This is a genomic window from Leisingera sp. ANG-M6, from assembly GCF_000813905.1.
Taxonomy (GTDB): Bacteria; Pseudomonadota; Alphaproteobacteria; order Rhodobacterales; family Rhodobacteraceae; genus Leisingera.
Window position 1 is genome coordinate 54,689 of record NZ_JWLG01000013.1, and the last position, 113,241, is coordinate 167,929.

A 113,241-nucleotide genomic window follows, 5' to 3' on the forward strand; every position below is an offset into this window, starting at 1 on the left:
GGGGCAGACCGTCAGCAGCGGCATTATCTCAGGGCTCGCGCGCACCGGCATGGGGGCGGGCGACGGCTTTGGCTACTACATCCAGACCGACGCGCCGATCAATCCGGGCAACTCCGGCGGCGCGCTGATCGACGTCAACGGCGACCTCATTGGCATCAACACCCGCATCCTGTCCCGCTCCGGCGGCTCCAACGGCATCGGCTTTGCCATTCCCGCCAATCTGGTCAAACAGTTCGTGGAACAGGCGAAAACCGGCGCCGAGGAATTTCAGCGCCCCTGGGCCGGCATGGCCGGGCAGCCGGTGGATGCGGACCTCGCCGCCTCGATGGGCATGGTAGTGCCGGAGGGCATGGTGGTTTCCGACCTGCACCGGGAAAGTCCGTTTGCCAAGGAAGGCTTCAAGGTGGGAGATGTGATCACCCATGTGGATGGCGAGGTGGTCAATTCGCCCTCCGAGATGGTGTTCCGCATGTCGGTCTCCGGCCTGGGCGGCACCGCGGACATCACCCGCCTGCGCGGGGCAGAGCGCGAGGTGGTCGCGGTGCCGATGATCACTGCGCCGGACCAGCCGCCCGCCAATCCGGTGCAGCTGGATGAGCGGACCGCGCTGCCTGGCCTGACCGTGGCGCAGATCAATCCGCAGGTCATCGCCCGCCTCGGCCTGCCGCTGTCGGCGGAGGGCGTGGTGGTCACCGATCCCGGCCCCTATGCGGGCCGCGGCGGGGTGCAGCCGGGCGATGCGCTCTTGGCGGTGAACGGCCAGGCGGTCACCGGCACCGAGGACGTCTATGCCATCCTCGCCAACAGCGGCCGCTGGATTCAGCTGGACCTGAACCGCCGCGGCCAGCGCGTCACCCTGCGGTTCCGTACCTGATGGCGGACCTGTTCGGCACCCCGGCGCCATCGGACGGCGAGGCACAGCAGGCCAGCAAGAACCGGCCGCTGGCAGACCGGCTGCGGCCGCAGTCGCTGGCGGATGTGATCGGCCAGGAACAGGTGCTGGGGCCGGAGGCGCCCTTGGGCGTGATGCTGGCCTCGGGCTCGCTCTCTTCGCTGATCTTTTGGGGGCCGCCGGGGGTGGGCAAGACCACAATCGCGCGGCTGCTGGCGCAGGAGACCGACCTGCATTTCGTGCAGATCTCGGCGATCTTCACCGGCGTGCCGGAGCTGCGCAAGGTGTTCGAAGCCGCCAAGATCCGCCGCCAGAACGGGCAGGGGACGCTGCTGTTCGTGGATGAGATCCACCGCTTCAACAAGGCCCAGCAGGACGGCTTCCTGCCGCATATGGAGGATGGAACCATCCTCCTGGTGGGGGCGACCACGGAAAACCCCTCGTTCGAGCTGAACGCCGCTGTGCTGAGCCGTTCGCAGGTGCTGGTGCTGGAACGGCTGTCGCTTGCCGATCTCGAACGCCTGACCCAGCGCGCCGAGAAGGAGCTCGGCCGGGCCCTGCCGCTGAGCGGGGATGCCCGCGACGCGCTGCATGAGATGGCGGATGGCGACGGGCGGGCGCTTCTGAACCTCATTGAACAAGTTGCCGCCTGGAAGGTGGAGGCGCCGCTGGGGCGGGAGGCGCTGTCGGCGCGGCTGATGCGCCGGGCGGCCAAGTTCGACAAGTCCGGCGACGAGCATTACAACCTCATTTCCGCCCTGCACAAGTCGATCCGCGGCTCCGACCCGGATGCGGCGCTTTACTGGCTGGCGCGGATGCTGGAGGGCGGCGAGGATCCGCGGTTCCTGGCCCGGCGGCTGACGATGATGTCGACTGAGGACATCGGCATGGCCGACCCGCAGGCCAATACCGTCTGCCTCAATGCCTGGCAGACCTATGAGCGGCTTGGCAGCCCGGAGGGCGAACTGGCGCTGGCAAATGCCGCGGTCTATCTGGCGCTGGCGCCGAAATCCAACGCGGTCTATGTGGGCATCAAGGCCGCCCGCCGGCTGGCCAAGCAGACCGGCAGCGCGCCGCCGCCCAAGCATATCCTGAACGCGCCGACCAAGCTGATGTCGGAGCAGGGATACGGCGACGGATATGCCTATGACCACGATGCAGAGGACGGGTTTTCCGGCCAGAACTACTTCCCCGACGGGGTGAAGCGGCCGGTGCTTTATCAGCCGGTGGAGCGCGGGTTTGAGCGCGAGCTGAAGCGGCGCACGGATTATTTCGCGAACCTCAGGCTGAAGCGAAACAAGTAAAGCGGCTTTGCCGGCAAAGCCGCGGCCTCCGGCGGGGGGTGAGTGATGTCCCGGAAACCGTCTGGGGGACGGTTTCAATCACGAACGGGCGGAGCCCTGGGAAAGATGAAAAGGCGGGCGCGTGCCTGAGGCAGCCCTGCGCGCTGTGCAATACGGGCAAAACTTGACATCCCTGCCTGTGCCGGCGACAGGACGGGGATGATTTCTTCGGTTTCCATGGTGGCCCTTGGCGGCGCAATCGGGGCGGTGTGCCGCTATCTGGCCGGGCTGGGCATCATCCGGCTGCTGGGGCATCACGATTTCCCGGTGGCGATCCTGACGGTGAATATCCTCGGATCCTTCCTGATGGGGATGTTCGTGGTGGCGGCGGCGCTGCGGGATCTGACCTGGCTCAGCCCGCTGGTGATGACCGGGCTGCTGGGCGGGTTCACCACCTTCTCGGCGTTCTCGCTGGAGACCGCCAACCTGATCGAGCGTGGCGCCTTCGGGCAGGCGGCGCTGTATGTAGCTTTGTCCGTGGGCTTGTCGGTCGGCGGATTGTTTCTGGGCCTGATGGCCGCAAGAGGAGTGTTCGCATGAGCGGCGTTCAGATGATTACCGTCAGCGAAGACGACGGCGGCCAGCGCATCGACCGCTGGCTGCGGCGGCTGTTTCCGCATGTGAACCAGGGCCGCATCGAGAAGATGTGCCGCAAGGGCGAGCTGCGGCTGGACGGCGCCCGGGTGAAGGCCAATACCCGCGTCGAGGCCGGGCAGGTGGTGCGGGTGCCGCCGCTGGCGGACAGCGACCTGAAACCGGCCGCGCCGCGCGAGATGAAAATCTCGGACGCTGATGCCAAGATGATCCAGGCTTGCGTGATCTACCGCGACGAGGATGTGATCGTGCTGAACAAGCCCGCCGGGCTGGCGGTTCAGGGCGGCTCCGGCACCACCAAACATGTGGATGGTCTGGCCGAGGCGCTGAAGTTCGGGCTGGAGGACAAGCCCAAGCTGGTGCACCGGATCGACAAGGACACCTCCGGCGTGCTGGTGCTGGCGCGCAACCGCAAGGCGGCGCAGGGGCTGACCGCCGCGTTCCGCCACAAGAACACCCGCAAGATTTACTGGGCGCTGGTGGCCGGGGTGCCGACGCCGTACCTGGGCGAGATCAAGAATGGCTTGGTCAAGGCGCCGGGGCATGGCAAATCCGGCGAGGGCGAGAAGATGATCAACGTGCATCCGCACGACATCGACGACACGCCCGGCGCCAAGCGGGCGCACACGCTTTATGCCACGCTCTACCGCGTTGCCAGCCGCGCCGCCTGGGTGGCGATGGAGCCGATCACCGGCCGTACCCACCAGCTGCGGGCGCATATGTCCGGCATGGGCCATCCCATCGCAGGCGACGGCAAATACGGCGGTTCGGGCCAGGAGAACCTGGGTGACGGCTGGGGCGCCTCGATTGGCGGGGTGATCTCCAAGAAGCTGCACCTGCACGCGCGCCGGATGGTGTTTGAGCACCCGGTCACGCACAAGCAGGTCTCGGTGGTAGCACCGCTGCCGGATCACATGAAGGAAAGCTGGGACACCTTCGGCTGGAGTGAGGACCTGGCGGCGGACGACCCGTTTGAGGATCTGAAGTGAGCGCGGACCTGCGGCTGATCCTGTTTGACGTTGACGGCACTCTGGTGGACAGCCAGGGCGCGATCACCGGCGCCATGGCGGAGGCGTTTCAAGGGGTTGGCCTGGACGTTCCGCCGCGCGAGAGGATCCTGTCCATCGTCGGCCTGTCGCTGCCCCTGGCCATGGCGGAGCTGGCGCCGGAGCAGGACGCGGCAACGCTGGAGGCGCTGGTGGAGGGCTACAAATCCTCCTACATGCTGGCACGCGAGGCGGCGGGGGCCGCGCATTCGCCGCTTTACCCCGGCACGCGGGAGATGCTGGCACAGCTCAATGAGGTGCCGGAATACCTGCTGGGGGTCGCCACCGGAAAATCCCAGCGCGGCGTGGATGCGCTGATTGCGGCGCATGGGCTGAATTGCTTTGTGACCCGGCAGGTGGCTGATCATCACCCGTCGAAACCGCATCCGTCGATGGTGCTGACCGCGATGGCGGAGACCGGGGTGGCACGCGAAAACACCGTGATGATCGGCGACACGCGGTATGACATCGAAATGGGGCGCGCAGCGGGGGTCACCACCATCGCCGTGCCCTGGGGCTATCATCCGGCAGAAACCTTGGGCGCCGATTACCTGATCCGCGATTTCGCGGAGCTGCGCCCGCTGCTGGCAGAAATCTGGAAGGGCTAGGATATGAGCGGCTGGGCACAGAAACGGTTCTGGAAAGCGGTCACCGTGGCGGAAGCTGCGGAGGGTTTCGAGGTGGAGCTGGACGGGCGCCGGGTCAAGACTCCGGCCAAGGCGCCGCTGACGGTGCCGACGCGGGAAATGGCCGAGGCGATTGCCGCGGAATGGGACGCCCAGACCGAATCAGTTAACCCCAATTCCATGCCTTGCACCCGCTCGGCCAACGCTGCAATTGACAAGGTGACACATCAGCACAGCGAAGTTGCGGCGATGCTGGCCGAATACGGCGACAGTGATCTCTTGTGCTACCGGGCGGACTCTCCGGTTGAACTGGCGGCCCGCCAGGCCGCGGAATGGGACCCGGTGCTGGACTGGGCCGAGGCGGAACTGGGGGTGCGTCTGCTGCCCCGGACCGGGGTTCTGCACCAGCCGCAGGAACCCGCAGCCCTGGCGGTTCTGGCGGAGAAAACCCGCGCCATGTCGTCCTTCCAGCTGGCTGCATTTCACGATCTGGTAGGCATTTCAGGCTCTTTGATCCTTGGCTTTGCAGCCGCTTCGGGCTGGCGCAGCGCCGAGGAGATCTGGCTGCTGTCGCGCCTGGACGAGCGCTGGCAGGAAGAGCAGTGGGGCGAGGACGAGGAAGCCCAGGCTGCAGCCGAAGTGAAACGGCAGGAATTCCTGCACGCCAAGCGATTCTTCGATTTTTCCTGACCGGATAAGAAATTACTTATCCACAGCCGAACCGGAAACAAAATTCCGCGCGGACGCCGTTCGTGCGGAATTCGTACATCGAAATTCCTGATACCGCCCTTGACGTTTGCTGATGAATGCGCCCAAACTCAGCCACGAATTAGGGGCAAACCCTTCTTCAGTCTCATATCCGGCGGGGGATCGCCGGAAAATAAGAACCGCCGAATGGCGGGCTATCAGGAAGAGGTAAATATGAAAAAATCCGTTATTTTGGGCGCAATGACCTTTGCCGGTCTTGCGGCTGGCGCAGCATCTGCCGGCACGCTGGACGACGTGAAGGCCCGCGGCAAGCTGAACTGCGGCGTCACCACCGGCCTGGTCGGCTTTGCGGCCCCGAATGCAAACGGTGAATGGGAAGGCTTTGACGTTGCCGTGTGCCGTGCTGTGGCTGCAGCCGTGCTGGGCGACTCGAGCGCTGTCGAATTCGTGCCGACCACCGGCAAGACCCGCTTTACCGCGCTGGCGTCTGGCGAAATCGACATGCTGGCCCGCAACACCACCTGGACCTTCAGCCGCGACGTTGACCTGAAGTTCGAATTCGTGGGCGTCAACTACTATGACGGCCAGGGCTTCATGGTCCCGAAAGAGCTGGGCGTGTCCTCCGCCAAGGAACTGGACGGCGCCACCGTGTGTATCCAGACCGGCACCACCACCGAGCTGAACCTGGCGGACTTCTTCCGCTCCAACAACATCAGCTACGAGCCGGTTCCGATCGAAACCAACGCCGAAGCGCAGCAGCAGTACCTGGCAGGCGCCTGTGACGTCTACACCACCGACGCCTCCGGCCTGGCCGCAACCCGCGCCACCTTCGACGATCCGGCCGGCCACGTGATCCTGCCGGAAATCATCTCCAAGGAGCCGCTGGGCCCGCTGGTCCGCCATGGCGACCATGAGTGGGGCGATGTGGTCCGCTGGAGCCTGATGGCGCTGATCGCGGCAGAAGAGCTGGGCGTGACCTCGGCCAACCTGAGCGAAATGGCAGCTGGCACCGAGAACCCGGAAATCAACCGCCTGCTGGGCACCGAAGGCACCCTGGGCGAGATGCTCGGCCTGTCGGCTGACTGGGGCAAGAACGCGATTGCCGCTCAGGGCAACTACGGCGAGATCTTTGCCAAGAACATCGGCGAAGACACTCCGGTTGGCCTGGCCCGCGGCCTGAACGCACAGTGGACCGAAGGCGGCCTGCTGTACGCTCCGCCGTTCCGCTAAACACACCACCGGGAGGGGCGCAGGATTTTCCTGCGCCCTTTTCCTATCATGAAAATGCTCTGGCCAGCTGCGGAGCGGGGACAACCCCGCCAGGATCACGACGCCGGAGTCAGGGGATCACAATATATGTCAACGTTGACTGACCCGCCGAACGAAGGCTTTCGGCTGTCTATGCTCATCAACGATACCCGCTACCGGTCACTGACCTTTCAGGTGATCGCGGCTATCGTCCTTGCCCTGTGCATCTGGTATCTTGGAAACAACCTGATCCAGAACCTCCGCGCTGCCGGGCTTAACATTTCCTATACCTTCCTTGGCGATCCGGCCGGTTACGACATCAACCAGCGCCTGGTTGAATACGACAGCCAGTCGAGCCATGCCAAGGCGGCCCTGGTCGGCCTCTTGAACACGCTGCTGGTGGCCTTCCTGGCCTGTATCACCGCCACCGTGTTCGGCGTTGTTGCCGGGGTTCTGCGGCTGTCCAACAACTGGCTCGTCTCCAAGCTGATGGCGGTCTACGTTGAGATCTTCCGCAACATTCCGGTGCTGATCTGGATCATCATCATCTTCACCATCATGACGGCGGTGCTGCCTGGCCCGCGGGCGTTCCGCGGCGACAATGCCACAGCCAGCATGGTGCTTGACGCTTTTGCCTTCACCAACCGCGGTATCTACGTCCCGATGCCCTGGTTCGAGAACGGCCTGTTTGCCAGCACAGCGATGAACTGGCTGCTGGTGCTGGGTGGCTTTGCAGGCTCCTGGATTGCGGCCCATCAGATCAATGTCTGGGCCAACGCCAAGCAGGAAGCCACCGGTGTGCGGCCAAAGACCACGGCAATGATCCTCGCCGCGTGGCTGGTGCCGTTCCTGGCGCTGATGCTGATCATGGGTCTGACCTGGGAATATCCTGAGCTGAAGGGCTTCAACTTCAGCGGCGGCATCAAGGTCGGCGGCCCGCTGATCGCGCTGTGGTTCGCACTGTCGATCTACACCGGCGCCTTCATCGCGGAGAACGTCCGGGCGGGCATCCAGGCGGTGTCCAAGGGCCAGACCGAGGCCGCATCCGCGCTGGGCCTGCGTCCGCGCCGGGTGATGAACCTGGTGGTTCTGCCGCAGGCGCTGCGGGTGATCATCCCGCCGCTGATCTCCAACTTCCTCAACATTACCAAGAACTCCTCGCTGGCGATTGCCGTGGGCTATGCGGATATCACCGCAACTCTGGGCGGGATCACCCTGAACCAGACCGGCCGCGCCATTGAATGCGTTCTCCTCTTGATGCTGTTCTACCTGACCGCTTCGCTGACCATTTCGATGGTGATGAACGTCTACAACGCATCTGTTAAGTTGAAGGAGCGCTGAGACATGAGCGATACACACGCACACTCCATCGCCTTTGTCCGCGAAACCGAAATCCCGCCGGCCCCGCCGCCGGCAGGGGAAACCGGCCCGGTTAAATGGCTGCGCGAAAACCTGTTCTCCAACGCGGTGAACTCTGCCCTGACCATTGCGGCGCTGCTGGTCATCTATCTGCTGCTCAGCAAGACCCTGCCGTGGCTGCTGAACGGGGTCTGGACCACCAGCTCGCTGGCGGAATGCCGCGAGGTTCTGCAAGGCAAGACAGGCGCCTGTTTCTCGGTCCTGACCGAGCGCTGGAACCAGCTTCTGTACGGTTTCAAATACCCCTCCGATCAGTACTGGCGCCCGAACCTGGCCCTGGTGCTGCTGTTGTTTGCCATTGCGCCGGTGCTGTTCTTTGACCTGCCGCGCAAGCTGCTGGCCTTCACCGCCGTCTACCCCTTCCTGGCCTTCTGGCTGATCTGGGGCGGCACTATCCTGGCGCCGATTGTTGCGCTGGTGGGCTTTGTAGCAGGCGCCTTTGTATTCCAGACCTACGGTAAGAGCAGCTTTGCGGTCGGCTTCTTCGGAGCGATTGCCGCAGCCTTTGCTGTCTGGATCATCGGCGGAATGCTGATCCCGGAAGGGGCATCCGATAACGCCATGCTGCAGGCCGTGCCCTCGCGCGATCTGGGCGGCTTCATGCTGAACCTGATGCTGGGCGTAACCTGTGTGTCGCTGTCGCTGCCCTTAGGCATCGCGCTGGCGCTGGGCCGCCAGTCGGACATGCCGCTGATCAAGTGGATCTGCGTGGTCTTCATTGAGTTCGTGCGCGGCGTGCCGCTGATCACCCTGCTGTTCGTGGCATCGGTGATGCTGGCCTACTTCTTCCCGCCGGAAAGCACCGTCGACCTGTTCCTGCGCGTGGTGATCATGATCACCATGTTCTCGGCAGCCTATATCGCCGAGGTGATCCGCGGCGGTCTGGCGGCCCTGCCGAAGGGACAGTACGAAGCGGCTGACAGCCTTGGCCTGGATTACCCCCAGGCGATGCGGCTGATCATCCTGCCGCAGGCGCTGAAGATCTCCATCCCGGGCATCGTGAACGTGGCCGTCGGCCTGTTCAAGGACACCACCCTGGTTTCGGTCATCTCGATGTTCGACCTGGTTGGCATGATCCGCGGCCCGATCCTCGCCTCCACCGAGTGGAACGGGGTTTACTGGGAGCTTCTGGGCTTTGCTGCGCTTCTGTTCTTCGTCGTCTGCTACGGCATTTCTCAATACTCACAGTGGCTCGAGCGCCGTCTCGCCACCGACCACCGTTAAGGAGTTCAACATATGTCTGAACTTATGTCCGACCGCGCAATCGACCGCTCCAAAATGCAGGTGAGCGACGAGGTTGCCATCGAAATCACCAACATGAACAAGTGGTACGGGTCCTTCCACGTGCTGCGCGACATCAATCTGACCGTCAACCAGGGCGAGCGGATCGTGATCGCGGGCCCGTCGGGTTCCGGCAAATCCACCCTGATCCGCTGCCTGAACGCGCTGGAAGAGCACCAGCAGGGCAAGATCGTGGTGGATGGCACCGAGCTGTCCAACGACCTCAAGAACATCGACAAGATCCGGTCCGAGGTCGGGATGGTGTTCCAGCACTTCAACCTGTTCCCGCATCTGACCATCCTGGAGAACTGCACCCTGGCGCCGATCTGGGTCCGCAAGACCCCCAAGAAGGAAGCCGAAGAGCGGGCGATGCACTTCCTGGAGAAGGTGAAGATCCCGGAGCAAGCGCATAAGTACCCGGGCATGCTGTCGGGCGGCCAGCAGCAGCGTGTGGCCATCGCGCGCTCGCTCTGCATGATGCCGCGCATCATGCTGTTCGATGAACCGACATCGGCGCTCGACCCGGAGATGATCAAAGAGGTGCTCGACACCATGATCGAACTGGCCGAGGAAGGCATGACCATGCTGTGCGTGACCCACGAGATGGGCTTTGCCCGTCAGGTGGCGAACCGGGTGATCTTCATGGATGCGGGCCAGATCGTCGAACAGAACGAGCCGGAAGAGTTTTTCAACAACCCGAAGAGCGACCGCACCAAGCTGTTCCTCAGCCAGATCCTGGGTCACTGAGGCAACCGCTTCACCAAACAGAAAGGCCGGGCACTGCGCCCGGCCTTTTTTTCAGCCTTGATTGAACAGGCGGGCTGAGATCAGGAGTGGCTGGCAAACACTTCGGTGGTGCCGTCCGCCAGGATCAGCAGGGTGTCAAACGCCTCGCGCTCATCGCCCATTTCCATCCCCGGCGAGCCGATCGGCATCCCCGGCACGGAGAGCCCCAGCGCAGCCGGCTGTTCCGCCAGCAGCCGCTGGATGTCTTCGGCAGGCACATGGCCCTCGATCACATAAGGCCCGGCCTTCGCGGTGTGGCAGGAGGCGAGATCGCCGCTGACACCCAGCCGCTCCTTCATTGCCCACAGATCCTCATCCGCGACATTGCGCACCTCGGTCTGAAAACCGGCGGCGGCCAGATGGTCAGCCCAGGCGGTGCAGCAGCCGCAGCTGGGCGACTTCATGATGCGGATGGTCTCTGCCGCCGCGGCAAAACCGGGCAGGGATGCGAGGGGGAGGGCGGCTGCGGCCAGCAGCAGGGAACGGCGGTGCATGACGGTCTCCAGTCCGGGAAAGGTCTGTCAGGCAACCTAGGCACGCAGCCGCACCTGTGCCAGAGCCCTCCCGCGCGGGATGCGCCAGCTTGCCGCAGGTCTCACTCGCCCAAAAGCTCCCGCGGCACCGCAAAGTCGATCACCTTGCCGCTGCTCCAGGATAGATCCCGCCAGCTCTCAATGTCGAACTCCGCCACCAGCGTCGCACCCGTCGGGTAGTCGTCGAACCGCGCATGGTCCGGCGGGCTGGACACGATGGTATGAGCAAAGGCGGCAATGCCGGGATTGTGGCCGACCAGCATGACCCGCGGTTTCTCCGCCTGGCTCAGCACCTTGAACAGGATGTCCGAATTGGCGTGATACAGCCGCTCGGTGAAAGTTGCAGGCACCCCCAGTTCCATCAGCTCGCAGGTCTCGCGGGTGCGCTGGGCAGAGGAGGAGATGATCTGATCCGGCAGGTAGCCGCATTCGCGCATCCAAGCGGCAATGGCTGGGGCTGAGCGGCGTCCGCGCTTGTTCAGCGGGCGGGCGTGGTCGCTGGGCACATTGGTGTCCCAGGCGGATTTGGCGTGGCGGGTCAGGATCAGGGTGCAGGTCATTGCGGGTGAAAATGCCTCATGTGATGTGCGGTTTGTTCTGGGTCGCGGCCGGCGCTGCGGCTCAGCGGGCAGGCCCGCCGGGCAAGGCAGCCGCCGGACATGCAGCCGGCGCCTGCGCTGGTGTCGAGATACGCGTGGCAGGCCGCCAGATCGTACGGGCCTCCGTCGGCCAGGGCGCTGACGGGGCAGGCGGCAAGGCAGGGACGCGAGGGGCAGCTGTCGCAGGGAGACTGTGCCAAAGGTGCAGGGGGGATGTCAAATTCCTGTTCAAAATGAATGGCCCCCCGCAAGGAAATCATCATGCCGGCAGTATCATGCACCAGCATCTGTGACGGTGATGTGAAGAACCGCCCCGACGCCAGCGCCCAGTTGATGAAAGGCGTGTAGGGCGGGCCGCCAAAAGGGAAATAGGCGGTGCCGCCCAAATCCCTTGCCAGCGCGCCAACCACCCGCCCGGACCAGCTGTCGACCGGGTCGGGCACGCTGTCCTGGTATTCGGGGCTGGTCTTGAACAGCGGCCAGAAGGCGGTGCCGGTGCCCAGAAGGATCAGGGTGCCTCCTGCCAGTGCCTGAACCGGCTGGCGCGCCGGATGCAGGGCCGCGCAGACCTCCAGCCCGGCCGCAGCGGCGGCCGTTTCGATGCTGTTCCAGGTCGGCAGGCTGCGGGGGGCGGGGGCAGGCTGGTCTGTCAGGGTCATTGGCGGTGTCCTTCCGGCGGGCTTGGGATGAGCCTAGCAGCGCCCGGAGCCTGGCCGGAGGGCAAAAAACGTCCCGCAATCGCCTGCCGGCGTCTTCCCGCCGTCCGCTGCCGCCGCGGCCGGGCACATATGCTGAAAAGCGGATTTGTGGTATCCTCCGCCCCGGGGGCATGCAGGCCGCAAAGTTCGGCATCCTGCCTAGCAGCGGCGTGCATTTTCCACCCCAGGGAGTGACCAAATGCCGAGATTTATCGTGACCGGGAACTACACGTCTTCCGCAATGAAGGCGATGATCGAGAACCCCAGCGACCGCGAGGCCGCGGCGCGGGCCCTTGTCGAGGCAGCGGGCGGCAAGCTGGAGACCTTCTATCTGACTACGGGGGACCGCGATTTTGCGATCAAGGTCACGATTGACGACATCAGCGGTCTGCTGGCGGGCCTGTTGGCAACCGGCGCCAGCGGCGCGGTCAGCAACCTCAGGACCGTGCGTGCCTTCACCTCGGATGAATTTACGGAAATCCAGAAGAAGGCGGGATCGATTGCAGGTGCCTACAAGGCGCCGGGGAGCTGAGGCCCAGCCCTCCGTTCATCTGACTGAAAATATCCCGGGGCGGATTGGCCCGGGAGAGCCAAGAGGGGCAGCGCCCCTCTTGACCTGATTTCCTGACGCCATCAGGCGCGGATCATCGAGCCTGCGCCGTGGTCGGTGTAAAGCTCCAGCAGCACCGCGTTCTGCACCCGTCCGTCGACGATGATGCAGGCGCGCACGCCGCCGCGGACCGCGTCCAGCGCGGTTTCGGTCTTGGGGATCATGCCGCCGGCGATGACGCCGCTGGCGGTCATCTCCTCGACGTCCGCGGCCTTCAGCTCGGTCACCACTTCACCCTCGGCGTTTTTGACGCCGGCCACATCCGTCAGCAGCAGCAGGCGGTCGGCCTCAAGCGCCTTGGCGATGGCGCCGGCAGCCGTGTCGCCGTTGATGTTGTAGGTCTCGCCATTCCGGCCTGCGCCGATAGGGGCAATGACCGGGATCATGTTCTTCTCAAACAGCCCGTGCAGCACCTTGGGGTCCATTTCCGCGGGCGCGCCGACAAAGCCCAGATCCGGGTCGGCCTGATCGCAGGTGATGAGGTTCGCGTCCTTGCCCGACAGGCCGACGGCGCGGCCGCCCTGGCTGTTGATCGCCTGCACGATCCGCTTGTTGACCACACCGGACAGCACCATCTCCACCACTTCCATGGTGGCGGCATCAGTGACCCGCTTGCCGTTCACGAACTCCGACTTGATCTGCAGCTTTTCCAGCATCGCGTTGATCATCGGTCCGCCGCCATGCACGATAACCGGGTTTACCCCCACTTGGCGCATCAGCACGATGTCGCGGGCAAAGGTCTCCATCGCCTCGTCGCTGCCCATGGCGTGGCCACCCAGCTTGATGACGACAATCGCCCCGGCAAAGCGCTGGAAATACGGCAGCGCGCTGGAGAGGGTTTCGGCGGTGGCAATCCAATCGCGGTTCATGTCTTGTTTCTTCATTGCTGCATCATCCCTTGGTCAGAATGTGTTACGGGGTTCCGGCGCTGCTGCCAAGGGGAGGGTTTGGCGCAGCCCGTTGCAGATGGCGGCGCGGATGCTAGGCTCGGCGCAGATTCTCTCATCAGGAGGGCGCCATGCGCCAGAAGACATTACTGCTGACAGGCGCCAGCCGCGGCATCGGCCATGCCACCGTGCGCCGCTTCAACGCCGAGGGCTGGCGGGTCATCACCTGCTCGCGCCAGCCGTTCCCGCAGGAATGCCCCTGGGGCGGCGGTCAGGAAAACCATGTGCAGCTGGACCTGTCGGACCCGTCGGACACCATCAACGCGGTGGGCCGGATCCAGGAGATGCTGGACGGGCAGCTGGATGCGCTGGTCAACAACGCGGGCATCTCGCCCAAGGGGCCGGAGGGGGAGCGGCTCAGCACGCTCAACACCGACCTGATGGATTGGGGCAAGGTGTTTCACGTGAACTTCTTTGCCTCGGTGGTTCTGGCGCGCGGCCTGAAGGACGAACTGGCGGCAGCCAAGGGCTCTGTGGTCAACGTGACCTCGATCGCGGGCAGCCGGGTGCATCCCTTTGCCGGCGCGGCCTATGCCACGTCAAAGGCGGCACTGGCGGCGCTGACCCGCGAAATGGCGCATGATTTCGGGCCGATGGGGGTGCGGGTCAACGCGATTGCGCCGGGGGAGGTGGAGACCTCGATCCTGTCGCCCGGCACCGAGAAGATCGTCGAGAAGCTGCCGATGCAGCGGCTGGGCCAGCCGGAGGAGGTGGCCTCAGCCATTTATTTCCTGTGCTCGGAGGGCAGTTCCTACATCTCCGGCGCCGAGATCGAGGTGAACGGCGCGCAGCACGTGTAGTTGCAGATCTATCGCCTGGCCGTGAGGCCGGGCAGCGCCCGTCCCGCCCTCCGTCATGCCGAAGGCGTGCTTCCAGCACGACGGGGCGGGCGCTTCGCTTCCCACCCCGCCGGGACGGGCGCTACCCTCCGTTTTTCTTCAACTCACCGCGCGCTTCAGCACCGGCAGGTTGCCGAGCAGCAGCACGTCGAACGCCAGCGCGGCCAGCAGCGCCAGGCCGGTCAGCGGGAAGGCCAGCGAGACCAGAACGGCGATCAGCGCGGCACCTTTCCAGAACGGCATCTCTGCCGGTTCCGGCGGCGCGGCCAGGCGGGCGGCACCGGCAGGGCGGCGCTTGACCCACATCACCAGACCGGAGACGCAGACAAAGATCACCGCGAGGCAGAACACCACATTCAGGATGAAGCTCCAGGTGCCCATCAGCCCCATGTGGAAGGGGATGCTGACCGCCATCGCCTTACCGGCCCAGGAGTAGTCGTCGTATTTCACATCCGCCAGAATCTTGCCGCTGTACTGGTCCACATGCACGGTGCGGTCGATGAAGGGGCTGTCGCCGTCGCCGCTCATGCTGTCGCGGTTGAGGGTCCAGACGCCTGTTTCGCCGCCGGGGTAGGCGAGGCGGAAGCGGCCCTCCATCCCCAGCGCGCGGCCCAGGGCGATCAGGCCGGCTGCGTCCACGGGTGCGCCGTCTGCCACGCCGGTGATCCCGGCATCAGAGCCGGAGGCGGGCATCGGGGTCTGCTCCAGCGCCCAGGGGACATCATTGGTATGGCCATGGTTCATGCTGGCGTGGATATCGTCAGACAGGGGCACGTTGTCCCACTTGGCTGCCGGAAAGGTGCTCCAGGCCTGCATCATCTGGCCGCCCCAGATGCCGGTCCACGACAGGCCGGAGATCAGAAAGATCACCAAGAGCGCCGACATCCAGAAGCCGGTCACGGCGTGCAGGTTCTTCCACAAAGCGCGGCCACGGGTGCGGAGGTTGGGGACAAAGGCGCTGATGGTGTTGCCGCGCGGCCACCACAGGTAGAGGCCGGTCAGCACCAGCACGATACCCAAACCGGCGGCAATCTCGATCAGCCGGTCGCCGGTGTCGCCAATCAGAAGGGTGGAGTGGATGTTGTCGGCCAGATCGTACCAGCCGGCGCGGCGGTCCCAGACCTCGATCACCTCGCCGCTGTACTGGTCAAGGGCGACCAGGCGCTGGCCGTCATCCGTTTTCACTCGGAACACGGCGGCCAGATCGGGGGCCTTGGGGCCGATCCACTCGGCGATGGTGCCGGGCTGGGCGGCCAGAACGGCGGCCTCCTGCTCAGGCAGGCTCAGCTCGGCGGCGCCTTGGGTGACGGTGATTTTCTCACCGTCGCGGCCGTCGAATTGGGTGATGAACATCATCATCAGGCCGGTGACGGCCAGCATGATCAGGAAGGGGATCACAAACAGGCCGGCATAGAAGTGCCAGCGCCAGACGGCGGCGTAGAATTTTTGGGAAAGCGGACGCGATTGGCCCGCGGATTGCGGTTGGCTGGTTGCCATTGGGTCTCTCCATATCGGAACGGGGCCGGACGCGCGGGGCGCCGACGGAAAAGTCAGAAGTGTTCAGAAAGTCAGGAGAGCGCGGGCGGGCCGCGGGCGTCATAGCGCCAGTGGAATCCGGCGGTATGATGGGTGAAGGCCTCACGCGACCAGCGGTCGCTGAGAGGTGTTTCCAGGTTCAGATCAATCAGGCTGTCCGGCAGCAGCGCCACCGCGCCAAGCGCGGCGAAGGGACAGCTGCGGTCCTCCATCTGCTCGGCGGGCGCATGGGGCTCGCCGCTGTCCAGGTCAACCCAGGTCTCTACCGGGCCGTGGCCGGTGCAGATTACCAGCAGCACCTTGCCGTCCTGCGCCGATGCTGGCATCCAGCCGGACGGGATCAGCCCGGCCACGGCCAGGACGATCACAACCAGCAGGGAGGGCAGGCGGCTGAGCACGGGTGTTACAGCCCCGCGATGATCGAGCGCAGGGTGGCGATGCCGTCGCCCTTTTCAGACGAGGTCAGCACGATCTCAGGATAGGCGGCGGGGTGTTTCGCCAGCGCGCCCTTCACCTGCTCCAGCACCTTGGCGCGGTCCTTTTCCTTGACCTTGTCGGCCTTGGTCATCACGCATTGGAAGGTGACGGCGGAGCTGTCCAGGAGCTTCATAATCTCGTCATCCACTGCCTTCACGCCATGGCGGCTGTCGATCAGCACAAAGGCGCGGCGCAGGTTCTGGCGGCCTGACAGGTAGCGTTTCAAGAGTTTCTGCCATTGCTCCACCACCTTGAGCGGTGCGTTGGCATAACCATAGCCGGGCAGGTCGACCAGATAGAGCTCAGGCCCCTGGGTGAAGAAGTTGATCTCCTGCGTGCGGCCCGGTGTGTTGGAGGCGCGGGCGATGCCCTTGGTGCCGGTCAGTGCGTTGATCAGGCTCGACTTGCCGACGTTGGAGCGTCCGGCAAAGCAGACCTCCACCCGGTCGGCATCGGGCAGGCCGTTCATCGCGACCACGCCTTTCAGGAACTCGGTCTCGCCCGCAAACAGCTTGCGGCCCTTTTCAGCGGAAATCTCATCCGGCGCTTCGGCCAGGGAAAATTGCATCTGCATCACAGCACCTTTACCGCGTCGCCCAGGCGGATCTCGCCGCCGCGCACCACCTCGGCGTAGACCGAGAAATCCTGGTGGCCCCAGTTGTCCTTGAGGGTCTTGAGCGTATCGGCGTCGCGTTCGCCGGTTTCGGGGTTGGCAGTGGTCGCCTGGCAGCGCACCACACGCTCGCGCACTGCAAAGACAGCTTCGCCGATCTGCACTTCGCGGCCCAGCCATTCGTTTTCGGCCCAAGGATCATCCAGGTCGAACCAGATGTTGCCGCGCCAGCGCAGGGGAGAGAGTTCGTGCCCAATGGCCTGCTCTACCGCGCGGTGGGAAGCCCAATTGCACAGGGAGACCGAGGGGAAGTCAGTGTCAGTCATGCCGCGGCCCGGCACCCGGATGATGCGGGCTGAGGCGCGGGCGGTAGCGGGCAGCAGCGGCTTTTCCCAATCAAGAAAGCGCTGCAGGTCCGCCGGATTTTCGGGATCAAAGGTAAAGTCGGGCCGCTGCGGGTGGGTCAGCGTGAGAAGCCCGGTAGCGTCCTCCAGCCGCGCGTTGATGGCCATCAGGGCAGGGGACTGGGACCCGCGGGAGAAGTTGCCGCAGACCACCCATTTGCTGCCATCAGCCTTGGACTGTTCATTTGCAACCGCCCAAACACGGTCGCCGGGCATGGTCTGCCCGGCGCTCACGGTGGTTTTCTCCAGTGCCTCCCGCCCATGGGATTTGAGCGGGTGGCGCCAGATGTCTGTGACCTTTGCGGTCATTCCTTCTCAGCCTTCGGCTTCTTCTTGAAGCTCGACTTGATGTTGCCGAACACGTCCGGTTTGTAGCCGTGGCTGCGCATGATCAGGTACTGCTGGCTGAAGGTGATCGTGTTGTTGGCGATCCAGTAGACCACCAGGCCGGAGGCGAAGCCGCCGAGCATGAACATGAACACCCAAGGCATCCAGGCAAAGATCATCTGCTGGGTCGGGTCGGTGGGCGCCGGGTTCAGCTTTTGCTGCAGCCACATCGAGATGCCGAGCAGGATCGGCAGGATGCCGATGAAGACCAGGGCCAGGATGCTTTCCGGTGCCGGGGAGGCGAAGGGCAGCAGACCGAACAGGTTCATGATCGAGGTCGGGTCCGGCGCGCTGAGGTCCTGGAACGGGCCGAAGAAGGGTGCGTGGCGCAGTTCCAGGGTGACGAAGATCACCTTGTAGAGCGAGAAGAAGATCGGGATTTGGATCAGGATCGGCAGACAGCCCGCGGCGGGGTTCACCTTCTCCTTCTTGTAGAGCTCCATCATCTCCTTTTGCATCTTCTGGCGGTCGTCGCCGGCGCGCTCCTTGAGCTTCTCCATCTCCGGCTGAAGCTCTTTCATCTTCGCCATGGAGGCATAGGATTTATAGGCCAACGGGAACACCAGGATCTTGATCACAACGGTCAGGCCGATGATCGCCCAGCCCATGTTGCCGATCAGGACGTTGAGGTTGTGCAGCAGCCAGAACATCGGCTTGGTCAGGAAAAAGAACCAGCCCCAGTCGATCACGTCCAGGAAGCCCTCGATGCCTGCCTTCTCGTAGCCGCGGATGGCTTCCCATTCCTTGGCACCGGCAAACAGCTGGGTGGTCACCTCGGAGGACTGGCCCTCTGCGACGGTGACGGTCGGCAGCACGATGTCGGTCTGATAGATCTCGCGGCGCTCGTCGAATTTGGCGATGGAGCGGAAGCCCTGGCCCGGTGCGGGCACCAGGGTGGACATCCAGTAGTGGTCAGTGAAGCCGATCCAGCCGTTGGCTTCGACCTGCTTGACGCTGGACTTGGAGCCGTCGCGCGGGTCGGGCTCAAAGTCGGCCATGTCGTCATAGTCGGTCTCGGCCAGCTCGCCGTCGGTCATGCCGACCAGGCCCTCGTGCAGGATGAAGAAGTTCTTCAGCCCCTCGGGCTGGCCGTGGCGGGCCAGGGTGCCGTAGGGCGCCAGCGACACGGTGCCGCCGGAGGCATTGGCAACCGACTGGGTGACCGAGAACATGTAGTCCTCATCCACCGCGATGGTGCGGGAGAAGGTCAGGCCCTTGCCGTTGTCCCAGGTGAGCGTCACCGGGCTGTCCGCGGACAGGGTGGCGCCGTCCGGGGCAGACCAGATGGTGTTGGCGCCCGGCACGTCGTTCAGGGTCAGGCCCGCACCCGGGGCCCAGCCGTAGAGCGCGTAATAGGCGCCGGCCTCGCCCACCGGTTTCAGCAGTTTGACGATCGGGGAGCCTTCATCCAGCGTCTCGCGGTAGTCCTTCAGCGACAGGTCGTCGATCCGGCCGCCCTGCAGCGAGATGCTGCCGGTGACGCGGGGCGTGTCGATGGCGACGCGCGGCGCATCCGGGGCGGCGGCGTCTTCCGGGGCAGCCTCGGCCACGGCATCGGCACCTGCGGCGCTGGGCGCTGCGGCGGTGTCGCCCGCCGGGGCGGTTTCAGTGACCGCGGTTTCCGGCGCTTGTTCCGGTTCCGGCGGCGGGAAGAAAGTATACCACCCGAGGATCACCAGAAAGCTGAGTACGGTTGCGAGAATAAGATTTTTGTTCTGATCGTCCATTGGGGACTGCCACCTCGTGTAGGGAAGGACACGTGGGGTTCAACAGAGGTGGGCCGCAAAGGTCAAGCAGAATCGCGGTGCAGCGGCGCGTCAAAGGGCACCGCTGCGGCAGAAAATCAAAGGAATTGAGCGTTCAGGGGGGCTGTCAGGGCGTTTGGCGGCCAATCGCGGGCGCATCCTGCAGCTTGGCCTCATGCGCGGCGATCCAATCAAGCGTCTGGTCAAAGGGCATCGGACGGCCGATGCCAAAGCCCTGCACATGGCCGCAGCCCAGCTGTGCCAGCAGCGCGTGTTCGCCTGCGGTTTCGACCCCTTCGGCCAGGGTCTCCAGCTCCAGCCGCTCGGCCATGGTCAGAATGGCAGAGATCAGTTTCTGCTGCTCCGGGTCCTGATCGGCCTTCATCACAAAGGACCGGTCGATCTTGATGCGGGAGATATTGAAGCGGCGCACCGCGGAGATCGAGGCATGGCCGGTGCCGAAATCGTCGAGGTCGATCGGGCAGCCCATCTCGCTGAGGGAGAGGATATTGCGGGTGACCACATCGTCGGGCTGATCGGTCATCACGGTTTCCAGGATTTCCACGCAGAGCCGGTCCGCGGGCAGGCCGAAACGCTCCAGCTCCCATTTGACGCGGCCTGCAAGGCCCGGGTTGCGCAGCTCCTGGGTGGCGAAGTTGACGCCGACGCAAGGCACTTTCACCCCGGCCTCGTCCCAGGCCCTGATGGCGACCAGCGCGTTATAGAGCATCACCTGGCTCAGCCGGTCCATCAGCCCGGCCTCCTCCAGCGCGGGCAGGAAGGTAGAGGGCGGGATCAGCCCCTGCACCGGGTGCAGCCAGCGGGCCAGCGCCTCAAACCCCGAAACCCGGCCGGTGTCGGTGCAGATCTGCGGCTGGAACCAGGCCTGGATCTGGCCGGTCTCCAGTGCCGCTGCGGCTTCGTCGCGCAGGCTGGAGCGGCTGCTGGCGTGGCCGGGCATATCAGCGGAATAGGCGCGGATGCCGCCGGGGCCGTTGCTTTGCGCCTCCGACAGGGCGGCGATGGCGGCGCTGTTCCATTCGGCGCTGGTGCTGCCGGGCGCCCGGTTATGCTGGCAGAAGCCAAGCGAGGAGGTCATGTAGAGAGTAGTGCCGTCCAGCGCCACCGGCTCCTCCGTCGCGGATTGCATCCGCCCGGCCAGCTGAATGCACAGCTCCAGATCCAGTTGCAGGGTCGGTGCCAGGCAGACCGCAAAGCGGCTGTCGCCGATCCGGGCGATGATGTCGTTCTGGCGCAGCGCCGACACGATTTGCGCGCCGCAATGCTGCATGATCCGGTCGCCGGCCTCCTGCCCGTGGCGGTCGGTCAGCTCCTTGTAGTCGTCAAGCTCCAGCACGAAGATGGCAGAGCGCAGGCCGCCCTCGCTGCATTCCGTGTGGATCCGGGCGGCCTCCTGCTCAAACCCGTCGCGCAGGATCATGCCAGTGACAGCGTCGCGCGGCACAGTGTTGCCGCGCTTGCTGAAGCCGCCGGCAGCGGCAATCAGCACGGGCAGGCCCAGGGCAACTGCCAGCAGCGCGGTTTCGCCGCCAAGCCAGAAAGTGGCAAGCGTCAGGGCGGGCAGAAAGGCCAGCATCGCAGGTCCCGCAAGAGCGGGGGCAAGGGTCTGCCTGAGGCGTGCCAAAATGCCTGAACCCGTATTTGTCATTCCCAGACCTTTCGTCTGCAGCCGTTCGTTCGGCCCTGAGACTAAGGTGCTGATATAACCCGGGAGTTAACGCAGCTGGGGAATTTCCGGATTTTCGCCGGTTGAATCGGCAATCTTCAGCTCAAGACCCGCAAAATCAAACAGTTTCGGGTCCAGAAGATGCGACGGGCGCGCATTCATCAGCGCCCGGAACATCACCTGGCGGCGGCCCGGCGAATTTGATTCCCACTGGTCCAGGATCTGTTTCACCTGCTGGCGCTGCAGCCCGTCCTGGCTGCCGCAGAGGTCGCAGGGGATAATCGGGTAATTCATCGCGCGTGCGAATTTCTCGCAGTCGGCCTCTGCCACATGGGCGAGGGGGCGGAATACGAACAGGTCGCCCTCCTCATTGACCAGCTTGGGCGGCATCGTCGCCAGGCGCCCGCCGTGAAACAGGTTCATGAAGAAGGTTTCCAGGATGTCGTCGCGGTGATGGCCCAGCACCACGGCGGAGCAGCCTTCCTCCCGCGCGATGCGGTAGAGGTTGCCGCGGCGCAGACGCGAGCAGAGCGCGCAGTAGGTGCGCCCCTGCGGCACTTTGTCGACGACGATGGAATAGGTGTCCTGATATTCGATCCGGTGCGGCACGCCCATCTTTTCCAGGAACTCCGGCAGCACCGTCGCCGGAAAGCCGGGCTGGCCCTGATCCAGGTTGCAGGCCAAGAGGTCCACCGGCAGCAGGCCGCGCCACTTCAGTTCATAAAGAACCGCCAGCAGGGTATAGCTGTCCTTGCCGCCAGAGAGGCAGACCAGCCACTTGGGCGTGCTGCCGTCCTCGCGGCGCTCCACCATGCCGTATTGCTCAATCGCCTCGCGCGCGTAGCGCACGATGCGCTTCCTGAGTTTCTTGAACTCAGTGGTCGAGGGGGCGCCGGCAAACAGCGGGTGGATTTCGTCCAGATCATCATCAAGCATGCGCGCGCCCTAGCCGAGGACGGGCGTTTTGCCAAGGAAAAAAGGCGTGCGAGGGATCAGTCCCTTTTCTCCGGCACCGGGTCATAGCCATCGCCGCCGAACGGGTGGCAGCGTCCGATGCGCCGCGCGGTCAGCCAGGCGCCTTTGATGGCGCCGTGTTTTTGCAGCGCTTCCAATGCATAAGCCGAGCAGGTGGGCTGGTAGCGGCAGTTGAAGCCAACCCAAGGGCTGAACAGCAGCCGGTAGGCGCGCACAGGCAGGGCTAGGATATGGGCCAGCGGGGTCATGGCGGATAGATAGGGGCAGAGCGGCCTAGTGGCAATGCGGTCAAAGGCCGGGGCGGTTACTGGCCGTGGATCTTTTTTAATGCATAGATCAGGTCGCGCTTCAGCTCCTCGAACGGGCGCTGGGCGGTCTCAATCGCGCGGCCGATCAGCACGTAATCCCAGCCGGGGCGGCCATGGGTGGGCAGAATCATCCGCGCGGCCTCGCGCAGGCGGCGCTTGGCACGGTTGCGGGCGACCGCATTGCCGACTTTCTTGGAACAGGTGAAGCCCATGCGGATGCCACCGTCATCGTGGCGGTTCCGGCCCTGCACCATCATCGCCTTGGTGCCCTGCTTGCGGGCAGGGGGGCGGGCGCAGGCGAGGAAATCACGGCGCTTGGCCATGACCTCGATCTTTTGGGTGTCAGGCGGACAAACGGACACCGCCGGAGGCGTGTCCCCGCGGGCAGCGTTGCCGTCCTTGGGGGCCTCCGGCGGTGTCATGTCCGTCAGAACAGGAACTGAGCTTATGCGCTCAGTTCTTTACGGCCGCGGGCGCGGCGTGCGTTCAGGATCTTGCGGCCTGCCTTGGTGGCCATGCGCGCACGGAAGCCGTGGCGGCGTTTGCGAACCAGGTTCGAAGGCTGATAGGTGCGTTTCATCGCTCCGGTCTCCACATTTTTTATTCGGGTGCGCGGAATCGCCCGCCCGGGGTCTATCTCGAAGCCCGGTCTTTAGGAGGGAATGGCGGGTAAGTCAAACCCTGCGGGGCGGGTTTTCGGGGAGATATGCAACATTTCTGCCAAAAACCGCGCCGGAGCGGCCTCCGGGCAGGGCGGATGTAACATCGGGGCAGTGATTCTGCCACAAAGCTCACGAATCCGGGGCAGGCGATCAAGCGCCTGTGATCCGGGGCTGCCGGACCTCGCGCAGGGGCCATTTTATGCGTAGCAACAAAGAGCTTCATTTGAGACGGACCGATGAGTGACATGACAGAGACACCGGAAACAGGCCCCCAGCCCAAGGAACAGGACGGCGCCAAGCCGGGCCTGGCGCGGCATCTGCCGCTGATTGCGGTGGTGGCGGTGGCGCTGATCGGCGCGGTGGTGCTGAAGGATTACCTGACCTTCGACACGCTGCGCGACAACAGGGAGGCGCTGATGGCGTTCCGGGATCAGAACTACCTGGGGCTGGTTGCGCTGTTCATGGGGATCTACATCGTGATCGTGGTGTTCTCGCTGCCCGGTGCGGCGGTGGCGTCGGTCACCGGCGGCTTCCTGTTCGGGCTGGCGGCAGGCACCGCGTTCAACGTGATCTCAGCCACCATCGGCGCGGCGGGTATCTTTCTGGCGGCGCGTATGGGGCTGGGGGCCTGGCTGACCGCCAAGATCGAGGCGGCAGAGGGCCGGGTGCAGATGCTGAAACAGGCGCTGCGCGAAAATGAGGTCGAGGTTCTGCTGCTGCTGCGGCTGGTGCCGGCGGTGCCGTTTTTTGTCGCCAATCTGCTGCCCGCGCTGGTGGGGGTGAAATTCCGCAACTTCCTGTGGACCACCGCGGCGGGCATCATTCCCGGCGCCATTGTCTTTACCTGGATCGGTGTCGGCGTCGGCTCTGTCTTTGACCGCGGCGGCGATCCGGACCTGAGCCTGCTGTGGGAGCCGCATGTGATCGGGCCGATTCTGGGCCTCTGCGTGCTGGCGGCGATGCCGATCATCGTGAAAGCGGTGCGCGGGAACCTGCGCGGCCAAGCGAATAAGGACAGCTGAACATGCAAAGCGTCACATGCGATCTTCTGGTGATCGGGGCCGGCTCCGGCGGGCTGTCGGTGGCAGCCGGGGCCAGCCAGATGGGGGCGGATGTGGTGCTGCTGGAAGGCCACAAGATGGGCGGCGACTGCCTGAACTACGGCTGTGTGCCCTCCAAGGCGCTGCTGGCGAGTGCCAAGGCGGCTTATGGGCAGGCGCACACGCAAGCCTTTGGCGTGGCGGATCAGGTGCCGCAGGCAGATTACGCGGCGGCCAAGGATCATGTGCATCAGGTCATCGAAACCATCGCTCCGGTGGACAGCCAGGAGCGGTTTGAGGGCTTCGGCGTGCGGGTGATCCGCGAATTCGGGCATTTCGTCTCGGAAACCGAGGTGGCCGCCGGAGACTACCGCATCACAGCGCGGCGGATGGTGATTGCCACCGGTTCGGCGCCGCTGGTGCCGCCTATTCCGGGACTGGACAAGGTTCCCTATGAAACCAACGAGACACTGTTCGACCTGCGCGAAAAGCCGGAGCATCTGCTGATCATCGGCGGCGGCCCCATCGGCATGGAGATGGCGCAGGCGCATGTGCGGCTGGGCTGCAAGGTGACGGTGATCGAAGGGATGAAGGCGCTGGGCAAGGATGACCCGGAGGCGGCGGCGCTGGTGCTGGACAGTTTGCGCGAAGAGGGTGTTGAGATCGCCGAGGGCGCCATGGTTTCCCGTATCGGCGGGCAGGCGAGGGCCATCGAGGTCGAAACCAGGGATGGCAGCACATTCCGGGGCACTCATCTGCTGATGGCGGTGGGGCGCAAGGCCAATATGGACCGGCTGAACCTGGCGGCGGCCGGGATTGAGACCCAGGGCAACGGAATCAAGGTGGATGAGAGCCTGCTGACCACCAACAAGAAAGTATATGCGATCGGCGACGTGGCAGGCGGGCTGCAGTTCACCCATGTGGCCGGGTATCACGCGGGCATCATTATCCGCTCAGCGCTGTTCGGCCTGCCGTCCAAGGCGAAGACCCGCCATATCCCCTGGGCGACCTATACCGATCCGGAACTGGCGCAGGTGGGGCTGACAGAGGCACAGGCGCGCGACATCTATGGCGTCAAGCTGGAGGTGGCGCGGTTTGACTACCATCATAACGACCGCGCTATTGCCGAGCGCAAGATCAATGGTTTCATCAAAGTCATGGTCTTCAAGGGCCGCCCCGTGGGCGCCACCATCGCGGGCCATCAGGCGGGGGAGCTGATCGGGCTATGGTCGATGGCCATCGCCAACACCCTGAAAATGAGCCAAGTGGCTGCAATGGTTGCGCCTTATCCCAGTATGAGCGAGATTAACAAACGGGTGGCGGGGGCCTATTTCTCCCCGCGGCTGTTTGAGAGTAGCTTTGTTAAACGCGCCGTGCGCTTTGTTCAGCGCTGGATTTCATGAACTGAAGGCCGCTTCATGCTCAACACGCTCTCGGGCCGATTCCTGATCCTGACCACGGTCTTCGTGATGCTGGCCGAGGTGCTGATCTTTGTGCCGTCGATTGCGCGGTTCCGCGAGGATTATCTGGCCGACCGGCTGGAGCGGGCGCAGATCGCCTCGCTGGCGCTTTTGGCCGATGACATGCTGGAGACAGAGCTGGAAGCGGAACTGCTGGAGAACGCGGGCGTCTACAACGTGGTGCTGCGCCGCGATGAGATTCGCCAGCTGATGCTGGCCTCGCCGATCCCGCGGGAGATCACCGGCACCTTTGATCTGCGCATGGCCGGTGCCATGACCCTGATCCGCGATGCGATGATGCGGCTGGCCCGCCCGGAGAATGAGATCATCCGGGTGATCGGCGCGCCAGTGCGCGAGGCGGGGCTGCTGATCGAGGTCACGATGGAGACCGCGCCGCTGCGCACTGCAATGATCGACTACGGGGTGCGGATCCTGATCCTGTCCGCCGTGATCTCTATCTTTACCGCGGTGCTGCTGTTCATCGCGGTGCGGATCGTGCTGGTGAAGCCGATCAAGGGCGTGGTCGGCTACATGCAGCGCTATGCGGCGGCGCCGGAGGATGCGCGCGGCATCATCCACCCGAGCTCCAGCGTGGTGGAGCTGCGCGAGGCCGAGGAGGCGCTGATGCAGCTGCAGACCGAGCTGACCCAGGCGCTGAAGCAGCGCGAGCGGCTGGCGCAGCTGGGCGGCGCGGTCGCCAAAATCAGCCATGATTTGCGCAACATCCTGACCTCGGCGCAGCTGTTCACCGACCGCATCGAGATGAGCGAAGACCCGCTGGTGCGCCGCCTTGCGCCGAAGCTGGTGAACTCGATCACCCGCGCGGTGTCGCTGTGCGAAGGCACATTGGCCTTTGGCAAGGCAGAGGAACCGTCGCCCACATTCGGCGTGGTCTGCCTGCATGAGATCACCGCCGACATCGCCGAAAGCGAACTGCTGGCAGCGGACAGCGGCAATGTGGAGATCATCAATGCGGTGGCCAAGCCGATGATGCTGCGCGCCGACCCGGAGCAGTTGTTCCGCATCGTGCTGAACCTGGTGCGTAATGCCCGCCAGGCGATTGCAGCCAGCGGCAAGCCGGGCCGTATCACGGTGGACGCGCGCGAAGAGGACGAGGCCTGGTACATCACGGTTGCCGACACCGGGCCGGGTCTGCCGAAGAAGGCGCAGGACAATCTGTTCACGCCGTTTCAGGGCGGCATCCGCAAGGGCGGCACCGGCCTGGGGCTGGCGATTGCCGGCGAGCTGGCCCGCGGCCATGGCGGCAGCGTGAAGCTGACGCAAACCGGCCCTGAAGGCACCGTTTTCGAAATCTGCCTGCCCAAGGGTGACGGCACCCTCTGACCTCTGCGGCCGCGGTGTGCGGCAGGGCAGCAGAAAATTTTTCTTTTTGGGGTTGCGACTCCCTGATGCTAAGATTAAACCCCGCCGCAGTGGACCGATAGCTCAGCTGGATAGAGTACTTGACTACGAATCAAGGGGTCGGGGGTTCGAATCCTCCTCGGTCCGCCACTTCCTAAATGTCGGGCGACACATAGTTTTGCCATTTGCGACAGAACCTTTCCTTTTTCGTGTCTCCAACATCCCCGCTCGCGCCTCCTGTTCCGCCAGTGGCGAAGCCTTCCCTGGTTTTCATTTCGGAAGACCTCGTGTCTTCCGGAGGGCAAAGCAGGGTGGGCGCAGCCCGGACTGCGGCCGGACGGTGATCTGACACACGGGGCCGGAGCGGTGAAATTGGGAGGGACCCGCGCCTGGCGCGGGAGGAACCGGATTTCTCCGTGGAGGCTGACGCACAGCGGCATCAGAACCCGTGTTCAGATTGCCGGCCGGATGGCAGGCGGACCAATCAAACGGGAAATGCCAGGCGCGCTAGAGCGGAGCGGAGGCGCGGCTGACTCCTGTGCAAGCGATCGCGGTCTCGTCCGCGATCACATTCTAAATTAGACAGGAAGGGCAAGAGGAAAGCGGTTGGCGAGATCATCACCTGCCTTTTCCCACGCGGATCACTGCCGCCATGCAGCGGCACAGCACCGAGAAACCAGTGCAAGCCTGCCCCAGGCCAGCTGTGATCGGCTCAAGCCAGCCCGAACCGGACTTCCGTCCTGCCTCTTAGCCGTGGCGCGTACTTGTGCAGGTCGGGCGGGATGCGGAAGTTCGCTGCAGCTACATTTCGGATATTACGTTCTTTCAATTTCAGACGTTAGATTCTGAGCTGCATAGCTTAGTCTCAGCTATTTGCATCCGCTGAAGGTCCGAAGCGCCTCAGATTGTTTAAGCGCGACCGCGCGACGTTCTCCAAGATCGAGGACAGTCACAGTCCTATGGGTAGCCTGATTGGTCTGTCGCGATGACGTGATTTGTGATGTTCACGAAGATAGATCCAAAACCGAATAGGCAAGCCTCTCTGCGTTGCGAGATTTAAATGGGAGATCCAACGTCGAGCATGTTGCAATGAATTGATTTATCTGCAACTTTAGGGTGAATGAATATTTAACAAGTGATTGACGCCGTGCCCTCTGACCATGACGCAACAGGCTCACTCCTCGGGTATCTGGCGCAATGCCGATATGCGCTCCTGATGGCGTTGGACGAGTTGAAAAAACATCCAAGCCATGAAGTCTCAATCGAACGGTTTGACGACATAGCGTTTGAGGCAAATGGAACACCAAAGGAGCTGGTTCAAACAAAGCACCACGGTACACCATGCAATGTGACCGACATGAGTGTTGATATCTGGAAAACGCTGCTGATTTGGATCAAACAGATCCAGGAAAATCCGCAAGTTGCTGCAGAAACCCGTTTTGTCTTTATGACCACAGCGCAAGCTGCCGAGGGCAGCGCATTTGCGCTGCTTCGAAGGGGTGACGCGAGCCGAGATGTCACCTCTGCAACATTAAAACTCGCCGCTGCGGCGGGTAGTTCGACCAATCAAGTCAGTGCCGACGGCCGCGAAGCCTTCTTACAGATGGAGCCTGCCCTACGAAAACTCTTCATGTCGAACGTGATCGTTTTTGACAATGCGCCTAACATTATCGATGTGCGTGAAGAGGTTGAAGGCGCGCTTATGATTGGCGTTCCGGCGGAGGTGCTGTCTGACTACACAGATCGCGTCGAAGGTTGGTGGTTCAGGCGGGTTATTGCAGGGCTGTCCAAAACTGACTCTCCCGCCATCTCTCTGACATCGCTTTCGGCAAAGCTGGCAGAGATACGCGACGACTTCAGAGTAAGCGGCCTACCGTTGCATCCCGATATCGAGAAGGTGGATGTCATCGGGCTTTCAGATGATGATGAGCGTGTGTTTGTACGCCAAATGCGGCTTGTTGGTCTGCCAGATGGTCCAGCAAATCGTGCTGTACATGACTATTATCGGGCGTTTGTTCAACGTTCGAAATGGGCACGCCAAGACCTGTTGCTTGATGATGAGGCAGAAATTTACGACGGATCGCTGTCGGACGCCTTTGCACGCGAAGTTGAAGCGGCGAAAGATTTCCATCCCTGTGATAGCGAAGACGAAAAGCGCACTCTCGGCCGCAAGCTTTTCCATTGGGCGGCACGACACCAGCAACCGCTGCGAAATCGACACGAACTGTGGCTATCATCAGGTTCCTATCAGATGCTTGCGGATCGCAAGAGCATCGGATGGCATCTGGATTTCGAAGAGTTGCTAAAAAAAGACGAGCAGAAATCATGAGGCAACGTGCTGCATGGGATTGTCGTGCTCCAGAAGAGGCCCACCTGTTCAACCCAGCGTTTTGTGGAGCGTTGGCTTTTGAGTTTGTGAAGTCCTTCAGTCAGGCTGCTGGACAGTCGGGTGTAGATTTACCGCAAGTTTTCTGCGCTTTGCCGATCGCCTTGCACCGCGAAACTCGAAAGAACCTCCCATCAACAACACGGACATCGGTCTACACTTGGCTACAGCGGTTTCCGGCGGCTCAGGTTGGGTATGCGGAACGAGCTATTGACCTGGCACCTATAGTAAAAGAGGCGATCATGTTTGCCGTGGCACGCCAAACTCTAGCCGTCACCGATAGCGGGCAATTTGTTGTTGGGGCCCAGAAAGCTTCCTTTACACCGCGCTTTCTAGAAACAGCGACCCCTGAAGTAAAAGAAATCGTCTCTTCCGCACGATTTCTTGGGCGATGGTTCGCGACCGCTGGATCTACAGCCACACTGCTTGCATCTTGGAGCATCACGTTATGAGTTTTGTCATCCGATCCGTGACTATCTATTCTTATGACGGCGAGCAGAGGACTGTCACATTCAAGAAGTCAGGTCTCAACATCATTACCGGAAAATCCAAGACCGGAAAGTCATCTTTGATCGACATCATTGATTACTGTTTTGGTCGTGGTGAATGTTATGTCGCTGAAGGGTTCATCCGACAGAACGTGTCATGGTTTGCGGTTGAGATTGAAAATGATGAAGACGTCTTGTTTGTCGCGCGCCGAAACCCCGGGCAAACGCTGACCACCAGCCCTGATATTTTTATCCGGCGCGGGGAGCATCCTACGCTCCCAATTTATACCGACCTGATCAAGAACATCGCTGAAGAAGGGCTGACCCCGCTCCTGTCGCAGTTTGCAGGCATCTCCGAAAATGAACATCGCCCGATAACCGGGACGCGCCTGCCACTTCGTGCAACGATTAAACATGCAATGTTCCTGTGCGTTCAGGACCAGAATGAGATCGACAGTCGGGATCGGCTTTTCCACCGGCAAGGTGATCAATTTATCCCCCAAGCGATCAAAGACACTCTGCCCTATTTTTTGGGTGCGGTGGATGAAGATCACTTCATACGCCAGGCTGAGCTCGACGTCGCTCGCAACGAGCTCCGCGCTTTAGAGACGCAATTACAGGCGCAAAGCCAAACGGCGGAAAAGAGTTTGCGTCGGGTACGTGGCTACATCAACGACGGTAAAACTGTCGGTATCATCGATCCGAGATTTGAGACCGCTGACTATCCCCTGATGGTAGAAGCCCTCGTGCGTGCGGCCCAGTACGAGCTTTCTACACCCGAGAGTTTCTCTGATTTTGGCAGCGCGATTACGCGTTTACAAGACGATCAAAGAGGATTGCGGGATCGGCTGACCGATACCATCGAAGAAATAAGGGCCACCCAACTGTTTATCGCTGAACAGACTGAGTACAGTCGAGAAGCCAGCGAGCACCGGAGCCGGTTGTCATCGATTGGGCTGTATAAGAAAGATTCCGATGGAACTTGCTGTCCGCTTTGCGACAACAAGGTTGACCCTGCCGTCCCCAATGCCGCTGCTGTCATCAGCTCGCTCGAGCAGATTGACCGTAGTCTCAGCCGAGTCGGGGTTGAAAGCCCTCACCTTCAAAGCCAGCTTGCAGACCTGGCTGATATCAAGTCCCGTCTCGAAACCGCATTGGTCGAAAACCAAAAGTCACTGGAAGCCGCCTATCGCGAAGATGAGAGGGCCCGTTCTCGGCGTGAAATGATTGTTGATCGTGCCCGTGTTATTGGTCGCATAAGTGCATTTCTTGAGCAAATTGGCCAAGGCGAGCAGGATAAGGATCTCGGTGAAAAAATTGAGCGTGCGAAGCTGAAAGTTGCCGCGATTGAAAGTGCGGTCAATCCGGATGAAATTGGACAACGACTGGACACGTTTCTAAACCTGATTAGCCGCCAAATGTCAGATTACGCCCGCCGACTTGATCTTGAACATGGATCGGATTCAGTGCGCCTGGATCTCAAGAAGCTGACCGTTGTCGCAGATACAGCCACAGGTCCTATCCCCTTGAATCGTATGGGCAGTGGAGAAAACTGGATTGGCTACCACGTGCTCACACATTTGGCGCTCCACCACTGGTATCGTGCTCAAAATCGACCGGTTCCCGGCTTTCTGATCTTTGATCAGCCATCCCAGGCTCATTATCCGCCCGAGAGTGACCGTGGCCAAGATGGTAGCCTCGAGCCGTTACAAGACTCCGACCGGCAAGCGGTTTATGATCTGTTTGAGCTTATGCTTGAAGTTGCAAATGAGATCGGAGAGGGGTTCCAATGCATTGTTCTGGATCACGCGAAAATTTCTGAAGATTGGTTCGAGGATGCCATCGTGGAAGAATGGCGTGGCGATGCATTTCTAGTTCCGACGGAATGGGCCAGCTAATCGCTTTCTGCTCTGGTAGCGCCACCGCGCCATCGCCAGTTTGTCGTAAAGGTAACGTCTAGCCAAACGCTTGCCGTTTATCGGCTGAGCTGAATTGTACTCCACAGAGCTGCATCTCATCAGACGCAAAAGGAAGAAACAAGTGTTGGTATTTCTTGCCCACGCGATTGAACAGCTTGATCTTGCCGCCAAGCATATTTCCAAGGGTGATCCAAACAACGCTCGGTTCGGTATCATGCTGACCGACAATGTTCTGGAACTGGCTTTGCACCAGATGGCAAAGGATGAACAGCACCAGCGCGAGAGCCTGTTCAACCGAGAGAAGATCTATCCTGATGAAGCAGAACTAACTGCTGCGCTTGGTCGTCATTTCGATGCCAAAGTCGCGTTCTTCAAAGCGCACCAAAAACTGAGTGCGGAGGAAGCTGACAGCATCACGATATGCCACGGCTACCGGAACGAGGTCTATCATATCGGTCTTTATCATCAGGATATTTTGCCTGCGCTTTCGCGGTTTTACTTTCATTTGGTTTGCGGGGTGCTGGCCCGCTACAACCCAAATTTTATGAGCTACAGCCCCTCGATGGTGTTACCTGAACGCGCTCAGAAATATCTTTCGACAGACCACCTTGGGTTCGGTTCGTTGAAGGAATTTCAAAGCGGATGCCTGACACTCCAGGAAAGTATCGCATTCGAAGCTTCCGATCTTGTGTCCTCACTATCAGATCACATGGCAGAAGTAATTGAGCAACAAGACATTGGGGTGGAGATGATCGCCACTGGCGGACCGCGCCAGATGTCACGGGATGTAGCCATCGTAGAAAGCCAGGCATGGCGATTGGCGTTCAGACAGGAAGGTAAGGACTTGCTCGCATCGGGCAAATGGCCTGGTGGCAGCGTTCTGGATTTTGTGAATTGGTTGGCCCAGACTTACCCACTGATGCACAGGCGTGATCCGATCCCATCCTGGCAGAAACGTGAGCGATCTTTGCGCTCAGAAAAAGACCCGCACAAGGCGTTCAAAAAATACAAGGATTTCATGAAGCAAACCGAGGGCATCCGGGAATTCATCGAAGAAAGCCATACACAGATCGAGATGTACATTGATGAACAGATCGATAGAATGCGTGGGAAATAGCTTCTTTCCCAAATCACTCTAAAACCGCGAAAACGAGGTTAAGACGCTACGCAAGATGTGTGCATGCTACTATTCGCATCTTGGCAAGGGAACCCGCTGCGCGTTCCCCTTGCACCTCGCTGGCCTGTGGCTCTGATCGGGGTATGAAGCCTCTCCCTGAGCCAGTGGAACGTTTGGCTGTTCAAACACCACTATGTCATGGAGACGCTTTCAGCGTGGCCAGGAAGGGAGCCTTTCATGGCTACCCTTGCTGCGTCGGTAAGACTCAAGTGCTATTAATCGGACGAAGGTCGGCTTCGGTGAAGCTGCAACGCGGCATTCGATCTCATGGTCAATGTCCGTTTTGGGCCGAAAATCACCTACTCCGTACGTTGCAATTTGGGAGGCCGACCTAATCGCTTTCGCGGTTGCTCTGGTGCTGGAAGACCGCTGTCCGAGTGGATGTTGGACGCAGTTTGCCAATGGACACCTAGAGCACGGGCGAAGCTGTTGATGGTTTTTGTTTGATGCCAAATTTCTTGGAGGCTTCTGCTTGGTATGGCTGGTCGGGAGTGTCGCGGGAAAACCTTTAACCCCTTTTTCTTAAACAGTTTTGAGAGGGTCGCGGGTTTCATTCCGTTCTGCCTGGCAAGGGAACTGCAGCACCTTTGTGCTAAGTATTTATTATAGAGGTCTCTTACGAAGTCGATGCCTGCAATGCTCAACAGTTTGCGGGCCAGCAGAGGGCTTATGCCGAAGTGGCAGGCCAACTCTCTCAAGTTTTCACACTTCAAGAAAATCTCACGAATTTCACGCTTGCTGAATGGTGCCCAGACCACGGACGTCTTGCTGACGTAAGCATATGAAACACCGCAGTGTTTTGCTTCAAATACTCGACTCATCATCTTTTCGCTCCGCCTCTAAGAGCCTCATTAGGCAGCAATTTAGGGCCTCGACCCGTCGCCTGTGACGTGTCTCAAGGTGTACAGGTCACCGGCATTCTATGTAACCAACATTTTGGGGCATGTGGTGTAAATACATGAAATCAAATAAAAAATTGAAAAATCGAGACAGCCTTGCTATCGCTTCCGGCACTGGATTCGACCGGAGGACTACTCACATGAACTAGAGCTGCTTCAGCCCCACAAACGGGAAAGGCCCCACAGGGCGGGAACCCTGCAAGGCCTTTGGAATCCGTGTCGATAGTCACCCGACACGCTTTCTTCGCCCGGCATCGCTGCAAAGTCAACCATCCCGTCGCCAAATTCCGGCGATGGGCCTGGGAAACTTTGTTTCAATCCAAAGTCAATGAAGGGAGCGCCATGCCCTGCTTGCCCGCTGGCATGGCCAAATCAATCATGAAAGATAAATTCAATCAGACGGCGGGCTTCAGCTCGCCACTCTCCAGCTGTTCAACCAGGCCGATCCCGAAACGATCCACGAAAAGTTCGCGCGGCGGTGTTGTCGTGCAACTACCTAGCCAAACCAATCCGAGGGTTATCTTATTTGAAAGCAAACTGGAGCAGCGGGTTCTGTATCTGCTGCTAGCCCGGAAAAGCGTTTGGGACATTCGGGAACAGCCTGAGCCGTTCAAGTATCTTGGTAGGGATGGCCAGCGGAAATACCACTTCTTTGACTTCCTGGTGACACTTACCTGCGGCCGCATTGTCGCTATTGCGGTGAAACCCATGAAATTTGTGATCGAGCACCGCTTCCTGCTGGATCTTGAAGATATTCGCTCGGCCATGACCCGTGAGTTTGCGGATGATGTGGTCTTGATTACCGACCAGGACTTCACAAAAGCAGCGGCTCTAAACGCAGAACGCTTCCATACTTTCGCCCGGTGTCGGAATGAGAGCCTGCAGAAGCGGCTGGAAGACCTAGCGTGCTCGGTCACCTTCCCGCTGACAGTGGAGGCATTGCAGAAACGGCTAGGCGCAGGTGCGGACGGGTTCCGGGCCATTTTTCTAGCGATTTTCGACGGTGTCCTGAGCGCCGACAAAACGAAGGAGATCGGCCTGAAGTCAGTTGTCCGCCTAGGGGGGGACTCATGAACAAACGCATGCTTGTTACCAGGAATGACAAACTGACTGTTGGTTCGGAGGATTTCCGGGGACATCGGGAAACAGAGACTGGATACGTATTTGAATCCGTAGACCGTTCAACAAAGCAGGTGCACTACAGTTTTGAGGAGTTCGAAGCCCTGCTCTCGAAGCCAGATGTTGTGTTCGAACCGGGATACTTTCTCGTGGGTCAAACCAACGCCCGGATAAATGCGGGCCTTGAGACTATAGGTTCTATGAAACCTGAACTCCGCGAGCGGATTGCATGGCGCTACCTGTGGGTCACTGTTGCGATGCACCTTGTATCAAATGCGGGGATGAACAAAACAGACAGATCCATTGCGGAATTTATGCCGAAAATGGAAGCGCATGTGAATGAGCTGGCTAGGGCAGCGCGGCGGAAATGGAAAGCTCCGCGAGCAGGTCGAACAAATGTGTTACGCGACCCGCCGTGTTCAAAAACGTTGCGGACCTGGTTAAAGCGGTATGAGCAAGGTGATTATTCCTACCTCGCGCTGGTGCCTCACACACACCGGTCAGGCAACAGGAATGATCGATTTTGCCTATCGTCGGTTCGCCTGCTTGGGGATTGCGTATCGGCGTATCTGACACGGCAAAGATTGTCCAAAAAGCAAGTCGCAAAACATTGCAAATCGCGCTTTGAGGAGGTGAATGCAGCACGCGAGGCAGAAGGTAAACCTGCTTTGCGTGTTCCATCCCGGCGTGCCGTTGAGCGTGCGATCCAGCGGCTGGACCCGTATTTCACTTATGTGCAGCGTCATGGTGTGGAGGCGGCCAACCGCGAATTTGCGCTGTACGAAACAGGTCTTTCCGCCAGCTACCCAATGGAACGGGTAGAAGTCGACGAATGGAAAGTCGACATTATCTCCGTTTTGGCCGCACGCGGTGCACTGGATCATCTTTCCGATGAGGAACTGGCAAAGCTTGAGCGGGGACGGCGATGGCTTTACCTGGCAATCGACTGCGCGACCCGATGCGTCGTCGGAATGCGGTTAGCAGCCGTGCCAAATTGCGAAGATGCGTATGCATTGTTGAGCGACATTACTCGCGACAAAACTGATCTCGCAACGGCCGCCGGGTGCCAATCGACCTGGCACCATTTTGGTGGGCTGGGAGTCGTTTGTACCGACAATGGTGCTGCCTTCGTCGACGATCTCTTCAGTACGTCCATTCTTGAGGCGCACGGGCACCCGGAAACGCCACCTGGCGGGTTGCCACATCTGAGGGGGCGGGTTGAGCGCATATTCGGAACTTTTGGCACGACACTAATGCCGCATCTGGCAGGCCGAACATTCTCCAACACAATGGAGCGCGGCGACTACCCGTCTGAGAAACTCGCATCGTTGACGGATGATGCACTGATGCAAATCCTGACGCTCTATGTGGTCGACGTTTACCACAACACGCCGCATCGAGGGCTGGGCGGGGAGACCCCGAACAACTGCTGGAACCGTCTGGTCAAGGAGAAAGGCGTTGTTCCAAAGCTTGCAGAAACCACCCGCCGTCGTGCTTTTGGGCAGAGGCGCCGTCGTAAGGTCACAGGTTGTGGCGTAGAAATTTTGGGCATCGATTACGCCTGCCCAGCTCTTCAGGAGTTCTTTCTCCACAGTCATGAGAGCGAAGTCGAAATCCGTTTCAGCTTGGAGGACTTAGGGTGGATCTTAGTCCATATTGAAGGGGAGTGGCACCCTGCGCATGCGCTCCAGAGCTGCTTCGAAGGCGTGACCTACGAAGACTGGAGTGAGGCTGCTTTGGCGTTGCGCCTGAAGTACAAGACCGAGGGACAGCTTCATGAACATGTGGTTGCCGACGCTCTGTCCAAGATCATTGAAATCAATGCCAAAGAACAATCGCGCTTTGGAACGGCTTTAGCCGCTCAGACATCTGCCGGCCTGAATAGGGCACGGGATGATCTGTTTGTCGGCCTGACGATTATTCCGGACCGAGGCAAGGATCTCAATCTCCCACCTGAGCCGGATCTGTTTGGGCACATCATTCCCTCCGCTGAGGCACAGGACTGCCAGGGAATACAAACGTCAGAGAACCTGCTTGAGAACAACCCTCAGCAAAGCGGCAGAAGCGGTGACTGGAGTTTTGACGATGACAAGTGAAATTCACATCCATATGGCGAATCTGCGGGCCAAATTTATCCGGCATCGCGCCTATCGTGAGCTGCGAGAACAGTTCGATCTCCAACTCTGCAGGCGCCGCGCTGCGTTGGAAGCAGGGATGGCATTCGAAGCGGAGGCAATCGCTTTGACGGGCGCACCAGGCAGTGGCAAGACCACTGCCGTCGATCATGCCATCAGCATGCGCAACGATCTGATCCTGCCTAAACACAATATGGAAACTTGCGAAGTCGTCCAGATACAGGTGCCATCCCCGGCAACATTGAAAACAGTCGGCGGAACATTGTCCGATGCGCTTGGTTATGAGCTTATGCGCGAAAAATCAGCGGCCTTGATCTGGCAGCATGCGCGCAAGCTGCTGAAAGAACGCAGAACGTTGTTTGTTCACCTGGATGAGGCGCAGGACATTTATTTGTCAAAGGGTGATCGAGCGCGCAACGAGGTGGTAAACACGCTTAAATCCATCATGAACAACAAGGATTGGCCCGTTGGGCTGATCCTTTCCGGTACGCCTGACCTGCTTCACATGATCAACGCTGACCGGCAGTTGCAGCGCCGTGTTCGGGTGGTTCAATTGAGCGCAGTTTCCTTCGTGACCCACGGCGGCGACGTTTCCGAGTTGCTGCGCGGGTTCGCGCAAGAAAGCGAGCTGCCTGTCGTGTCCTCATTGGGGGAGGACGAGTTCCTCAAGAGGTTGATCCACTCAGCAGCGAATGAGTTTGGTCAGATCATCGACATGATCCTTTGCGGGATCGAGGAATGCTTATTGGCGAAGGAGGGGCAGCTGGAGATCAGTCACTTTGCAGAGGCATTTCGCAAAAAGACAGCTTGTCTGCCCGCGTTCAACCCGTTCCTTGCGCAAGACTATCTGCGTATCGACGTGACCCGTGTGCGTGATCAGGGAGGGGGCGAATGACCAGACTAGCGCTTACGCTTCCGCTCAACGAGTATGAAACTCCGGCATCCTATGTGTCCAGACTGTCGCGGCGCAATCGGACGATACCACGGGAGTTCTGTTCAGATCTGGGAATGCGCTGGCCCCATGTTTGTTCGTCTCACTCCGACCAGCTGGAGCGGTTATCTTACCTTTCCCGAGTAAACCTCGAAGGTTTGAAAGCCGCGGGAGCGGTCCTGATTGCTCAAAGCCGGTATCAGGTCGGGCATTCGCAAGCGACCACCGGCACGTTTCGGCGAGCCGTGACGCGGATCTGCCCAAGGTGTACCCAGGAAGCAGTGGAAGGGGACGGGCCGACAGGCCCGTTTCAAAAACTGGAATGGCTTCTCCTCTGTGTTGGGGTTTGCCGGAAGCACAATGTTCCTTTGCTGCAGCTTCCGAATGCGCACCACGCGCATGTAACCTACGACGTAGTTGCACGTGTCTTTGCGCATCTCCCTGAGATCCAGCGGGCCAGCGAAGAGGCTGCACACACCAGCCCGACTCCATTCGAAGACTACATCTGCGAGAGAGCACTGTCGGGCCCTGGGGAGGATTGGCTCACCCCGCTCGACCTGACCGGAATTCATCGCGGGTCGCTGTCTCTTGGCATGTCGATGCTGTTCGGTCCTGGAAAACGTGTTTCGGAGCTGGATTTCGCGGAACTGCGGTCTTCAATGAACACAGGTTTTCAAGTGCTGGTCGCGGGCCCGGAGGCGCTTGTGGCGGCTCTGGACGATCTGCGCCGGAATTACCGGACGGAACGTCCCTACTTTTCGAAGGACATAGGGGAGTTCTATGTGTGGCTGAAATCCCTCCGCAATGATCCCAGTGTTGATGCGATACGGGCTTGTGTCGAGGAATTCGTGCTGGAGAAATACCCGTTGCAGGTCGGTAAAACGGTACTTGGTTCGGCCATGTCGGCACCGAAGTTCCTGACACTGAACCAAGTTCGGGAAGTCCACGGGCTGGGCCATGTGCGGGTGCGGGGCATCCTTGCTCATCTCAACCGCCAGCCGAGCGCAGATTTCAGGCGCATGAAGGACATTTCCCTGAAAGATCTAGACCGTGTCCTTGCCTACTGGGCAACACTGCAGGATCTGAAGTCCGCGGCCGCAGCACTCAGCATCCTGCCCGCTCAGGTGAAATCACTGATCAAGCTCGGTGTGCTTGAAGCGCGGTCCTTTGGGACCAGCCGCCGCTACGTGAAAAAGCCTGCGGTTAAGGCGCTGCTCCAGAAGCTGGAGATGCTGCCGGAAGGGCAACCGTCCAGGCTCGTCTTGCCGCTCAAAGCTTACTGCCGTGCAGAGAAAATCCATCTGGGCCAAGTGATTTCGGATTGGGCCGCCGGAAAGCTTCAGGGAGTCTCGCGGGACATTGAGGCTCCGGGATTGCAGGGCATCCTGGTGGAGAGGGGGGAGGCGTTGCAGCGGCAGAAGGTCGTGCTGACCGGAGACCTTGGTCTTAGCGAAACAGCGCGCTACCTGCGCATCAGTGCCGGTTCGATCCGGAAGCTGAGGGACGGCGGCTATCTTGACCAGGTGCAGCACAGAAACCCGGACACGCGTCATCGGAAAAGCTATATCACCCGGCAGAGCATCAAGCTCTTCCAGGAACACTATCTCACGCTGGGGCAAATGGCTGAGCAGTACGGCTGTGCGCCGATCCACCTCGCACGTGCGCTGGATCGCGAGGATGTCGAACCGGTGTGCTGCCGCAGCGGGTATGTCAGGGTCTATCCTGCCGCGGCGAAAGGAAAGGTCCTGGAAATTGTGAAGGCTGCCCAGCAAAGGGCCGGAGAGAACGGGAGTGAGGAACATGCAGCCCCCTGTAACTGATGAGAAACTGGCAACGGATCCTGATGCGCAATTTGAGCTGCTTCGCGATGCTTACGCTTCCAGAGACCAGGAACAGATCGACCAGGCCATCTACCGCGTGTTCTATGCGCGGCGGGAGAGAAAACAGGGTCTGGATGCCTGGCCGGGCGATGCGGCGGGGCCTTCAGACACACTGTAAAGGTGTGCACATAACACCCGTTCGGCGATGTTCGCTCTTCGGTGCTGCCGGGACGTTCTACCTACGAGTGCCTGCGTGCACCTGCGACGACAGGATGCACGCAGGCGTTTGCGCGCTGGTTTGCCAGCCATCTGGCCCGGCGCGGCGGACAAAAGTATGTCAATCGGTGTCCAGGCTCGATCTCCTATCGGCTTTCCAGGTGCAGCCTTTTCGTTTGGTAAGCCGACCTGTTACGGATGAGCCGTTACATAGCGCAGCCGGTTTGGGCCTGCGGGTTAGTTTCACAGTTTTCCCGCAATGATGCGGGAAACGGACACATTGCCAGAGACAAGACGATCGGAGCTTCCGAGAGATCGGACAGCCAGCCGTTCTCAGCGCAGAAAGCTCAGGTGTCCGTCAGATCAAGCCTGAAGTATTGCACCGCTGTGAAGGTCGGGGTCAGGATGCCTGGCGCTATCCGAAGCCGGGTGGCGCATCCGGGCTTCCTGTCACTTTCACCAAAAGTACCTATGCGGCTTGCGTCCATCCGGCCAGCTCAAAATCTCCGGGTCCGCGCCTTTGACTACGAGCGCCTCCAGAAGTTTCGTCCTGTGCCTTGCAGGGCGCGTATGAAAGATTTTGTCATGCCAACGTGGCCAGTTTTCCAGCCAGCGGATGCTGCCGGGCTCCTTCGAAAGCCGGTGTTCTAGGCCGTGCGCCGAATAGCGAGCACTTACCGCGGCGCGCGCCTTTTTGCGTTTGTAGTGGGCCATATCTAAGGCCTTTCATGTAGTTTCCGTGCTACATGGCGCTCTCCATTCATTTGACTGTTTCAGGCTGGGTCCGGTCAGCGGGCCCAAATATGCAGCCGATTTTCTTACCGGAACCATTCCGATAAAGCAAGGGTCATGGCATGTGTCGGCTTGCAGGGCTGCGGGTTAGCGATATTGACTGCGCCTGGAACATCATCCGCATCGAACAGTCCAGGGGCCGCAAGGATCGGAACGCGATGCTACCCGTCAGATCTCGCGTCCGTTCAGCTGCCATTCGCCACGCCAGTCACGGACTCACACACCGCGGACTTTGCCGTCGTTGCCCTCGCAGCCATTGCTGCCGCAGAAAACCCTCGCTCCCGCGGCACAAAATTTTCGGCACGCGGCGAACTTCGAGTTTGCGGTCTTTCAGCCGCGCGGAAAACGGCGGAGCTCAAACCGCCATTTCGCTGCGACCAGGTCAGACAAACGAGACGCGGGACAATGTCAGTTTTGGAGGCAGTACAAAAAATTGGCCGTTTCCAAGTATGATATTGCCGGTGTTCAAATGACAGAAGTATAAACCTGGCCGCGCAAATACATGCATAAGCTCAATCAATCGCGAGACCTAACCACCACATGGAAGTCGGGCATTACGCACGGTCTGGTGCTCCTCTTGTTTCGATTGTGCCCCGCGGAAAGATGTGGACCCTTGCCAGTTTCAAACAAACTCAGCTTGCACGATTGGCATAAGGCTACACCGTGCAGTTAGCAGCCTGACCGGCTGCCGGTTTCGTGAACGGCTACCAAAAGCTTCATTGCTCGCTCGTCGAGTGTCAAAAGGATTGGATTTCCGAGGACAGAGTGCGACACGCTCAAAATAACAACTCACATCGGGCTTCAAAGGTGACGTGGCCGCCGCAAATTGTCAGTACTGCCTGCGCCGTGCTGAGGCTATCCGCAGGCTGTGCTTCAAGATCACAGTCCATCACAACCACATCTGCCATCATGCCCGCGCGCAGCCTGCCTTTTCTGTGCTCGTTGAATTCCGCCCATGCCCCGTCGCAGGTATAGGCCGCCAGCGCTTGGCGGAGGCTGTGGGTTTGGTCCTGCCAGCCGCCCGGCAGCGTCTGCCGGGCAACGGCACCCTGAATGGTGGCCATCACATCCACTGGCACAACCGGCCAATCAGTCGAAAAGATGACCTTTGCGCCGCTTTTGCGCAGCGTTCGGGACGGAAACGCTGTCGGGATCTGGTGATTGTGCAGCAAGGAGGCAAGCTCCGGGATCGCCTCCGGGCTGCTGTGCGGTGCGTGCAGCGGCTGCATCGAGGCGATGACACCAAGCTCCCGGAACCTGGGGATGTCCCCGGCGCTGACGGTCTCGATATGCTCCACCCGGTGACGGCTGTCGCGGGGACCGTTGGCACGCCGGGCAGCTTCATAAGCATCAAGGGTCCGGCGGACGCCAGCGTCGCCACAGGCATGGACCGATATTTGCAGCTCCATGGCATCGGCCCGGGTGCAAACCTCCTTGAAATGAGCATCGGAAAACAGTGGCGCGCCACGGTTTTCCGTCCCTGGATAGGGCTGCAGCATGAAGGCAGTCCTGTTTTCGATAACCCCGTCGATGAACATCTTGACCCGGCTGGACCAGAGATGGCTGCTGGCATAGGTCTGGCGCATGTAGGCCGCCTCTTCCAGCCGCTCCAGCGGATCGGTGTGCTTGAGGTGCAGCGGCACCTCGGTGCGGCACAGCAATTTGTCTTCTGCCTCCAGCTCCGCAAGCAGCTCCAGCTGGTAGAGGTTGCCGTCCATATTGTGCAGGCCGGTGATGCCGCGAGAGGCGCAATGCCTCAGACCTTTTTCCAGCACCGCCTTGTCTATTGCGCGCTGCGCCGGCGTGGGAGCTGGAATCGGGTCGGCCCCGGTCATTGACCCTTCCATGTCACGCCCGCCCAGCGGAGTGAACTTCATGACCGGAGCCAACGCCCCCGCCTCGCGCAGCTCGCCGGTTGCGGTGCCATCGGCGCCCATCACAACCTCGGAGCCCTCCTCCACCGCCTTGCCCTGCAGCAGTCCGGCAAGCTCCAGCGCCCTGGTGTTGGCCCAGGCCGTATGGCAGTCCGGCGCCATGCAGGCGAAGGGGCGGTCCGGCAGCACATCGTCCAGATCATGACGGGTCAAAGAACGGTCCCCCATCGCGTGATAGCTGGCCGCATAGGCATAGAGCAGCACATCGTCCGGCCGCTCCGCAGCATAGGCGCGCACGGCCCGGGTCAAAGCGTCCAGCCCGAATACGCCTGTCAGATCCAGGTACTCCAGTTCCGCGGCGCCCTGAAACAGGTGAACATGGCTGTCGATGAACCCCGGCAGGACCGTGCTACCCTGAGCATCGAACACGCGGGCCGCGCCGGCCATGGCCCGGATTTCGGCATTTGTGCCGACGGCTGCTATTAGCCCGCCCTTTATGGCCAAGGCCTCGGCGTCGGGTCCGTCGAATGTCAGAACCTTGCCATTCAGGATTACCAGATCAGTCATCGCTCCCTCCGGATGCGCAATAATTCCTTGTCCCGGACAGATGGCCTCTCCCGGGTGGTTTCTTCATTTTCTGCTTGCTGGAAGCTGACGGCGGCTGCAGCTCAAAACCCAGTCTGCAGCAACCACCCGCAATGGCCCCCTGTTACAGGTTCGGGCGCCGTGCAGGGGTGTCCAGCCAGGGCATCTTCTGCTGCAGCACCGAGGCCACGTGGAAGGCCCGCGGGTCATCAAAGGCACGGGCCACGATCTGCACCCCAACCGGCCGCCCGTTGGCCCCGAGCCCGGCGGGCACCGCCAGCGCCGGCAGGCGCGACAGCATGTTGAATACGGCCAGCGTGTTCAGGTCGTATTCGCTGTCGAAATCCCGGTCTCCGATGGTGATGCGGTCCCAGGGTTTTTGCTCGGCAAGCATCTCGTAGCTGGCGAAGGCCGGGGAGACGAAGGCGTAGTATTCGTTCTCCATCATTGGCCCGAACCGGCTGTAGATGTCCGCCGCGGTGTCAAAGGCAGCGAGAAAATCCTCCGCTGTTGTCTTGGCCGCGCATTCGGCGAAGTACTTCGTGTAATCACAGACCTGATCCGGGTGCGCCTCGACTTCACGCGCCAGTGCGGCTCCCATCAGATGGTTAAGGTAATTCTTGCACCCCTCCCGCACCTCATGGCCCCAGCCGAGCTTCACCTCTTCCACGATCGCACCTGCGTCCGACAGCGCGTCCAGCACCTTGAAAGTCTGATCGGCAACGTCCTTCGTCACCACTTCATTGCTGATATCCAGACTGTAGCCAATGCGCTTGCCCTGCAGGCTGCCGTATTCCATCGGGATAGTCATCTTCTGCCGGACCGTAGCGATGTCCTGCGGGTGGTGGCCGGAAATCACGTTCTGCATCAGCGCGCAGTCGGCAACCGTCCGGGCCATGGCGCCGACGTGGCAATAAGGGTCCAAGTTGAAAGGCGCCGCATCCGGAACCCTCCCGTAAGGCGGCTTGAAACCAACCACCCCGCACATCGCCGCCGGGCCGCGGATCGAGCCGCCGATGTCCGAGCCGGTGGCCAAGGTGGTTGTGCCCGCCGCCAATGCGGCCCCCGCCCCACCGGAGGAGCCCGAGGGGGTGTAGTCCGGATTCCAAGGATTGCGGGTAACCCCGTGCAGGCGGGTTTCGGTTGTCCAGGCGCTGCAGAACTCAGGCGTGGCCGAGCGTGCATGGAAAATCGCGCCTGCATCGCGCAGCCGCTGTGCTACCGGGTGGGTTTCGTCAGCGACATAGTCCTTGTAGATCAGCGAGCCTTGGGTGTTGCGCTGCCCTTCCACGGACATCTCATCCTTGATGGCCACGGTGATACCTTCCAGCGGGCGGGCATCGCCGGGACGGTTCACATAGACCTCCTCGGCCGCCCGGGCAGCATCCATGGCTTGCTCGTAGAAGGTCTCGGTAAAGGCGTTGATCACCGGCTCTACAGTCTCGGCGCGGGCGAACTGCGCCTTCACCACCTCAACAGGCGACAGCTCGCCGGATTTGAACAGCGCGATCTGCTCGGTTGCGGGCAGGTAGCACAGGTCGAGATCGGACATGGCAAGGGTTTCATTCAACGGCATGGAGTTTTCTCTCTTGGTTGGGTGTCTGTTGGTCCGGCAGGGCGTGGTAAGACGCCGCGATCAGGCTTCGGGTGTAGTCGTGGCCGGCTCCGGCAAAGAGCCGGGCGGTGGGGCCGGTCTCGACCAGCTCGCCCTTCAGCATGACGATCATGCGGTCGGCGGCATGGCGGACGACGCTCATGTTGTGAGTGATCAGCAGGATCGACAGGCCCATCTGCTCCTGCAGCGCGTTCATCAGGTTCACCACCTCTCCCTGGACCGAGACGTCCAGCCCGGCGGTGGGCTCATCCGCGACTACCAGTGAAGGTGAGAGCGCCAGCGCCCGGGCCACGCCCGCGCGGCGCGCCTGGCCGCCCGACAGCTCATGCGGAAAGCGGTCGGCATAGGCTTCGCCAAGCCCGGCCTGGGTCAGCAGTTCAACGGCACGGGCACGGGTTGCTTCCGAACGGCGGCCATGCACGATCAGCGGCTCAACCACCTGATCAGCGATAGTTGCCCGGGGGGACAGCGATCCGGCCGGGTCCTGGAACATCATCGCAACCTGCTCGCGCGCGCGGCTCCAGCCTGCGGCATCCGCCCCAGTCAGTTCGCTGCCATTCAAGGTGATCCTGCCGCTGTCAGGGCGCACCAGCCCCATGATGGAGCGCGCCACCGTGGTCTTGCCCGAGCCGCTCTCGCCGATCAGCGCCAGCGTTTCGCCGCTGCGGATTTCAAAACTCACGTTGCGGACCGCCGGGATCTCCTCGCTCCAACCGCCCAAGGCCGGCGGCAGCAGGCCCGAGCGGGTGAAAGTGACCGACAGATCCTCGACCCGCAGAACCGGCGCGTCTTCCGCGCCGATCCGCTGTGGCGGGCCTTGCACGATCTGCACGGGATGCTCCAGCGCCTCGCTCATTGTGGGCAGCCGCCGGGTCGGTGTTTCGATCTGTGCCGGATCGCAGCGCAGCAGGGCCTTGGTGTAGTCATCCTGCGGACCGCTGAACACATCCTGCACTGGCCCAGCCTCGCGGATATCGCCGGACTTCATCACCAGCACCTCGTCGCAAAGCGACGCCACAACCCCCAGATGGTGGGTCACAAAGATGATAGCGCAGCCAGTCTCCCGCTGGAGCCGCCGCAACAGCTCCAGGATCTCCACCTCCAGCGTCGGGTCCAGCGCGGTGGTCGGCTCATCCGCCAGCACCAGATCCGGCCCCAGCATCAGCGCCATGGCGATGGACACCCGTTGGCGCTGGCCGCCTGACAGCTCATGCGGGTACATATTCATCCGCGCCGCCGGGTCCGGCAGGCTGACCCAGTCCAGCGCATCAATGGCACGCTGCCATTTCTCACGCTTGGACCAGGGCTCGCGGTACAGAAGATCGGTCATCTGCCGGCCGATGGTCAGCCCCGGCGCCAATGAGGTCATCGGGTCCTGCGAGATATAAGAGATCCGGGTGCCGCGCAGCGCCCGCATCCGTGCGGGCTGCAAGCGCAGCAGATCCTCGCCGTCAAACCAGACTTCGCCCGAATTCAGCGTGGCCGCATCCGGCAGCAGCCGGGTCAGCGCCCACAAAAGGGTGGATTTGCCCGAGCCGCTCTCGCCGACAATGCCCAGGGTCTGGCCGCGCCGCAGCGAGAACGAGGCCCATTTCACCGCCTGAACGGGGCCAAAGCGCACCGCGAGCTCGCAAACCTCCAGAAGCGTATCCGCCATGGCTCAGCCCTTTCCGCCAAGTTTCGGGTCAAAGGCATCGCGCAGCGCTTCGCCCAGGAAGGTGAAGCCCAGCGTTGCCAGCACCAGCGGAATGCCCCCCGCCACCACCAGCCACGGGGTGTGGCCGACGAAGTCGAAGCCGTCCTGCAGCATCAGACCCCAGCTGGAGGCAGGCGGCTTGACCCCCACGCCCAGGAAGCTGAGGCCAGCCTCGGCGGCAATGAAGGTTGGAATGTCCATCGAAGCGACGATCAGCACCGGGCCGATCACATTGGGCAGGATGTGGCGCGCCACGATGCGCACGCGGCTGGCGCCCATTGCCCGCAGCGCCTCGACATATTCGGCATTGGCCTGCGCCATCACCGAGGCCCGCATGATCCGCCCGTAATAGGGCACCGAGGTCGCCACCAGCAGGCCGACCAGCACCACCATGCCGCCGCCGAAGATCGGGCCGATGGCCAGCGCCAGGATGATCACCGGATAGGCACGCACGGTGTCGAATCCCAGGGTCAGCACATAATCCAGCCAGCGCGGCCCCATCGCCGCCGCCATCCCCAGGATGCCGCCGAGGATCACCGACAGTGCGGTGGACACCAGCGCCACGCTCAGCGCGATCCGGCCGCCGTAAAGCGCGCGGGACAGCACATCGCGGCCCAGCTGGTCGGTGCCCAGCCAATGGGCGGCGCTTGGCCCCTGCAGCTTGGAGGGGATGTCCATGGCATTGGGACCGTAAGGCGCAATCCACGGCGCCAGCACAGCAGAGAGGATCAGCAGCACCGCGAGCAGCAGCCCGAACATGCCCATCGGGTCTTGCATCAGCCGGACAAAGCCGCTGGAGCGCACCGGCCTGGCAACAGGTTGAATATCAGCCGCGGTCATTGCTCCTGGCCCTCCTTGAAACGGGGATCGATGATGGCGTTGAGAATGTCGGCGGCGGTGGTTGCCGCGATCAGCAGCGCGCTGGAGGCCAGCACCGCGCCCAGCGTCACCGGATAGTTGCGCAGGATCACCGCGTCATACATCAGCTTGCCGATGCCCGGGCGGGCAAAGACGATCTCGGCAAAAACCGCACTGCCCAGCATATAGCCGACGCCGACGCCCAGCACCGTGATGGTCGGCGCCACCGCCACCCGCAGCGCATAACGACAGATAATGCGCGGCTCGGTCAGCCCGAAGGAACGGGCATTGCGGATATAGTTGGCCGACAGCACCTCGATCATCGAGGCCCGCACCAGCCGGGCCAGATAGCCGACCCAGCCGATGCCAACCGCTATTGCGGGCATGATCAGGTGATGCAGCGTCGACCAGAAGCCGCCCTCGCCTGCGCCGATTGCCGGCAGCCAGCCTAAGCGCGCCGAAAACAGCAGCATGCCATAGATCGCGATGATGACTGATGGCACCGCGATCACGCTGACCGACAGCACTCCGATCAGCCGGTCGAACAGACCGTTGCGGCGCACCGCCGCCAGGCAGCCCAGCGGGATGCCAAGCCCCGCCGCCAGCAGCATCGCAGCTGCTACCAGCTGCACCGTATGCGGAAGATGCGCCAGCAGCACGTCTCTGACCGGCAGGCGGCTGCGCAGGTCGGTGCCCAGATCGCCCTGCGCAACCGCGCCCAGGTATTTCACGATCTGCACCGGCATCGGCCGGTCCAGCCCCAGCCGCTCGGCAAACTCAGCCTTGATCGCCGGAGTGGCCCGCGGCCCCAGCATGGCGCTGGCCGGATCACCCGGAGCCAGCTGCACCAGCACATAGAGCGACGAGACCGCCAGGACCAGAACAACCACCCCAAGACAGGTGCGGCGGAAGATATAGCCAAGCATATTGGAATTTCCTCGGAAGAAAGATCCGGGCGGGGCACGGGGCCGCCGCCCGGCAGGAGGGAGATCAGTCCGCGGCCTTCTTGAAGCCGGCAAAAACCGGGCGGCCGTCGGGCAGCACTGCCGGAACCACTTTGTCATTCCACAGAATGGTCAGCGGCTCATTGGTCAGGAACAGGAAGTTGCCGGACTCCACCATCAGGTCCTGCATCTTGGCGTAGAGCCGGCCGCGCTCTTGCTCATCGGTGCTGCGGCGCGCCTGCTCGACCAGGGCGTCATACTCCGGGCTGCTGAGGCCTTCCCAGTTCCAGACGCCAACCTGGTCAGAGGTGAAATACTGCATGGTGTAGATGCCGTCGGGATTGCCGGTCCAGGACTTCACATGCAGCTGCAGATCCGCCGCGCGGGCTTCATCAACGCTCCAGAAGGTGCCCTCATCCTGGCCATTCAGCTCAACAATCAGCCCGATCTCGGCCAGGTTGGCCTGGACGATCTGGGCAATGGTGGCGCGGTTGGCGGTGTTGACGAAATCCAGCCGCAGCACGGTTCCTTCGGCCCCCGCCTCGGCAATCAGCGCCCGGGCGCCCTCGACATCCCGCTGCTTTGGCGCGGCATCGCGGTAGCCCAGCAGCCCCGGCGCCACGATACCGGTGGCGTGATCCGCCCGCCCGTTCGAGATCGCTGCTAGAATGGTGGGCACATCCACGGCCTTCTGGATGGCCTGGCGTACGCGGATATCCGACAGCCCCTCGTAGGTCTCCGAAATGCCCATCCACAGCGGATCAAGCGAAGACCGCAGTTCGGTGTTGCCGGAACTCTTGGACCAGTTGTCATACTCCAGCGCCGAAGCGGCATAGGTGTAGTCTATCTCGCCCGCGTCAAAGGCCACCCGGGCGGCGTTGTCATCGGCAATTGCGATGATGGCCACTTCCTCGAACTCGGCCGTCGCGCCGCTCCAGTCCGGGTCTTTCTCCAGCATGAAGGGCTGGCCCGGCTCATGCGACTTGAACCTGTAAGGGCCCGCAGTTGCGACCGGGGTGGCCTCGAAATATCCCTCCGAAGCCTCGGCTGCCGCCTTGGAGATGATCGCACCCGAAGTGTAGGATAGTGTCGCGCTCCAGAACGCAGGCGACGGCGCGCTCAGATGAATGATGCCGGTGTATTTTCCGGTGACTTCAACATCTTCCAGCAGGGAAAACTCCGCGGAAACGCCGGACTCCAGATCCGGATCCAGATGGCGTTCAAAGGAGTATTCCACGTCCTCCGCAGTCAACTCGCCAAAGCCGCCGGACCACATGATGCCGGGCTTCAGCTCAAACGCGATGTGCTGCGGGTCCGAAAGATCAACCGACTTGGCAGCATCCAGTTCGGCCTGCCAGCTGTCGCCCGCCGCATATTTGGCCAGCCGCGGATAAAGATTGTCGATCAGCAACTGCTCCGAGCTGGACCCCCAATAGGCCGGGTCCAGGTATCCCGGATCTGCAGCCACCGCTATGCGGAGGGTTTCGGCCTGGGCGGCCCCCGCTGCAGCAGCCCATAATGCGGCGGCTGTGCTGGCACATGCGGATGCACGCTTGGCCCGGTCTTTGGCAGTTTGGGTCATTTTCCTCTCCGTCTGTTGGCATCTTTTCCATCAGTCTAGAGGGCAGCCGGCCCGCAAATCACGCACTGTCAGGCTCCAAAAATTAAGCTGGACGAAGCTAAAGAGCATAATTTAGCATAAAAACATGTCTGAAACCCGTCTCTCCGCCAACCTCCGGCTGCTGTGCAGCTATGGCCGTTCTGTGTCCGATGTATGCCGTCGAATCGGCATCAACCGGCAGCAGTTTAACAAATACCTCACTGGCCAGACGGCGCCGTCTCTGGCAACCCTGCGCCGGATCTGCGACTTTTTTGGAGTGGATGAGGCCGAGATCCTGCAAGAGCATTCTGCCTTCGCCAAACTGGTCCGCTTGCGCCCGCCGGTTCTGAACCGCTCCGAGGATCCGCTGGCTGCGCAAATGGAGAAGGTCCTCCGCCGCGACCGCTGCAATACTGCCCTGCTGGAACGCCATTCGGGATACTACCACATCTACATGAGCCCGGATCCATCGAAGAACTACCTGCTCAAAAGCGTTGGGCGCATTTTTGGCAACGGGCAGGAATGGTTTTCCAAGGAACTAGAGCGGTATGAAGATGATGAGTTTGCTGTTCCGTCAACGCTGAAGCACTCAGGCCTTGTGTTCGAGGCGCACAGGCGGATCTTCATAACCAGCCGCGAGCAGGGCCAAGGCAGCGGCATGTGGACCACTGCCCTGATTTCGTCGGACTACGAAGAGCCGTCGTTTCTTCCGGGGCTGCTCCAAGGCATCGAACCGGAAGGCGGGCACATGCTGTATGGCACCCGCGTGGTCTGGGAGTATCTCGGCAAGTCACCGGATCTTCGGAAGGTTCTGCAGCAGTGCGGAGCCTACAAGAGCGGCAATTCCGAAGTGCCCGAATTCGTCCGCAACTCCATTTTTGCAACGAATAGTCCGTATTCTACCATCTTGAGTGCCGGCTTCTAGCCGTAGCAAAATGAAGCCTTCTAACAGCTTGAAGCAGACATCGGAGTGAAGTCTCTGTTGCGCGGAGGGCTGTTTTTCTATCCCCGCGGCGGCGAGGGCATCGACGCAGTTGCTGCGAATTTCGTGCTGCAGCGCGTGCTGTGAAAGTTCGAAACCATCCGAGATGGACTCGACCCGGCCCACTGCTGCGGCGCGAACGCAGGTTCGGTCCGGGCTGGCGAACGGCAAGAGCCGCCCGCCAACGTGGTTCAAATGTCGATTTGCTCGGCGATGCTCAGTGCATCTTCAAGTTCGACGCCAAGGTATCTGACGGTGCTGTCAACCTTTGTGTGCCCGAGCAGGAGTTGAACTGCCCTGAGATTTCCGGTTTTGCGGTAGATTTCCGCTGCTTTGGTCCGGCGCAGCGAATGGGTGCCGTATCCGCTGGGCTCCAGCCCGATCGCCGCCACCCAATCCCGCACAAGCCGGCCATATTGGCGCGTTGAGATATGCGGGCGGTCGTGAAACCGGCTGGGAAACATGAAGCGGCAGCCGATCATTCCCGGCGACTTGATCCATGCGGCAATGGTATCCCGAGTGTTTTCAGAGAGTTCGAACTGAACGGGCCGCTTGGTTTTGCTCTGGATCACGGACACTCTTTCGCGAACGCGATCATCCCTCACCAGGTCGGTTACAGCCAATTTCACCAGATCGCATCCGCGAAGCTTGCTATCAATTGCAACATTGAACAGCGCAAGATCGCGCAGGTTGCCCGTCATTTCGAGCCGCGCTCGGATCGCCCAGACCTGTTTCGGCAACAGTGGTCGTTTCTGGCCGATGATCCGGCCCTTGTTCCAGGCTCTTCGTTTCGGGGTGACAGCGGGAAGTTGGACTCTTGGCATAGTGCTCCCTCCAATCCTCCCGCCAAGCCCAGACATCAGCACCGCGCTGACGCCCCAGTTTACTGGTGATTTGAATGGCCGTTGTCCGGTTGCGTGTTCTTTGGGAAACGCCGCGGATGCATTGGGCCGGTCTGAGCCCTAAAACGATTTTGCCGAAAGTGTTCCTTCGCGGTTGGTTTTGCTCTTATTCAGCGGCAACGGCTAAGTCCGATTACCTGCCTGCCTCGGCGACGAACCAGTCCAGCAGCCTCTGCTGAAAACGCGCAGTGCTTCCTGTGTCCCGGTATTCCAGAAAGTAGCCAGCACCGTTCCGGTGAAGGCCCCGCCCGATTTGCACCAGTTCGCCGGAATCAACCTTGTCTGCAGCCAGGTGCTGCCAAGCCAATGCGACCCCGGCACCATCTGCCGCCGCCTGCAACATGAACTGGTAGCTGGGGTAGCGGAACACCTGATCCGGAGCGGTGTAGCCGATGCCGGAGGCGGCAAACCATTCGGGCCAGCCTGCGAACTCCATTGCACGTTCCTCATAGTGCAAAAGATCCGGTCGGATCAACACTGATGGATCCTCCGAGGCGTTCTGGAGCGCAGGATTGCGATCCAGATATTCCTGGGAGCACACCGGAAATGTCACCTCCTCAAACAGCTGCCTTCGCGGCCATCCGGCCCAGCCCTGCGGCCGCCAGTGGGCGATCATATCGACACTGTCAGGGTCGATGTCATCCAGCCAATGGGACACCGCAAGACTCACCTGCACATCCCCCATCGCGTGCCTCAAACTAGAAAACCGGGGGAGCAGCCAGCAGTTGGCAAAGCTCTGAGTGCAGGCTAGGCGCAGGCCACCGGTACCGGCGGTTCCAGCTGTTTTGCGGATGGCTGCATCGATATGCGACAGGCCCAGGTTCACCGCATTCGCCAGATCCCGGCCCTGTCTGGTCACCGTCAGCTTGTTGTGTTTCCGGGCAAAGAGCTGCACCCCGAGCTGATCCTCCAGATTGGCGATATGGCGGCTGACGGCAGGCTGGCTGAGGCCCAGATGCTCGCCGGCCTTCGTGAAGCTGCCAAGCCGCACGGATGCCTCAAGAACAGGAAGCGCATTGAGCAGGTGCTGGGTACGTCGGAAACGGCCTTGCATAACGAAAAGCTATGAGAGGCATGCAGAATTAGCAAGTTTATTTGCTGGAATTCTTTCGTAGGATACTGTCAGCAGATGCAAGCACAGGAGCAGATAATGCCGCTCTCACTCGAAATCAGCCCTTTGACAGACAGCTTTGGCGTCGTCGTTCATAACTTCGATCTTTCAAAGACCTCAGCAGAGAAGGATTACCCCGAACTGCGGAAGCTTTTCGAAGATCACTCTGCGCTGCTGTTTCGCAACCAGTCGCTGCCGCCGGAAGATCACCTGCGGCTGGCACAGATGTTCGGCCCCATTGAGGACCGGAAAAAGGATGAGCGGCAGCCGGGTGCGGCGCCGGAGGTGTCGCTGGTATCCAATGAAACGGACGCGGGCGTCACAGGGGAAATGGACCTGCACACTCTGCATCTGAAAGCAAACCAGCAGTGGCATATCGATTCCACCTTCATGCCGGTTCCTTCGCTGTGCAACATCCTGGCGGCCAAGGTTGTGACAACAGAGGGCGGCCAGACAGAGCTAGCCTCCACCCGCGCGGCCTGGGCTGCGATGCCCGAGGATCTCAGACAGCGGATCAAAGGACGGATCCTGGGTCACAACTACCGCCGGTCGCGAGAGCGGATTTCGATGGAACTGGCCAATCTTCCCATGTTCAACAAATGGCCCGCGCAAAGGTGGCCTGCGGTCTGGGCAAATCCCGTCAACGGGCAGGAGGCGCTGTATATTGCATCGCATGTGTTCGAGGTGGAAGGGCTTAGCCCGGCGGAAGGCGATGCGCTCGTGGATGAGCTGATCGCCTTCTGCACCCAGCCGCAGTTCGTGTATTCTCACCGGTGGCAGGTTGGCGATGTTCTCATGTGGGACCAAAGGGCAACGCTGCATCGCGGTATGCCCTGGCCCTATGAGCAGCCGCGCACCCTTGCCAGCGTTTGCTGTTCGATGACTGGCAGCGACGGCTTGGTGGCAGCGCGCAAGGCGATTGGCCGGGCAGGCTGAACCTAATAGGGCTTCAGGCGGCAGTATCAGGATCCAGCGGGGCAAGTCCGGCCATTTTCATATGCGGTGAATGGCCGGACTGTCCAGCAACCTATGAGTTGCCGCCTCAATCTTTGCTGCGCCTTGCACCAATGACCGGTTTTCCATCCGCCTTACAGCGCCATGAACAAAGCTGATGCAGCGATTTTCTCGCTGCGAGCGCGCGCAGCGAGACATAGCAATGACCGCCTCGGGCTCGTTGCCGCCTTGCGGCGGTGCAGAAACCAACTGGCCCAAATGGTCGCTGGAGTGTCAGCTTCCACCGATGGCACCACAAGATCTCGCACTTGCGGAGAAAGTCCGCATACCGCCCGATCTGCATATGCTAGCCCGCCTGGCTGGTGACCAGGTATGGGACCGCTTTGGGCTGGCTCGAGCGATCACAACTTGCCTGGGGTAGGCTGCTGCTGGATTTTCGGTGCTGTGCCGCCGCATGGCGGCAGAGAGCCCTCACCAGTCATTGGTCAGCTTACGCCTCCTCGCTCGTGCAGCGAGCCGTGAACTGCGTAACGCCGTCATTCAAATACTACTAACGAATAGGAGAGGGGGCTGAGTTGAGCTTTGCTGCCGTTCAAAATTTGAACCATAGTAAGGAAAGTCTGTAGCTATTTGCCCTGAGGGAACGTCGCGATGCGGTTAGAAATTGAAGAAAGCGTTTTCTTGTCCGGGCACGGCTGTACATCAGATCAATATTTGATTTGGCCACGCGACTTCCCACAGAGCATCCTCGAAAAACTCACCCTAGATCAAAGCTATACCATAAGGTGTGAAATCGAAAACCAGGGCTCAATAATCTTTGTTGGAGAAGCTTTTATTAAGCGCCGTCAACAGTCAGGCCCTGCGGACGTGCTAGTTGTTATGGTGTCCGAAATAGACCTTGGAAAACTCATACCCGCTGCCACTATCGAACTAGATTTAGGCACATTGAATTGATACATCGGGCTCGAAGCCCGATTTCGCCGCGCGCGGCACGAATGTCTGCTTCCGCCGAAGGAAAACTTACGAGTCGCAAAAGGTAACATTGCTGCGTCGGCTGTAAATATTTCTCTTTAAAATCAAACAACCAAGTTCCCCAAAAAGGAAAAACTATGTGTCGCCCGACACTAAAATTTCAGGCGATGCCTCATAAACCCTTGTGCTGACGTGCTGCCCGGGGTGAACGGCCGATGTCCTTGTCTTCAGCCTGGGTGCACAGTGTTTTGCAGGGTATCCCTATCGGCCTGAACACTTTTGGCAAACTCCATAAAGGCGCGGATCACCCGGACGTCGCGGCGCTGGGTCAGGTAGATGATGCTTTCGCTCATCTCCAGATCCGCATCGCGCAGGCCGTATTTGACCAGGCGGTTGTCATGGCCGAACTCGGCCTCGGAGACAAACCCGATGCCGGCACCGGAGGCCACAAGCTCACGCACGGCCTCGCGGCCTTCGGCGACGATCGCGGGCTTCAGGCGGATGCCGTGTTCGCGGGCGGCCATCTCCACTTTCTCACGGGTCTTTGAGCCTTCCTCGCGGAAGACCAGCGGAAGCTGCGCCAGTTCCTGGAACGAGAGAGCCGTTTGCGAAGCCATCAGCAGTCCGCGGGCGGCAAAGGCGACGATGCCGGTGGCGCCGAGGTTCAGCACGCTCATGTCCTTGCCCGGAGACAGGCTGCCGGCCACGCCGATTTCGGCATTATAGGCGCGCAGCTCGTCAATGATTTCACCAGTGTTTCCGGCCCGCAGAGAGATCACGACATTCGGATAGCGTTTCTGGAACGGGCCCAGGAAACCGGTCATGTGCTGGGCGGAGTCCGCGATGATGCGCAGTTCCCCTTCCACCGCGGCGCGGGTGGCTGACAGATAGTCCCCGATCTGGGTTTCGACCTCGAAATACTGCTTGGTCAGATGCAGCAGCTCCTCGCCCGCTTCTGTCAGGAACACCCGCTTCTTCTCGCGCCGGAACAGCAGCAGATCGTGGTCCTGTTCCAGCTTGCGGACCTGTTCGGAGACTGCGGGCTGGGTCAGGCGCAGCGCCTCTGCAGCGCGGGAAAAGCCGCCCAGGAGGGCCACGTGGTGAAAGGCCTTGAGCTGTGAATGGCGCATGATCCGTCCCTGTGACTTTGTATAGGCATGGCCTATCATTGAATTGTTTTTTGCAATTTTACATATGATTGAGGCTGGCGCAATCATGCTCTCGAACCATGCATTGGAGACAGGCAATGACCGCTTCCGCACCGCAGATTGACCCGCCTTTTCTAGGCGAACCTTACCTCCTGACCCCTGGGCCGCTGACCACATCCTATGAGGTGAAACAAGCCATGCTGCGGGACTGGGGCAGCTGGGACGACGACTTCCGCGCCATGACCCGCGACATGCGCAGCCGCCTGCTGGCGCTGTTGGGGGAGGGGGCTGGCGAATATGACTGCGTGCCGATGCAGGGCTCCGGCAGCTTTGCGGTGGAGGCGATGCTGGCGTCCTTTGTGCCGCGGGACGGTAAGGCGCTGGTGCTGGCCAATGGCGCCTACGGGCTGCGCTCGGCGCAGACGCTGCAATACCTGGGCCGCGCCTATCAGCTGCTGGACAAGGGCGATTACCTGCCGCCGCGCGGCGATGAAGTGGCGCAGATCCTGGCAAATGATCCGTCGATCACCCATGTGGTGGCGATCCACTGCGAAACCTCCTCGGGCATCCTGAACCCGGTGGAGGAGATTTCCGAGGCCGTCTATGCCGCGGGCCGCAAGCTGCTGATCGATTCGATGTCAGCGTTTGGCGCCATTGAACTGCAGCCGTCGCAGATCCGCTATGAAGCGATGGTGTCCTCGGCCAACAAATGCATTGAGGGCGTGCCGGGCTTCGGCTTTGTCATTGCCCGCAAGGCGGAGCTGGAAGCCGCCAGGGGCAACAGCCATTCGCTGTCCCTGGATGTGCATGCGCAATGGGCGCATATGGAAAAGACCGGCCAATGGCGGTTCACCCCGCCGACCCATGTGGTTGCGGCTTTCCTTGAGGCGCTCAAGGCGCATGAGGCTGAAGGCGGCGTCGCGGGGCGCGGCGGCCGCTATACCCGCAACCGCGATGTGATGGTTGCTGGCATGCGCGATCTGGGGTTCGAGACGCTGCTGCAGAACCGCTGGCTGTCGCCCATCATCGTCACATTCTTTTGCCCTGCGGATGCGAATTTCGTCTTCGACCGCTTCTACGATCTGATGAAGGAAAAGGGCTTTATCATCTACCCGGGCAAACTGACAGTTGTGGACAGTTTCCGCGTCGGCTGCATTGGGCAGATGGATGAACACGTGATGCGGCAGGTCGTGTCTGCCGCCAAGGAAACACTTGCCGAAATGGGCGTCGCCAGCGCGGCCCCGCCCGCCGCGGCGCTGGAAGAACGCGCCAAACTGGCTGCCTGAGACATAAAGGACTTCGACATATGACCATTCAATCCCCCGTCGTGGCAAACGGCCGCGCCTATGATGTGCCCAAGACCTGCGCGATTGCCATCTGTCTGGACGGCTGCGAGCCGGAGTATCTGGACAAGGCAATTGCTGACGGTCTGATGCCCACGCTCAAGCGGATGCGCGCGGACGGCACCGACCGGCTGGCGCATTCGGTGGTGCCCTCGTTCACCAACCCCAACAACCTGTCGATTGCGACAGGCCGTCCGCCGGTGGTGCACGGGATCTGCGGCAACTACCTGATCGACCCGGACACCGGCGAAGAGGTGATGATGAACGACGTGCGCTTTTTGCGGGCGCCGACGGTGTTCAAGGCGTTCTATGACGCTGGCGCGCGGGTGGCCGTGGTCACTGCCAAGGACAAGCTGCGAGCGCTCTTGGGGGCAGGCCTGGAGTTCGGCGACGACCGAGCCAAGTGCTTCTCTGCAGAAAAATCCGACACTTCGACCGCAGCCGAGCACGGACAGGAGAAAGCCAGCGAGTGGCTGGGCATGGCGCAGCCGGAGGTCTACTCGGCTGAACTCAGCGAGTTTGTCTTTGCCGCCGGTGTGAAGCTGCTGAAGGAATGGGCGCCGGATGTGATGTATCTGACCACCACCGACTATGTGCAGCACAAGTACAGCCCCGATCAGGCGGAGGCCAAGGCCTTCTATGCGATGTTTGACAAGTATCTGACCGAACTGGATGCACTGGGCGCTGCCATCGTGGTGACCGCCGACCACGGCATGAAGCCCAAGCACCACGCCGACGGCTCCCCCAGCGTGATCTATGTGCAGGACCTGATGGATGACTGGCTGGGCGAGGGCCAGGCCCGGGTGATCCTGCCGATCACCGACCCCTACGTGGTGCATCACGGCGCGCTCGGCTCCTTTGCCACCTGCTACTTGCCAGAGGGCGCGGACCGGGCGGAGATCATGGAGCGGCTCGCGGGTTATGACGCGATTACCGATGTGCTGACCCGCGAGGAGGCGGTGGCCCGGTTCGAGCTGCCCGCCGACCGGATCGGCGACATCATCCTGGTTTCGGGCGAGAACATCTGCATCGGCACGTCTGAGCACCGCCACGATCTGGCCGCACTCAATGAACCGCTGCGCAGCCATGGCGGGCTGACCGAACAGGAGGTACCCTTCATCTGCAACCGCGTCCTGCCGCTGCCGGAGCGCCCGGTGCTGCGCAACTTTGATGCGTTTTTCTATGCCGCGCAGGCGGCGGCGCTGTAACCATGAAGGATCAGGCGATGAGCGATACCGAAATCCGCAACGAGGGCATGCGCATCGGCGGCGAGGTGGTCTTTACCGAGGAAACCGTGCCGGTTCTCTACCCCTATACCAACGAGGTGGTGGGCCATGTGCCGGCCGGTCAGGCCGAGCACGCCCGCAAGGCGTTTGAGATTGCCGCGAACTATACGCCCAAGCTGACCCGCTACGAGCGCAGCCAGATCCTGCAGCGGGCAGGGGAGCTGATCGGCGAGAAGCGCGAGTGGCTGGCCAAATGGCTGACGCTGGAGCTGGGCATCTGCCACCAGCACGCGATCTATGAGACCAAGCGCGCCCAGGACGTCTATCAGTTTGCCGCTGCCGAGGCGCTGAAGGACGATGGCGAGATCTTTTCCTGCGATCTGACGCACAACGGCAAGGCGCGCAAGATCTTCACCAAGCGCGAACCGGTCAAGGCGATCTCGGCGATCACCCCGTTTAACCACCCTTTGAACATGGTCAGCCACAAGATCGCGCCTGCCATTGCCACCAACAACTGCATGGTCTGTAAGCCGACCGAACTGACGCCGCTGACCTGCATTGCGCTGGCCGATATCCTGTACGAAGCGGGGCTGCCGCCGGAGATGTTCCAGGTGGTCACGGGCTGGCCCAAGGACATTGGCGACGAGATGATCACCAATGAAAACATCGACATCATCACCTTCACCGGCGGTGTGCCGGTGGGCAAGATGATTGCCGAAAAGGGCGTCTACAAGCGCCAGGCGCTGGAACTGGGCGGCAACGATCCGTTGATCGTGCTGAATGATCTGTCCGATGCCGATCTGGAAAAGGCGGCCACCATTGCCGTGGCGGGCGCCACCGGCAACTCCGGCCAGCGCTGCACCGCGATCAAGCGCATCCTGGTGCAGGAAAGTGTCGCGGAGCGCTTCGTGCCGCTGGTTCTGGAAAAAGCCAAGAAGATCAAGTTCGGCGATCCGCAGGATCCCGAGACGGAACTCGGCTGCGTCATCCACGACAAGGCGGCGGAGCTGTTCGAGAAACGCGTCTATATGGCTGAGGCCGAGGGGGCCGAGATCCTCTACCACCCTGGCCGCCAGGGCGCGCTGCTGCCGCCGATCGTGGTCGACAAGGTGCCGCACAACAGCGAGTTGGTGATGGAGGAGACCTTTGGCCCGATCGTGCCCATCGTCCGGGTGCCGGATGATGATGCCGAAGTAATGCGGATCTCCAACTCGACCGAGTTCGGCTTGTCCTCGGGTGTCTGCACCAACGACCTGAACCGGGCAATTGCCTATATTAACGGTCTGGACGTGGGCACCTGCAACATTTGGGAGCAGCCCGGCTACCGGATCGAGATGTCCCCTTTCGGCGGCATCAAGGACTCGGGCAATGGCGTCAAGGAAGGTGTGATCGAGGCGATGAAATTCTTCACCAACGTGAAGACCTATTCACTCCCCTGGCCGGAATAACACCGGCCCGCCGGGGCTGGCTCCACCTGGCCCCGGCCTTTTTAGCTTTCTCTTTTGACCCCCTGAACGGAGGCACCACATGCTCGTCCATACGGAAGGTGAATCCAACACGTCCGAGGCCCGCAAGGCCTGGCTGAAAACATCCATCGGCCCCAATTCCGCACCGCTGCTGGAGCGGGATGCGGATGCCTTCCTGCACCAGAGCCTGTCCAGCCCCTGCGTCAGCACCATCGCCAAGGCCGAGGGTATCTGGATCGAGGATATGGACGGCCGCCGCTACATGGATTTCCACGGCAACTCTGTGCACCATCTGGGCTATGGCCACCCCAAGCTGGTCGCCGCGATCAAGCAGCAACTGGACGACCTGCCCTTTGCACCGCGCCGCTTCACCAATGAACCCGCAGTGGAATTGGCAGAGAAGCTGGCGGCAATCACCCCCGGCGATCTGGGCAAGACCCTGTTCACCACCGGCGGATCCGACGCCAACGAGGTGGCGCTGAAAATCGCCCGCGCCGCCACCGGTCGGTTCAAGACGCTCAGCTTCTGGGACGCTTTTCATGGCGCGGGTTTCGGGGCCGCTTCGGTCGGGGGGGAGGCCACCTTCCGCAGCCATATCGCAGGGCCCTTGCTGCCGGGAACGGAGCATGTGGCGCCGTTCAGCCCGTCAAACTGCGCCTATGGCCACAAGTCGCTGGAGGCCAGCGCCGAGGCCTGCGCGCGGATGATCGACTATGTGCTGGGCCGCGACGGCGACTATTGCGCCTTCATCGCCGAGGCGATGCGTGCGGTCCCGAATGTGCCGCCGCCGGGGTTCTGGAAATCGGTGCGCGAGATCTGCGACAAGCATGGCGTGCTGCTGATCCTGGATGAGATCCCCACCGGGCTGGGCAAGACCGGGCAGATGTTCTCCTTCCAGCATGACGGGATCGTGCCGGACATCCTGACGCTGGGCAAATCGCTGGGTGGCGGCATTCTGCCCATCGCTGCCTGCGTGGCGCGGCGCGATCTGGATGTCTGCGGAGATTTCGCCATCGGCCATTACACGCATGAGAAAAACCCGGTGACTGCCCGCGCCGCCCTGACGACGCTTCAGATCCTCGAGGAGGAAGGGCTGGTGGAACGTGCTGCCGAGCTGGGACGCCACGCGCTGGAGCGGCTGCGCGATGCGCTGGGCCAGGTGGCCATCGTCGGCGACATCCGCGGCCGCGGGCTGATGTTCGGGGTGGAGATTGTCGAGGACCGCCAGACCATGGCACCCGGCATCACCAAGGCAGAGCAGATCTATTATGCCTGCCTTGAGGCTGGCCTCAGCTACAAGATCAGCCAGGGCAGCGTGCTGACCCTGTCGCCGCCGCTGACCATCTCCCGCGAGGATCTGGACCGGGCGCTCGATATCGTGATTGCCGCGGTGAAGGCGGCTGTCTGATCCGGCATTTCGGCGCACAGGAAAAGCCCCGCCATCGGCGGGGCTTTCCATTTGCCTGGTGCCTTGCGGTCAGTCCAGGAACCGTTTGGCGGCCGGCAAGTGCTGCATCAGCAGGTAGTAGGAGACACCGGCGGGCAGCAGGCTGGCGTACCAGGAGATGCCGGAGAAGATCAGCGCTGCTGCAACCCCGATGCCCATGGCGATGACCGCGGCCCAGTTCACCCCCTGGTAGGGGCCGGTTTCATCGTAAAGCTTGTCCAGATCCAGCTTCTGCTTGCGCAGCACGAAGTAGTCCACCACCAGGATCGCAAAGATCGGGCCCAGGAAGGCGGAATAGGTCTGGATGAACAGGCTGAGGCCAGCGGCGGATTCATCCTTGACCAGCTCCCAGGGGAAGGTGGCGAAGGCCAAGAGGCCGACGATAACGGCGGAGGTCTTGAACTTGATCTTGAAGATATCCATCAGTGCGTAGGCCGGCGGCACCACGTTGTTCAGGATGTTGGTGGTGACCTGCGCAAAGGCGATGAACAGCAGGGTGATGACCAGCAGCGGCTTGTTGTCGACGGCGCTGGAGAACACCTTGATCGGGTCGACCTCGCCGGTGGCGCCGGAGACCATCAGGCCGATCAGCCCCATAAACAGTGTCGCGGGCAGGATCGAGTTGGCATAGATCGCCACCTGGCGGAACGGGCCGACGTTGCGGCGCAGCTCGCGCGAGTAGTCGGAGACGTTCAGCATCATGGTGCTGTAGATGCCCAGGAACAGCATGGTGGCTCCCCAGAAGGGCGCGCCCCAGGTGCCTTCGACATTGACCAGATTGGCGGAGATTTCCTCGCCGTATTTGCTGATCACGCTGAAGAACATGTAGACCAGCGAGCCGATGATGAAGACGGAGCCGATGTTCTCCAGCCATTTGATGCCGTGAAAGCCCAGTACCGACAGGCCGATCTGCAGCAGCTGGAAACCGATGAAGAACACCACGATGTTGTCGTAGCCGAACAGCGTGTCGGAGACGAGGTTCAGGGCGCCTGCGCCGATCCAGCTCTGGAAACCGAACCAGACGATGGCGGGAACGGAACGCACCAGCGCGGGGAGGCGGGTGCCGGCAAAGCCGAAGGCAGAGCGTGCCTGCACCATGAAGGGGATGCCGTATTTGTGCCCGGCCTGGCCGTTGATCATCAGCGCGAGGCCGATCACGGTGCAGCCGATAGCGATGGCGACAAAGGTTTGCAGCAGGTTCAGTGTGCCCACCAGGCCGGAGCCGATGGTGAAGGTGCCGATCGACACGCAGCCGCCCAGCCAGGCAAAGAGATAGGACCACGGATCCATGATCCGCGTTTCCTGCGGTGCAAGGCTCTCCTCCCCGATGCCCTTGCTGCTGTGGTCCTCTGTTACACCGCCGGGGCTGGCGGCTTCCAGTTCTGCGTTCATGGTCATGTTGTCCTCCCTGACGATACCATTATTTCCGGTTGGGGCGCGCATAGGCGTTGATCTTGCTGGTCTTCAGGCCGCAGCCCGCCAGCGCCTCGATCATCCGCGTTGCCGCGCTGACCCCGTCGATGACGGGAATGCCTGTTTCCTGGCTGAGCCATGCCGTGAGATCGGCCATGCCGGCACAGCCCAGCACCACCGCTTCGCAATGGTCCTCCTCGATGGCGCGCAGGATCTCGGCGCGGATTTTCTGGCGCGCGTCTGATCCTTCCTCCTCCAGCGCCAGCACCGGGATCGCGGCAGAGCGCACCCGGCGGCACTGGTGGCTGAGGCCGTAGCCGTGGACCAGATGTTCGATCACCGGCACTGCGCGAGGCAGAGTGGTGACCACGGTGAAGGAGGTTGCCAGCATGCTGGCGGCTTTCACCGCCGCTTCGCAAATGCCCAGCACCGGGCCGGTGGCCAGTTCGCGGCAGGCGCCGATGCCGGGATCGTCGAAACAGGCGACAACGATGCCGTCCACGCCCTGCTCCTCGCCCGCCGCCACCTGTGCCAGCAGGCCGGGCAGCGACATCGCCTCGTCGAAATGGCCTTCGATGCTGGCGGGCGCACCTGCTGCGGTGGCACCCATGATGGTGACACCGGGGCTGGCAGCGGCCTCCGCGGCCGCGACGATCTTCCGCGTCATCGACTCGGTCGAGTTGGGATTGACGACCAGGATTTTCATGCGCTCCTCCTTTGTTGTCATTTATTGTTAACAATATTTGATAACACGTCAAGCCGGCCACGCCGCGGCGCCATTGCCAAGCGCTCTGACGGCCCTTAAGTTGCGGCGGCGCAGGAAAACTTTTTTGAGGCTCCATGAAGGATTCTCCCGAAGATCTGATCGTGAATGCGATTCTCGACGCGATTGCCGAACAGCGGCTGCCGGCGGGCACCAAGCTGGGCGAGCAGGCGCTGAGCGATCTGTTTTCCTGCAACCGCGCCAATGTGCGCCGGGCGCTGGCCTCCTTGGCGGCGCAGCAAGTGGTGGAGCTGCGCCCGAACCGCGGCGCCTTTGTGATGACGCCTTCGCCCAAGGAGGCGCGCGACATCTTCCAGGCCCGCCGCGCCATCGAACGAACCATTGCGCGCCACGCTTCCGGGCAGGCCTCGCCAGACGACATTGCCTTTCTGCGGGGCAATATCCTGGAGGAAGCCGCGGCGCGCAGAGCGGGCGACAAGCCGGCGGAGCTGCGCGCCTCGCGCCAGTTTCACATGCGGATTGCGCAGATTGCCGGCAATCTGGTGCTGGAGCGGTTCCTGTCGGAGCTGACCATGCGCAGCACGCTGATCCTGGGGCTATACTCCCCCACCGGCAGTTCCTCCTGTGCCGAGGATGAGCACGACCGGATTGTCGATGCGCTGGAGGCCGGCAGTACCGATGAGCTGGTCCGTCTGGCCGACGAGCACCTGCGCCATCTGGAGGCAGGGCTGAACTTCGACGAGCCGCCTGCCGCACCGATGAGCCTGCAGGAGCAGCTGATGGTGCCGCGCAGCACACCGTCGGCCAAGTAAGGCAGCGCGCAGAGCGCATCTGCTGCGGTCAAACTCCCTGTCCTGACGACTCCCCTCCCGCCCGCGAAGGCCCCGGGGACAAATACATCCATGACGTGTGTTTCTGGTCTTTCGGGCTGATGCGCTGCGCGTTCCGCACCCGCTAGAGTCAATGCAGGCCGGTGCCGGATGGTGCTGCAGCCATATGAACCGCCGGCGTGCCGGTGTTTATCTGATGGGAGACTGACATGACTGGATATGTGAAAAAGATGCTGTCCAAGCTGCGCCGTGATGAGCGCGGTGTGACGCTGGTGGAATACGGCATTGCCATTGCGCTGGCAGTGGCGCTGGGCGTGACTGCCCTGAGCAACCTGGCGCTGGATGTCGAAGGCGGCATGATCGCCGCGGGCAACGAAATGCCCGGCGAACGCCCTGCAACTCAGTAGGGTTTCGCCAGCAAGGCAGCACAGGCTCTGCAAGGGGGAGCAGAGCCTGTGCGCCTGAAGGCCGCCCGGCAGAAGGGCGGCGGCAAGCATGGCAGGAAGCAGAAGCCTGCGGACTCAGTCGTCAACCACATGCCGGGACCGTCCTTCTGCTGCGTCAGCCAGCGACGAAAGGATGTTTGGCATGAATATTTCATCACTTCTCAGCATGATTTCCGGGCTGGCCCTGGCGGGCGGCTCCGCCTATGTCGCCAAGGATTACATCGACGGCCAGGCCGTGACGGGCGGTTCAGAAGGCCCGGCGCTGGTCGAGGTCGTCGTTGCGTCGCAGGATATTGCTTTCGGCACAGCGCTGACGGCGCAGTCCCTGACTACCATCGCCTGGCCGGCCGAAGCGCGGCCCGCAGGCACATTCACCAGCTATGACGTGCTGCTGCCGGATCCCGGCCAGCCGCCGCGCCGCGCCCGCCGCGCGATTGCGCAGGGGGAGCTGATCCGGGCTGCGAAGATTTCCAAGTTCGGCGAAAAGGTGACCATCGTGCAGACGCTCAGCCCGGACCACCGGGCGATGGCCATCAAGGTCAGCGCGGAAACCGCGGTGGGCGGTTTTGTGACGCCGGGTGACAGCGTTGATGTCTTGCTGACCCAGGGCCGCGGTGCCGGCCTGAAGACCGTGACCATTCTGCAGAACGCCCGGGTGATCGGGGTGGACCAGGATGCCAACGAAGAGTCCGAAACGCCCGGCGTGGCCCGCACCGTCACGGTTGAGGTGACCCCGGACGAGGGCCAGCGCCTGGCGCTGGCGCAGCGGGCCGGCACGCTGAGCCTGACCCTGCGCAATCTGGATGCACCGGCAGAGGAAGTGCCGCTGGACTCGATCAGCCTGAACGACGTGCTGCGCAACCTGCGGCCGCAGCAGGAGGAGGTCGAACAGCCTGTTCGGAAGACCGTTTTGATCCGCCGCGGCACCGAAGTGTCCGAAACCGAAATCCGCTGAGGGCCGCGGCCCCGGGAGCCTTGCCAGACCATGATCCTGAATATCCGCATAAGACAGTTTGCTCGGGAAGACAGCGGCACCATGCTGGTCACCTGGGGGCTGACTTTCGTGGTGCTTCTGGGCATTGCCGCGATGTCCTTTGACTTGGGGCGCACCGGCATCACCCGCAGCGAGCTGCAATCGTTCACGGACAATGTGGCGCTGGCCGCAGCCGGTGAGCTGGACGGCAAGGATGATGCCATCATCCGCGCCCGCGCCGCGGCTGCCAATCTGATCAGCGACCGCAAGACCTTTGGCAGCGGTGGCAGCGTGCTGAGCGGCGATACCGATTACACGCTGACGTTTTTTTCCGAGCTGCCCGCAGACGATACTGCTGCCCTGACATCTGTGACCACCGATCCGGCAGAGGCGGCCTTTGTCCGTGCCGTGGCAACGCCCAGCACGGTTGGCGCCTATTACGGCGCGGCCTTTGCTGCGCTGACCGGAACAACCCGCCCGAACGAACAGGCGCGGGCATCGTCCGTGGCCGGCTTTACCCAGTATGCATGTGATATCACCCCGCTGATGTTCTGCGTGCCGCCGGGTTTTTCGGCGGATGCCAGCATCGGCGAGATGATCCTGCTGCGCTCCGGCGGCAACGGGTCTGCTTGGGGACCTGGGGATTTCGGCTTTCTTGATCCGGGCAAGGTGCTGGTCGATGAGGATGGCCCCTGTGCGGGGCTCAGCGGGGCACAGCTGGATGCCTGCCTGCTGGGCGCCGAGGGCAGCATTACCCAGTGTTTCAGCCAGCGCGGCGTCGATATCGAGCCGGGCCAGAAGGTCGGCATCCGCGATGCGGTCTTCAATGTGCGCTTCGACATGTATCACGCGATCATGAACGGCAAGCGCAATGACCCCGACTACCCGCCCGCACCCAATGTCATCAAGGGGCGCAAGCCAAAGGGCGGCGGCAGCTGCATCGGCAACAATGAGGAAGCCGCCGATTCAGTGGCGCTGCCCAGGGACAACTGTTTCGAGAGCGGCGGATGCGCCCGCTTTGGAGATGGGAACTGGGCGGCGGGCCGGACCAAATATGTGGACGCAAACTATGGTGGTGTGGATCCGCACCCCGCCGCCGCCACGCGGTTTGAATACTATGTGGCAGAGATAAACGCAGCAGGCGGGCCAGGGTCCGGCAATCCTATTCTCTCGGGTCTGGATGAAACCGGCCGCCCTATGTGCTCACCCAATCAAAGCGCTGACATTAACCGCCGCGTTGTCATTGCAGCCGGGATCGACTGCACGGCAAATCCGGTCAGCGGGTCCGTCACCGGTGTTCCGGTTGAGGAATTCGTGAAGATCTTCCTGACTGAGCCGGTTGGCACCCACACGACCTCTCCTCCGACGCTCAATATCTGGGGCGAAGTTGTCGGCAGCGCTGGCGGCGGGGCCGGGGGCACCGGCGATGCGGGCATCTTCCGCGACGTCGTGCAGCTCTACAGGTGAGCGGGATGGGGGAGGCAAAACATACCGCCGCCCGCTGGGCCGCCTTTCGCAAAGGAGAAGAGGGGGCGGTGCTGGTGGAGTTTGCCCTGATGCTGCCGCTGATGCTGCTGGTCTTTGCGGTGATCATCGAAGGCGGGCGGATGATGTGGTCTTACCAGGCGGCAATCTCCGGCGTGCGCGATGCTGCGCGCTACCTGGCGCGGGTGGCGCCGCAGGACATCTGCTCCACCGGCGGCTCCGTCGCCGCGCACCAGCCGCAGTTGCTGGACATCGTGCGTGAGAGCATTGATGGCGATGCGCTGTTCCCACCCAGCCTGAACGTGACCGCGGTCACCCCCAGCCTGACCTGCCAAGCCGGAAGCTACCGGATTTCACCGGCTCCGGTGGTGGAGGTGCAGGCCAATCTGACCATGACCTTTCCGTTTGCCGGCATCTTTGCGCTGAACGGCGGCAGCCTGAACACCATCAACACGGTCATCACCGATCAAAGCCGGGTGTTCGGGACATGAGCGGGCCAGGAAGGGCATATGCCGCATTGCGCCGTTTCCGCCGGGAGCAGAACGGCGCTGCGCTGGTGGAGCTGGGGGTTGCGATCCCGCTGTTCCTGCTCTTGTTCATGGGTATCATCGACTACGGCCGTATGGCGTTTCACTACGTGGTGGCGGAGCGGGCGATGAATGTGGCCGCGCGGGTGGCGGCGGTGCGCCCGCCTGCCTGTGCCGGGGTGCCGGAGATCCACCGGCGCGATCCGTCTGCCAATGCCCCGCTGCCCATTTACGGCACCTCCTGCCGGGCAGGGCCGGACATCTGCCTGAATGCGGGCACGGTGACCTGCTCAGGTTCCGCGGCCAACGCCACAGCGAATGAAATCTGGGCACTGGTAGGCGGTGCGATGCCGCCCGACGCCACCATTGCCGCGCTGTCGTTCAGCTACAGCTACGACGGCAGCCTCGGCTTCCTGGGCGGGCCCTATGTTCCCGTGGTCACGGTGGAGCTGCAAAACCAGACGTTTGAATTCGTATCGCCGCTTGGGCGGCTGGCAGCGCTGGCGGGGTCCGCCGGGGGAGGCGCGCTGGGCGCCTCGGTGCCCTTTCCGTCGATGAGTGTGTCATTGCCGGGCGAGGATCTGGCACTGGGCCAGAGCGGCTGAAGCGATAGAGGAAGGAGAGGCCGATGCAGGCTGAGACACAATCCATCGTGGTCATCTCAGAAGACCCGGCTGTCTGTGCGCTGGTTGCCAGCGTGGCGCAGTTCCAGCCGGGCACCGGGGTGCGGAAATGCGCCTCGGCGCTCAGCGAAATTAACGGCACCGCGCTGCAGCTGGCCAAGGAAAACGACCTGATCATCTTCCGTGCCGGGGCAGATGCGGCTCGCGATGCCGCTGCGGTGCAAGAGATGATGCGCCACACTGGCGGTGCGGCGCGGATCCTGGCTCTGGCGGGTTCCAGTATGCCGTTTGCCGATTTGCGGCAATTGACAGAGGCCGGGGTGCAGGACGTGCTGCCTGATACGGCCTCTGCCGATGAGATGTCGGCGGCGATCCGCAAATGCCTGCGGGCAGATGAGCCGCAGCCCGTCCCCGGCGGTGCCCGGGGCAACCGTGAGGGGATGGTGATTGCGGTCAGCCAGTCCTGCGGGGGTGCCGGGGCGACGACGCTGGCGGTGAACCTGGCTGATTGCATGACCTGCCGGCGCGGGCTGCGGCGGCAGGAGGCGGAATTCAAGGTCGCTCTCCTTGACTTCGACCTGCAGTTCGGTGCCATCGGCAGCTTTCTCGATCTGCCGCCGAACCGCTGCCTTTATGAACTGGCTAGCGAAGGTTTCGTGCCTGACCAGGTTTTTGCGGAACAGTCGCTGAGCGAGGCGGCGCCGGGCCTGTGGGTCTTGGCCGCACCGGCCGAGATCGCGCCGCTGCATGCGCTGAGGCCGGAACAAGTGCAGGCGCTGATTGCGCATCTGCGCCTGCAGTTCGATTTTGTGGTGATCGGCCTGCCGCGCGCCTTGGCAGACTGGCTGACACCGGTTCTGGAGGCCAGCGAGCGGCTGCTGATGGTGACCGGCAGCTCAGTGCCGGCAATCAGCCAGGCGCGGCGGCTGCTGGATTTCTATGCCGAGGCCAGCATGAGCCTGCAGACCGACATCGTGATCAGCCGCGAGCGCAAGCCGCTGATCGCTGCCAGCCACCACAAGGAAGCGGCCAAGCTTTTGCAGAAGCCGTTCAAGTACTGGCTGCCCAATGATCCGTCGGCGGCCTCTGCTGCGGCTGACAGGGGCGTGCCGTTGTCGGCAGCCGCTGGGCGTTCCAGCCTGGCCAAGGCGATCCGGCGGCTGTCCCGCGATCTGATTGAAACTAAGAATGCCCGCGCCGGTGCGGCGCAGCCCCAGCACGGAAAGGCGGTTTGAGATGTTCAGGAATTTTGGCAAGCGAACAGAAAACACCTCTCCTGCGGATACTGTGGTGCCGCTGTGGCCGGAGGCCGGGGCACAGCCGTCTGGGGGCGAGCCGGAAATCAGTGAGGAAACCCGCAAGCTCACAGCCTTTCTGGAGCTGAAAAGCCGGATGCACGAAGCGGTTATCGACCGGCTGAATCTGGCGGTGATCGACAAGGTTGAGCCGGAAGAGCTGCGCCGCGAGGTGGCGGCGCTGGTCGGCGATGTTCTGGCAGAGGAGAACAACCCGTTGCGCGCGGATGAATTCCGCCGCCTGGTGGATGAGCTGATCGACGAGGTTCTGGGGCTGGGCCCGCTGGAGCCATTATTGGCGGACCCCGGCATCAACGACATTCTGGTCAATGGCCACAAGACGGTTTTTGTCGAACGCAGCGGCGTGCTGGAGCAGACTGGTGTGCGGTTCCGGGACGAAAAGCATCTGCTGCGGATTATCGACAAGGTGGTTTCGCGCGTCGGGCGCCGGGTGGATGAGAGCAATCCTTGGGTGGATGCCCGGCTGGAGGATGGCAGCCGGGTCAACGCAATCATCCGGCCCTGTGCCATCGACGGCCCGTCGCTGTCGATACGCAAGTTTGCCCGGGACCCGCTGACGCTGGAGAAACTGGTGGCGGGCAACGCGCTGAACGGGCGTGCAGCCGCCTTCCTGCAGGCGCTGGTGGAGGCGCGGATGAATATCCTGATCTCCGGCGGCACCGGCTCTGGAAAAACCACCATGCTGAACGCGATTTCAGCGGGCATCGACCCGCGCGCGCGGATTGTCACCATCGAGGATGCGGCAGAGCTGCAGTTGCAGCAGGCCCATGTGGTGCGGCTTGAAACCCGTCCTCCCAACCCTTCCGGCGGCGGCGCTGTCAGCCAGCGCGACCTGGTGCGCAACGCGCTGCGGATGCGCCCGGACCGGATCATCGTCGGCGAGGTGCGCGGGGCGGAGACTTTTGACATGCTGCAGGCGATGAACACCGGCCATGACGGTTCGATGACCACGGTGCATGCCAATTCCGCCCGCGACGCGCTGGGCCGGATCGAGCAGATGGTTTCGATGATGGGGATGGAGCTGCCGCTGCCGGCAATCCGGGCGCAGATCGCCTCCGGCTTGCAGATCATCGTGCAGCTGGCGCGGCTGTCGGACGGCCAGCGGCGGGTGATGAGCATTTCCGAACTCACCGGCCTTGAGGGGGAGGTGATCACCATGCAGGACATCTTTGTGTTCCGGCGGATGGGTAAGACCGCGGAGGGCGGCATCGCGGGCGAGTTCATTCCAACTGGCATCCGGCCGCAATGCGCTGCGCTGCTGGAAGCTGCGGGCGTTGGCTTTGACCAGACTCTGTTCCAGCCGGAGGGCGCCTGATGCTGAATGATCTGTTGAAAGAACTGCATGAATGGAACGGCCATCTGGGCGGATATGCGGTGTACTGCGGCGTGGCGGTGGGCGTTCTGCTGCTGCTGTCCGGCCTGCGGCAGCTGACCAGCCGCAAGAGCCGTTCAGTGGTCTTCCGCAGCCGCCGGATGCGGCTGATCAATCAGGGGCGCAGCGGCAGCGAGCGCCTTGCCATCCTGAAGCCGCCGCCGCGCCGCACCGGCTGGCAGCGCATTCCCGTGGCGGGCGCGCTGCCGAAGATCCTGCGCCAGGCGGATGTGCCGCTAAGCACAGGCGTGTTCTGGACCGCATGCGGCGCATTGGGGGTGCTGATCTTTCTTGCCGCGGCGGGATTTGCGGGGCTGTTGCAGGCCGCTGCGATTGCGGTCCTGGGCGGCTTTGGACTGCCATTTGCCCTGCTGATCGGGCGTCAGCGCAAGCAGATGGACAAGCTGGTTCACCAGCTGCCGGATGCGCTGGAAATGCTCGCGCGCGGGCTGAAGGTAGGCCATCCGCTGAACAACTCCATCGGCATCGCAGCGCGGGAGATGCCGGACCCGGCGGGCACTGAACTGGGCATTATCTATGATCAGGTGACCTATGGCGATGACCTGCCGGATGCGGTGCAGGAATTCGCGGACAGGACCGGCCTGGAGGATGCGCAATACCTGGCCGCCAGCATCAGCATCCAGCATGGCACCGGCAGCGACCTGTCGGTGATGCTGGAAACCCTGGCACGGGTCATCCGCAACCGGATTGCCCTGCGCCGCAAGGTGCATGCACTGGCCTCGGAAGGACGGCTGACGGCCTGGCTGCTGTCGGCGCTGCCGCTGGTGATTTTTGCCACCGTGTCGGTTCTGACACCCAGCTACTACGCCGGGGTGGCCGATGACCCGATGTTCCGGCCGATGATGGGCGCGATCGTCCTGCTGACGGTGCTGAATGCGCTGACGCTGCGCAAGCTTGTCAATTTCCGGATCTGATAGAGGAGGTTTGCCATGGAAGAGTTTGCCACACGCCTCCTGACCCAGACCGGGCTGCCGCCCGGCGCACTGGCAGCGGTTGGGGCTGCCGCTGCCGTGCTGCTCCTGTATTTCGGCGCTGCTGCCAGCCTGGCGCGGAAATCACCCGCCGCGGCACGGCTGTCGTCTCTGGGCGAGGCCCGCCGCCGCCAATCTGGCGACCTGGCGCTGCTGAAGGCTCCCGGTGCCCAGCCGGGCGGGCTGATGAAGGCCTTTGTGCCTGCCAGCCGGAGCGAACGGTCGGAGCTGGAGAACAAGCTGTCGCAGGCCGGTTTTTCGCAAGAGGGAGCGCTGCGCAGGTTTACTCTGATCCGGGTTTTTCTCGGGCTGGCGGTGCCGGGGCTGCTGCTTCTGGTCATCGCCGCCGCCAAGACGCCCGGTCTGCTGCCGCCCAACCCGTTCACGGGGCAGGTGGCCGGATGGACAAATCTGCAAGTCTTTCAGGCCCTGAGCGGGCTTGTGGGGACAGGTTACTTCGGCCCGGTCTATGTGCTGAACGCCCGCGCCGCCGCCCGCCGCCGCCGGATCGAGGAGGCCTTTCCCAATGCGCTGGACCTGATGAGGATTTCAGTGGACTCCGGGCTGGGTTTCGACGCCGCGATGACCCGCGTCGGCAATGAGCTGGGGCAGGTTTCGCCGGATCTGGCCTTTGAGCTGCTCAGCGTGCAGCGGCAGATTCAGGCGGGCCGTGCCCGCGGTGATGCGCTGCTGGACATGGCTGGCCGCACCGGAGTGGACACCGTCCGGTCGTTTGCAAATGTTGCCCTGCAGTCGATGCAGTTTGGCACCAGCATGGCCTCGGCGCTGGCGACCTATTCCGAGGATTTGCGCAGCCAGAGGGAGATGCGGGCGCAGGAAATGGCCAGCAAACTTCCGGTCAAGATGTCGGCGGTGCTGGCCTCTCTGATGCTGCCTGCATTGGTCATGATCACCATCGGCCCGGTGGTGATCCGCTACATCCGCTTTATCGCAAGCTGATTCGAATTCCGTTTGGACAATTGCAGCAATCGGCAGCCATTGGTTCGGCGGGTCAGCTCCGGAGCACTGAATAAATCTCCTTATGATTGCAAAAATGCGCGTTTACCTGCAATTTGCGCCAAATTCTTGACGCAATTGAAAGAACCGGCCAGCATGGCGGGACGCAATAAGGAGATGATTGGTACGGGCGCTTGCTAAGTTACTAAAAGCGCTATGTTAAAAGTTAGTATTGCTGTGGGGGGATGCGCGTTATGGGGACCAATGCGCTATTTGACACCCACACCATTCGGGCTGCTGAGGCCGGAATGATCGCGCCAATTGCGCGATGGTGTGAGTGTTTGCACGGCTGTGCGCCTTTCAGGGACGCGTTGAGCGGACTGGCGGCGGCCATTAAGGGGGAAGCAGCTGCAATTTGCAGGGTATCGGCTGGCAAGGGCCGGGCTTCAGGATCAGTTATCTATGACAGGGCCGCGGGCAGCGGAAACGGCTTGCCATTGGAGCGCTCCTTTGCCTGCTCGGTGCTGGGCAGTTATCTGGACAAGGCCAAACCAGGGCTGATCTGGTACAAATCCATGAGCGATGAGGCGGCGGATCCGGCATTGGACCGGTTCCACAGCGATCGCAAACTGGTGGAGCTGGCGGTGATCCCGCTGTCTTCGGGCGAGCAGCACACCGATTTCCTGGAGCTGCATTTCGCAACCCGGCCTGGTGCGGTGCAGCAAGCGCTGCTGAACATCATTTCCGGCACTTTGGTGCGGACATGGACCAACCGCTCTCCCGGCCTCTATGCTGAGGCCTGCCTGAAGGAACGCCGCGTTGCCCGGAATGCCGAAGTCGCGGCGCATCTGCTAAGCATGGAAAACCCGGCCCAGCTGAGCCGCGCCGAATACCGGGTCTGCGTTCTGCTGAGCAAGGGCCAGCCGGCCAAGCGGGTGCAGTCGGACCTGGGGATCTCGAAATCGACGCTGCGCACCCATCTGCGCAACATCTACGCCAAGACACGCACCCGCAACATGAGTGAACTGGTCTATCAGCTGGTCTCGGTTGACACCTTCGCCGGCCAGACGCCGCGGCGGAGTTCTGCTGCATGACAGGCTTTGTTGAGCTGCTGCCGCTGGCTGCGGCCAGCCCGGTGCTGATCTATGCGGGGCTGGGGGACCTGCGATGCCTGCGGATTTCCAACCGCCAGATGCTGGGATTGGCAGCCGTGTTTCTGCTGACAGCACCGCTGCTGCCGCTGGCGGAAACCGGGCTGCGGCTGCTGGCTGCTGGCATTGTCTTTGCGCTGTGTTTCGCGCTGTTCTGCGGGCGGGTGCTGGCGGGCGGCGATGTCAAGATGATGGCACTGGCCATGCTGTTTGTGCCGTCTTCTGCGCTTGCCGTCTTTGGCTGGAGTTTCAGCGCTGCAATGCTCACCGTGCCCTTGGCCTTGACGCTGCTGGGCCGGACAGAGGCCGCCGCCGGCTGGCGGCAGTGGGCCTCGCTTCAGACGCCGGGGAAAATGCCGATGGGGGCGGCAATTTCCCTGGCTCTGATGCTCTTGCTTTTTCTTCAGACTGTCAGGGTCTGATCCTGAATGGCGGCTGGCAACTTAGCGGGCAGGCGGAAACACCGCCGTCCGCTTGACCGTTCCATACACAAAACTGGTGTCGATGGAGGCAATGCCGCCGACCGGGTGGATGCGGGTGCGGATGAATTCCTCATAGGCCTCCAAGTCTGGCACCAGCACTCGCAACTGATAATCCATTGCACCCGTCAGCACGTGGCATTCCAGCACCTCGTCGATCAGCTGCATCTTGCGTTCGAAATTCTTTACGTCCGCCTCGCCGTGCCGCTCCAGCTTGATGCGGACAAAGACGGTGATCGGCAGCCCGTAGGATTTGGCATCAACCACCGCGCTGTAGCCCTGGATCACGCCCTGGGCCTCCAGATTGCGCACTCGCCGCAGGCAGGGGGAGGGGGAGAGACTCACTGCCTCCGCCAGGTCCTGGTTGGTCATCCGGCCGTCCCGCTGCAGGGCGCGGATGATCTGGCGGTCCTTGCTGTCCATTTTGAGGTCCTGTTTGGCATAATCTGCCAAAAATTATATCTACTCAGAAATAATTCGCAATCCACTGCCGCTGAAACAGGCGGATGATGCCTGTAACAACAGACAGGAGCATCCCATGAAAACCTCCGGCGGCTTTGCCACCCGTGCCATCCACCACGCCTATGACCCGCAGGACAACGAAGGCGCGCTGACGCCGCCGTTGCACCTGACCTCGACCTTCACGTTTGAGACCGCCGAGGCCGGTGGCGAGATGTTCGCAGGCGAACGCCAGGGCCATATCTACAGCCGGATCTCCAACCCGACCTGCGACTTGCTGGAGCAGCGCATAGCCACGCTGGAAGGCGCCGAGGCGGGCCTGGCGCTCAGCAGCGGCATGGGCGCCATCACTGCGGTTCTGTGGACACTGCTATCACCCGGTGACGAGGTGATCGTGGACAAGACGCTTTATGGCTGCACCTTTGCCTTCATGCGCCACGGGCTGGCGAAATGGGGCGTCACCATCACCCATGTCGACATGACCGACATGGAAAATCTGCGCGCAGCAGTGTCGGACAAGACCCGGGTGGTGTATTTCGAGACCCCGGCCAACCCGAACATGCGGCTGGTGGACATCGCGGCGGCATCTGAAATTGCCCATGCCGCAGGCGCGCAGGTGGTGGTCGACAACACCTATGCCACCCCCTATTTGACCCGCCCGATTGAGCTGGGCGCTGATATCGTGCTGCATTCCGCCACCAAATACCTGGGCGGCCACGGCGATGTGGTGGCGGGCCTTGTCGCGGGCACCGCGGAGCAGATTGCTGAAATCCGCCTGGTCGGTATGAAAGACATGACCGGCGCAGTGATGGCGCCCTTCAATGCCATGCTGATCCTGCGCGGCCTCAAGACCCTGGCGCTGCGGATGGACCGCCACTGCGCCTCTGCCGTCACCGTGGCCGATTATCTTGCCGCCCACCCGGCAGTGAAGTCGGTGTCCTTCCCGGGGCACGAGAGCTTTGCCCAGGCCGATGTGGCCAAGCGCCAGATGGCACAGCCCGGCGCCATGATCGCCTTTGAGGTCGAGGGCGGCCTGCAGGGCGGCATTGCCTTCATGAACGGTCTGCAGATGATCCAGCGGGCGGTATCGCTGGGCGATGCGGAAACCCTGATCCAGCATCCGGCCTCGATGACCCATTCGACCTACACCCCGGAAGAGCGCGCCGAGCACGGCATCAGCGACGGGCTGATCCGCCTGTCGGTGGGGCTGGAGGATGTGGCCGACATTCTGGCCGATCTGGAACAGGCCTTGCCCGCCCCCGTGCAGCACGCCGCCGAGTAAGGAGAGAGCCATGCGCCCCGATCTGACCCACCTCAAGACCATCGAACAGCGGCTCTTGTGGCTGTCGCATTGGATGATCCACAACGCGAACCACATCCGCCCCAAGGCGGACGGGATCAAGATCGGGGGGCACCAGGCCTCTTCGGCGTCGATGGTGTCGATCATGACGGCGCTTTATTTCTCGGCGCTGAAACCGGGCGACCGGGTGGCGGTGAAACCGCATGCCTCGCCCGTCTTTCACGCGATGCAGTACCTGATGGGCAATCAGACGCGCGAGAAAATGGAGAACTTCCGCGGCTTCGGCGGTGTGCAAAGCTATCCCAGCCGCACCAAGGACGTGGATGACGTGGATTTCTCCACTGGCTCTGTCGGGCTGGGTGTCGGGATCACCGCGCTGGCCTCCATGGTGCAGGACTTCATCACCGCCAAGGACTGGGGCAAGGATGCCCGCACCGGCCGCATGGTGGCACTGGCGGGCGATGCAGAACTGGACGAGGGCAACATCTACGAAGTGCTGCAGGAGGGCTGGAAGAACGATCTGCGCAACACCTGGTGGATCATCGACTACAACCGCCAGTCGCTGGACGGCATTGTCCGCGAAGGCCTGTTCGAGCGGATCGAGAAGATCTTTGACGCTTTCGGCTGGGACGTGGTGCGGGTGAAATACGGCGCCCTGCAGCGGACCGCGTTCGAGGAGCCGGGCGGCGAAGCTTTGCGCGCCTGGATCGACGCCTGCCCGAACCAGCAGTATTCCGCGCTCACCTACATGGGCGGCGCGGTTTGGCGGCAGCACCTGATGGATGATCTGGGCGACCAGGGCGATGTCAGTGCGCTGATTGAGAAGCGCAGCGATGATGAACTGGCTGAGCTGATGGAAAACCTCGGCGGCAACTGCGTCGAGACGATGGCGGATGTGTTCGCTTCCATCACCCACGACCGCCCGGTCTGCTTCCTGGCCTATACGGTCAAGGGCTGGGGTACGCCGATTGCCGGCCACAAGGACAACCACGGCGGCCTGATGACCAAGGCGCAGATGGCGGAGTGGCAGGCCCATATGGGCGTCGCCGCAGGGGAGGAGTGGGAGCCCTTCGCCACCGTCGCCGACCCCGCCGCGCTGCAAGGCTTTCTTCGCCAGGTGCCGTTCTTTGCCGAAGGCCCGCGCCGCCATTTCGACGCGCCGCTGCCGGTGCCCGCGATTGCCATCGACACCTCCCGCGAAATCTCCACCCAGATGGCCTTTGGCAAGATCCTTGATGATCTGTCCAAGGGGGACAGCGAACTGGCGGCGCGGATCCTCACCACCTCGCCCGATGTGACCGGCACCACCGGGCTGGGGCCGTGGGTCAACCGGCGCAAGCTGTTTGCCCGTGAGGTGCAGCAGGACGCCTTCATCGAGCACCGCATCCCCTCCACCGCGAAGTGGAACTTCGCCCCCGAGGGCCAGCACCTGGAGTTGGGCATCGCGGAGATGAACCTGTTCCTGCTGCTGGGTGCCGCGGGCCTGTCGCATTCGCTGTTCGGCAAGCGGGTGATCCCCATCGGCACCGTCTACGACCCCTTTGTCTGCCGCGGCCTCGATGCACTGAATTATGCCTGCTATCAGGACGCGCGTTTCATGATCGTGGGCACGCCCTCCGGCGTCACCCTGGCACCCGAGGGCGGCGCGCATCAGTCCATCGGCACGCCGCTCATCGGCATGTCGCAGGACGGGCTGGCGTCGTTTGAGCCTTCTTTTGCCGATGAACTGGCGGTGATCATGGAATGGGCCTTCGACTACCTGCAGCGCGACGGCGAGGGCGATCCGGATGAGCGCACCTGGCTGCGCGACGAGACCGGCGGATCGGTCTATCTGCGCCTCACCACCAGCCCGATGGAGCAGCCCGGAAAGCGCGCCGACGAGGACTTCCGCCAGGGCGCCATCGACGGCGGCTACTGGCTGCGCAAGCCGGGGCCAAACTGCGATGTTGTAATTGCCTATCAGGGCGCAGTGGCGCCGGAGGCGATCAAGGCCGCGGGTATCATCGGTGAAAGCCGCCGCGACGTGGGCGTGCTGGCGGTGACCTCTGCCGACCGGTTGAACGCGGGCTGGACCGCGGCGCAGCGGGCGCGCTCGCGCGGCAATGCCACCGCCAGGTCCCACATCGAAACGCTGATGGGCGGACTGCCGCCGCACTGCAAGGTGATCACCGTGATCGACGGCCACCCGGCGACGCTTGCCTGGCTGGGCGGGGTTGCCGGCCACCAGACCGTGCCCCTGGGGGTGGAGCATTTCGGTCAGACCGGCACCATCGGCGATCTCTACCGCCACCAAGGGCTGGACGCTGCCGCCATCGTGGCCAAGGTGAACGGCCTGACCGTCGGCAAACTGGTCAGCAACGCCGTGCCGGCCGGGTAATCACCCGTCTGAGCTTGCTGGATCAGACTGAAGTACAGGGGCGGCCGCGCGGAAGCACGGCCGCCCTTTTGCGTTATTCCGCCACGCAGTCGGCGAAGTAATGGGTCACCCCGTCAGGGCCGGTCTCCTGCACCAGCCCGTGAATGTCGGTCTCGAAACCGGGACAGTCCCGCGCAAAAGCGCGGTTGAACTTCAGGTATTCCACGATCTTCTTGTTGAACACCTCGCCGGGGATCAGCAGCGGAATGCCGGGCGGGTAGGGGGTCACCAGGCTGGTGGTGATGCGCCCCTCCAGATCATCTATCGGCACTCGCTGGGTGGTGCGCCGGGCGATGTGGCTGAAGGCATCGCTCGGTTTCATCGCTGGGGTCAGGTCGCTCAGGTACATCTCGGTCGACAGCCGTGCCACGTTGTTTTTGGAGTACAGCGCATGCACATGTTCGCACAGGTCGCGCAGGCCCATCTGCTCATACCGCGGCTGGCTGGCGCAGAATTCCGGCATCGCGCGCGGCACGGCCAGGTTGCGGGCAAAGTCGTCCTTGAACTGCTGCAGCGCGCTCAGCAGCGAGTTCCAGCGGCCCTTGGTGATGCCGATGGTGAACATGATGAAGAAGGAATAGAGCCCGGTCTTCTCCACCACCACGCCGTGCTCGGCCAGGTATTTGGTCACGATCGAGGCGGGGATGCCCCAGTCTTCGAACCGGCCGTCCAAATTGAGGCCCGGGGTGATGATGGTGGCCTTGATCGGGTCCAGCATGTTGAAGCCCGGCGCCATGTCGCCAAAGCCGTGCCAGCTGTCCTCGCCGCCTGCCTGCACACCGTCGGCATCGGTTTTCCTCAGCACCCAGTCTTTCGTGCTGCCGATGCCGTCCTCGGCCAGATCCTCCGGCCCCCAGACTTGGAACCACCAGTCATCGGCGCCGTACTCTTCGTCGACCTTGCGCATGGCGCGGCGGAAATCCAGGGCCTCCATGATGCTTTCCTCGACCAGCGCGGTGCCGCCCGGCGGCTCCATCATCGCTGCCGCCACATCGCAGCTGGCGATGATCGAATACTGCGGGCTGGTGGAGGTGTGCATCAGATAGGCTTCGTTGAACAGATGCCGGTCCAGCTTGGTCTCCTCGCTGTCCTGCACCAGCACATGGCTGGCCTGGCTGATGCCCGCCAGCAGCTTGTGGATCGACTGGGTGGCATAGGTCACCGAATGCTTGGTGCGCGCCCGCTTGCGGCCCATCGCGTGATAGCTGCCGTAAAACGGGTGGAAGGCCGCATGCGGCAGCCAGGCCTCGTCGAAATGCAGGTTCTCGGTATAGCCGTCCAGCTGCCCCTTGATCACCTCGGTGTTGTACAGCACCCCGTCATAGGTCGACTGGGTCAGGGTCAGGATCCGCGGTTTCACCGCATCGGCATCCACATCCTCCAGCAGCGGGTTGGCGCGGATCTTGGCCTTGATGCTCTCGATTTCGAACTCCGAATGCGGGATCGGGCCGATGATCCCCCAGTGGTTGCGGGTCGGCTTCAGGAACACCGGGATGGCGCCGGTCATGATGATCGAATGCAGGATCGACTTGTGGCAGTTGCGGTCCACCACCACCACATCGCCCGGCGCCACCGTGTGGTGCCAGACCATCTTGTTGGAGGTCGAGGTGCCATTGGTCACGAAATAACAGTGATCGGCGTTGAAGATCCGTGCCGCGTTGCGTTCCGACGCCCCAATCGCACCGTTGTGGTCCAGCAGCTGCCCCAGCTCCTCCACCGCGTTGCAGACATCGGCCCGCAGCATGTTCTCGCCGTAGAACTGGTGGTACATCTGCCCGACCGGGCTTTTCAGGAACGCCACGCCGCCGGAATGCCCCGGGCAGTGCCAGGAATAGGAGCCGTCCTCGGCATAATCCAATAGCTTCTTGAAGAATGGCGGCTGGATGCTTTCCAGGTAACTCTTCGCCTCGCGGATGATGTGGCGGGCGACAAACTCCGGCGTGTCCTCAAACATGTGGATGAAGCCGTGCAGCTCCCGCAGGATGTCATTGGGCAAGTGGCGGCTGGTCTTGGTCTCGCCGTAGATATAGATCGGCACATCGGCGTTCTTCCAGCGTACTTCCTCAATGAAGGTGCGCAGGGCGACTACCGCGGGGTCCAGATCCGGTCCGGGGGTGAACTCCTCGTCGTCGATCGACAGTACAAAGGCGCTGGCGCGGGACTGTTGCTGCGCATATTGCGACAGGTCGCCGTAACCGGTGACACCCTGCACCTCGAACCCTTCGTCCTCGATGGCCTGCGCCAAGGCGCGGATGCCGGAGCCTGAGGAGTTTTCGGAGCGGAAATCTTCGTCAATAATGACAATGGGAAAGCGGAATTTCATGCTGTTCTCCTGGAAGCATGCCTGATTTGACGATACAGGCTGTCCGCGCTGATGCAACGCCCGCGGCAGGGCGCAGTTCGCGTTACGCTCAACCGTAAAGCCCGCCAAGAGGGCATGTGCAGAATTCGCTGGCATTTGACGGGCAGATAGTTGACATTGTCAATTATCATGACCCAGACACGCTTTCACCTGCATCACTCCCTTGGCTACCAGATCACCATGCTGGCGCGTGTGATCGAACGCCGCTTTGAACAGCGCATCGCGGAACACGGGCTGACACGCGTGACTTGGTGCGTGCTGCTGGCTGCAGGGGAGGAGGGACTGGCAACGCCTTCGGAGATTGCGGATTTCATCGGCATCGACCGCACCGCCACCTCCCGCGCCTTGCGGCAGATGGAGGCGGGCGGGCTGATCACCCGCCGCAGCGGAGAGGGCGACGGGCGCTCGATCCGGGTGATGCTGACCGCTGCAGGCCAGGCGGCGCTGCAGGCGGTTCTGCCCATCGCGCAGGAGAACGCCGCGCATTTCGAGGCCAAGCTGAGCGGTGAAGAGCTTTCCGAGCTGCGCCAGTCCGCCGTCAAGCTGCTGCAGGACGAGCCGCGCATCGTCGCCAAGCTGTAACTCAAAGGGGCCATCCATGGGCAAACTGTTTTCCTACCGCAACCGGCCCGTGCACCTGGGGCCGTACCCGATGGAGACCCTGAACCGGCAGGCCGGGCCGGAAGGGCTGGACGCGCTGCCGCCACAGGAGCAGGTCAGTTTCCGCCGCCCCGATGCACCGCTCTCCCTCGTCAATGCGATGCGCGACTACCAGGCGATGCTGGACGCCACCCGCGAAGGACTGGTGAAAAAGGAACGCGCAGAAATCCCTTCGGACCGGCAGGAGCGCACCGATCATCTGAAGGCTTTCGGCTACTTCTGCGACGCCTCTCTGGCCGGTGCCTGCGCGGTGCCTTCCGGCGCCTGGCTGGAGGCGCCGCTGGTGAACCCGGATGTGGCGGCGCTTTCGGAAACCCTGCGCAGCAAGCAGACCAAAACCTTCGCCTCCGGCATCGACGTGGTGATGGCTTCCTTGCGCGAGGCGATGCAGGCCCCGCCCGCGGACTGCCGCCACCACACGCATGCGCTGGTCTGCATCTACGAGTTCCCGCGTGATCCTGAAGCCGGTGAAGACGGCACCGACTGGCTGGCGGATGCACAGGATCAGCGCGCCTGCTTGCGGGCGGCAGAAACCGTGGTGACGCTTGCCAATTACATCCGCCTGCTGGGGTGGGAGGCGCGCGCGCATACCGGTGCCGCCAGTGATGTGCATCTGGGCCAGCTGGCGGTGCAGGCGGGGCTTGCCACCTGCGAGGATGGCGTGCTGACAAACCCGTTCCTTGGCAATCGCTTCGGCATCGCCGCCGTCACCACCACCCTGGAACTGGCCGCCGATCTGCCGCTGGTGCCGGGGCAGGCGCCGGGCCTCAAATACCGGCTGGGCCTTGGTAGCCACGCCAAAAGCGCTGCCAGCCGCGACCCCTATGCCAAGCGCCGCTTCATGGACGGCCCGCACCCGTTCGAGACCCTGAAGCGGGTGGCTGACCCCACCACCTATATTGACGAGGTGAACGTGGCGCGCGTGCCAAAGCGCGCCGACATGTTCGCACGCTCCCTGTTCGGCGACCTTGGCAAAGGCCCGCAGGAAGCGGCGAAGAACGGCAACTATGTCCGCAAGTCCTCCTCCGCCTTTGCCTTCCGATCCTCGCTTGCGGCCTTCGTGCTGCTGCAGGACGGCGAGCCCGCACCGCAGGTTGACCCCAGCGCCGCCGATGCTGAACGCAACGCCGCCAACATCAAGGCTGCGGCCTATTTCCTCGGTTGCGACGCTGTGGGGATCTCACGCTGCCCTGACTGGGCCTACTACTCCCACGACGCTGCAGGCGAACCACTGGCCCCCTACCACGAAAACGCCATCAGCATCATCATCGACCAAGGCCATGAGACGATGGAGGGCGCCTCCGGCGACGACTGGATCGCCTGCGCCCAGTCGATGCGCGCCTACCTGCGGTTTTCGCTGCTGGGCGGGGTGATCGCGCAACAGATCCGCAACCTCGGCTATACCGCCCGGGTGCATTCGGTGATGGACGGCGAGGTGCTGCAGCCGCCGCTGTTGCTGCTGTCCGGCCTTGGCGAGGTCTCCCGCATCGGCGAGGTGATCCTGAACCCCTTCCTCGGCCCCCGCCTGAAATCCGGTGCCGTGACCACCAATCTGCCCATGACCCATGACAAACCTGTCGACTTCGGCCTGCAGCGGTTCTGCGAGGCTTGCAATAAATGCGCCCGCGAATGCCCTTCCGGCGCTATCACTGCGGGCCCTAAGCTGATGTTCAACGGCTACGAGATCTGGAAATCCGACAGCCAGAAATGCACCACCTACCGGGTCACCGTGCCCGGCGGCGCCATGTGCGGCCGCTGCATGAAGACCTGTCCCTGGAACCTGGAAGGGCTGTTTGCAGAGGCGCCGTTCCGCTGGGCCGCGATGAATGTGCCCGGCAGCGCGCCGCTTTTGGCGAAACTCGACGACGCGCTGGGCAATGGCGAGGTCAACACGGCCAAAAAATGGTGGTGGGATCTGGAGATGGTAGACGAAGGACCCTATGCCCCCTCGCAGCATCCCGTGAATGCCCGCAAGCTCTCCAAAGATCTGGACTTGAAGTTCGAAGACCAGACCCTGGCGGTCTATCCCGCACCGCTGGCGCCGCCGCCCTATGCCTGGCCCGCCCCGATGGACCGAGAGGCCGGGATCGCGGCTTATCAGGCGATGATACCCGCAGCGGAGCACAAGCGCCGCCGCGCGCAAGGCCTGCCGCCGGAGCATGTCTATTCTGCCGATCAGGGTGCTACGCCGGTCATGCGGGTGCGTCTGTCGAAGGTCGAGCACGTGACGGAGGCCGTCACCAAGTATGAGTTCTCCCTCCCGGACGGTTCTCTGCTGCCGCCTGCAACAGCCGGTGCCCATATCGACGTGGTCGTCGCGCCGGAGTTCTTCCGCCAGTATTCGCTGTCGGGCGACCCGGCGGACCGCTCGAAATACCAGATCGCAGTGCTGCGCGAGGATCAGGGCCGCGGCGGTTCCAAGCTGATGCACCGCATCTTCGAGGAGGGGCGCATGGTCTTCATCTCCAAGCCAATCAACCACTTCCGGCTGGTGGAGGATGCCGCCAAATCCTACCTGATGGGGGGCGGTATCGGGGTGACGCCGATGATCGCCATGGCCCACCGCCTGCACGCGCTGGGGCGGGATTTCGAGTTCCGCTATTCCTGTTCGAAAGTGACGAATGCCGGGTTCCTGGAAGACCTCCGGAGCGTTCCCTGGGCGGGCAAGGTGCATCTGCATTTCTCCGATCAGGGCACCCGCGCAGACCTGAACGAAGTGCTGCAATACGTGCCCGGCAGCCACGTCTATACCTGCGGGCCGGAGGTCTATATGCAGGCTGTGCTGGAGGCGGCAGAAGCCAATGGCTTCCCGGAAGAGGCCCGCCATATGGAATACTTCTCGGTTCCCGAACAGCCCGAATACGAAAACCATCCCTTCACCCTGAAGCTTGCTAAATCAGGCCGGGAAATCCTGGTTCCGGCAGAGCAGACTGCCACAGAAGCGCTGGCAGACAGCGGCATCCACGTGGATGTGAAATGCTCTGACGGTATCTGCGGCGTCTGCAAGTGCGGGCTGATCTCCGGCGACGCCGAGCACCGCGACTTTGTGCTGTCGAATAAGCAGCGCGAGGGCGCCATCATCCTGTGCCAGTCCCGGGCGCAGGCGCCGGACGGGGTGCTGGAAATCGATCTCTGAGCCGCGGGGCTGGAAGGGGCGGCACAATTTTCTTGTGAAAGAAAATTGCCAAAAGTTTTGCTGAAAACTTTTGCGCGCGGGGCAGCGGCGGTTCAGTACGCTTGCCGCTCTCCCAGCAAATAGCGGGCCGCATCCGCGTAATCGAATACCAGCGAGACCACGATCACCGCGCACACCGTCAGAATGATCCGCCGCGGCCAGACGGGCATATCCGGGCGCGCCTGCTGGCGCCACAGCCAGACCACGAGTGGGGTCCACAGGATCACATGCGGCACCCCCAAAAGCCGCACATATCCCAGCTGCCCGTAGATCCAGTACACACCGCCAGCCGCCAGCACACTGGCCGTCACTGTCACCAGTCCGGCGATCCGGCTGGGTTTCCAGATCAGCAGCGCCAGCGGCAGCACAAAGGCACCCAGAAACAGGATGTTGACCCAGACCTGCACCCACAGCGGCTGGGTTGCAATTGCTTCTTCCAGTGTCATGGCACGGCCCTCCCGCCCGCGACCCTAGGCAAGGGCAGGGCGGGCGGCAAGAGCTACAATGGAGAGCCTTCGCGCATCTTGTCCTGCTCCGAAGGAGTCGGCGTATGGTTGAAGACATAGGCGGTGCGGCAGGCCTCCTCACCGCCCAGTTCCTCGATCCTGCGGCGCTGATCGGCAAAGGCGCGGGCGTTCACCTCCTCCGGGTCGCAAATTGCGTGCAGCCGCCGTTCGCCTTCGCTAAGCGCCGCCCTGATTTCTGGGTCATTCACCCCGTCCATCGCCCGGTTCACGAGTTCATACGGGTCGCCTTCCAGATCGAACAACTGCGGCTGCATCCCGGCGTAGTGGACATATTTCCACTTGCCCCAGCGCACCATGAAGGCGCCGGTTTTCGAGCCGCCGTCGTGGTATTCGCTAAAGCCGGTGCGGCTCTCGTCATAGGGGGCATTGGCAATCGCGCGCAGCGACACGCCCGGCAGCTCCGCATCCTCCGCCACGCCGCACACCTCGCGCGCGGTGGCGGCGATGTCGGTCAGGCTGGTGCAGGTCGCCACCCTTTGCCCCGCCGGAATCCCCGGCCCGGCGGCGATCATCGGCACCCCGGCGGATTGCTCATACATCACCTGCTTGGTCCAGAACCCCTGATCCCCCATCATGTCGCCGTGATCCGACACATAGAGGATCACCGTGTTCGCCAGCTGGCCGCTGGCCTCCAGCGCCCGGATCACCCGGCCTGCGCAATCATCCATAAAGGAGGTGAGCCCGAAATAGGCCGCCTTGGCCTCGCGCATCTTCTGCTCGTCGAAGTAATCATCGTAGTTGAAGAAACCTGCGATGTTGCGCAGCTCCTCATGCTCCGGCAGTCCTTCGCCATAGCCCACGGGCAGGTCCATCTCTGCCGGGTCGTAAAGGCTGTACCACTCCTCTGGACAGGTGAGGGGGTAATGCGGGCTGACCAAGGACACAAAGGCCGCCCAGGGCTGCTGCTGCCGCTTGGGATCCGCCAGCCAGGTCTCCGCCGCCCCGGTGATGGCGAGATCATAGTCGGTATAGGTGCTCGACCCGGTGCCCACATCACCCGCCAGCTCCGCTGCCGAGTCATAGGACGGCGGGTTTTCCCGCAGCAGGCCAATCGCCCAGCCGACGCCGCCGACCACATGCATCGGCAGGATTTCCTCGGAAAACCCGTTGTCATCTTCTGCGGAGCGGAAATGCAGCTTGCCGATCGACACCACCTCGCGGCCCGCCTCCCGCAGTGCGTGCATCCAGCTGTGCGGGGCTCCGGCGTAGGGTGTCGCGCTGTCCCAGTGGCCGGTCTTGTGCACCCAGTCCCCGGTGGCCAGCGCCGCGCGGGTCGGCACGCACATGGGAGAGGGCGTATAGGCCGCGGTGAACATCGTGCCGCGCGCCGCCAATGCATCCAGGTTCGGGGTCTTCACGATGGGATGTCCTGCGCAGCCCATCGCATCCTTGCGGTGCTCGTCCGAGATGATCACCAGTAAGTTCGGTTGCTGCGCCATCCTTCCCTCCCAATTTTGTCCTTCTCCCTAGACTGAAGGCGAAAGGCGGCGCCTGAACGTCAGTTTGCGGCACTCGGGCGGCGGATTGCTCCACCGGATGCTTGCCGTTTCCTGGCTTTCTGGGTTGTGAGCTGAGCAGCTGGGTGCTATCTCGCAGACGGTACTGTTATGATATAACATAATTGGATTCGCAAATGACGAACAACAGACTGCCGGTAACTGTGCTCTCGGGCTTCCTTGGGGCGGGCAAGACCACGCTTTTGAACCACGTCCTGAACAACCGCGCGGGCCGCCGGGTTGCGGTGATTGTCAACGACATGAGCGAGGTGAACATCGACGCGGACTTGGTGCGCGGCGGAACGGAACTGTCGCGGCATGATGAGAAGCTGGTGGAAATGACCAACGGCTGCATCTGCTGCACTCTGCGCGACGACTTGCTGCAGGAGGTGCGCCGCCTCGCGGCTGAAGGGCGGTTCGACTATCTGCTGATCGAAAGCACCGGCATTGCCGAGCCGCTCCCAGTGGCCGCAACTTTCGATTTCCGGGATGAGCAGGGCGCAAGCCTGTCGGACGTCGCCCGCCTCGATACCATGGTCACTGTGGTGGATGCGGTGAACCTGCTCAAGGACTTCTCCAGCCATGATTTCCTCAGCGACCGCGGCGAAAGCCTGGGCGCCGAGGATGACCGCACTCTGGTCAATCTGCTGACCGACCAGATCGAATTTTCCAACGTCATCATCCTGAACAAGGTAACTGAAGCGGGGCCGGCCCAAACAGAAGCGGCGATGCTGGTGATCAAGGCGCTGAACCCGGATGCCGAGGTGATCCAGACCGACTTCTCCGAGGTGGACGGGGACCGCATCTTCGACACCGGGCGCTTCGACTTTGACAAGGCCCACGAGCACCCCCTCTGGGCCAAGGAGCTCTACGGGTTTGAGCACCATGTGCCGGAAACCGAGGAATACGGCATCTCCTCCTTTGTCTACCGCGCCAAACGCCCCTTTGATCCTGCCAAGATCCATGCGCTGCTGAATGGCGACCTGCCCGGCGTGATCCGCGCCAAGGGTCACTTCTGGCTGGCCACCCGCCCGGAATGGGCCGCTGAATTCTCGCTGGCCGGCGCCATCTCCTCGGTCCGCCCGCTGGGCCTGTGGTGGGCGGCGGTGCCAACGGAACGCTGGCCCACGCATCCTGAGGCCCGGCGCGAATTCCTGCAGAACTGGGACGAGACCTGGGGCGACCGGCGCCAAGAACTGGTGTTCATCGGTGCAGGCCTCGACAAGGAAGCCACCACCGCCCGCCTCGACGCCTGCCTGATGCCGGAATTGGCGAATGGCTTCGACCCGGCCTGGGCCTCCCTGGAGGACCCCTTTCCAAGCTGGCGCCGCAATGGCTGACCGCAGGGCGCGCCGCAACCTGAACTCCCGCCTGAAACGGCGGCGCAGGGCAGGGGATCCGATGCAGGCCTATGATGCCTTGCCGCCGGGGCTGCGGCAGTGGTTGGCCTCCGCCTGCCTGCCCTGGAGCCCGGCCTCAGCGCTCAGGATCTGGACCAGGGCGGGCGGCAGCCGCGATCCAGCTGCCGCGGCCGCACGGCTGGACGCCGCTGAACAGGCTATGCTGAAACGGGACGTCCGTGTCTGGACGTTGCGGTATTAGTGGGTCCTGCTCCTAGACACGAAGACCGCCGCCTCAGGCGGTCTTCTTGTCCGCTTCGGCTGCAGCGTCGAACTCTGCCCGGGCCGCGTCGATCACCGGCAGATGCTCCAGCGCCCAAAGTCCCAGCGCCCTGACCGGCTCGCGGAACGACTCGCCCAGCGGCGTCAGCGAATATTCCACCTTGGGCGGGATCGTCGGGTGATAGGTGCGGCTCACCAGCCCGTCCCGCTCCAACTCGCGTAAGGTCAGGCTCAGCATCCGCTGGGATATCCCCAGATGCCGCTTCAGCGCGTTGAAGCGCAGCACGCCGTATTGCGCCAATGAAATCACGATCAGCACGCTCCAGCGGTCGCCGACCCGCGACAGCACTTCGTTGATGCGCCCGCATTCCGGGCATTGACCCTCCGCCATGGCGGTTCCTTCCGTGTTACCGGGGCTAAAGAATGTGCCTTCTTGTGCCCTTTCTGGTACCGCTTATATAGCCGGTTACAAATTTATACCACCCATCACATAAGGCCCCGAAAGGACCGGACACATGAGCAAGAGCACCCTGATCGAGAAGCTGAACTGGCGCTACGCCACCAAGAAGATGGACCCCTCCAAGGCGGTTCCGCAGGAGAAGGTCGACCAGATCATCGAGGCGATCCGCATGGCGCCGACCTCCTCCGGCACCCAGCCGTTTGAGGTCTTCGTGATCACCAACCCGGAAATCCGCGCGCAGATCCGTCCGCACGCCTGGGACCAGGCCCAGATCACTGACGGCTCGCACCTGATCGTTTTTGCCGCCTGGGACAACTACTCCGAAGACCGCATCGACGCCGTCACCCGCCAGATGACCGAGGAACGGGGCGAGATCCCGATGCTGAACCAGTATTACGATAACCTCAAGGCGACCTACCTGCCGCGCGAGTCGCGCACCAACCACGACCACGCCGCCCGCCAGGCCTATATCGCGCTGGGCTTTGCGCTGGCCGCCGCGGCTGAGCTGGAAGTGGACAGCACCCCGATGGAAGGTTTCACGCCGGAGAAAATCGACGAGATACTGGGCCTCAAGGACAGGGGCCTGCGCTCGGTACTCTTGCTGCCGCTGGGCTACCGCGCCGAAGACGGCGACTGGCTGCTGCCAATGAAGAAAGTGCGCAAATCCCGTGAAACCATCGTGACAGAGATCGCCTGAGCATTCCCCGCATGAGGGCAGCAGGCGGCATTTCCGGCCGCTTGCTGCCTCCCGTGCGGAACACGAAAGGCAATCAATTCGAATTGAATCCTTTAATGCGCTGATTTCAGGCTACATTAACAGCTGAGTGTTATTGATTAAGGTACGGCTCTTGCCGCTTCCAAAGGGCCGCAGAGTGGTGTGATTTTGCCGGGGCTGCCCAAGCGTGTTTACTTCTGATTTCTCTGCAGGCGAATTGCAGCCGGAGCTGAAGCAGGTCTTCTTCCACTGGCGGAACGCTGCTGAAGACGGGAAATTCCCGCGGCTCACCCAATTCGAACTGCCAAATGCCCATCCGGCACCGAACATCCTGTCAGTGTTTGAAATAGAACGGACACAAACCGGTGAACCTGCTGACTTCAAGGCGCTGTATATCCGCAACAAGATCATCAACACGCTGAGTCGCAAGTACGTCGGCACCCGGCTGTCCGAACATCCCGGCTTTGGACCCGGATCGATGATCTGGAGCTGTTTTCACGAAGTGGCATCCACCTCCCGGCCATTGCTCGCTGCACTGCCCTATGTCGGACCGCTGCCGGAATACCGCAGCACCTCCGAACTCTACCTGCCGTTGCGGGGGGAGGGGGTGTCGGTTGACTACGTGTTTGTGGGTGTCGTCCTGCTGGAACAGGAATACAGCCACAAGGCACCCTGAACCGTCCGCAGAGAGCGGCAGCGGGCAGCCAGCCGCCGTAAAACCCTCTTCCCCTTGCCATGCAGGGCTTTTCCCTTGCGCGCGCCCGGGAATCCGCTTATATCGCGCGCTGTCAGAACACGGGCGGCCAACGTCCGGACGGCATATCTGAGCAGGGCTGAGGACTACCTCGGCCCTTTGTGTTTGTTTGATCAGATGTGCTCCGGGCCACGTTCTGGACTGGCTTAACCAAGACCGGCGGAGACAACCGCCCGGCCAGAAACACTAGTAAAGGAAACCTGAGACCTCATGGCTCAAAACGCATCGATGGAGGAATTCGAAGCCCTCCTGAACGAAAGCTTCGAAATGGACACCCCGGACGAAGGTTCGGTTGTCAAAGGCAAAGTGCTGGCAATCGAAGCCGGCCAGGCCATCATCGACGTCGGCTACAAGATGGAAGGCCGCGTTGATCTGAAAGAATTCGCAAACCCCGGCGAAGCCGCTGAAATCGCAGTCGGCGACGAAGTGGAAGTCTTCCTGCGTTCGGCAGAAAACGCCCGTGGCGAAGCCGTCATCTCCCGTGAGATGGCCCGCCGCGAAGAAGCCTGGGACCGCCTGGAAAAAGCATACGCAGACGATCAGCGCGTCGAAGGCGCGATCTTCGGCCGCGTCAAGGGCGGCTTCACTGTCGACCTGGGCGGCGCTGTTGCCTTCCTGCCCGGCTCGCAAGTTGACGTCCGCCCCGTGCGCGATGCCGGCCCGCTGATGGGTCTGAAGCAGCCGTTCCAGATCCTGAAGATGGACCGCCGCCGCGGCAACATCGTGGTTTCGCGCCGTGCGATCCTCGAAGAGTCCCGCGCCGAGCAGCGCGCCGAAGTCATCGGCAACCTGTCCGAAGGCCAGGCCGTGGACGGTGTCGTCAAGAACATCACCGAATACGGTGCGTTTGTTGACCTGGGCGGCGTTGACGGCCTGCTGCACGTCACCGACATGGCATGGCGCCGTGTGAACCACCCCTCCGAGATCCTGTCGATCGGCGAAACCGTCAAGGTTCAGGTCATCAAGATCAACAAAGAGACCCACCGCATCTCCCTCGGCATGAAGCAGCTGCAGGAAGATCCGTGGGATCTGGTTGGCGCCAAGTACCCGCTGTCCTCCGTGCACAAGGGCCGCGTCACCAACATCACCGATTACGGTGCATTTGTTGAGCTGGAGCCGGGCGTCGAAGGTCTGGTCCACGTCTCCGAGATGTCCTGGACCAAGAAGAACGTCCACCCGGGCAAAATCGTCTCCACTTCCCAGGAAGTCGACGTCATGGTTCTGGAAATCGACGGTGCCAAGCGCCGCGTGTCCCTGGGCCTCAAGCAGACCATGCGCAACCCGTGGGAAGTGTTCTCCGAGAACAACCCCGAGGGCACTCAGGTCGAAGGCGAAGTCAAGAACATCACCGAATTCGGTCTGTTCATCGGCCTCGACGGCGACATCGACGGCATGGTTCACCTGTCCGACCTGTCCTGGGACGAGCGCGGCGAAGACGCGATCCAGAACTACCGCAAAGGCGACATGGTTTCGGCCGTTGTCTCCGAAGTGGATGTCGACAAAGAGCGTATCTCGCTGTCGATCAAAGCCCTGGGCGGCGACAAGTTCGCTGAAGCCGTGGGCGGCGTGAAGCGCGGCTCGATCGTGACCGTGGAAGTGACCGCAATCGAAGACGGCGGCATCGAAGTGGAATACGAAGGCATGAAGTCCTTCATCCGCCGCTCCGACCTGTCCCGCGACCGTGCCGACCAGCGCCCCGAGCGTTTCTCGGTTGGCGACAAGGTCGACGTGCGCGTCACCAACGTCGACTCCAAGACCCGCCGCCTGGGCCTGTCCATCAAGGCGCGCGAGATTGCGGAAGAGAAAGAAGCAGTGGAACAGTATGGCTCCTCGGACTCCGGCGCATCGCTGGGCGACATCCTGGGCGCCGCACTGAAGTCGGGCGACTAATCTCCCCGGCCTCACGGCTTAAAAAACGGAAAGCCCCGCAGATATCTGCGGGGCTTTTTGTTTGGCGAAAGAGCGTTAGTTCTCGGCAGCCACAGCGTCAGCTTGCGCTGCTGCTGTCTTCCTGGGGCAGAGCCGCTTCCTCCAGCCGCGCTTTGAGACGGCCAATAACGTGCTGCGCCGCTGCAATTTCCTCCGGCAGCAGGCCGCTGGCAAGCGCGTTTACCCAGGGGATCTGCTTTGCAATGGCGGCATCGTACAGGTCCTTTCCTTTGGGCGTCATGACGACCAGCTGCGCGCGTTTGTGCTGAGGGTTGGGCTGGAACTCCAGGATCCCTTCGCGCTTGAGCTCATTGACGATCCTTTGAATGCCCTGCCTGTGAACACCCATGGTACGGGCGTGCCAGGCGACAGTTTCCGCCTTTTCCGCATAGGCAATGGCGCCAAGTATCTGCCATCGCGCGCTTGTCAGTCCCAGCCCGGAAACCAGGCGGTCACCGGCAATCTGCAATCGGCCGTTCAGCCGGAACACATCCAGTATCAGCTCCGTTACCGCTTCTCCCAATTCGCTTCGCCGCTCTTCAGGCATGATACTCCTTAAAAATTTGACAATATGTTGTCATCGTGCTTTGTGATCCCCATATGACAACATGACACCAAGTTGAAGCGGCATACAAGGAGCTCCCTGCGATGGTCAATGTCAAACCCCTGGATCCTGAGTTTCCCATTGATCAGCAGCTGGCGGTCGAGGCAGGGCCGGTCGTTCTGGTTAACCTCTTCACGGTTGATCCTGCTGAGCAGGATGCCTTGGTCGAAGCGTGGAGAAATGATGCCCTGTGGATGAAGAAGCAGCCGGGCTACATCAGCACCCAGCTCCACAAGGCCATCGGCGATGGCAGCATGTATCTGAACTATGCGGTCTGGGATTCCGTGGCTGACTTCCGTGCGGCGTTTTCCAATCCGGAGTTCCAGCAGCAGCTCAGCCACTATCCTTCCAGTGCCGTAACGGCTCCGCATCTGTTTGAAAAGATTGCCGTGCCGAACTGCTGCACGTCCTGACGGCCTGTTCTGCGGATCTACTAATTGGGAAGTAAAATGAAGACGAAGATTCACGCCATTGCAGGCGCCATCGGTTTTCTGATGATCCTGGTGTTCTGGACATCGACGGCCCTAAGTGAATTGTTTGCCGGCCACGAGACGGTCGCGGCGGTCAAAGCATCGATCCTGAAGGGTATGCTCGTCCTTATTCCTGCCATGATCATTGTTGGCGGGTCCGGGATGGCGATGGGCCGGCGGCGCAAAGACGCGCCGGCGAGGGCCAAGAAGAAGCGCATGCCGGTTATTGCACTGAATGGTTTGCTGGTCCTCGTCCCTGCCGCCTGGTTCCTGGCCGGGAAGGCTGCTGCCGGCGAATTTGACGGCACGTTTTACTCGGTCCAAACGGTCGAGCTGATCGCCGGCGCCGGAAACCTGTTCATGATGGGCTTGAATTTCCGCGATGGTCTGAAGATGACCGGGCGGCTCCGGCGTTCCCGCTAATGGCGCCGCGGCACGATCAGGCTGCCGCGGTGCCCCGGATGCCCCTAGTTCGGCCGCACCGCCACCAGCACGACGCCCAGTTCCTCTTCCAACTCCTGCAGTTTCTTCAGCTTCTCGTCAGGCAGGGCGGCGGTGGTTGTCTCAACACCTGCCAGCGCCACCACCGGGCTGCCGATGTCTTTTTCGAGGCTCTTGATCGCGTCCAGTTTGTCAGCCTCAAGCGAGGCAAGCGGGTACAGCATGGTCGTCTCCTCATTGTTGATGGGTTTGACTATAGCCGATTCTTGGCGGTGCCGGCCTGAACGGCACAAAAAAGGCCCCGGCAGCAACCGGGGCCTTTCGCACTTTGTGCTGAATCAGGCGTGCTGGGTGCTGTCCGCGTGGGTGACAACATCCGGCTCCAGGTCCCAGTTCTTGCCGTCCAAACCGTCGATCTGGTCGTCCTCGGACACCTTCAAGCCCACGGTGCGCTCCAGGAGGAAGGATAGGACAAGCGCCGTGACCACCCCGGTTCCGATGCAGACGGCAGTACCCGCCAGCTGCATCACCAGCGAAATCTCGCCGTGCTGGAATGCATAGGCGCCTTCCTCGATGCCGAAGTAGCCGCCGCGCGGGGTGCCCGCCTTGAACAGGCCCAGCAGAACCATGCCCAGGGTGCCGCAGCCCAGGAACAGCGGGAACAGCTTGTGCTCGTCAATGCCGCGCTTCAGCGTGAACTCATAGACGGCATAGGCTGCGAAAGGCGCCACCAGGCCGACGATGAAGGCCTGCCAGGGCAGATAGACATCAAAGCCGGATGCGCCGGCAACATAGCCCGCCAGCGGCCCCAGCAGGGTATAGGCGTATTTGCCGGTGGCATAGGCGATCAGCAGCCCGGTGATGGCGCCGCCGGCCCAGACCATCGCGTAGTTGTTGATGGCGATGCCGACGCTGGTATCCGCCATGGTGACGCTGACGGCCAGCGCTTCGGGATCAAAGAAGAACAGGCACGACAGGATCACCATCGGCAGGCCCGCAAAAATCAGCAGCAAGCCCGGCGCACACAGGCCGATGCTGGGAGCCAGATAGGCCGAGATCCGCGGATGCGGCGCCATCATGCCGGGGCGGGCGCCCAGCTTGGGGGTGAACACCAGCGCCATGCCTGCCGGGAACAGGTAGACAAAACCAACGCCGAAGAAGTCGTGGAAACCGGCATTGGTCAGCGGCCCGACAGAGCCCCAGGTTGCCCAGCTCAGCGCGGAGGACACCACAGCAGCCACGATGCAGGTGATGAAATAGGCGGAGGCCTTCATCCGCTCCGACACCGCGAAATGCAGCAGGATGTTGATGATGCCGGCAAACACCGCCAGGAAAAAGATGAAGATCTGGAACGTGTTCAGCCCCGGAAACGTTGCCGGGTCGGTGTGATGCGCCAGCGCATTGGTCATGGCGCCGCCCAGCCACCAGTCCTTGATCGAATCCATCATGGTCGCGCCTTCCATGATGTAATACTGCCCGGCCCACAGGCCGAAACCGATGACGTAATAGGTGGCAAAGCCGAGGAAGAACCCCAGCGTCTTTTCAATGGTCGAGTTGAACAGGTTCCTGCGCCGCGCGGTGCCCGCGTCGATCAGCAGCAGGCCGACAACGACCAGGATGGCCCCGACGATGCCCGATGCGTACAGAATGTTCTGCACCAGGGAGTTCAGGGTAACTTGCTGCACATGTATCGTGCTCATGTCCAATGGCATTTCCAGTTCTCTCCAAGTTGGTTTGGCTGCCTGCCGGTTGTTCGCCACCAGCTTCGGCAGTCCGGCGCCCGTTGCCGCCATGAGACGGGCGCGCCGGTTCGTTTGGCACCAGATCCGGTCAGTTTGCTGACGCGCCTGGTTAGGAAAAGGATGGGCGATGCGGGGCGCTTTACAATGAAAAATTTTACTTTGCGGAAATATAGTTTCATATGCGGCACGCGGGGCGGGCTGATGCCGCATCCCGCGCTGCCTGACCGGCAATGTGACGGAATCCGGGCAATGAAGAGAGCTGCCGGCAGCCCCCCCGAATCAATCGGACCCCGGCCTGCGCAGTTGACGCCGATGCCGCGCTGCGGCGGCGGTTTGCCGCCCGCGATTGGGGCCCGGCGGCCTGAAAAGGGGGTAAAGTGCCGCTGATTTGGCCGTCAAACCTGCGGCATTTTGTTCCCCCGCGCGCGAATTTTTCCTATACTCTCAGAATAATAGCCAAAACATACCGGCACCTGGGAGGAAAAAGAACATGATCCGCTCTGAGTTGATTCAGAAGATTGCAGACGAAAACCCGCACCTGTATCAGCGGGATGTAGAGAGGATCGTGAACACGGTGTTCGAGGAAGTGACCGATGCCATGGCCCGCGGCGACCGGGTCGAGCTGCGCGGCTTCGGGGCCTTTTCGGTCAAGAAGCGGGACGCGCGCACCGGCCGCAACCCGCGCACCGGCGAGACGGTCGAAGTCGAAGAGAAACATGTGCCGTTCTTCAAGACGGGTAAACTCTTGAGGGACCGCCTGAACGGGAAAGCCTGATGCGTTACATTCGCTACGCGGTTCTTGGGGCCCTGGCCATCGTGCTGGTGTCCGTCTGTCTGGCCAACAGCACGGTGGTTGAGCTGAAACTGATGCCCGCTGCGCTGGCGGAGCTGTTCGGCTTTAACTACAGCATTTCGCTGCCGCTGTTCGTGGTGGTGCTGGGCGGGGTCGGCGCCGGGCTGGTGATCGGCTTCCTGTGGGAATGGATCCGTGAGCACAAGCACCGCAGCGAGGCCGCGCAGAAGGCCCGCGAGGCGCGCAAGCTGAACCGCGAAGTGACCCGGCTCAAGAAGCAGAAGAACCAAGGCAAGGACGAGGTCCTGGCGCTTCTCGAAGACGCGAACTGAGCCAGCCATGAGCAATATCCGGGTCAAGATCTGTGGGCTCAGCGTCCCGCAGGATGTGGCTGCCGTTGCCGCTGCCGGTGCGGCCTATGCGGGTTTCGTGTTCTTCCCGAAATCGCCGCGCAATGTTTCCATCGCCCAGGCCGCTGCGCTGGCGATCGAGGCGCCTATTGGTCTGTGCAAGGTTGCACTGACGGTGAATGCCTCTGATGATGAACTGGATGCCATCACCGGCGCGGTGCCGCTCGACATGCTGCAGCTCCATGGGCGTGAAACCCCGGAACGGGTGGCAGAGGTGCGCGCCCGCTACGGGCTGCCGGTTATGAAGGCGGTGGGCATTGCGGATGCCGCCGACATTCCCCAGATCGCGCTTTATGAACAAGTGGCCGACCAGCTGTTGATCGACGCCAAGCCGCCCAAGGAGGCCGAGCTGCCCGGCGGCAACGGCCTCGCCTTTGACTGGCGGCTGCTAGCGGGGCGGAAATACTGGCAGAAACCTTGGATGCTGGCCGGCGGGCTGACACCTGAAAACGTGGCGGAGGCCATCCGCATGACCGGAGCCCGGCAAGTTGATGTCTCCTCGGGTGTCGAAAGCGCGCCGGGCGAAAAGGATGCAGGTCTGATCGAGGCCTTTACAAAGGCGGCCCACGCCGCCCGCGGCTGACGGCCTCCCCGCCGCGGGTTTCAGGATATGCCGCAAAGAGAGGGATTTGAGTATTTGGAGAAAGATGAAAACACTGGGCCTGCGCCTTCATCTTTTTATAAATACTCACAGCGCAACCGCAGCGCCCAGGGTGTTGCGCCCCCGGCGTACGATGGTCTCACGGGATCTTAAGTCCCATATGCCATGATCTTTCCTGATCGCGGTCACCGCCGGGCCTGACACCCCCGGCACTTTGGAACAGGGCCCTTTGGCAGGGGCACGCACAGACGACGTTTCGCGTGCGGGAGGAAACTCCCGTCCCGCCTCCGCCCCTTGGCGGCGCCGCCAAACTTAAACTTCCGGCCTTTTGATAGGCAGATCACAGCAGAAACCAGCAGCACACCGGCAGGGCAGGCGCCTTGGCCGGATGCAGCCGCTTGCGCAATCTCCCTTTACCAAGGCGCTGGCGCGCTATAGTCATGGCGGGCGCTGCGAAAGTGAGGGAAGAACCATGGCCGACGATCTTTTCAACAGCTTCATGAACGGTCCGGATGAACAGGGCCGTTTTGGCATCTTTGGCGGGCGTTTCGTCTCCGAAACCCTGATGCCGCTGATCCTGAGCCTTGAGGAAGAATACAACAAAGCCAAGGACGACCCCTCCTTCTGGGCCGAGATGGAAGACCTGTGGAAACACTACGTTGGCCGTCCAAGCCCGCTGTACTTCGCCGAACGCCTGACCGCGGAACTGGGCGGTGCCAAGATTTACATGAAGCGCGACGAGCTCAATCACACCGGCGCGCATAAGGTGAACAACGTGCTGGGCCAGATCCTGCTGGCACGCCGCATGGGCAAGACCCGCATCATCGCTGAAACCGGCGCCGGGCAGCACGGAGTGGCGACTGCCACCGTCTGCGCCAAGTTCGGGCTCAAGTGCATCGTCTACATGGGCGCGCACGACGTGAAGCGGCAGGCGCCCAACGTGTTCCGCATGCGCCTGCTGGGTGCTGAGGTGATCCCGGTGACGTCGGGCCGCGGCACCCTGAAGGATGCAATGAACGACGCGCTGCGCGACTGGGTAACCAACGTGCGCGACACATTCTATTGCATCGGCACAGCGGCCGGCCCGCACCCCTATCCGGCGATGGTGCGAGATTTCCAGTCGGTCATAGGCAAGGAAGTCCGCTGGCAGTTGGCTGAGCAGGAAGGCGAAGGCCGCCTGCCGGACACCGTGATTGCCGCGATCGGCGGCGGCTCCAACGCCATCGGTCTGTTCTACCCGTTCCTTGATGATGCTTCCGTCAATATCATTGGCGTCGAGGCAGGCGGCAAAGGCGTTGATGACCGGATGCAGCACTGCGCGTCCCTCACCGGCGGCCGCCCCGGCGTGCTGCATGGCAACCGCACCTACCTGCTGCAGGATGAGGATGGCCAGATCCAGGAGGGCTTCTCTATCTCCGCGGGCCTCGACTACCCGGGCATCGGGCCGGAGCATTCCTGGCTGCACGACACGGGCCGCGCCCAGTATGTCTCGATCACCGACAAGGAAGCGCTGGAGGCGTTCCAGGTCAGCTGCCGTACCGAGGGCATCATTCCGGCGCTGGAGCCCAGCCACGCGCTGGCCCATGTGATGAAGATCGCGCCGGACCTGCCGAAGGACCACATTATCGTGATGAACATGTGCGGCCGCGGCGACAAGGACGTGTTCACCGTCGCCAAACATCTGGGCTTTGACATGTCCGACACCGAAGAAGGGCGCACCTTCGAGGAGTGACCGGCTCCTTACCGGCACCGGATGTCCAGTATGAAACGGCACCTCGCCTTGGGGTGCCGTTTTTATTGCGGGCAATGTATCCGGTCGCGGCGGCCCTCTGCAGCCGTATAAACCAATGGTATAAGCGCGTTTTCAGCGTCTTTTAAACCTGCGGGTGATGGCGCTGGCCGCCGAAGCATGGCCTTTGTCCGGCACCAGCCAAAAGTCCGGTGCCGCCATGACCTTGCAATTGCCCTGCCTCAGATCAGCCTTTGATCCGCCCTCCGGCCAGGCAGGCGCATTGACGGAGCAGCTGCGGGCAGAGCTGGCCGGGCAGGGCTATGACAGCGTTGCGTTTGTACAGGACGGGCAGGATCTGCTGGTTACCGCCCGAACGGGCTGCCTGGTGCTTGCGGCGGTCTATGACCTTTCCACCGGCGCCCTGATGGCGCAGGACATCTGGCATCAGAGCGATGAGGAGGCGCTGGAAATTCTGTCTGCGTCAGGCAGTGGAGATCAGGCCGGATCGGCGGCGTAGCTTTGCAGCACGCTCAGCGGCACAATGTCGAGCGCGCGCACATGAGTGGCCTCCAGGATGACCTTGGGCGCGCAGCCCTCATCGGCGGCCTGCAGGAAGCGCGCGGCGCAGAGGCACCAGCGGTCGCCGGGCTGCAGGCCGGTAAAGCTGAACTCGGGCCGCGGCGTCGACAGGTCGTTACCAACGTATTTTGAGAACGCGAGGAACTCCGCCGTGGTCACCACGCAGACAGTGTGGCTGCCCTGGTCCTCGGCGCAGGTGTTGCAATGGCCGTCGCGGAAGAACCCGGTCACCGGGCCATTGGAGCAGAGCGCAAGCGGGCCGCCCAATACGTTGATGCTGTCGTCTTTGTCCATGGGGTGCCCCGTCCCGGATATGGTTCAGTGTAATGATAGGGCAAATCCACCGCCCGTCCCGGTATTTCCCGTGCCAGAGCAGGTCTGTCAAACGCAAGCCGCCCGTCAGCGGGGCTGACGGGCGGCTGAATAGCTTACCTGAACGCCGGATCAGGTGTTGAACAGGAAGTGCAGCACGTCGCCGTCCTTGACGACATAGCTTTTGCCTTCGGCCCGCATCTTACCGGCTTCCTTGGCGCCCTGTTCACCATTGCAGGCGATGAAATCGTCATAGGCGATGGTTTCGGCCCGGATGAAGCCCTTCTCGAAATCGCCGTGGATGACGCCTGCCGCCTGCGGTGCCGCGGTGCCGGTGCGGATAGTCCAGGCGCGTGCTTCCTTGGGGCCGACGGTAAAGTAGGTTTCCAGGTGCAGAAGTTCGTAGCCCGCGCGGATCAGACGGTCGAGGCCGGCTTCTTCCAGACCCATTTCCTCCAGGAACATTTGGGCTTCTTCTGCTTCCAGCTGGCTGATCTCTTCCTCGATCTGGGCAGAGATGATCACATGGCTGTTGCCCTGCGCCGCGGCCATTTCCGCGACCTTGGCGGAATGTTCGTTGCCTTCGACCGATTCCGCCTCGCCCACGTTGCACACGTACAGGACCGGCTTGGTGGTCAGCAGCTGCAGCATCTTCCAGGCCTTGGCGTCCTCGGCATCGACCTCGACCAGGCGGGCGGGCTTGCCGTCTTCCAGCATCGCCTGCGCGGCGGCCAGCAGACGGTCCTGCTGCTGGGCCTCCTTGTCGTTGCCCTTCAGCTTGCGCACCAGATTGGCGCGGCGCTTCTCGATGCTTTCGAGGTCCGCCAGCATCAGCTCGGTCTCGATCACCTCGGCGTCCGTGACCGGATCGACGCGGCCCTCCACATGGGTCACATCGCCGTCTTCAAAGCAGCGCAGCACATGGGCAATCGCATCGGTTTCGCGGATGTTGGCGAGGAACTGGTTGCCCAGGCCCTCACCCTTGGAGGCGCCTTTGACCAGGCCTGCGATGTCCACAAAGGTCATCCGGGTCGGGATGATCTGCTTGGAGCCGGCAATCGCCGCCAGCTTGTCCAGCCGCGCGTCCGGCACGCCGACCTCACCCACATTGGGTTCGATGGTGCAAAACGGAAAGTTGGCCGCCTGTGCAGAGGCGGTCTTGGTCAGCGCGTTGAACAGTGTCGATTTACCCACGTTGGGCAGGCCGACGATTCCCATTTTAAAGCCCATTCCGGCCTCCTGATACCACTTGGGAGCTGCTTCTAGGCAGCATTGGGGTCCCGTGCAAGCCAAGTCTGGCTGGCAGAACTGCCACAGTTGCGATCTGTGTTCCGCTTCACAGACAGTATGCACACTGATTTTTCATAACGCCCTTGGCAAAGATTTAGAGAGTTTTAGAACAAGGTTGAAAAAGGCTTGGCCAAAAGCCGTAATTTTTCCGAGGGGCTGGAAATGAAAAAGACAACGTTGCTGGCGGCCGCGGTTTCAGCGGCCATGGCACTGCCCGCTGCGGCGCAGGAAGTCGCGCTGGGGCTGGGGTATTCCGATTACCACCGCGAGACTGCGGACGACGGGGCGGTATTTACGCTGGATTACCTGCATGCGCCGTTCCATGAGCGCGGCCGTCTGTCGGCGCGGTTCGGTGCCGCGCTGGAGGTGCAGGATGCGGGCGACATTTTTGCAGGTGTCGGCATCAGCGGCGTAATAGATCTAAATAACGACTGGTTCATCGAAACCAGCGTGATGCCCGGTGCCTATCACGAGAGCTCGCGGGAGAACGACCTGGGTTCAACCTTCGAAATCCGCAGCCTGCTGGCGGTGGGCAAGCGGTTCCAGAACGGCAAGGCGGTTTCGCTGGCGATCAGCCACAAGTCCAACGCCTCCACTGCGGATGAGAACCCGGGCGTGAACTCGCTGACGCTGCGCTGGCACATTCCGCTCGGCGGCTGAGCCGGGCTGCAAAACTGCGCGGGATTGATTTCCCGCGCAACATTCGGCACACCGGGGCGGACAGTTTTCAAAAGGCCCGCCCATGACCCGTATTGATGCCAAATTCGCCGAACTGAATGCCGCCGGCAAGAAAGCCTTTGTCACCTATGTGATGGCGGGCGACCCCGACTACGAGACCTCTTTGGAGGTGGTGAAGGGGTTGCCGGACGCAGGCGTGGACATCATCGAGCTGGGCCTGCCGTTCACCGATCCGATGGCTGACGGCCCGACCATCCAGCTGGCTGGTCAGCGCGCGCTGGACGGCGGCATGACGCTGGAAAAGACGCTGCAGCTGGCTGCCGATTTCCGCAAGGGCGACGACACCACCCCGATCGTGCTGATGGGCTATTACAACCCGATCTACAGCCGCGGCGTGGAGAAGTTCCTGGAAGACGCCAAGGCCGCGGGCATCGACGGGCTGATCGTGGTCGACCTGCCGCCGGAAGAGGATGACGAGCTGTGCATCCCGGCGCAGAAGGCGGGGCTGAACTTCATCCGCTTGGCGACCCCAACCACCGACGACGCGCGCCTGCCCAAGGTGCTGCAGAACACCTCCGGCTTTGTCTATTACGTCTCGATCACCGGCATCACCGGCGCTGCTGAGGCTGAGGCCGGCGATGTTGGCCCTGAGGTTGCCCGCATCAAGGCGGCCACCGATCTGCCGGTCATCGTGGGTTTTGGCATCAACACGCCGGAGAAGGCGCAGAACATCGCGTCTATTTCGGACGGTGCGGTTGTGGGCAGTGCCATCGTCAGCCAGATCGGCGCGGGCAAATCCCCGGCAGAGGTGCTGGCATTTGTGAAGTCACTGGCGGATGGCGCCCACAAGGGCTGACACACGGACACCAACAGGTTTGGAAAACCGCGCCTTCGGGCGCGGTTTTTTGCGTTTCAGGGGTGCGGCAAACCGGGCGTTGCTTTTGCTGGCTTGAATTGGTAAAGAAATTTTACCAAATGAGATCGGGAGAGAATCCAGTGCCGGTGATCACCAATATCAACGACCTGAAGCGCATCTATGAACGCCGTGTGCCGCGGATGTTCTATGACTACGCCGAAAGCGGCAGCTGGACGGAACAGACCTTCCGCGAGAACACTTCGGACTTCGAACACATCCGCCTGCGCCAGCGGGTGGCGGTGGACATGACCGGGCGCACGACCGCGGCCCAAATGATCGGCCAGGACGTGGCGATGCCGGTGGCGCTGGCACCGGTGGGGCTGACGGGCATGCAGCATGCCGATGGCGAGATCAAGGCAGCCCGCGCGGCGGAGGAATTCGGCGTGCCATTCACCCTGTCGACCATGTCGATCAACTCGATCGAGGAGGTGGCGGAGGCGACCTCCAAGCCGTTCTGGTTCCAGCTTTACACGATGAAAGACGAGGATTACATCCGCCGCCTGATCCAGCGCGCCAAGGATGCCAAGTGCTCTGCCCTGGTGATCACGCTGGATCTGCAGATCCTGGGCCAGCGCCACAAGGATCTGAAGAACGGGTTGTCCGCGCCGCCCAAGCTGACTCCCGCCACCATTGCCAACCTGATGACCAAATGGACTTGGGGCCTGCAGATGCTGGGCGCCCAGCGGCGCAATTTCGGCAATATCGTGGGCCATGTGCAGGGGGTCTCCGACACCTCGCAGCTGGGCGCCTGGACGGCGGAGCAGTTCGACCCGGCGCTGGACTGGGGCAAGGTCGAAAAGCTGATGGAGATGTGGGGCGGCAAGGTGATCCTGAAGGGGATCCTGGACGCCGAGGACGCCAGGATGGCCGCCAAACTGGGCGCTGATGCCATCGTGGTGTCGAACCACGGCGGACGGCAGCTGGACGGGGCGCTGAGTTCGATCCGGATGCTGCCGGAAATCATGGATGCGGTGGGCAGCGATGTTGAGGTGCATCTGGACAGCGGCATCCGCTCCGGCCAGGACGTGCTGAAAGCGCTGGCGCTGGGGGCCAAGGGCACCATGATCGGGCGCGCCTTTGTCTATGGCCTGGGTGCGATGGGGCAGAAGGGCGTCACCGCGGCGCTGGAGGTGATTCGCAAGGAGCTGGACACCACCATGGCGCTCTGCGGCGAACGCTCTGTCGAGGGGCTGGGGCGCCACAATCTGCTGATCCCGGAGGATTTCGGCGGCCGCTGGCAGGAATAGTGTGCTCAGGCGGCCGGGCAGGGGCCTTTGCCCCTTCCCATGCTGCACATTCCGGTCTATAGGCACGGCTTCACGCGGGGTGACAGCCTTGGAGGCACCCCGGTTAGACATATGGAGAATTAAGATGGCAAAAGAGATTCCTGATCTCGTAGCCCAGGAACGTGCGGGGACGGGCAAGGGCGCCGCTCGCGCTGCGCGCCGCGCAGGCATGGTTCCGGGTGTGGTTTATGGCGGCGACGTGGATCCGGTCGCGATCCAGATCCCGTTCAACGAACTGCTGAAAAAGCTGAAAGCCGGCCAGTTCAAGTCCACCCTGTGGAACCTGAAAGTGGAAGGCCATGACGACGTGCGCGTGATCTGCCGTGACGTTCAGCGCGATGTGGTGAAGGACCTGCCGACCCACCTCGACCTGATGCGCCTGCGCCGCACCTCGAAGATCAACCTGTTCATCCCGGTTGAGTTCATCAACGAAGACCAGGCCCCCGGCATCAAGAAGGGCGGCATGCTGAACGTGACCCGCCCCGAGGTTGAGCTGGTTGTGACCGCTGGCGATATCCCCGAGAAGCTGGTTGTCGACATGGCCGGCCTGAACATCGGCGACGTTGTCACCATCTCGTCGATCGAGCTGCCGTCCGGCGCCAAGCCGACCATCGACCGTGACTTCGTGATTGCAAACATCGCGTCGCCCGGCGGCCTGTCCTCTTCCGACGATGAAGAAGGTGAAGGCGAAGAAGGCGAAGCAGTGGAAGCAGCTGCTGAAGAATAAGACCGGCGCCCATCGGGCAACGGTTTCACGGGCTCCCATCCGGGGGCCCGTTTTCTTTTGTGCGGCAGGCCGTTTGCCGGTGATTGACTTTTGCCCGCACCGCTGTCCCATTTCCGCCTGAGGATTGGGAGGAACGGGCATGGCGGATTACGATATTGCCATTGCAGGCGCTGGGGCCGTGGGGGTGAGCTGCGCGCTGTGGGCACAAATGCGCGGCCACAGGGTGCTGCTGATCGACCCGGAGGATCCGGGATCGGGCACCAGTTACGGCAATGCCTGCACGCTGGCGACCTATGCCTGCCTGCCGGTCAATGACCCCTCGGTGCTGACCTCGCTGCCCAGTCTGATGTTTTCCAAGGACAGCCCGCTGTCGCTGTCCTACGCCCATGCGCTGCGCAATCCGGGCTGGATGTTGTCCTTCCTTGCCAATTGTCGCACAGCCCCTTCGCGCCGGATCGCAGGTCATCTGGCGGAGCTGCTGTCGCACGCCGATGCCGGGATCAATCCGCTGATCGAGGCCGCAGGTGCGCAGGATCTGGTGGTGGAGCGCGGCCAGCTGTCTGTGTGGTCGACGGAGAAAGCCGCCAAGGCCGCAAGCGACGGGCTGGAGCGCCGCCGCGCCTTGGGGGTGCCATGGCGGGAGGTGGACCCGGAAGAGGCGCTGGAGATGGAGCCGGGGCTGCAGCTGCCCATCAGGCGCGCGGTGCATTTCCATGCAGCCCGCAGTTTGCGTGATCCGCTGGAATTCATCACCCGGATGCACCGGGCCTATACCGAATTGGGCGGCACCACCCTGCGCGCGGAGGCAGAGGCGGTCAGGGCTTCGGATACGGGTGTGGAAGTGCAGGCCGGCGGCCAGAGTCTCACCGCGGGCCATGCAGTGATAGCCAGCGGCGCGTTTTCCAAGCGGATCGCGGGGGCAGGGGCGGAGCGTCTGCCTCTGGGCACCGAGCGCGGCTACCACGTGATGTATGAAGGTGAGGCGCATAGGGTGACGCGGCCCGTGGGCTGGGGCGAGGCCGGGTTTTACGCTGTTCCCCATGCAAAAGGCCTTCGGCTGACCGGAACGGTGGAGATCGCGGCGCTGGATGCGCCCATGAACATGCGCCGTCTGGCCTATATTGCCCGCAAGGGCGCGGAGATGCTGGGGCAGCTGCCCGCACCCAGCAGCGAGTGGCTGGGCTACCGCCCGACGATGCCGGATTCGCTGCCGGTCATTGGCCGCAGCCCGCAATCGGACAGAGTGCTGTATGCCTTCGGCCATCAGCATATCGGGCTGACCCTGGGCGGCATTACCGGGCGGTTGATCACCGATCTGGCGGAAGGCCGTCAGCCGAATGTCGATCTGGCGCCTTTTGCAGCGGACCGCAGCTTTGCCTGACGCCGCGCGGCACTGGATTCCGCGGCCCAAATAGGGCATCACTCGGTTTCCTTGAAACGCAGATCGGGCAGACCCCATGAAACTCTTTGTCGGCCTTGGCAATCCCGGCCCGAAATATGAGCGCAACCGCCATAACATCGGCTTCATGGCGCTGGACCGGATTGCCGGTGATCACGGGTTTTCCCCCTGGAAGTCAAAATTCCAGGCGCTGATTAGCGAGGGCAATTTGGGCGGCGAGAAGGTGCTGCTTTTGAAGCCGCAGACCTTCATGAACCTGTCCGGCCAGTCGGTGGGGGAGGCGATGCGGTTCTACAAGCTGACTCCGGCTGATGTGGTGGTGCTGCATGACGAGCTGGACCTGGCGCCGGGCAAGGCACGCATGAAGCAGGGTGGTGGCCATGCCGGCCACAACGGGCTGCGGTCGATCCATTCGCACATCGGCGCGGACTACGCGCGGGTGCGGCTGGGGATCGGCCATCCGGGCCACAAGGATGCGGTGGCGGGGTATGTGCTGCGCGACTTCCCCAAGGCGGACGAGGGCTGGCTGGACGATCTGATGCGCGGTATTTCCGACGGCGCGGCTGAACTGGCGCGCGGCGATGGCAGCAAGTTCATGAACGCGGTTGCGCTGCGCGTTGCACCGCCGCGCAGCTCCACCAGCAAGCCCAAGGCTGAGGCGAAACAGCCCGCCAAGGAGGGGGTGGCGCCGGATACCCGCTCGCCGCTGGAAAAACTGATGGACAAGTTCAAGTAAGCTCAGGTTAAAAGCGAAGAGACAGGCAGATGGTGAAACTGATTATCGACACCGATCCGGGCATCGACGATGCCATGGCGATCTTCTATGCCGCCGCGGCCCCGGACATCGACCTGTTGGGCCTGACCACGATCTTCGGCAATGTGACCACCGCAACGGCCACCCGCAACGCGCTGCGCCTGCTGGAAGCGGCGGATCTGGACGTGCCGGTGGCGGCTGGTGCCACCACTCCGCTGGTGCTGCCGCCGTTCAAACCCTCGGCCTATGTGCATGGTGACGAAGGTTTTGGCGACATCCCGGCGGCTGAGCCCAAGGGCAAACCGCTGGAGGAGGACGCTGCGGACTTCCTTTGCCGCATGGCACGCGAGCACAAGGGCGAGCTGGTGGTTTGCCCGATCGGCCCGCTGACCAATATCGCCTTGGCGATGCAGCGTGATGCAGATTTCATTGCAAACGTGAAGGCCATCGTGGTGATGGGCGGCTCTTTGGAGGAGGGTGGTAACATCACGCCCCATGCTGAGGCCAATATCTATCACGACCCGCACGCAGCGGATGTGGTCTGCCAGGGCGGTTCCAAGGTGGTGTTTGTGGGGCTGGACGTTACCCACCGCATCCTGTGCCGGCCGGAGGATTTCGAGGCCATCGCCGCCAAATCGCCGGAGCTGGGCGGCATGCTGCAGGAGATGTCGCATTTCTATATCAAGTTCTACCGGGAGGTTGCGGGCCTTAACGGCTGCTCGCTGCATGATCCGGCGGCAGTGATTGCCTGCACCAACCCGGAGCTGTTCGGGATGCGCGATGTGGCGCTTGAGGTGTCCTGCGAGGGCGAGACTTCCGGCGCCACGGTTGCTGCGCCAGACAGCACCCGCGACCCGGTTAAGGTCTGCATGACGGTTGAAGCGGACGCGGTGAAAGCCTTGTTTCTCAAGCGCTTGGCCCTGCTGCCATAAGGGGGGGTGGCCGGGCGGCCCGGTTGTTTTCCGGGCAGCCGCACCCGGTTAGCTGACCGCGCTGAGCATTAGCCGTCTGCGTTCGCTGCCGGGGCAAGATCTCGCGCAGCCGGTCTGCATCGCCGCGCCCTGCATCCCTTCGCTTTTCATTGGCCGAAACGCATTGTCAGGTGCTGTGCGGCTTGCCCGCCTTGCGAGCCCGGGAATGGGTACCGCGGCAGGCTTCCATGGCGGTCGCGCTGGATGGCAGCTGAGCAAAGATCTCCAGCGCCTGAACCCGCTGGATCATGCGCAACGGTGATAAACCTGCCATGCTTGCTCTGCTCTGCGGACCGTTGCTGACTCGCCTTGGCAGGCCGTTGCGCCAGCGGCGCGGTCACATCATCAGTGTCGAGGCGATGGCCTTTCGCTGCAGTTGCGTCACGTTTTTTTCAGCTTTGACGAGTATTATTTCAGAATCCGATTGTGATATCGGAGTGCTATGGCATTCTTCATGTGCGGTAGTTTGGATTTGCTGGCAGACATCTTTGATTTTTGCTTGCGCCAGCTGATTTTAGCTTTTCTAAGATACATGTTCAGATTGTGAGGCGAAGGTTTGGTTGATAGGTTGTCGGTGCTGGCAGCATGCCGGCAGATTCAGGCAGAGCACCCGCACCTGCGGGAAAAGTACTCTCGTGCCAGAAAAGTCGTCCGGGCCTTCAAGTCGCCCGCATTTTATGAAGTCACCACCAAGTGCAATCTGAAGTGTGAAGGCTGCTACTATTTCGAAGGCGGGAAGACTGCGTCGATCCCTGCCAGAGATCGTATTGACGACTGGAAGAAGTTCTTCGCCGATGAAGCAGCACGCGGTGTCAGTATGGCCTATTTTGTCGGGGCCGAGCCTGCTATGGCGCCGGACCGGCTCATGGCAGCGGCTGAGCACTTCCCTTATGGAAATATCGGAACCAACGGCACGATCAGGATAGACCCAAGTGTGCAATACCGCATTGGTGTTTCGGTTTGGGCTGGCGACGACGAATCCGACAAGCAGCTGCGTGGGGGGAGTGTTTTTCGGAAAGCCCTCAGGAATTATGCGGGCGACCCGCGTGCTATCATACTGCTCACTGTGTCCAACTGGACAGTAGATCAGATCCCGCGTGTCGCTGAACTGTGCAAGGATCACGGCCTCCCGTTGACATTCAATATTTTTTCTCCAACCCATGAATTCAACCGAAAGCTGTCTATCTCAGCGCCGAACGACAGTGATTTTTTCCGGGTCAGCTCGCCGCTTTCATCACCGAAACTGGATGATGCTGCGCTGGAGCGGCTTAGGCGCGCAATGAATCAGGCGATTGAAGATTTCCCGGAGACTGTAATCTACTCAAAATCGTATAATGACTATATTTGCCAGCCGGGTGCGCGTTACGAACTTGATCCGGAAACGGGCATTGCAATGGACTGCCAATCCCGCATTCGCGAACCCATGCGGTATTTTGATGTCTCCCTCAGACCCAACCCTGTGAAGTGCGGCACGCCGGATGTCGATTGCAGAACCTGCCGCATGTACTCTGGAGGCTGGTCCTCCCAGTTCATCCCGAAGCCCAGGGATACAGCCAGCCCGGAAGCCTTTGAAGGCTGGCTGGATTCGCTTGAAACGCTTGGCCGGATTTTCCTCTATTCTCCGGCTGACGCAGGCGCCGCAAAGGCAGTCGCATGAGCTTGCAGGTTCCGGCACTGTCCTTGCCGCCGTTGGCCGAAATCCGCTGGACCTCTGCTGCGGACGCCATTCGTTTTCGCCCGCACACCCGGCCCAGGGAATTGCTGTCGCAGGGGGTTGTTCCAGTGCCGGCCGGCAGGCGGAACATTTTTCTCATTTCGGATCCCGGCACTGCAGATCGCATTCTAAGGCGGGACAGCAAGCAGTTTCCCAAAGCAACCCCGCAGTACAGGGTCGGGTATAAGGCGTTCGGCCCGGGTATCAGCGGGACGATTGGAGAGACGAACCTGCGCCAGCGAAAGGCACTCGCCCCTCTTTTCGAAGGCGCGAATCTGCGCAGGGCCGCGGAAGCGGCGCGGCTTGCGGCGGCTGATGCTGCGCACCGCTGGACAGGCACGCGTGTCGTTGATCTGCACAAGGAATCCAGCCGGCTGGCCCTGGATGTGGCCTGGAGTATCTTTCTCGGCAATGGCGAGTATGAGGGGGCAGCGCCAAGTGTGCGCGAAGCCATTGAAAAGATTGCACGGCTTCCGAAACAGGATTTCGTGGAGGCGGCATCCGTTGTCCGGGAGCTGGTAGATACCTACGTTGATACGGGCCGCTATCTGTCCGTTGATGATGAAAACCCAATGTCTAAGATCGCCTGCGCTGCAGGCTACAGCGGCTCTCCCGGGTTAAGCCAGCCGGAGGTGCGGGCGAATGCGGCGGTGCTGGCAGCGTCGGGGCATGTGACAACTGGCCTGACCCTTGGCTGGGGCCTGTGGGTGCTGGGGCAAATGCCCGCGTATCAGGCAGAGCTGCGGGACAAGCTGGAACGCAAAGGCAGTATCCGGCCCGAACTGATCGCATTGTTCAGCGAAGCGATGCGGCTCTGGACGCCAGCAGCCGAAACCATGCGGGAGAACCTGGTTCCGGTTTCAGTGGAAGGGACAACGATCCCGCCCAAGTCCCTCATTCTGGTCTCCTATTACGCCATGCACCGGCGCTCCGGTCTTTGGGCCGAGCCGAACAAGTTCGACATAACGCGCTTCAGCCGGGCGAACCTGGCAAATATTCCCAAAGGGGCCTTTCAGCCGTTTTCAGGGGGAGAATACCGGTGCCCTGGCATGTCGCTGGCATGGCAGGAGCTGATTGCAGCAAGTGAAACCTTGCTGAGGCGATGCACGATCGAAGTTGAACCTGCGTCAGCTGCGGAAGTCGGGCTGGAAGCCGGAACCTGCATTTATCCCGACCGCCCGCTGCAGGCAAAAATTTCAGGAGTAAAATGAAACACGCTTTGGCCGACGGGCACTACCTTTCTATTTACTCCGCAATCGACCCTGTTTCGGCGGCTCATGACATTTACTTGCGGCACGACCAGAGCATGGCGCTGTGGAAAAAGAGCGGGCGGACGGTCGAGCTGATCCGCTACTGGGAATTTGAACGGATTTCCGGCATCAAGCACCACAGCCTCTCCTTCGCCAGCAGGCGGGACGCAATCGCATTCATTGATGCGCAACTGGCCGACCTGGGGATGAGCAGCGCAGATCTTATCGAGATTTGGGGCACTCCGGGTTTGGAACAAATAGGTGGCCTGCGTATCAGCCCTGAAGCGCAGAGCTACCCGTATCACAGCATCGCGCATCTTTTTTCCGGTATGCTGAGCGACACAAGCGTTTTCCGGAATCAGAAGGTGCTTGCCATGGCAGTGGATGGAGCACCGGATCTGCTGTTTGAACGCGAAGCCCGCCGGAAACCCTACTACGCTGCGGCCTTCTGTGACCTGGGGCAGCCAGAGTTCTTTCCGGTTTCTTCGCCGGCAGCGCTGTGGGCCTTTTTGAAAAGCCACTACCGCATGGCTGAAGGCTCCCTGATGGCCCTGGCCAATGCCGCGACAGCACGGGCGAAAATAGAGGCCGGGCAGCTCATCGAGATACGCGACGCCGCTGAAACGGCCGCCGCCGGGCGTTGGCTCAAGGAATTGGCAGGCAGAATAGATGCTCTTGAGCCTAAGGATGAAGGAACGGGCTTCACTTGCCTTGATCCGCGCTTTTCCTTTGAAGAGAACAGGATCAGCATGGCAGCAAAGCTGGTCCAGGAAGTTTCGAACCTGATGATGCACCGGAACGTGGCCCGGGCTGTCGACCGCTTCCAGATTGACCCCAGGGAAACGGTGTTGTCGGTGTCGGGCGGATTTGCTCTGAACTGCCCTGCAACTGCCTTCCTGACCCAAAGTTTCGGGTTTCGCGGCGTCTTGCAATCGCCGCCGGTCAACGATTCCGGCTTATCTCTGGGGATCGGGCTGCACCAGTTCTTCGAGAATGATCCAGGCTTCACCTTCTCCCTTGGACATGCCTTTTACGGGCGCGGGCCTGTCCCGGCCGCCGGCTGCGGAGCCAAGGCTCAATTTTCTCCGTTCATCAAATCCAGCCGGCCGGCCGGCCCTGAAAGATTTGTGGATGACATACTGCAGGGCCCGGTTGTCCGGATAAGCGGCCCGGCGGAAATCGGTCCGAGGGCTCTTGGCAACCGCAGCCTGCTGGCAGACCCGCGGTCGGAAAAGACGCTTGGTGTCCTGAACCGCATCAAACAGCGACAGTGGTGGCGCCCTGTTGCGCCGATTGTGCTGGAAGAGGACGCTGGCGACTTTTTCGAGAATGCGGCCTGCTCGCCATACATGCTGCGGACCTTCCAGATCCGAGCCGGCAAAGCGCATCTCGTGCCGGCCATCCGGCATCTGGACGCAAGCGCTCGCGTGCAGACGGTCTCACGGAAGCAGAATGCCGAGCTGCATGCTTTTCTGACGGCTTTCAAAGAGCGAACCGGCATTCCGATGCTTTGCAATACCTCTTTGAATGACAAGGACGAACCGATCATCGACAGCCTTGCCGAAGCGATGAACTTTGCCCTGCGCAAAGGTCTGCCGGTTATCTATTCCGATGGCTGCCGTATCCGGCTGCAGGACCACTCAAATTATTCTGCGACCGGACCGCTGCCGCGCGCCGGTGCCGGTGCGCTCGTGCGTTCGAAGGCGGAAAAGACAACCTCAGGAAAGCTGTTGAACCCTTTTGGAATATCCAGGAAAGACCTGATCGTGCTCTCTTCGGTCAGTCTGATTGACGGGGTGGACCTGCAAGACCAGCAACGCGTTGAACGCCTCAGGCGGCGAGCTTTCCTGCTCGGGAAAAGACTGGACAGAACACTGGCGCTCGATTTCACGTCGGACTGGCACTCAGACCAGAGAGCCAGTGCAGACCGGGCAGCCGGTTTTGGCCCCGGCCCGGTTTGACAGAGGGCCGCGGCATGA

General features: G+C 62.0%; 105 protein-coding genes and 1 tRNA gene (2 of these 106 only partly in view). 70 read left to right on the forward strand and 36 right to left on the reverse strand.

Annotation, left to right across the window (positions count from 1 at the left end):
* The 10 genes from RA24_RS10155 to RA24_RS10200 form a co-directional block, all read left to right on the forward strand.
* A protein-coding gene (locus RA24_RS10155) for a trypsin-like peptidase domain-containing protein (RefSeq protein WP_039191309.1) crosses the window boundary here: on the forward strand, positions 1–874 show its 3' portion. 533 nt of this gene lie to the left of the window's left edge; 874 of the gene's 1,407 nt are visible here — the last part of the coding sequence; its start codon lies off the left edge, out of view; it ends in the stop codon at positions 872–874.
* Positions 874–2,196: a replication-associated recombination protein A gene (locus RA24_RS10160; protein ID WP_039151054.1), complete on the forward strand. Its 1,323-nt coding sequence runs from the start codon at positions 874–876 to the stop codon at positions 2,194–2,196. Before RA24_RS10155 ends, RA24_RS10160 begins: the two co-directional genes overlap by 1 nt.
* A gap of 198 nt (positions 2,197–2,394) precedes the next feature.
* Entirely contained in the window at positions 2,395–2,775 is a 381-nt protein-coding gene (crcB, locus tag RA24_RS10165; protein WP_039191312.1) for a fluoride efflux transporter CrcB, read from the forward strand.
* Complete coding sequence (locus RA24_RS10170; RefSeq protein WP_039191314.1) at positions 2,772–3,818, forward strand: RluA family pseudouridine synthase; 1,047 nt, start codon at positions 2,772–2,774, stop codon at positions 3,816–3,818. Before crcB ends, RA24_RS10170 begins: the two co-directional genes overlap by 4 nt.
* On the forward strand, positions 3,815–4,483 hold the full coding sequence (locus RA24_RS10175) for an HAD family hydrolase (protein WP_039191316.1): 669 nt from the start codon (positions 3,815–3,817) through the stop codon (positions 4,481–4,483). Before RA24_RS10170 ends, RA24_RS10175 begins: the two co-directional genes overlap by 4 nt.
* Before the next feature lie 3 nt (positions 4,484–4,486).
* Positions 4,487–5,191 (forward strand): ATP12 family chaperone protein, encoded by a 705-nt coding sequence (locus RA24_RS10180; protein WP_039191319.1) that lies wholly within the window; start codon positions 4,487–4,489, stop codon positions 5,189–5,191.
* Between the two features lie 231 nt (positions 5,192–5,422).
* On the forward strand, positions 5,423–6,439 hold the full coding sequence (locus RA24_RS10185; RefSeq protein WP_029205012.1) for an amino acid ABC transporter substrate-binding protein: 1,017 nt from the start codon (positions 5,423–5,425) through the stop codon (positions 6,437–6,439).
* 126 nt (positions 6,440–6,565) lie between these two features.
* Positions 6,566–7,798, forward strand: a complete 1,233-nt coding sequence (locus RA24_RS10190; RefSeq protein ID WP_019298025.1) for an amino acid ABC transporter permease — start codon at positions 6,566–6,568, stop codon at positions 7,796–7,798.
* A gap of 3 nt (positions 7,799–7,801) precedes the next feature.
* A complete protein-coding gene (locus RA24_RS10195) occupies positions 7,802–9,100 on the forward strand; it encodes an amino acid ABC transporter permease (protein ID WP_039151067.1) in 1,299 nt (432 codons plus the stop codon).
* Between the two features lie 12 nt (positions 9,101–9,112).
* On the forward strand, positions 9,113–9,904 hold the full coding sequence (locus RA24_RS10200) for an amino acid ABC transporter ATP-binding protein (protein ID WP_039173494.1): 792 nt from the start codon (positions 9,113–9,115) through the stop codon (positions 9,902–9,904).
* An 80-nt stretch (positions 9,905–9,984) separates the two neighbouring features.
* Here RA24_RS10200 and RA24_RS10205 read toward each other — a convergent pair whose 3' ends face one another.
* The 3 genes from RA24_RS10205 to RA24_RS10215 form a co-directional block, all read right to left on the reverse strand.
* Positions 9,985–10,437 (reverse strand): DUF411 domain-containing protein, encoded by a 453-nt coding sequence (locus RA24_RS10205; RefSeq protein ID WP_039191321.1) that lies wholly within the window; start codon positions 10,435–10,437, stop codon positions 9,985–9,987.
* Positions 10,438–10,538: 101 nt separating this feature from the next.
* On the reverse strand, positions 10,539–11,036 hold the full coding sequence (locus RA24_RS10210) for a SixA phosphatase family protein (protein WP_039191323.1): 498 nt from the start codon (positions 11,034–11,036) through the stop codon (positions 10,539–10,541).
* The gene (locus RA24_RS10215) at positions 11,033–11,734 is read right to left on the reverse strand and encodes a hypothetical protein (protein WP_039191326.1); all 702 of its coding nucleotides are present in this window, start codon (positions 11,732–11,734) and stop codon (positions 11,033–11,035) included. The genes RA24_RS10210 and RA24_RS10215 overlap by 4 nt, the downstream gene beginning before the upstream one ends.
* A gap of 238 nt (positions 11,735–11,972) precedes the next feature.
* Here RA24_RS10215 and RA24_RS10220 point away from each other — a divergent pair, with 238 nt between their 5' ends.
* The gene (locus tag RA24_RS10220; RefSeq protein WP_029205014.1) at positions 11,973–12,305 is read left to right on the forward strand and encodes a GYD domain-containing protein; all 333 of its coding nucleotides are present in this window, start codon (positions 11,973–11,975) and stop codon (positions 12,303–12,305) included.
* A 101-nt stretch (positions 12,306–12,406) separates the two neighbouring features.
* Here RA24_RS10220 and argB read toward each other — a convergent pair whose 3' ends face one another.
* The gene (argB, locus tag RA24_RS10225) at positions 12,407–13,267 is read right to left on the reverse strand and encodes an acetylglutamate kinase (protein WP_039191328.1); all 861 of its coding nucleotides are present in this window, start codon (positions 13,265–13,267) and stop codon (positions 12,407–12,409) included.
* Between the two features lie 134 nt (positions 13,268–13,401).
* Between argB and RA24_RS10230 the strand changes: the two genes are divergently transcribed.
* Entirely contained in the window at positions 13,402–14,130 is a 729-nt protein-coding gene (locus RA24_RS10230) for an SDR family NAD(P)-dependent oxidoreductase (protein WP_019298033.1), read from the forward strand.
* A 138-nt stretch (positions 14,131–14,268) separates the two neighbouring features.
* Here the strand turns inward: RA24_RS10230 and RA24_RS10235 are convergent, their stop codons facing one another.
* From RA24_RS10235 to rpmH, 10 genes are all read right to left on the reverse strand, one after another.
* Positions 14,269–15,666: a PepSY-associated TM helix domain-containing protein gene (locus tag RA24_RS10235; RefSeq protein ID WP_039191330.1), complete on the reverse strand. Its 1,398-nt coding sequence runs from the start codon at positions 15,664–15,666 to the stop codon at positions 14,269–14,271.
* A 71-nt stretch (positions 15,667–15,737) separates the two neighbouring features.
* Positions 15,738–16,103 (reverse strand): DUF2946 family protein, encoded by a 366-nt coding sequence (locus tag RA24_RS10240; RefSeq protein WP_193747124.1) that lies wholly within the window; start codon positions 16,101–16,103, stop codon positions 15,738–15,740.
* Between the two features lie 5 nt (positions 16,104–16,108).
* Positions 16,109–16,756, reverse strand: a complete 648-nt coding sequence (yihA, locus tag RA24_RS10245; RefSeq protein WP_039191332.1) for a ribosome biogenesis GTP-binding protein YihA/YsxC — start codon at positions 16,754–16,756, stop codon at positions 16,109–16,111.
* Complete coding sequence (locus tag RA24_RS10250) at positions 16,756–17,508, reverse strand: MOSC domain-containing protein (protein ID WP_039191335.1); 753 nt, start codon at positions 17,506–17,508, stop codon at positions 16,756–16,758. The genes yihA and RA24_RS10250 overlap by 1 nt, the downstream gene beginning before the upstream one ends.
* Entirely contained in the window at positions 17,505–19,313 is a 1,809-nt protein-coding gene (gene yidC / locus RA24_RS10255) for a membrane protein insertase YidC (protein WP_039191339.1), read from the reverse strand. Before yidC ends, RA24_RS10250 begins: the two co-directional genes overlap by 4 nt.
* A gap of 145 nt (positions 19,314–19,458) precedes the next feature.
* Entirely contained in the window at positions 19,459–21,000 is a 1,542-nt protein-coding gene (locus RA24_RS10260; protein WP_019298039.1) for a putative bifunctional diguanylate cyclase/phosphodiesterase, read from the reverse strand.
* A 66-nt stretch (positions 21,001–21,066) separates the two neighbouring features.
* Positions 21,067–21,954 (reverse strand): tRNA 2-thiocytidine(32) synthetase TtcA, encoded by an 888-nt coding sequence (gene ttcA, locus RA24_RS10265; protein WP_039191341.1) that lies wholly within the window; start codon positions 21,952–21,954, stop codon positions 21,067–21,069.
* A gap of 56 nt (positions 21,955–22,010) precedes the next feature.
* A complete protein-coding gene (gene yidD / locus RA24_RS10270; protein WP_039191342.1) occupies positions 22,011–22,241 on the reverse strand; it encodes a membrane protein insertion efficiency factor YidD in 231 nt (76 codons plus the stop codon).
* A gap of 56 nt (positions 22,242–22,297) precedes the next feature.
* Positions 22,298–22,723 (reverse strand): ribonuclease P protein component, encoded by a 426-nt coding sequence (gene rnpA, locus RA24_RS10275; protein WP_039151100.1) that lies wholly within the window; start codon positions 22,721–22,723, stop codon positions 22,298–22,300.
* 23 nt (positions 22,724–22,746) lie between these two features.
* A complete protein-coding gene (gene rpmH / locus RA24_RS10280; RefSeq protein WP_008554144.1) occupies positions 22,747–22,881 on the reverse strand; it encodes a 50S ribosomal protein L34 in 135 nt (44 codons plus the stop codon).
* Positions 22,882–23,199: 318 nt separating this feature from the next.
* Between rpmH and RA24_RS10285 the strand changes: the two genes are divergently transcribed.
* The 13 genes from RA24_RS10285 (at position 23,200) to RA24_RS10340 (ending at position 39,877) form a co-directional block, all read left to right on the forward strand.
* Positions 23,200–23,985 (forward strand): TVP38/TMEM64 family protein, encoded by a 786-nt coding sequence (locus tag RA24_RS10285; RefSeq protein WP_039191345.1) that lies wholly within the window; start codon positions 23,200–23,202, stop codon positions 23,983–23,985.
* A gap of 2 nt (positions 23,986–23,987) precedes the next feature.
* Positions 23,988–25,406 (forward strand): dihydrolipoyl dehydrogenase family protein, encoded by a 1,419-nt coding sequence (locus RA24_RS10290; protein WP_039191348.1) that lies wholly within the window; start codon positions 23,988–23,990, stop codon positions 25,404–25,406.
* A gap of 15 nt (positions 25,407–25,421) precedes the next feature.
* Complete coding sequence (locus RA24_RS10295) at positions 25,422–26,807, forward strand: sensor histidine kinase (protein ID WP_039191350.1); 1,386 nt, start codon at positions 25,422–25,424, stop codon at positions 26,805–26,807.
* A gap of 91 nt (positions 26,808–26,898) precedes the next feature.
* Positions 26,899–26,975: transfer RNA gene (locus tag RA24_RS10300), tRNA-Arg, on the forward strand.
* A gap of 985 nt (positions 26,976–27,960) precedes the next feature.
* Positions 27,961–29,154 (forward strand): ABC-three component system protein, encoded by a 1,194-nt coding sequence (locus RA24_RS10305; RefSeq protein ID WP_152612830.1) that lies wholly within the window; start codon positions 27,961–27,963, stop codon positions 29,152–29,154.
* Positions 29,151–29,663 carry a three component ABC system middle component gene (locus RA24_RS22245; RefSeq protein ID WP_152612831.1) on the forward strand — a complete coding sequence of 171 codons (513 nt, stop codon included), beginning with the start codon at positions 29,151–29,153 and terminating at the stop codon, positions 29,661–29,663. Before RA24_RS10305 ends, RA24_RS22245 begins: the two co-directional genes overlap by 4 nt.
* On the forward strand, positions 29,660–31,597 hold the full coding sequence (locus RA24_RS10310) for a DUF3732 domain-containing protein (protein ID WP_039191354.1): 1,938 nt from the start codon (positions 29,660–29,662) through the stop codon (positions 31,595–31,597). The genes RA24_RS22245 and RA24_RS10310 overlap by 4 nt, the downstream gene beginning before the upstream one ends.
* A 142-nt stretch (positions 31,598–31,739) precedes the next feature.
* Positions 31,740–32,735 (forward strand): hypothetical protein, encoded by a 996-nt coding sequence (locus tag RA24_RS10315; protein ID WP_152612832.1) that lies wholly within the window; start codon positions 31,740–31,742, stop codon positions 32,733–32,735.
* A 1,322-nt stretch (positions 32,736–34,057) separates the two neighbouring features.
* Positions 34,058–34,768, forward strand: coding sequence for a hypothetical protein (locus tag RA24_RS22495; RefSeq protein WP_193747125.1), 711 nt, complete (start codon positions 34,058–34,060; stop codon positions 34,766–34,768).
* Complete coding sequence (locus RA24_RS10325; protein ID WP_082020349.1) at positions 34,765–36,909, forward strand: Mu transposase C-terminal domain-containing protein; 2,145 nt, start codon at positions 34,765–34,767, stop codon at positions 36,907–36,909. The genes RA24_RS22495 and RA24_RS10325 overlap by 4 nt, the downstream gene beginning before the upstream one ends.
* Positions 36,899–37,843 carry an ATP-binding protein gene (locus tag RA24_RS10330; protein WP_039191362.1) on the forward strand — a complete coding sequence of 315 codons (945 nt, stop codon included), beginning with the start codon at positions 36,899–36,901 and terminating at the stop codon, positions 37,841–37,843. Before RA24_RS10325 ends, RA24_RS10330 begins: the two co-directional genes overlap by 11 nt.
* Complete coding sequence (locus RA24_RS10335; protein WP_082020350.1) at positions 37,840–39,699, forward strand: TniQ family protein; 1,860 nt, start codon at positions 37,840–37,842, stop codon at positions 39,697–39,699. Before RA24_RS10330 ends, RA24_RS10335 begins: the two co-directional genes overlap by 4 nt.
* Entirely contained in the window at positions 39,680–39,877 is a 198-nt protein-coding gene (locus RA24_RS10340) for a hypothetical protein (RefSeq protein WP_039191367.1), read from the forward strand. The genes RA24_RS10335 and RA24_RS10340 overlap by 20 nt, the downstream gene beginning before the upstream one ends.
* Positions 39,878–41,483: 1,606 nt before the next feature.
* On the opposite strand, the gene RA24_RS10345 is transcribed toward RA24_RS10340, so the two are convergent.
* From RA24_RS10345 to RA24_RS10370, 6 genes are all read right to left on the reverse strand, one after another.
* A complete protein-coding gene (locus RA24_RS10345) occupies positions 41,484–43,148 on the reverse strand; it encodes an amidohydrolase (protein ID WP_039191370.1) in 1,665 nt (554 codons plus the stop codon).
* 142 nt (positions 43,149–43,290) lie between these two features.
* Positions 43,291–44,718 carry an amidase gene (locus RA24_RS10350; protein ID WP_039191373.1) on the reverse strand — a complete coding sequence of 476 codons (1,428 nt, stop codon included), beginning with the start codon at positions 44,716–44,718 and terminating at the stop codon, positions 43,291–43,293.
* A 10-nt stretch (positions 44,719–44,728) separates the two neighbouring features.
* Positions 44,729–46,438 carry a dipeptide ABC transporter ATP-binding protein gene (locus tag RA24_RS10355; protein WP_039191376.1) on the reverse strand — a complete coding sequence of 570 codons (1,710 nt, stop codon included), beginning with the start codon at positions 46,436–46,438 and terminating at the stop codon, positions 44,729–44,731.
* 3 nt (positions 46,439–46,441) lie between these two features.
* Positions 46,442–47,317, reverse strand: coding sequence for an ABC transporter permease (locus RA24_RS10360; protein WP_052269577.1), 876 nt, complete (start codon positions 47,315–47,317; stop codon positions 46,442–46,444).
* A complete protein-coding gene (locus RA24_RS10365) occupies positions 47,314–48,261 on the reverse strand; it encodes an ABC transporter permease (protein ID WP_039191378.1) in 948 nt (315 codons plus the stop codon). The genes RA24_RS10360 and RA24_RS10365 overlap by 4 nt, the downstream gene beginning before the upstream one ends.
* A gap of 64 nt (positions 48,262–48,325) precedes the next feature.
* The gene (locus RA24_RS10370; protein WP_039191380.1) at positions 48,326–49,861 is read right to left on the reverse strand and encodes an ABC transporter substrate-binding protein; all 1,536 of its coding nucleotides are present in this window, start codon (positions 49,859–49,861) and stop codon (positions 48,326–48,328) included.
* 124 nt (positions 49,862–49,985) lie between these two features.
* Between RA24_RS10370 and RA24_RS10375 the strand changes: the two genes are divergently transcribed.
* On the forward strand, positions 49,986–50,804 hold the full coding sequence (locus tag RA24_RS10375) for a helix-turn-helix domain-containing protein (protein ID WP_039191383.1): 819 nt from the start codon (positions 49,986–49,988) through the stop codon (positions 50,802–50,804).
* 248 nt (positions 50,805–51,052) lie between these two features.
* Here the strand turns inward: RA24_RS10375 and RA24_RS10380 are convergent, their stop codons facing one another.
* Positions 51,053–51,685, reverse strand: coding sequence for a tyrosine-type recombinase/integrase (locus RA24_RS10380; protein WP_039191385.1), 633 nt, complete (start codon positions 51,683–51,685; stop codon positions 51,053–51,055).
* Positions 51,686–51,896: 211 nt separating this feature from the next.
* Entirely contained in the window at positions 51,897–52,817 is a 921-nt protein-coding gene (locus RA24_RS10385; protein ID WP_082020352.1) for a LysR family transcriptional regulator, read from the reverse strand.
* Between the two features lie 96 nt (positions 52,818–52,913).
* Between RA24_RS10385 and RA24_RS10390 the strand changes: the two genes are divergently transcribed.
* On the forward strand, positions 52,914–53,810 hold the full coding sequence (locus RA24_RS10390) for a TauD/TfdA dioxygenase family protein (protein ID WP_052269578.1): 897 nt from the start codon (positions 52,914–52,916) through the stop codon (positions 53,808–53,810).
* A 1,217-nt stretch (positions 53,811–55,027) separates the two neighbouring features.
* On the opposite strand, the gene RA24_RS10395 is transcribed toward RA24_RS10390, so the two are convergent.
* Positions 55,028–55,930: a LysR substrate-binding domain-containing protein gene (locus tag RA24_RS10395; protein WP_029205015.1), complete on the reverse strand. Its 903-nt coding sequence runs from the start codon at positions 55,928–55,930 to the stop codon at positions 55,028–55,030.
* Positions 55,931–56,046: 116 nt separating this feature from the next.
* Between RA24_RS10395 and RA24_RS10400 the strand changes: the two genes are divergently transcribed.
* The 4 genes from RA24_RS10400 (at position 56,047) to pbfA (ending at position 61,391) form a co-directional block, all read left to right on the forward strand.
* The gene (locus tag RA24_RS10400; RefSeq protein ID WP_019298047.1) at positions 56,047–57,234 is read left to right on the forward strand and encodes a 2-aminoethylphosphonate--pyruvate transaminase; all 1,188 of its coding nucleotides are present in this window, start codon (positions 56,047–56,049) and stop codon (positions 57,232–57,234) included.
* Between the two features lie 20 nt (positions 57,235–57,254).
* Positions 57,255–58,499 (forward strand): phosphonoacetate hydrolase, encoded by a 1,245-nt coding sequence (gene phnA, locus RA24_RS10405; protein WP_039191389.1) that lies wholly within the window; start codon positions 57,255–57,257, stop codon positions 58,497–58,499.
* Between the two features lie 17 nt (positions 58,500–58,516).
* Positions 58,517–59,965 (forward strand): phosphonoacetaldehyde dehydrogenase, encoded by a 1,449-nt coding sequence (gene phnY / locus RA24_RS10410; protein WP_029205016.1) that lies wholly within the window; start codon positions 58,517–58,519, stop codon positions 59,963–59,965.
* A 79-nt stretch (positions 59,966–60,044) separates the two neighbouring features.
* The gene (pbfA, locus tag RA24_RS10415; RefSeq protein ID WP_039191391.1) at positions 60,045–61,391 is read left to right on the forward strand and encodes a (R)-1-hydroxy-2-aminoethylphosphonate ammonia-lyase; all 1,347 of its coding nucleotides are present in this window, start codon (positions 60,045–60,047) and stop codon (positions 61,389–61,391) included.
* A gap of 69 nt (positions 61,392–61,460) precedes the next feature.
* On the opposite strand, the gene RA24_RS10420 is transcribed toward pbfA, so the two are convergent.
* Positions 61,461–62,828 carry an NCS1 family transporter gene (locus RA24_RS10420; protein WP_241480932.1) on the reverse strand — a complete coding sequence of 456 codons (1,368 nt, stop codon included), beginning with the start codon at positions 62,826–62,828 and terminating at the stop codon, positions 61,461–61,463.
* Between the two features lie 22 nt (positions 62,829–62,850).
* Positions 62,851–63,549: an aspartate/glutamate racemase family protein gene (locus tag RA24_RS10425; RefSeq protein ID WP_039191394.1), complete on the reverse strand. Its 699-nt coding sequence runs from the start codon at positions 63,547–63,549 to the stop codon at positions 62,851–62,853.
* Positions 63,550–63,683: 134 nt separating this feature from the next.
* Here RA24_RS10425 and RA24_RS10430 point away from each other — a divergent pair, with 134 nt between their 5' ends.
* From RA24_RS10430 to RA24_RS21750, 12 genes are all read left to right on the forward strand, one after another.
* Positions 63,684–64,379, forward strand: coding sequence for a GntR family transcriptional regulator (locus RA24_RS10430; protein WP_019298053.1), 696 nt, complete (start codon positions 63,684–63,686; stop codon positions 64,377–64,379).
* A gap of 227 nt (positions 64,380–64,606) precedes the next feature.
* Positions 64,607–64,804: a Flp family type IVb pilin gene (locus RA24_RS10435; RefSeq protein WP_019298054.1), complete on the forward strand. Its 198-nt coding sequence runs from the start codon at positions 64,607–64,609 to the stop codon at positions 64,802–64,804.
* 181 nt (positions 64,805–64,985) lie between these two features.
* Positions 64,986–65,798: a Flp pilus assembly protein CpaB gene (gene cpaB / locus RA24_RS10440; RefSeq protein WP_039151272.1), complete on the forward strand. Its 813-nt coding sequence runs from the start codon at positions 64,986–64,988 to the stop codon at positions 65,796–65,798.
* A gap of 30 nt (positions 65,799–65,828) precedes the next feature.
* Positions 65,829–67,283, forward strand: coding sequence for a TadE/TadG family type IV pilus assembly protein (locus RA24_RS10445; RefSeq protein ID WP_039191396.1), 1,455 nt, complete (start codon positions 65,829–65,831; stop codon positions 67,281–67,283).
* Positions 67,284–67,288: 5 nt separating this feature from the next.
* Positions 67,289–67,792, forward strand: coding sequence for a TadE/TadG family type IV pilus assembly protein (locus RA24_RS10450; protein ID WP_019298057.1), 504 nt, complete (start codon positions 67,289–67,291; stop codon positions 67,790–67,792).
* Positions 67,789–68,433: a TadE/TadG family type IV pilus assembly protein gene (locus tag RA24_RS10455; protein ID WP_039191398.1), complete on the forward strand. Its 645-nt coding sequence runs from the start codon at positions 67,789–67,791 to the stop codon at positions 68,431–68,433. Before RA24_RS10450 ends, RA24_RS10455 begins: the two co-directional genes overlap by 4 nt.
* A 23-nt stretch (positions 68,434–68,456) precedes the next feature.
* Positions 68,457–69,686, forward strand: a complete 1,230-nt coding sequence (locus RA24_RS10460; RefSeq protein ID WP_019298059.1) for an AAA family ATPase — start codon at positions 68,457–68,459, stop codon at positions 69,684–69,686.
* 1 nt (position 69,687) lies between these two features.
* Entirely contained in the window at positions 69,688–71,082 is a 1,395-nt protein-coding gene (locus tag RA24_RS10465; protein ID WP_241480933.1) for a CpaF family protein, read from the forward strand.
* Complete coding sequence (locus RA24_RS21745; RefSeq protein ID WP_052254259.1) at positions 71,082–72,074, forward strand: type II secretion system F family protein; 993 nt, start codon at positions 71,082–71,084, stop codon at positions 72,072–72,074. Before RA24_RS10465 ends, RA24_RS21745 begins: the two co-directional genes overlap by 1 nt.
* A 15-nt stretch (positions 72,075–72,089) precedes the next feature.
* On the forward strand, positions 72,090–73,091 hold the full coding sequence (locus tag RA24_RS10475) for a type II secretion system F family protein (RefSeq protein ID WP_039151133.1): 1,002 nt from the start codon (positions 72,090–72,092) through the stop codon (positions 73,089–73,091).
* Positions 73,092–73,585: 494 nt separating this feature from the next.
* Positions 73,586–74,182 (forward strand): helix-turn-helix transcriptional regulator, encoded by a 597-nt coding sequence (locus RA24_RS10480; protein ID WP_039151135.1) that lies wholly within the window; start codon positions 73,586–73,588, stop codon positions 74,180–74,182.
* A complete protein-coding gene (locus tag RA24_RS21750) occupies positions 74,179–74,661 on the forward strand; it encodes a prepilin peptidase (RefSeq protein ID WP_052269579.1) in 483 nt (160 codons plus the stop codon). The genes RA24_RS10480 and RA24_RS21750 overlap by 4 nt, the downstream gene beginning before the upstream one ends.
* Positions 74,662–74,682: 21 nt before the next feature.
* Here the strand turns inward: RA24_RS21750 and RA24_RS10490 are convergent, their stop codons facing one another.
* Positions 74,683–75,141 (reverse strand): Lrp/AsnC family transcriptional regulator, encoded by a 459-nt coding sequence (locus tag RA24_RS10490; protein ID WP_029205017.1) that lies wholly within the window; start codon positions 75,139–75,141, stop codon positions 74,683–74,685.
* 115 nt (positions 75,142–75,256) lie between these two features.
* Between RA24_RS10490 and RA24_RS10495 the strand changes: the two genes are divergently transcribed.
* Both RA24_RS10495 and RA24_RS10500 read left to right on the forward strand, forming a co-directional pair.
* Positions 75,257–76,459, forward strand: a complete 1,203-nt coding sequence (locus RA24_RS10495) for a methionine gamma-lyase (protein ID WP_039191404.1) — start codon at positions 75,257–75,259, stop codon at positions 76,457–76,459.
* A gap of 10 nt (positions 76,460–76,469) precedes the next feature.
* Positions 76,470–78,854 (forward strand): transketolase, encoded by a 2,385-nt coding sequence (locus RA24_RS10500; RefSeq protein ID WP_039191407.1) that lies wholly within the window; start codon positions 76,470–76,472, stop codon positions 78,852–78,854.
* 73 nt (positions 78,855–78,927) lie between these two features.
* Here RA24_RS10500 and RA24_RS10505 read toward each other — a convergent pair whose 3' ends face one another.
* On the reverse strand, positions 78,928–81,216 hold the full coding sequence (locus RA24_RS10505) for an arginine/lysine/ornithine decarboxylase (protein WP_039151141.1): 2,289 nt from the start codon (positions 81,214–81,216) through the stop codon (positions 78,928–78,930).
* 168 nt (positions 81,217–81,384) lie between these two features.
* On the opposite strand from RA24_RS10505, the gene RA24_RS10510 reads away from it, so the two are divergent.
* A complete protein-coding gene (locus RA24_RS10510) occupies positions 81,385–81,837 on the forward strand; it encodes a MarR family winged helix-turn-helix transcriptional regulator (RefSeq protein WP_039191409.1) in 453 nt (150 codons plus the stop codon).
* Positions 81,838–81,853: 16 nt separating this feature from the next.
* On the forward strand, positions 81,854–85,051 hold the full coding sequence (locus RA24_RS10515) for a 2Fe-2S iron-sulfur cluster-binding protein (protein WP_039191411.1): 3,198 nt from the start codon (positions 81,854–81,856) through the stop codon (positions 85,049–85,051).
* 92 nt (positions 85,052–85,143) lie between these two features.
* On the opposite strand, the gene RA24_RS10520 is transcribed toward RA24_RS10515, so the two are convergent.
* Positions 85,144–85,536 (reverse strand): hypothetical protein, encoded by a 393-nt coding sequence (locus RA24_RS10520; protein ID WP_039191413.1) that lies wholly within the window; start codon positions 85,534–85,536, stop codon positions 85,144–85,146.
* A 53-nt stretch (positions 85,537–85,589) separates the two neighbouring features.
* Positions 85,590–87,056 carry a sulfatase-like hydrolase/transferase gene (locus RA24_RS10525; RefSeq protein ID WP_039191415.1) on the reverse strand — a complete coding sequence of 489 codons (1,467 nt, stop codon included), beginning with the start codon at positions 87,054–87,056 and terminating at the stop codon, positions 85,590–85,592.
* A 194-nt stretch (positions 87,057–87,250) separates the two neighbouring features.
* Here RA24_RS10525 and RA24_RS10530 point away from each other — a divergent pair, with 194 nt between their 5' ends.
* Together RA24_RS10530 and RA24_RS10535 are read left to right on the forward strand one after the other, a co-directional pair.
* Positions 87,251–88,453 carry a GTP-binding protein gene (locus RA24_RS10530; protein ID WP_039191774.1) on the forward strand — a complete coding sequence of 401 codons (1,203 nt, stop codon included), beginning with the start codon at positions 87,251–87,253 and terminating at the stop codon, positions 88,451–88,453.
* Positions 88,446–88,715 (forward strand): DUF6525 family protein, encoded by a 270-nt coding sequence (locus tag RA24_RS10535; RefSeq protein ID WP_039191418.1) that lies wholly within the window; start codon positions 88,446–88,448, stop codon positions 88,713–88,715. Before RA24_RS10530 ends, RA24_RS10535 begins: the two co-directional genes overlap by 8 nt.
* A gap of 33 nt (positions 88,716–88,748) precedes the next feature.
* Here the strand turns inward: RA24_RS10535 and RA24_RS10540 are convergent, their stop codons facing one another.
* Positions 88,749–89,126, reverse strand: a complete 378-nt coding sequence (locus RA24_RS10540) for a winged helix-turn-helix transcriptional regulator (protein ID WP_039191421.1) — start codon at positions 89,124–89,126, stop codon at positions 88,749–88,751.
* A 124-nt stretch (positions 89,127–89,250) separates the two neighbouring features.
* Here RA24_RS10540 and RA24_RS10545 point away from each other — a divergent pair, with 124 nt between their 5' ends.
* From RA24_RS10545 to rpsA, 3 genes are all read left to right on the forward strand, one after another.
* Positions 89,251–89,892 (forward strand): NAD(P)H-dependent oxidoreductase, encoded by a 642-nt coding sequence (locus RA24_RS10545; protein WP_039191423.1) that lies wholly within the window; start codon positions 89,251–89,253, stop codon positions 89,890–89,892.
* A 205-nt stretch (positions 89,893–90,097) separates the two neighbouring features.
* Complete coding sequence (locus RA24_RS10550) at positions 90,098–90,586, forward strand: hypothetical protein (RefSeq protein WP_039151161.1); 489 nt, start codon at positions 90,098–90,100, stop codon at positions 90,584–90,586.
* A gap of 288 nt (positions 90,587–90,874) precedes the next feature.
* The gene (rpsA, locus tag RA24_RS10555; protein ID WP_019298078.1) at positions 90,875–92,554 is read left to right on the forward strand and encodes a 30S ribosomal protein S1; all 1,680 of its coding nucleotides are present in this window, start codon (positions 90,875–90,877) and stop codon (positions 92,552–92,554) included.
* Positions 92,555–92,651: 97 nt separating this feature from the next.
* Here rpsA and RA24_RS10560 read toward each other — a convergent pair whose 3' ends face one another.
* The gene (locus RA24_RS10560; RefSeq protein WP_039191426.1) at positions 92,652–93,140 is read right to left on the reverse strand and encodes a MarR family winged helix-turn-helix transcriptional regulator; all 489 of its coding nucleotides are present in this window, start codon (positions 93,138–93,140) and stop codon (positions 92,652–92,654) included.
* A gap of 101 nt (positions 93,141–93,241) precedes the next feature.
* Here RA24_RS10560 and RA24_RS10565 point away from each other — a divergent pair, with 101 nt between their 5' ends.
* Positions 93,242–93,610 (forward strand): antibiotic biosynthesis monooxygenase family protein, encoded by a 369-nt coding sequence (locus RA24_RS10565; RefSeq protein ID WP_039191429.1) that lies wholly within the window; start codon positions 93,242–93,244, stop codon positions 93,608–93,610.
* Between the two features lie 36 nt (positions 93,611–93,646).
* Entirely contained in the window at positions 93,647–94,090 is a 444-nt protein-coding gene (locus RA24_RS10570; RefSeq protein WP_039191431.1) for a hypothetical protein, read from the forward strand.
* Between the two features lie 44 nt (positions 94,091–94,134).
* Here the strand turns inward: RA24_RS10570 and RA24_RS10575 are convergent, their stop codons facing one another.
* Both RA24_RS10575 and RA24_RS10580 read right to left on the reverse strand, forming a co-directional pair.
* Positions 94,135–94,332, reverse strand: a complete 198-nt coding sequence (locus RA24_RS10575; RefSeq protein ID WP_019298082.1) for a hypothetical protein — start codon at positions 94,330–94,332, stop codon at positions 94,135–94,137.
* A gap of 114 nt (positions 94,333–94,446) precedes the next feature.
* Entirely contained in the window at positions 94,447–95,808 is a 1,362-nt protein-coding gene (locus tag RA24_RS10580) for an ammonium transporter (RefSeq protein ID WP_241480934.1), read from the reverse strand.
* 505 nt (positions 95,809–96,313) lie between these two features.
* Between RA24_RS10580 and ihfB the strand changes: the two genes are divergently transcribed.
* The 5 genes from ihfB to RA24_RS10605 all read left to right on the forward strand — a co-directional run bounded on the left by ihfB (position 96,314) and on the right by RA24_RS10605 (position 99,903).
* Positions 96,314–96,625 carry an integration host factor subunit beta gene (gene ihfB / locus RA24_RS10585; protein WP_272946442.1) on the forward strand — a complete coding sequence of 104 codons (312 nt, stop codon included), beginning with the start codon at positions 96,314–96,316 and terminating at the stop codon, positions 96,623–96,625.
* Positions 96,625–96,975 (forward strand): lipopolysaccharide assembly protein LapA domain-containing protein, encoded by a 351-nt coding sequence (locus RA24_RS10590; RefSeq protein ID WP_019298085.1) that lies wholly within the window; start codon positions 96,625–96,627, stop codon positions 96,973–96,975. Before ihfB ends, RA24_RS10590 begins: the two co-directional genes overlap by 1 nt.
* Positions 96,976–96,982: 7 nt before the next feature.
* A complete protein-coding gene (locus RA24_RS10595; protein ID WP_019298086.1) occupies positions 96,983–97,636 on the forward strand; it encodes a phosphoribosylanthranilate isomerase in 654 nt (217 codons plus the stop codon).
* Between the two features lie 490 nt (positions 97,637–98,126).
* Positions 98,127–99,386 carry a tryptophan synthase subunit beta gene (gene trpB, locus RA24_RS10600; RefSeq protein WP_019297395.1) on the forward strand — a complete coding sequence of 420 codons (1,260 nt, stop codon included), beginning with the start codon at positions 98,127–98,129 and terminating at the stop codon, positions 99,384–99,386.
* A 217-nt stretch (positions 99,387–99,603) separates the two neighbouring features.
* On the forward strand, positions 99,604–99,903 hold the full coding sequence (locus RA24_RS10605; RefSeq protein ID WP_152612833.1) for a hypothetical protein: 300 nt from the start codon (positions 99,604–99,606) through the stop codon (positions 99,901–99,903).
* On the opposite strand, the gene RA24_RS10610 is transcribed toward RA24_RS10605, so the two are convergent.
* A complete protein-coding gene (locus tag RA24_RS10610) occupies positions 99,882–100,259 on the reverse strand; it encodes a DUF2237 family protein (protein ID WP_019297394.1) in 378 nt (125 codons plus the stop codon). The two genes, RA24_RS10605 and RA24_RS10610, sit on opposite strands and share 22 nt — an antisense overlap.
* 150 nt (positions 100,260–100,409) lie before the next feature.
* Complete coding sequence (gene ychF / locus RA24_RS10615) at positions 100,410–101,507, reverse strand: redox-regulated ATPase YchF (RefSeq protein WP_039191435.1); 1,098 nt, start codon at positions 101,505–101,507, stop codon at positions 100,410–100,412.
* Positions 101,508–101,729: 222 nt separating this feature from the next.
* On the opposite strand from ychF, the gene RA24_RS10620 reads away from it, so the two are divergent.
* The 7 genes from RA24_RS10620 (at position 101,730) to RA24_RS10650 (ending at position 108,259) form a co-directional block, all read left to right on the forward strand.
* Positions 101,730–102,227, forward strand: coding sequence for an acyloxyacyl hydrolase (locus RA24_RS10620; protein ID WP_039191781.1), 498 nt, complete (start codon positions 101,730–101,732; stop codon positions 102,225–102,227).
* Between the two features lie 82 nt (positions 102,228–102,309).
* Positions 102,310–103,101 (forward strand): tryptophan synthase subunit alpha, encoded by a 792-nt coding sequence (trpA, locus tag RA24_RS10625; protein ID WP_039151173.1) that lies wholly within the window; start codon positions 102,310–102,312, stop codon positions 103,099–103,101.
* A gap of 140 nt (positions 103,102–103,241) precedes the next feature.
* A complete protein-coding gene (locus RA24_RS10630) occupies positions 103,242–104,408 on the forward strand; it encodes an alpha-hydroxy acid oxidase (RefSeq protein ID WP_039191438.1) in 1,167 nt (388 codons plus the stop codon).
* Positions 104,409–104,532: 124 nt separating this feature from the next.
* Positions 104,533–105,174, forward strand: a complete 642-nt coding sequence (locus tag RA24_RS10635) for a 50S ribosomal protein L25/general stress protein Ctc (RefSeq protein WP_019297389.1) — start codon at positions 104,533–104,535, stop codon at positions 105,172–105,174.
* A 139-nt stretch (positions 105,175–105,313) separates the two neighbouring features.
* On the forward strand, positions 105,314–106,555 hold the full coding sequence (locus RA24_RS10640) for an NAD(P)/FAD-dependent oxidoreductase (RefSeq protein WP_039191440.1): 1,242 nt from the start codon (positions 105,314–105,316) through the stop codon (positions 106,553–106,555).
* Between the two features lie 76 nt (positions 106,556–106,631).
* A complete protein-coding gene (gene pth / locus RA24_RS10645) occupies positions 106,632–107,309 on the forward strand; it encodes an aminoacyl-tRNA hydrolase (RefSeq protein ID WP_039191443.1) in 678 nt (225 codons plus the stop codon).
* 29 nt (positions 107,310–107,338) lie between these two features.
* Positions 107,339–108,259, forward strand: coding sequence for a nucleoside hydrolase (locus tag RA24_RS10650; RefSeq protein ID WP_039191446.1), 921 nt, complete (start codon positions 107,339–107,341; stop codon positions 108,257–108,259).
* Between the two features lie 166 nt (positions 108,260–108,425).
* Here the strand turns inward: RA24_RS10650 and RA24_RS22910 are convergent, their stop codons facing one another.
* Entirely contained in the window at positions 108,426–108,548 is a 123-nt protein-coding gene (locus RA24_RS22910) for a hypothetical protein (RefSeq protein WP_019297385.1), read from the reverse strand.
* A gap of 306 nt (positions 108,549–108,854) precedes the next feature.
* Between RA24_RS22910 and RA24_RS10655 the strand changes: the two genes are divergently transcribed.
* The 4 genes in view from RA24_RS10655 to RA24_RS10670 are tightly spaced (at most 14 nt apart) and all read left to right on the forward strand, a layout consistent with a single transcriptional unit that may run on beyond the window.
* Entirely contained in the window at positions 108,855–109,955 is a 1,101-nt protein-coding gene (locus tag RA24_RS10655) for a radical SAM protein (RefSeq protein ID WP_152612834.1), read from the forward strand.
* Positions 109,952–111,223: a cytochrome P450 gene (locus RA24_RS10660; protein ID WP_039191449.1), complete on the forward strand. Its 1,272-nt coding sequence runs from the start codon at positions 109,952–109,954 to the stop codon at positions 111,221–111,223. The genes RA24_RS10655 and RA24_RS10660 overlap by 4 nt, the downstream gene beginning before the upstream one ends.
* Complete coding sequence (locus tag RA24_RS10665; RefSeq protein ID WP_052269580.1) at positions 111,220–113,223, forward strand: carbamoyltransferase C-terminal domain-containing protein; 2,004 nt, start codon at positions 111,220–111,222, stop codon at positions 113,221–113,223. Before RA24_RS10660 ends, RA24_RS10665 begins: the two co-directional genes overlap by 4 nt.
* 14 nt (positions 113,224–113,237) lie before the next feature.
* Positions 113,238–113,241, forward strand: the 5' end (the start) of a protein-coding gene (locus RA24_RS10670) for a tetratricopeptide repeat protein (protein WP_152612835.1). The gene runs 1,613 nt beyond the window's last position; 4 of the gene's 1,617 nt are visible here — the first part of the coding sequence; the start codon lies at positions 113,238–113,240; the stop codon falls past the right edge of the window.

What these genes read in the sequence shown, in the direction of transcription:
- phnY (WP_029205016.1), top strand. Translation starts at nt 58,517, where the DNA reads ATGAGCGATACCGAAATCCGCAACGAGGGCATGCGCATCGGCGGCGAG.
- RA24_RS10335 (WP_082020350.1), top strand. Translation starts at nt 37,840, where the DNA reads ATGACCAGACTAGCGCTTACGCTTCCGCTCAACGAGTATGAAACTCCG.
- RA24_RS10530 (WP_039191774.1), top strand. Translation starts at nt 87,251, where the DNA reads ATGACGAACAACAGACTGCCGGTAACTGTGCTCTCGGGCTTCCTTGGG.
- trpB (WP_019297395.1), top strand. Translation starts at nt 98,127, where the DNA reads ATGGCCGACGATCTTTTCAACAGCTTCATGAACGGTCCGGATGAACAG.
- RA24_RS10365 (WP_039191378.1), bottom strand. Translation starts at nt 48,261, where the DNA reads ATGCTTGGCTATATCTTCCGCCGCACCTGTCTTGGGGTGGTTGTTCTG.
- RA24_RS10200 (WP_039173494.1), top strand. Translation starts at nt 9,113, where the DNA reads ATGTCTGAACTTATGTCCGACCGCGCAATCGACCGCTCCAAAATGCAG.
- RA24_RS10185 (WP_029205012.1), top strand. Translation starts at nt 5,423, where the DNA reads ATGAAAAAATCCGTTATTTTGGGCGCAATGACCTTTGCCGGTCTTGCG.
- RA24_RS10250 (WP_039191335.1), bottom strand. Translation starts at nt 17,508, where the DNA reads ATGACCGCAAAGGTCACAGACATCTGGCGCCACCCGCTCAAATCCCAT.
- yidD (WP_039191342.1), bottom strand. Translation starts at nt 22,241, where the DNA reads ATGACCCCGCTGGCCCATATCCTAGCCCTGCCTGTGCGCGCCTACCGG.
- rpsA (WP_019298078.1), top strand. Translation starts at nt 90,875, where the DNA reads ATGGCTCAAAACGCATCGATGGAGGAATTCGAAGCCCTCCTGAACGAA.
- RA24_RS10590 (WP_019298085.1), top strand. Translation starts at nt 96,625, where the DNA reads ATGCGTTACATTCGCTACGCGGTTCTTGGGGCCCTGGCCATCGTGCTG.
- RA24_RS10235 (WP_039191330.1), bottom strand. Translation starts at nt 15,666, where the DNA reads ATGGCAACCAGCCAACCGCAATCCGCGGGCCAATCGCGTCCGCTTTCC.
- RA24_RS10230 (WP_019298033.1), top strand. Translation starts at nt 13,402, where the DNA reads ATGCGCCAGAAGACATTACTGCTGACAGGCGCCAGCCGCGGCATCGGC.
- RA24_RS10475 (WP_039151133.1), top strand. Translation starts at nt 72,090, where the DNA reads ATGGAAGAGTTTGCCACACGCCTCCTGACCCAGACCGGGCTGCCGCCC.
- argB (WP_039191328.1), bottom strand. Translation starts at nt 13,267, where the DNA reads ATGAAGAAACAAGACATGAACCGCGATTGGATTGCCACCGCCGAAACC.
- RA24_RS10360 (WP_052269577.1), bottom strand. Translation starts at nt 47,317, where the DNA reads ATGACCGCGGCTGATATTCAACCTGTTGCCAGGCCGGTGCGCTCCAGC.
- RA24_RS10370 (WP_039191380.1), bottom strand. Translation starts at nt 49,861, where the DNA reads ATGACCCAAACTGCCAAAGACCGGGCCAAGCGTGCATCCGCATGTGCC.
- RA24_RS10515 (WP_039191411.1), top strand. Translation starts at nt 81,854, where the DNA reads ATGGGCAAACTGTTTTCCTACCGCAACCGGCCCGTGCACCTGGGGCCG.
- RA24_RS10560 (WP_039191426.1), bottom strand. Translation starts at nt 93,140, where the DNA reads ATGCCTGAAGAGCGGCGAAGCGAATTGGGAGAAGCGGTAACGGAGCTG.
- RA24_RS10580 (WP_241480934.1), bottom strand. Translation starts at nt 95,808, where the DNA reads ATGAGCACGATACATGTGCAGCAAGTTACCCTGAACTCCCTGGTGCAG.
- RA24_RS10660 (WP_039191449.1), top strand. Translation starts at nt 109,952, where the DNA reads ATGAGCTTGCAGGTTCCGGCACTGTCCTTGCCGCCGTTGGCCGAAATC.
- RA24_RS10595 (WP_019298086.1), top strand. Translation starts at nt 96,983, where the DNA reads ATGAGCAATATCCGGGTCAAGATCTGTGGGCTCAGCGTCCCGCAGGAT.
- RA24_RS10505 (WP_039151141.1), bottom strand. Translation starts at nt 81,216, where the DNA reads ATGAAATTCCGCTTTCCCATTGTCATTATTGACGAAGATTTCCGCTCC.
- RA24_RS10635 (WP_019297389.1), top strand. Translation starts at nt 104,533, where the DNA reads ATGGCAAAAGAGATTCCTGATCTCGTAGCCCAGGAACGTGCGGGGACG.
- crcB (WP_039191312.1), top strand. Translation starts at nt 2,395, where the DNA reads ATGATTTCTTCGGTTTCCATGGTGGCCCTTGGCGGCGCAATCGGGGCG.
- RA24_RS10520 (WP_039191413.1), bottom strand. Translation starts at nt 85,536, where the DNA reads ATGACACTGGAAGAAGCAATTGCAACCCAGCCGCTGTGGGTGCAGGTC.
- RA24_RS10190 (WP_019298025.1), top strand. Translation starts at nt 6,566, where the DNA reads ATGTCAACGTTGACTGACCCGCCGAACGAAGGCTTTCGGCTGTCTATG.
- RA24_RS10435 (WP_019298054.1), top strand. Translation starts at nt 64,607, where the DNA reads ATGACTGGATATGTGAAAAAGATGCTGTCCAAGCTGCGCCGTGATGAG.
- RA24_RS10500 (WP_039191407.1), top strand. Translation starts at nt 76,470, where the DNA reads ATGCGCCCCGATCTGACCCACCTCAAGACCATCGAACAGCGGCTCTTG.
- RA24_RS10650 (WP_039191446.1), top strand. Translation starts at nt 107,339, where the DNA reads ATGGTGAAACTGATTATCGACACCGATCCGGGCATCGACGATGCCATG.
- rpmH (WP_008554144.1), bottom strand. Translation starts at nt 22,881, where the DNA reads ATGAAACGCACCTATCAGCCTTCGAACCTGGTTCGCAAACGCCGCCAC.
- RA24_RS10465 (WP_241480933.1), top strand. Translation starts at nt 69,688, where the DNA reads ATGTTCAGGAATTTTGGCAAGCGAACAGAAAACACCTCTCCTGCGGAT.
- RA24_RS10295 (WP_039191350.1), top strand. Translation starts at nt 25,422, where the DNA reads ATGCTCAACACGCTCTCGGGCCGATTCCTGATCCTGACCACGGTCTTC.
- RA24_RS10385 (WP_082020352.1), bottom strand. Translation starts at nt 52,817, where the DNA reads ATGCAAGGCCGTTTCCGACGTACCCAGCACCTGCTCAATGCGCTTCCT.
- RA24_RS10310 (WP_039191354.1), top strand. Translation starts at nt 29,660, where the DNA reads ATGAGTTTTGTCATCCGATCCGTGACTATCTATTCTTATGACGGCGAG.
- RA24_RS10380 (WP_039191385.1), bottom strand. Translation starts at nt 51,685, where the DNA reads ATGCCAAGAGTCCAACTTCCCGCTGTCACCCCGAAACGAAGAGCCTGG.
- ttcA (WP_039191341.1), bottom strand. Translation starts at nt 21,954, where the DNA reads ATGCTTGATGATGATCTGGACGAAATCCACCCGCTGTTTGCCGGCGCC.
- RA24_RS10665 (WP_052269580.1), top strand. Translation starts at nt 111,220, where the DNA reads ATGAAACACGCTTTGGCCGACGGGCACTACCTTTCTATTTACTCCGCA.
- cpaB (WP_039151272.1), top strand. Translation starts at nt 64,986, where the DNA reads ATGAATATTTCATCACTTCTCAGCATGATTTCCGGGCTGGCCCTGGCG.
- RA24_RS10510 (WP_039191409.1), top strand. Translation starts at nt 81,385, where the DNA reads ATGACCCAGACACGCTTTCACCTGCATCACTCCCTTGGCTACCAGATC.
- RA24_RS10460 (WP_019298059.1), top strand. Translation starts at nt 68,457, where the DNA reads ATGCAGGCTGAGACACAATCCATCGTGGTCATCTCAGAAGACCCGGCT.
- RA24_RS10345 (WP_039191370.1), bottom strand. Translation starts at nt 43,148, where the DNA reads ATGACTGATCTGGTAATCCTGAATGGCAAGGTTCTGACATTCGACGGA.
- ychF (WP_039191435.1), bottom strand. Translation starts at nt 101,507, where the DNA reads ATGGGCTTTAAAATGGGAATCGTCGGCCTGCCCAACGTGGGTAAATCG.
- RA24_RS10290 (WP_039191348.1), top strand. Translation starts at nt 23,988, where the DNA reads ATGCAAAGCGTCACATGCGATCTTCTGGTGATCGGGGCCGGCTCCGGC.
- RA24_RS10325 (WP_082020349.1), top strand. Translation starts at nt 34,765, where the DNA reads ATGAACAAACGCATGCTTGTTACCAGGAATGACAAACTGACTGTTGGT.
- RA24_RS10455 (WP_039191398.1), top strand. Translation starts at nt 67,789, where the DNA reads ATGAGCGGGCCAGGAAGGGCATATGCCGCATTGCGCCGTTTCCGCCGG.
- RA24_RS10205 (WP_039191321.1), bottom strand. Translation starts at nt 10,437, where the DNA reads ATGCACCGCCGTTCCCTGCTGCTGGCCGCAGCCGCCCTCCCCCTCGCA.
- yihA (WP_039191332.1), bottom strand. Translation starts at nt 16,756, where the DNA reads ATGCAGATGCAATTTTCCCTGGCCGAAGCGCCGGATGAGATTTCCGCT.
- RA24_RS10160 (WP_039151054.1), top strand. Translation starts at nt 874, where the DNA reads ATGGCGGACCTGTTCGGCACCCCGGCGCCATCGGACGGCGAGGCACAG.
- RA24_RS10180 (WP_039191319.1), top strand. Translation starts at nt 4,487, where the DNA reads ATGAGCGGCTGGGCACAGAAACGGTTCTGGAAAGCGGTCACCGTGGCG.
- RA24_RS10260 (WP_019298039.1), bottom strand. Translation starts at nt 21,000, where the DNA reads ATGACAAATACGGGTTCAGGCATTTTGGCACGCCTCAGGCAGACCCTT.
- RA24_RS21745 (WP_052254259.1), top strand. Translation starts at nt 71,082, where the DNA reads ATGCTGAATGATCTGTTGAAAGAACTGCATGAATGGAACGGCCATCTG.
- RA24_RS10540 (WP_039191421.1), bottom strand. Translation starts at nt 89,126, where the DNA reads ATGGCGGAGGGTCAATGCCCGGAATGCGGGCGCATCAACGAAGTGCTG.
- rnpA (WP_039151100.1), bottom strand. Translation starts at nt 22,723, where the DNA reads ATGACACCGCCGGAGGCCCCCAAGGACGGCAACGCTGCCCGCGGGGAC.
- RA24_RS21750 (WP_052269579.1), top strand. Translation starts at nt 74,179, where the DNA reads ATGACAGGCTTTGTTGAGCTGCTGCCGCTGGCTGCGGCCAGCCCGGTG.
- pbfA (WP_039191391.1), top strand. Translation starts at nt 60,045, where the DNA reads ATGCTCGTCCATACGGAAGGTGAATCCAACACGTCCGAGGCCCGCAAG.
- RA24_RS10395 (WP_029205015.1), bottom strand. Translation starts at nt 55,930, where the DNA reads ATGCGCCATTCACAGCTCAAGGCCTTTCACCACGTGGCCCTCCTGGGC.
- RA24_RS10525 (WP_039191415.1), bottom strand. Translation starts at nt 87,056, where the DNA reads ATGGCGCAGCAACCGAACTTACTGGTGATCATCTCGGACGAGCACCGC.
- RA24_RS10640 (WP_039191440.1), top strand. Translation starts at nt 105,314, where the DNA reads ATGGCGGATTACGATATTGCCATTGCAGGCGCTGGGGCCGTGGGGGTG.
- RA24_RS10570 (WP_039191431.1), top strand. Translation starts at nt 93,647, where the DNA reads ATGAAGACGAAGATTCACGCCATTGCAGGCGCCATCGGTTTTCTGATG.
- RA24_RS10330 (WP_039191362.1), top strand. Translation starts at nt 36,899, where the DNA reads ATGACAAGTGAAATTCACATCCATATGGCGAATCTGCGGGCCAAATTT.
- RA24_RS22245 (WP_152612831.1), top strand. Translation starts at nt 29,151, where the DNA reads ATGAGGCAACGTGCTGCATGGGATTGTCGTGCTCCAGAAGAGGCCCAC.
- RA24_RS10445 (WP_039191396.1), top strand. Translation starts at nt 65,829, where the DNA reads ATGATCCTGAATATCCGCATAAGACAGTTTGCTCGGGAAGACAGCGGC.
- RA24_RS10220 (WP_029205014.1), top strand. Translation starts at nt 11,973, where the DNA reads ATGCCGAGATTTATCGTGACCGGGAACTACACGTCTTCCGCAATGAAG.
- RA24_RS10575 (WP_019298082.1), bottom strand. Translation starts at nt 94,332, where the DNA reads ATGCTGTACCCGCTTGCCTCGCTTGAGGCTGACAAACTGGACGCGATC.
- RA24_RS22495 (WP_193747125.1), top strand. Translation starts at nt 34,058, where the DNA reads ATGGCCAAATCAATCATGAAAGATAAATTCAATCAGACGGCGGGCTTC.
- RA24_RS10285 (WP_039191345.1), top strand. Translation starts at nt 23,200, where the DNA reads ATGAGTGACATGACAGAGACACCGGAAACAGGCCCCCAGCCCAAGGAA.
- RA24_RS10620 (WP_039191781.1), top strand. Translation starts at nt 101,730, where the DNA reads ATGAAAAAGACAACGTTGCTGGCGGCCGCGGTTTCAGCGGCCATGGCA.
- RA24_RS10210 (WP_039191323.1), bottom strand. Translation starts at nt 11,036, where the DNA reads ATGACCTGCACCCTGATCCTGACCCGCCACGCCAAATCCGCCTGGGAC.
- RA24_RS10350 (WP_039191373.1), bottom strand. Translation starts at nt 44,718, where the DNA reads ATGTCCGATCTCGACCTGTGCTACCTGCCCGCAACCGAGCAGATCGCG.
- RA24_RS10610 (WP_019297394.1), bottom strand. Translation starts at nt 100,259, where the DNA reads ATGGACAAAGACGACAGCATCAACGTATTGGGCGGCCCGCTTGCGCTC.
- RA24_RS10605 (WP_152612833.1), top strand. Translation starts at nt 99,604, where the DNA reads ATGACCTTGCAATTGCCCTGCCTCAGATCAGCCTTTGATCCGCCCTCC.
- RA24_RS10215 (WP_039191326.1), bottom strand. Translation starts at nt 11,734, where the DNA reads ATGACCCTGACAGACCAGCCTGCCCCCGCCCCCCGCAGCCTGCCGACC.
- phnA (WP_039191389.1), top strand. Translation starts at nt 57,255, where the DNA reads ATGACCATTCAATCCCCCGTCGTGGCAAACGGCCGCGCCTATGATGTG.
- RA24_RS10495 (WP_039191404.1), top strand. Translation starts at nt 75,257, where the DNA reads ATGAAAACCTCCGGCGGCTTTGCCACCCGTGCCATCCACCACGCCTAT.
- RA24_RS10375 (WP_039191383.1), top strand. Translation starts at nt 49,986, where the DNA reads ATGTCTGAAACCCGTCTCTCCGCCAACCTCCGGCTGCTGTGCAGCTAT.
- RA24_RS10425 (WP_039191394.1), bottom strand. Translation starts at nt 63,549, where the DNA reads ATGAAAATCCTGGTCGTCAATCCCAACTCGACCGAGTCGATGACGCGG.
- RA24_RS10535 (WP_039191418.1), top strand. Translation starts at nt 88,446, where the DNA reads ATGGCTGACCGCAGGGCGCGCCGCAACCTGAACTCCCGCCTGAAACGG.
- RA24_RS10400 (WP_019298047.1), top strand. Translation starts at nt 56,047, where the DNA reads ATGACCGCTTCCGCACCGCAGATTGACCCGCCTTTTCTAGGCGAACCT.
- RA24_RS10450 (WP_019298057.1), top strand. Translation starts at nt 67,289, where the DNA reads ATGGGGGAGGCAAAACATACCGCCGCCCGCTGGGCCGCCTTTCGCAAA.
- RA24_RS10195 (WP_039151067.1), top strand. Translation starts at nt 7,802, where the DNA reads ATGAGCGATACACACGCACACTCCATCGCCTTTGTCCGCGAAACCGAA.
- RA24_RS10170 (WP_039191314.1), top strand. Translation starts at nt 2,772, where the DNA reads ATGAGCGGCGTTCAGATGATTACCGTCAGCGAAGACGACGGCGGCCAG.
- RA24_RS10430 (WP_019298053.1), top strand. Translation starts at nt 63,684, where the DNA reads ATGAAGGATTCTCCCGAAGATCTGATCGTGAATGCGATTCTCGACGCG.
- RA24_RS10565 (WP_039191429.1), top strand. Translation starts at nt 93,242, where the DNA reads ATGGTCAATGTCAAACCCCTGGATCCTGAGTTTCCCATTGATCAGCAG.
- RA24_RS10355 (WP_039191376.1), bottom strand. Translation starts at nt 46,438, where the DNA reads ATGGCGGATACGCTTCTGGAGGTTTGCGAGCTCGCGGTGCGCTTTGGC.
- RA24_RS10390 (WP_052269578.1), top strand. Translation starts at nt 52,914, where the DNA reads ATGCCGCTCTCACTCGAAATCAGCCCTTTGACAGACAGCTTTGGCGTC.
- RA24_RS10340 (WP_039191367.1), top strand. Translation starts at nt 39,680, where the DNA reads ATGCAGCCCCCTGTAACTGATGAGAAACTGGCAACGGATCCTGATGCG.
- yidC (WP_039191339.1), bottom strand. Translation starts at nt 19,313, where the DNA reads ATGGACGATCAGAACAAAAATCTTATTCTCGCAACCGTACTCAGCTTT.
- RA24_RS22910 (WP_019297385.1), bottom strand. Translation starts at nt 108,548, where the DNA reads ATGATCCAGCGGGTTCAGGCGCTGGAGATCTTTGCTCAGCTGCCATCC.
- RA24_RS10420 (WP_241480932.1), bottom strand. Translation starts at nt 62,828, where the DNA reads ATGACCATGAACGCAGAACTGGAAGCCGCCAGCCCCGGCGGTGTAACA.
- trpA (WP_039151173.1), top strand. Translation starts at nt 102,310, where the DNA reads ATGACCCGTATTGATGCCAAATTCGCCGAACTGAATGCCGCCGGCAAG.
- RA24_RS10545 (WP_039191423.1), top strand. Translation starts at nt 89,251, where the DNA reads ATGAGCAAGAGCACCCTGATCGAGAAGCTGAACTGGCGCTACGCCACC.
- RA24_RS10490 (WP_029205017.1), bottom strand. Translation starts at nt 75,141, where the DNA reads ATGGACAGCAAGGACCGCCAGATCATCCGCGCCCTGCAGCGGGACGGC.
- pth (WP_039191443.1), top strand. Translation starts at nt 106,632, where the DNA reads ATGAAACTCTTTGTCGGCCTTGGCAATCCCGGCCCGAAATATGAGCGC.